Here is a 115343-nt window from a genome sequence, read left to right as displayed (position 1 = left end):
GCTCGATCACGACGTTGTCGAACTGCACGAAGCGCACGTCGAGGCGCTGCCCGCCATCCTTCAGGTCCGGCACGCCGATGGTTCGCGGATTGACCCCGCGCTCCCGAGCCAGGATCTCCTGATCGGTCAGCAGCGTGTTGTGGATCTTCTCGCCTCGGAAATCGCCGTCGCGCATCACCTCGGTGCCGCCGAGCACCTCGGTGTAGAACGCGAACGCGCGGTCCATGTTCTGGACCGTGAGGCCGAAGTGCTGCACGCCTTGGAGCCGCGCACCGAGCGGCGCGTCGTTGCGATCTCCCGTCGCGGCGCGTGGGTCTGCCCCGGCGGCCTTCTGGGCAAAGGCCGGGCTGTCGAGCGCCATGGCGGCAGCAGAAATTCCGGCGATCGCAGCACCGCTGGCGACGCGCAGGATCTCCCGGCGATCGGGGTCTGCCAGCTCATGGGTGTCGTTGGGCTCGTTGGACATATGGTCTCCCCTTTCTTTGCGGGCCTGTCGCTGGTCCAGGGACGTCCAATCCTTAAGCCGGCCGGGGCTTTGCCAAGCGTAAAGAATGGTCAAATTTCGATGAACCGACCTCCGCTGAGCCGAGGTCTCCCAACGAATTCGATAGGGCCGCCGGTTGCCGGCGGCCCTTCGCCCTTCATCGTTCCGCCCGCGCCGAAAGCCGGCAGCCTCTGCGTTGGGTCGTTCGAACGATGGCTCTCCGTTGCCGGGGATGCTGAACTGTCCGCTTAACTCGGCATGCCGGGAAATTGCGGGATGGCCAGCGCCTTCGTCCATCCGAGGCGACGCTTGATGAACATCTCGAGCTTCGGCTCAATGCCTTCGGGCCGGTCCAGGCTCCCGGTCATCACGAAGACCAGACCGGGAAAGCCTATCAAATTGCTGGTGAAGAGACGGGACCCGCAATTCGGACAAAAGTTCCGATCAAGCCCATTCCCGGATTCCGCTGTGTAATGGAACGATTCCGGGCTACCCCTGAGCAGGGTGAAATCAGCCTCGGGTACCCCAAAGAACGTCGCCATCGCATTAAGAAAGGTAAAGTTTCGGCGAAGTGACGGCGGTCTCTTCGATCGTGATCGCGTCATCGCCAGCCGAGGCGCGCCCGTCTCGGCTGACTAATCCCCGTCCGCTCAACAGCCCGGCGAATTCACAGCATCAAAGGGACGTTGTGCCCTGAGTTAAGGAGCAGCGCGCCTCAGGAGACTCACCGGGCCTGCCCCTCACTCGGCAATCGAGCATCAGTGCACGGGCGGCCTTGAGATCAACTGTTCCAAATCCCTCGCCGAACCGGCAGTACACCGCAGACAGGAGATCATCCGCCTCTCCGCTTCTGCCCTGCAGGCGCCAAAGCCGGGCGAGGCTGGTGGCGACGCGCAGCTCCCATGACAGTGCCTCCTGCCGGCGTGCCATTTCGAGAGCCTGCCGAAAGTCGTCCTCTGCCGCGGCGATTGCCATGGCAGATCCCTCCAGTCGACGGATTTCGCCTCTGATGCGAAGGAGCTCCGGCATGGACCAACGCTCCTCGTTCCGCCCGCACCACTCCAGCGCATCCTCGATCGTGCCGCGGGCCTCATCCGGCCGACCGCCGGCGCCGAGCCCGTGGGCGAGCACGCCGCAATAGGATGCGTAGCGAAGCCCAAATCTCGCGTCGCGAAGCTCGTCAAGAGCGAGCCGAAGCAGCGACAGGCCGGCCCCGTCTCCCGACTCGATGAGGAGTGCCCCCCGCAAACAGCGGCCCACGGCGTTCCAGACCCTCAACCCATGACTTGCCGAATGGTCGAGAAGCATGGTCACCAGCTGCTCCGCCGTGACCCGGTCTCCGACGTACATGGCGATCGGAAAGGCCGCGTGGCCGAGCGCGTTGCACACGGAAAGCGGATGATTGGTGGCCCGGGCTTCGTCAAGCGCGCTCCGGGCCGTGTCGACCGCCTGGTTCGGAAAGCCCTGGAGCCAGAGGATGACCGACAATGTGCCGAGGGCCACCGCCCGCTGGTCCCATTGCAAGCGCGCGATGTGCGAGCTCTGCGCAGGGGCCACGTATGCGCCGAGCATGCGATCCAGGCGGCGGCGTGCGCTTGTGTGACGCCCCAGGTAGTGCAGCGCGGTCGCGATCAGCCTGTCCCCGCTCAGCCGAGCGACGGTGTCGTCTTTCTTCTGCGCGACGGCGCGAAACCGTCGTGCGAACGCCAGGGCGGCTCGATAGCGTCCAACATAGACGCGATACAGGGACAAACCCCACAGCACACGCAACTGATAGTCGCTGTCGGAGAGCCGTTCGGCAATCTCGAGAGCTCTCCCCCAGGCGACATCGATCTGGAGCACCGGCCCTCTCACATACAGAAGTGCGGTGCCGAGGGCGGTATGGAGCTTCATGTCGTCCAGGTCACCGAGAACTCCGGCCTTGCCGCATGCGAGCGCCCTTTCGACACAGGCTCGGCATTCCTCCAACAGCGACAGATGCGTCCACAGAGGAATCGCCGCGACAGTCAGGGACATTCCGAGAGCTTCGTCGCCGGACGGCGAGAAAGCCCAGTTCAGCGCATGGCGGACATCATCGACCCTGCGGGCGTGGTCGGCCCACCACTCGGCCGCAGATCGCGATTCTGCCTCGACCCCGGCTCGCTCCAACAGATCCCGGTGGTGTTCGGCATGACGCCGCAGAACGGCATCGATCTCGCCGCTCTCGACAAGCTTTTGCCGAGCGTAGGCGCGGGTCGTGTCGAGCAGCCGGTATTGTACCTTAGCGCCGCCGATGTCTGCCGAAATGAGCGACTTGGCCACCAGACTCCCCACGCCGTCGACGACATCCGGAACGGGGATCCGATCGTTCGCCGCGATGGCGCTGGCCAATTGGAGAGTGAAGCTGCCGGCAAACACCGAGAGGCGGCGCAAAATGGTGCGCTCTCCTTCGGGCAGGAGCTCGTAGCTCCAGTCGAGCGCCGCCGCGAGGGATTGATGCCGCGGCATGGCCGTGCGTCGTCCATGCCTCAGCAGCCGGAATCGATCCTCGAGAAGGGTTGACAGCTCCCTTAGGCCAAAGGCGTCGACGCGAGTGGCCGCGAGCTCGATTGCAAGCGCGATCCCATCCAGTGTGCGGCAGATCTCGGCGACGACCAGGGCATCGGCATCTTTCAGCTCGAACCCTTCCAGACTCTCTGCCGCCCGCTCGACAAACAGCTGAATGGCCGGGAACGCGAGCGCCTCCGCGGCCGTCAAACTGGACGGGTCGGCCGGGGTCTCCAACGGCGAGAGCCGCTGCAGGCGCTCGCCCCGCGCCCGTAGCGGCTCGCGGCTCGTGGCCAGGACGTGGACGCCGGGAGCAGCGTTGATGATCTGCTCCGCCAGGAAGGCAGCCTCGTCGATCACGTGCTCGCAGCTGTCGAGCACGATCAGCATTTGCTTGTCCCGCAGAAAGGCGATGAGTGCGGCAGTGACGTCCAGCGAATGGGTCGTCAGGCCGAGCACCGAAGCAAGCGCTCTCGCGACCAGTTTCGGGTGGCCCGTCGGCGCCAAGTCGACGAACCAAGTCCCGTGCTCATAGACGGAGACACGCATGTGGGCCGCAGCGACGGCCACTGTCGTCTTGCCGATCCCACCTGGGCCAACGACGGTCATGAACCGGTGCTTCGCCAGCTGACGCAGGAGCGTGTCGATCACACCCGCACGGCCGATGATCCGGATCACGGAGGCAGGCAGATTGTGCGCGCTTTCCGCTTCGATGCCCTCCTGCGCCTGCAGTCCTTCGGGCCCGAAGGCCTCCACCGGCGCCACAAAGCGATATCCTCGGCCGGATACTGTCACGACGTAGCGACGACCGGGCTGCCCTTCGCCGAGCGCCCTTCGAAGGGCTGCGATATGGACCTTGAGATTCCCGTCCGTCACGAGGGTGTCAGGCCATACTCGGGTCATGAGGGTCTGCTTGGTGATCACCTCGCCGGCGCGCTCGACGAGCGCGGTCAAGATCTCCAGGGCGCGACTGCCGAGGCGAATGCGGGCATCACCCTCCAGAAGCAGTTGCTGGGCCGGATAGAGGCGGAAAGGGCCGAACGAAAATGCGCCCCCCCTCGACATTGATGAGCGGCCGATCATTCATCGAGATCGGAAAACGAATCGGGTCCCGCGTGCTCCCGCGACGGGACGCCATCGCTGATCGGGCCAGCCCCCCTGCAGCCCAGGCTGCTTCCGTTCACGATACGCCACACTGCACAGAATCCAGTTCCGACATGACGTCCTAAATTACTCGCTGCGGGTGCACTCTGCTCGGTCTTGCACTGCTGCCGATCGGCCGCGCTTCAGCATTCCCGTCCGCCGACGGCAATCACGGAGTCGATCCCGCATGATCGCCGATCTTCGCGAACGGATTTTACATGACCAGCCTCGGGCCATGTATAGGAATATGGTGATATATCGGGGTGATAATGCCGTGATGGCATCCGTGGAGACCAGCGGACCGGCAGAGGCTTGGCCCAAGATTTTCAATGAGATGGCCCAGCGCTTCTGCGAGCGCCCTCCGCCGATTGCGCTCCAGTGGCGGCGACCGCGCAGCAAGCTGTCCGGTGCGCGATAGCTGACTTCGTTATCGCGCGTTGAACCAGAATTCAGGCGAAGTCGGCAGGCAACAACATCCAGGAATCGAACAGTCGATTGGCCATCGGCAACGGGGGCAAGCTTTCGCTTGCGGCCCGATCGGCGAGAGCTGGTCACCCGTAGCTCATTCCGCGGCGGCCAAAGGCCGTGCACCTTTCTGACCAGCTGGCCCCGCCTGGGGAAGCTCTTCGATCCCACTACGATGAGTTGGTGCGCCGTCGGAGCGGCAGCAGATCGACGTCTCGGTGAGCTCGCCCGCAGTCTGACCTTCAGGCCGGGGGGCTGTCCACGCGGACGGACCTTGCGGTCTGCCGCAACCGCCGCGCCGTCTGGCCGAGGCGGCCGAGATAGAGGTACACGATCGGCGTGGTGAACAGCGTCAGCACCTGGCTGACCATGAGGCCGCCGACGATGGCGTAGCCGAGGGGCTGGCGGATCTCCGATCCGGTGCCCGTCCCGATCATCAGCGGAATGCCGCCCAGGATCGCGCACATCGTCGTCATCAGGATCGGGCGGAAGCGCGACAGGCAGGCCTCGCGCACCGCTTCGACCGGCGACTTGCCTGCGTGCTCCGCCGCCAGCGCGAAGTCGATCATCATGATGCCGTTCTTCTTGACGATGCCGATCAGCAGCACGATGCCGATGATGCCGATCACGTCGAGCGGCATCCCCGCCGCCATCAGCGCCAGCAGCGCGCCGAGACCGGCCGACGGCAGGGTCGACAGGATCGTCACCGGGTGGACGGCGCTCTCATACAGCATGCCGAGGATCAGGTAGACGGCGACGAGGGCGGCCGCAATCAGGGCCGGCTGACCGGCCAGGGCGGTCTCATAGGCATGCGCCGTGCCCTGGAACCCGCCCTGGATGCTGGCCGGCAGGTGCAGCGCCGCCACCGCGCGGTCGACATCGGCCACCGCCGTCCCGATCGAGCTGTGCGGTGCCAGGTTGAAGGACACCGTGACCGACGGGAACTGGCTCTGATGATTGACCACCAGCGGCGCCGTCGTCGGCACCTGGTGCGCGATCTCGCTCAGCGGCACGGGTTGCCCGGCGGAGGAGCGCAGATAGACCGACTGCAGGGCATCCGGTCCCCGGCGGAAGGCCGGGTCGACCTCCAGGATGACATAGTACTGGTTGAGCGAGGTGAAGACCTTGGTCACGACCCGCTGGCCGAAGGCGTCGTACAGCGCGTTGTCGACGTCCTGCGGCGCGATGCCCAGGCGAGACGCCGCGTCCCGGTCGATCTGGATCGAGAATTGCAGGCCCGTGCTCTCCTGGTCGCTGGTCGCGTCGACGACGCTGGGCAGCCGAGACACCGCGGCGACCACCTTGGGCGCCCAGGACGCCAGCTCCTGCGCGTTCACGTCGGTCAGCGTGTACTGGTACTGGGTCTTGGCCGTCCGGCCGCCGATCGTGATGTCCTGGGCGGCCTGCATGTAGAGGCGGATGCCGGTGACCGGCTGCAGCTCCTTGTCGAGCCGCGCGATCACCTGGTCGGCCGTGGAGTCCGGGCCACGCTGCCCCTGCGGCTTCAGCGAGATGTACATGCGGCCCTGGTTCGGCGACGGGTTGGTGCCGCCAGGCCCGATATAGCTGGCGACCGAGGCGACCGCCGGATCCCGCAGCAGCACGTCGACGACCTGCTGCTGCTTCTCGGCCAGGGCTCCGGTCGACACGTCCTGCGCCGCCTCGGTGACGCCGGCGATCAGGCCGGTGTCCTGCTGCGGGAAGAAGCCCTTCGGGATGGTGACGAACAGGTACCCGGTCAGCGCGATGGTCGCGATCATGACCAGGAGGGCCGGGCGCTGGTGCTGCAGCACCCGGTCGAGCGCCGCTTCGTAGCCCGCGGCCAGGCGCTCGAACCCGGCCTCCAGCAGCCGGTACACCCGGCCGTGCCGCGCCGGGCCTCCGGCCATCGGCTTGAGCAGGCGGGCGCAGAGCATCGGCGTCAGCGTCAGCGACACCAGGGCCGAGACGGCGATGGCGACGGCGACCGTGACCGCGAACTCCTGGAACAGCTTGCCGATGACGCCGCCCATCAGCAGCAGCGGGATGAACACCGCCACCAGCGACACCGAGATCGACAGGATGGTGAAGCCGATCTGGCCGGCCCCGTCCAGGGCCGCCTGCAGCGGTGTCTTGCCCTGCTCCAGATGGTGGACGATGTTCTCGACCATCACGATCGCGTCGTCGACCACGAAGCCGACCGCGACCGACAGCGCCATCAGCGACAGGTTGTCGAGCGAGTAGCCGAGCACGGCCATCACCGCGAAGGTGCCGACGATCGAGATCGGCACCGCGATCCCCGGGATGATGGTGGCCCAGACATTCCGCAGGAACAGGAGGATGGTCAGCACCACCAGGCCGATGGTCAGGACCAGCGTGAACTGCACGTCGGCGACCGAGGCGCGGATGGTGGTGGTGCGGTCGGACACCACGGCGATCTTGATCGCCGGCGGCAGCGACGCCTCCAGCTGCGGCAGCTCGCGCCGGATGCTGTCGACGGTCTGGATCACATTGGCGCCCGGCAGGCGCTGGACCGCCAGGATGATTCCGCGGTTACGGCCGTACCAGGCGGCCAGCTGGTCGTTGGCCGGGCCGATCTCGGCATGGCCGATGTCGCTGACCCGGATCGGCGCGCCGTTCTTGTAGCCGATGATGGCCTGATTGTAGCCGGCGAGCGTGGTCAGCTGGTCGTTGGTCTGCAGCGCATAGGCCTGCTGCTTGCCTTCGAGCGTGCCCTTTGGGTCGTCGACCGTGACCGAGGACAGCGCGGTGCGGATGTCCTCCAGCGTCAGGCCCTGGGCGGCGAGCTGCTGCGGGTTCACTTCGACCCGCATCGCCGGCTGCTGCTGGCCGCCGATGGTGACCAGTCCGACGCCCGGCACCTGCGACAGCTTCTGCGCCAGGATGCTTTCGGCATAGTCGTCGACCGTCGTCAGCGGCAGGGTGTCGGAGGTCAGGGCCAGGATCAGGATCGGCGTGTCGGCCGGGTTGGTCTTGCGGTAGGTCGGCGGCGTCGGCATGGTCTTCGGCAGATCGCCGCCGGCGGCGTTGATCGCCGCCTGCACGTCGCCCGCGGCGGAGTCCACGGTGCGGGAAGGGTCGAACTGCAGCGTCACCTGGGTGAAGCCCAGGGCGCTGGCGGAGGTCATCTGCGACAGGCCGGGGATCTCGCCGAACTGGCGCTCCAGCGGCGTCGCCACCGAGGAGGCCATGGTCTCCGGGTCGGCCCCGGGCAGTTGCGCCGTGACCTGGATCGTCGGCAGGTCGACCGACGGCAGCGCCGCGACCGGCAGGGAGCGATAGGCGACGACGCCGACCAGCACCAGGCCGATCATCAGCATCAGGGTGGCGATCGGCCGGCGAATGAACGGGCCGGACAGACCGCCATTGGGCGCGGTGCTCTTGCTCACGGCTGGATCCCCAGCTGGTCGGTCTGTGCGTTCATCAGTGGCGCATCCTTGGTGTCGGCCGGGCTGCGTGCGGCCACGGTGTCACCCGGCTGCAGGCCGTACTGCCCGTCGCTGACCACGGTCTGGCCCGCCGTCAGGCCGGCGGTGACCAGCGCCGTCCCGCGCACCATCTGCGCCACCTGGATCGGCTGCGGCGCCACCGTCGCGTCGGGCCGCACCACCCAGGCGAAGGCGCCGTCGGGCCCGCGCTGCACCACCGCGGCGGGTACGGTCAGTCCGTCCTGCTGCACCCGCAGGACCAGCCGCGCCTCGACGAACTCGCCCGGCCACAGCAGCTTCTGCGCGTTCGGAAAATCCGCCCGCAGCGTGATCGTGCCGCTGGCCGCGTCGACGGTGTTGTCCAGGGTCTCGAGCTTGCCGGTGTCGAGTCTGGTCGCGCCGTCCTGCGACCACGCCTCGACCCTCAGACCGGCGGTCCCGGCGCTGGCCATCTGGCGCTGGATGTCGGGCAGCGCCGACTGCGGCAGCGTGAACAGCACGGCGATCGGCTGGATCTGGGCGATGGTGACCAGGCCGTTGGCGTCGGTCGGGTGGACGACGTTGCCCTCGTCGACCAGGCGGAAGCCGGTGACGCCGCTGATCGGCGCCGTGATCTTCGTATAGCCGAGCTCGACCTGGTCCTGGTCGATCACCGCCTGGTCGCCTTTGATCGACGCCTGGAGCTGGTCGATCATCGCCTGCTGGGTGTCGACCTGCTGGTCGGTCGCGTAGCCCGAGTGCTCCAGCGGCTTGTAGCGGTTGAGATTGGCCTGTGCATTGGCCAGATGCGCCTGGTCGCGGGCCAGGGTGGCCTGGTCCTGCTCGAGCTTGGCCTGGTAAATCCGTGGATCGATCGTGACCAGCAGGTCGCCCTGCTGCACCGTCTGCCCCTGGTTGAAGACGATCCGCTGGATCTGCCCCTCGACCTGGGTGCGGACGGTGACGGTGTTGAAGGCCTGGACCCGGCCGAGCCCGTCCAGCTCGATTGGCACGTCCTGCTTGGTCACACTCGCCTCGGCGACGGGCACAGGGGGCACGACCGGAATCGGCGCCGCGGACGAAACGGGATCGAAACTGTCAGTGCCGAGGACGAAGTGAGCGCCGGAGATCCCGGCCACCATCCCCACGACGGCGAGAAGCAATTTGCGGCGCATGATCGACCTCCTCTGTTCAGGCAGGGCCGGTAATTTCCGAAGCCGTCACAGGTTAGGTTCGAGGCGGCAGGCCGCTCCATTGCACATCGGGACGTCGACGCCCTGCGTTCGTCGGGAGGGACCTATACCTTGGTCTTGAAGCCGCCTGGCGTCAGGCGCCGAGCCACCGGCGGATGCCGTCCAGCGACCGAAAGGCGGTGACGCTACGGGCGGCGATGTCGGGCATCGCCTCGCCGGCCATCCGCGCCAGGGCGTCTCCGGGCCCGAGTTCGAGCACGCGCTGCGGACGGGCGGCGCGGCAGGACTCCATGCAGGCCGCCCAGTCGACGGTCTGCCCGACCTGCAAGGCGAGCTTCCGCAGGCCGTCCTTCAGGAGCAGGACGGAAGCGCCGTCGACACCGCTGATCAATCGCACGCCCGGCGGCACGCGCGTCCCGGCGACCCGCTGCTGAAGCAGCTCACCGAACCGCTCGCTGGCGTCGCCAAGCAACGGCGTATGCGACGCGACCGACACGGGCAGCAGAACCGTGCGGCTCGCCCCCCGCTGGCCGGCCTCCGCCAAAGCCGGCTCCAGATCGGCGGCGGCGCCGCCGAGGAGGAGATGCTGGGGGCCGTTGACGATGGCGATGTGGAGATTATGCGCCCGGCAGATCGCTTCGATCTCCACACGCGGCAAGCCCAGCACCGCGCCAAGGCCCGATGCGGAGCGCGAAACATCGTCCATCAGCGCGGCCCGTCGGGCGGTCAGGTCCAGGACGGTCGCCGCATCGATAACGCCGGCGATGCCCCAAGCGGCCAGTTCGCCGGCGCTATAACCCGCAACTGTAATGGGACGAGGAGAGGCTGGCCCCAGCACCGCCCAAAAGGCCAGTGCCTGGGTGCAGCAGAGAATCTGGGCCAGCCTGTTGGGGTGCAGCTCGGCTTCACTCGCCCGGCGGACCAAGTCCCTTGGATCGCGGCCGTCGAGCACACGCCGGGCGGCCGCGAAGACGAGCGCCGCCTCGGGCGCCTCGCCGACCAGGTCGAACATGCCCGCAGCCTGAGCGCCCTGCCCGGAGCAGAGGATGGCGACGCCCGTCACAGCCCGCTCTTGACGGCATCGAGGAAGATCGTGGCGGCGAGCAGATCCGCGCATCCGCCGGGGCTGAGGCGCCGTCGGACGAAGGCCTGGTGGATCGCCACGGCACGCGCGTCCCAGCCCCCCTGCCCCACGCCTCCGGCGGCCAGGAACTGCCGGGCCGCGCGTTGGGCATCCTGCAGCCCGGCGGCACCGCCGCGATGGAGCAGGTTCGTGTCCTCGACCTCGGCCATCAGGGCGAAGAAGGCCTGGATTCGGGCGGCTCCTTCCTCCCGGGCGAGCGCGCGTCCCTGGTGCAGGGCCGGCAGCCCGATCTCCCGCACCAGCGGGAAGCCGGCCGCAGCCTCCACGCGGGCGCCCCCTGCCCCGAACCGGCGCAGCACGTCGGTGCCGTGGCTGCGGAGCGGAATCGGACCGCGCAGGATCGCATCGCCCCAACGTCGGGCGACGATGTCCGTCAGCTGAACGGCGGAGAGGCGCGTATCTGCTGAGGCCGCGCCGGCCGCAGCGCAGAGCAGCCCCGAGGCCGAAGATCGCGCCGCGATGGGTGTTCACGCCGCCGGTGGCGGCGAGCATGGCCGCCTCGGCCTCCCGTCCGATCTGCCGGAGCTGGTCCATCTCCACCCCCGCCCCGCCGGCCATGGCCAGGCGGCCAAAGAAGGGGCGGATCGCAGCGGCGCTGCGGCGGAAGGTGGTGTGGTCCATGTCGACGTGGCTGCCGCTGTCGACATGGCTCACCAGGCCGGGCTTCGGCCAGGTTTCCAGCTCGGCGACGAGCGCCGCGGCGGCCATGTCGGCCAGCCGCTCGGCGATCGCAACGGGCAGGCCGGATACCGGCTGCCGGCGCGTGACGCCGGCGTCCTGCGCCGGTCGGCTCACGCGAAGAGAGTGTGCACGCATCGGATGTCCGCTCCGTCCATGGATTTGACGAGCACGGCCCCGCCGGGCCGCCGGAACTCCTGCCGCAGCTCCCGCCAGTTCACCCCGCTGCCGGCTGACAGGGCGATCTCGCCGTCGAGCCGCACCGGGCCGGCGGTGTCCAGCCGGTCGAGCGTGTCGAGCAGGTCGGGCAGTGCCGTCGCCGCTGGTCTGGGCCAGATCAGGTCGATGTCCGATCCGGGCCGGAGGTAGGGCAAGCCGGTCATGCGTTGCCACAGCAGGGCGCCGAACAGGATCGGCCGCAGCGCCAGCCGCTCGCCCAGGGCGATCAGCCTTCCGACCTGCGGTCGCCAGCCCGCCGGGACCGAGCCCGCCGCCGCGTCCAGGGGGACGGCGGCGACGGTCTCCGCCACCAGATCGGCAGGGACGGACAAGGCGAGGCGCAGCTTGCCGTAGGCCGGTGGCAGGGGGAGGCCGACGGCGACGCCGCCCTCCCCGTCCCCGGCGGCCGGGCGGCGTGCGATCACCGGCCAGCCGCGTTCGGCCCAGCCGGCGACGAGCCGGCGGGGCCCGTACTCCAGGTCCCGGAAGCCGGGCGATGCGGCCAGGACCGCCGGCCACCCGTCCGGCGTCACGCGCAGCAGGTCATGACGCTGCAGCATGACGGCTCTCGACGACCTGTGCCGCCACGCGCCGCGCCAGCTCCGACGCCAGGCGCCGGCCGCCGCGCGCGGCACCGAGCGCATCCCTGGCGTCGTGGCCTGAACTGCCCGCCAGGGCCGCTTCGAGCTGGGCGTCGAGCGGCCGGCGCGGATCCCAAATCTCCGCCACCGCTCCGACTTCTGTCATGGAGGCGAGGCCGGGCGCGAAGACGGGAGTCGTCTGCGACAGCGCCCTGAGGGTGTCTTCCGGCAACTTCGTGACCCGCGCCATCGACGGCAGGTCCATGACGGCGGGCTCCGCGCCAGGCAAGGCGACGAGGATGTCCGTCGCCAATCCGGTGGCGAGGAACGCACCGGCGGCCGCCTTGCCGTGGTTCAGCCCGACCGTGCGATGCCCTTCCCGGCTGGCCAGCAGCAGGCATTTGGCAAGATGCGCGAGATATTCGTTGAGGCCGAGCATCTCGTCACGGCGGGCCATGCGCTGGCTGCAGGTGTCCACCATGACCAGGATCGGCGTGTCGCCGCCGGCGGCGATGACCCGAAGCACCCGTTCGGCGAGGGGCAGGACGCCATCGATCCCGAGCGGCTCTCCATCGGCGACGCCGATCACCTCGACGGTGCCGCCATTCCCACGCCGACCGGTCCCCAGGATCAGCTTGTCGGGGCGCACGACCACGTCGTGCCCGGCGGGGAACAGCCCCGCCAAGATCTCATCGACCGTCATGATCCAGTCCTTTCACGGTGGCGGCGAGCGCGGCGAACGCCTCGTCGTCCATGTCCCGGACGCCCTCCGGATCGGCGATGCCGAGGGTGGCCCACATTTCGGTGGCGCTGCTGCAGCCGCCGAGCCGGACCTGCCGCGCCGCGAGCCTCTCCTGCTCGGCCTGCAGCGTCCGCACGTCGAAGGCCGGCACCCGGTCGAGGAGGGCGAGAGCGGCCTCGCGAAAGCCGGCCATCGTATCCACGGCATAGGCGTCGGCGCCCCCGATCAGGCGGCGCGTCCGGCCGCCGGTGACGCTCCAGACCAGGGCCTTGTCCTTGGAGTCGAACTCCTCGACGCCCTGGTTGGTCTCGATCACCTCGGGGCCGGTGACGCCGAGCCGCCCCTGCTCGGAGATCGCGATCCGGGAGCAGGTGGCGGCGGTGAGGCCGGCGCCGCCGAAGGCCCCGGAGCGCCCGCCGACGAGGGCGATGACCGCGACACCGGCGCTGCGGGCTTCGGCGATCGCCCGCATCACCTCGGCGACGGCGAGCTCGCCGGCATTGGCCTCCTGCAGCCGCACGCCGCCGCTGTCGAGCAGCAGCAGGACGGGGAGATCGGCACGGTCGCGCGCCGCCCGCAGCAGGCCGACGAGCTTCGCCCCGCTCACCTCGGCGAAGGTGCCGCCCATGAACTGCCCTTCCTGGGCGGCGACCAGAACCTCCCGGCCGTCGAGGCGCCCGCGCCCGACGATCACACCGTCGTCGAACGCCGCGGGAAGGTCGAACAGAGCCAGGTGCGGGCTCTGCACGCGGTCCGACGGCGGCAGGATCTCGGTGAAGCTGTCCGGATCGAGCAGGCCGGCGAGACGCTCGCGGGCGGAGGCCAGGAACCAGCTCGCGGAGTCGTGGCTGGCAGACTGGCGGATCGCATTGTCATTCATCGTGCCGCCTCCATCATCCGGACGCCCTGCATCAGCCGCAGCGCGACCGTGTCCGGACGGGCCCCGCCGTCATTGATCGAGATGCGGAGCCCGCCCGGGGAGGCGCGTTCCACGAAGTCGGCGACGACCGCCTTCCAGACCTCGTCATAGCCGCGCACCGGCGTGGCGATCTCGACCGAGCACTCGGTGTCCGGCAGCGTGCGTTCGAGCAGTATTTCCAGGTTGCCGGACGCGACGACGCCGACGATGGCGCTTCGGGCTTGCCCCGCTGCCGGGCGGCCGGGGGCGTATCGAAGCTTGATGATCACCATGGCAGCCTCCTACCAGTTCCGGAATTTGCGGGGCGGGTCGTAGAGATTGCCCGACCAGTGCATCAGCTCCTTGACGGAGTGCGCGGCGAGCAGACTCTTGTGGGTGTCGAGCGGATCGATGCCGAGATCCTCCGGCCGCCGGATCACCTTGCGGGCCCGCAGTTCCTCGACGACGCGGCGGTCGCGGGCCCGGCCGACCGGCGTGTACCCGGCCACGCCGCGGATCGCCTGCTCGCGCTCATAGGCGGTGCGGCAGAGCAGGAGGTTCGCGATCCCCTCCTCCGTGACGATGTGGGTCACGTCGTCGCCATAGATCATCACCGGCGGGAGATCGAGGCGCAGCGCCTCGGCAAGCTGGAGGCTGTCGAGCTGCTCGACGAAGGTTGGGACCAGCTTGTCGCCGAAGGTCTCGACGATCTGGACCACCAGCTTGCGGCCGCGCGGCAGCTGCGTCTGCCCGTCCGCCGCCTCCCGCCCCGCCTTCAGCCAGGCTTCGCTGGCATGGCGCCGGCCATGCGGGTCGGAGCCCATGTTCGGCGCGCCGCCGAACCCCGCGATCCGGTCGCGCGTCACGGTCGAGCTGTTGCCCTGCAGGTCGATCTGCAGGGTCGACCCGATGAAGAGGTCGGTCGCGTACAGGCCGGCGGCCTGGCAGTACATGCGGTTCGAGGCCATCGAACCGTCTCGGCCGGTGAAGAAGATGTCCGGGCGGGCGCGCATATACGCATCCATGCCCACCTCCGACCCGAAGCTGTGGACCTGCTGCACCCAGCCGGTCTCGATCGCCGGAATCAGGGTGGGATGCGGGTTCAGGGCGAAATGGGTGGCGATGCGTCCCTTCAGCCCGAGCCGCTCGGCATAGGTCGGCAGCAGCAGCTCGATCGCGGCGGTGTTGAACCCGATCCCGTGGTTCAGCCGCCGGAGGCCATATTCCTCGTAGATCCCGCGGATCGCCAGCATGCCGGTCAGAATCTGGGTCTCGGTGATCTGCGCCGGGTCGCGGGTGAACAGCGGCTCGACATAGAAGGTCTCGGGCGCGACGACGACGAAGTCGACCCGGTCGCCGGGAACGTCGACGCGCGGCACCTTGTCGACGATCTCGTTCACCTGGGCGATGACGATGCCCTGCTTGAACGCAGTGGCCTCGATCACAACGGGAGAATCTTCCGTGTTCGGGCCCATATAGAGGTTGCCGTCTCGGTCGGCGGAACGCGCGACGGTCAATGCCACATGCGGCGTCAGGTCGACGAAGTAGCGCGAGAACAGCTCGAGATAGGTGTGGATCGCGCCGAGCTCGATCTTTCCGGCGTTGAGCGCCCGCGCCAGCGCGGCGCCCTGCGGGCCGGAATAGGAGAAATCGAGCCGGCGGGCGATCCCGGCCTCGAACAGGTCGAGATGCTCGGCAAGGACCAGCCCGGACTGCACGATGTGCAGGTCCCGGACGGTGTTCGGGTCCACCCCGGCGAGGCTGCGCGCGAGGAAATCTGCCTGTTTCTGGTTGTCACCCTCCAGGCAGACGCGGTCTCCCGGGCGGAGCACCGCCTCGAGCAGCCTGGTCGCATCATCGGGTGCGACCAGCTTGCCTCGGGCGTAGCGACCGGCCGCGGCCAGGCGCTGCTCGCGGGATTGTCTTCCGGTATCCCATGCGCGTTGCGCCGGGACCTTCGATTGGGCGGTCATCGCTCGCACCTCCGTCGACTGCTGGGGAGGGATCGGGATCGGGATTGGGCTCGCCCGGCCCGCCTGACGGCCGGGCGGCGGGAGCGGCTTACTTGGCTGCGACCGTCGTGGCCAAGCGGGCAGCCTGCTCGATCACGGCGGCGACCTCCTTCGGCCGGGACTCGTAGACCGAGTGGCTGGCGCCCTCGAGCACGGTGACGCGGCTGTGGGCCCGCTCGTAGTAGAAGCGCTCGAGATCCGGATTGATGATCTTGTCGGCGGCGGCGACGATGCCCCAGCTCGGCTTGGTCTTCCACGCGACCGCGGTCATCGGGGTGGAGAACACCGCCGCCGCAGTCGGGACCTGGGATTGCGCCTCGAACTTCGCCTGGTCGAGCGGCAGGTCGGCCGCGAAATGGGAGGGGAAGAGGTCCGGCCGCAGATAGGTATAGCCGTCCGCCGTCTTCACCACCGCGCCGGGCACCTGCGAGATGACGCTGGGCATCTTCTTGCCGAGCGCGGCCTCGTCCTCGCCGACATCCGGCGCATGGGCCGCGACATAGACCAGGGCCGCGACATGCGGGTCATCGCCGGCTTCGGTGATGATCGACCCGCCATAGCTGTGGGCCACCAGGACGGTCGGCCCGTCCTGCTGATCGAGGACCCGCTTGGTGGCGGCGACGTCGTCGGCGAGGCTGGTCAGCGGCTGCTGCACCATGGTCACGTGGAAGCCATCCTTGGTCAGGATGTCGTAGACCGGCTTCCAGCCGGACGCGTCGACCCAGGCGCCGTGCACCAGCACGATGTTCTTGATCGGCGCGGCGGGGGCGGCCGACGCGACCGCCGGAGCGACGGAGGCCAGCAGCGAGGCCAGCAGGAGGATGTGCTTGCTCTTGAGCGGAGACATGAGGCCACCTCGTTTTTTGAGTATCGGGAGAGGTCTCCGAGCGACCCGGAAGCATTGTCGTCGGGACCACGGGATGAAAGGTATGGCGGTCTCCGGCCCGGCCTCCATTGGACAGGAGGGCTGGCGAGGCCCTGATTTGCGGTCACCGGACAGAGACTTTGGTATAGGACCGAGGATTGGATCGTCGTCACCGCCCGGCAGGCAAAGACCATCGGTTCAGACTGTCGCCCAAGACCTAGGTATAGGCTCTGCTCTACGAACACGGAGCACCGACGATCGAATGTGCGATGGAGCGGCGCGCGGCTTCGCCCTTAGCCTTTGACCGATGACATGGGCGAATTGCGCGGCGAGGTGCCCGCGCATCGTCCCGGTCATCCGCAGGTGGAGGCCGTTCCCATGATGTCCGAAGCAATCCTGCTGGCGCTGGCGCCGGTTTTCTTCGTCATGGGCCTCGGCTATGCCGCCGGACGAACGCACATCGTCGAAAATCATCAGGTCGACAGCCTGAACAAGCTGGTGATGGACTTCGCCCTGCCGGCATCCGTGTTCGCGGCGACGGCATCGGCGCCACGAAACGAGATGCTGGCCCAGGCGCCGCTCTTCGCGATCTCCGGCGGAGTCATGCTGCTGCTGTACCTGGCGTGGTATTTCCGTCAGCACGCATCCTCCAAGATCGGCAAGGAGGACGCTGCGCTCCAGGCCCTCACGATCGCCTTTCCGAACCTCGCGGGCGTCGGGCTTCCCATCGTCTCCGCGGTGCTCGGCCCGGCCGGAACCGTCCCGGTCGCCGTCACATTGGCAGCCGGCTCCATCCTCGTCAGTCCGCTCACACTGGTCCTCCTCGAGATCTATGGGGGGAAGGACGGCGCGGCTGCCGAACCGGTGACCCTGCGGATCCTCCGAGCCCTGCGGCGCGCGCTGACCAAGCCCGTGGTCCTGGCGCCGGTGCTCGGCATCGCACTCTCGCTGTTGCAGTTGAAGCTCGGCCCCGTCGTCGACGCCTGCCTGCTGCTGATCGGGCATGCCGCCGCCGGCGTCGCGCTGTTCCTCACCGGCCTGGTCCTGTCGGGCCAGTCCTTCCGGCTGGATTGGAAGGTCGTCAGGGCGACCGGAGCGGCCGACATCATCCGGCCGCTGCTGACCGCTCTGGTCGTGTTCATCCTGCCGGTTCCGGCCGAAACCGCGAAGGTGGCCATTCTGCTGGCGGCGGTGCCGTCAGGGTTCTTCGGGATCCTGTTCGCCGTGAACTACCGCCTGGACTCGGCGACAGCCGGATCCATGGTCATCGCCAGCACCGTGTTCAGCATCGTGACGATGGCAATCGCCATCGCCGTGCTCTTCCCGCAGTAGCGCGGATCTCCGTCGAACCACAGCGTTGCAGCTGCAACGGTTTCCAGAGCACGACCGAGGAGGAACTCGATGCGCTCTACAATGTCCATTTCAAGGGTGTCTTCTTTCTCACCCAGACGCTGCTGCCGTTCATCAATGACGGCGGGCGCATCGACTGACCCGCATCACGATACCGGGCAGCGGTGCCTATGCTTCGATGAAGGGAGCGGTCGAGGTGCTGACCAGATACATGGCGAAAGAGCTGGGAACCCGCCGTATCGCCGTCAACACGGTCGCGCCTGGCGCCATTGCCACCGATTCAGCGGCGGGATGCTCCGGGACAATCCCGAGCTGAACAAGCGGGTGGCGGACATGACGGCTCTCGGGCGGGCCGGATTGCCGGAAGGTATCGGCCCCATGATTGCGTCCCTGCCGTCAGAGGATCACCGGTGGGTGAATGCCCAGCGCATCGAGGTTTCGGGCGGCATGGCCCTCTGACCGGCGCCTCCGATCGGCATCGGGTTCTCAGGGCCTGGGACCCGGCCGATGCGGTGCGCCGGGCGGCTTGACGGCCAGTGAGCACCGGCCTCAGGCTAATCACTGACGGGGAGATTGCCTACGCGCGAGTTCCGGCGGCTGAGCAGCATCCGGCATTGCCGCTCGGCACCCCGCGAAGCCGGCTGCGCCCGGGTGTCGCAGGACAGGGCGTCCGGAGGAAAAGCCGACTGGCCGGGACTTCGGCAACCATGATCAGGACACCGTCATGCGCTTGTGCCTGCGAGCGTGACGGACGATCCGCAGGCACCGCTCAGCCCCCGGCATCGGCCCAGCCCTGCGTCATATGCGCGAAGCCGGATCGGTAGACCTCTTCCTCATTGGGGAAGAAGTCGCGCCACACGCGGGTCGCGGCGGCGAGCGCCGGGACGCCGCGGCCGAAGGCCTCGATCGTCAGCCTCTCGTCATAGCCCGCTTCCCGCAGCGCCTTGTAGGTGGCCCCCCACGGCACATGACCCTTGCCCGGCGTGCCGCGGTCGCTCTCCGAGATATGGACATGGATCATGTGGCGCCTGATCGTGCCGATGGCGGCGACCGGGTCCTTCTCCTCGATATTGGCGTGGAAGGTGTCGTACATCCCCTTCACGGCGGGATGGTCGACCTCGTCCAGATACTCGGCCAACTGCTCCATCGTGTTGAGGAAGTAGCATTCGAAGCGGTTCAGCGCCTCGAGGGCGAAGCGCACGCCGTGCCGCTGCGCGTGGTCGCCGACGCGGCGGTTGAATTCGATGCCGCGCCGGCGCTCCTGGGCCGTGGGGCCGTGGCCGGTGAAATGGCCGAGCTGGGAATGCATCGGGCCGGCGACGATCGACCCGCCGAGCGCCTTGGTGCAGTCGATCACCCATTTCGTCCGGTCCAGCGCGGCGTCCCGCTCGGCCCGGTCGTCCGCGAGGCAATTGTGGCCCGCCCCCAGGACGCTCACCGTCGTGACGTCGAAGCCCAGCGCCGCAAGCCGCTCCCCGAGCCTGGCGTAGTCCTCGTGCGTGCCCTCGAAGACCGGGACCTCGATGCTGTCATATCCCGTCTCCCGGATCGTCTTCAGGAGGGGTGTGTGCTCATCCGTGACGTGCCCCGTCCACAGCAGCAGGTTGAACCCGTACTTCATGCCCCCTCCTCCCATCGGCTATCGGATTCACACACCTCTTCCGCACCCTCGTCGGGCCCGGTTCGTTGCCTCTCCCGCTTGCAAGACCTTTTCAGAACTCAGCCGTTCGTCTCGACCTACGCCTTTCATCCTCCCCCTCTCCTGCGGGAGGGGGAGGATGAAAAATCCATACCGGAGGAGTTGAGTCATTCTGAAAAGGTCTCGCTTGCGGGAGAGGCCATGGTCTCGCAAACCCGCCGCCGGCCCGGCCCCATCAGGCGAGATCAGCCACGACGCTCATTGCGCCGCCGACGCCTGTCCCGCAGTGGCCAGCAGCTGCTGCACCATGGCCTGGACCAGCCGCGGCAGGTCGTAGGGGAAGCGCGCGGTGATCAGGTTGCCGTCCACCACGCAGGGCTCGTCGAGCACGACTGCGCCGGCATTCTCGAGGTCGATCTGGATGTTCCACACCGCGGTGGCGCGCTTGCCCTTGAGGATCTTGGCGCTGACCATCACCCATTGGCCGTGGCAGATCGCGGTCGTCGGCTTGCCGGCCTCATACATGGCGCGCACGAAGGCCAGGGTGGGCTTGTCCATGCGCAGCGCGTCGGGGTTCCAGCAGCCGCCGGGCAGCAGGACCGAGTCGTAATCCGCGGCCTTCGCCTCGTCGGAGTAGCGGTCGATCTTCAGCCAGCCCGCATTCTCCATCAGGCGGATGGCGAGGACGTGGGTGGCGCATTGCGGCGGGAAGCGCAGGCCCAGCGTCGGATCGAATTCGCCGATGCGCGGCGAGACGATGTGGACCGTGGCGCCATGCTCGGTCAGCCAGCGATGGGCGCCCAGGATCTCCACCTCCTCCACGCCGTTGGTGCAGCAGATCGCGATCCGCTTGCCCTTGAGCAGGGCCGGATCGGAGGGCGGGTCGAACAGGAAGCTGTTGAGCTCCCGGTTCAGCTCGCCATCCGCCGTCGCCAGCAGCTCGGTGGAGATGGACGGGACCGGCGAGGTGGACATCAGCTGCTGCATCCGCTGGATGAGGGCGGCTTGATCAAGGCTCATTTTTTACTCTCCCGGAGATGTTGAAGGATGGTGCTCGCCGGATCCTTCCTCGCTTCCGCCCCTTCGGCGGCCCTGCAGGATCAGGGTGCAGGCCAGGACGCCGGCGATGGCCGCGACCGTCCAGGTGAAGCCGTGCATGTACCAGGGCTTGGCGGCCAGCTGGGCCTTGCCGGTGACGGTGCTGGGATCCGGCGGCTTGAGGAAGAACTGGCCGTAGAGATGCGCGGCGGCGATCGCGACCAGCAGGGTGAGACAGAAGATCATGGCGACGATCATCGCCGCCTTCACCACGGACCGCTTCGGGACGCCGGGCTGCGCCATCGGCAGCAGGTTGTTCGCCAGCGCCGCCACGATGACGATGATGCCCCCCGCCGTGAACAGTGCGATGCCGAAGGGCTGGAAGATCAGCACCAGCGCCACGATCCCGAGCCCGATGATCGCGTATTCCAGCCTGCGCGCGCCTGCGGGCGACAGTCCGCCATGGCCTTGGTCATGCCGGCTCATGCCCGCACCGCCTTGCCGTCCGCGGCGAAGATGTGGGTCTGCACGGGATCCGGAACCAGGTGGAGCGGTTCGCCGATCTTGACCTTCCTGTCGCGCGGGACGACCACCCGGATGTCGCCGCCGGCCTTGGTCCGCGCATGGATGAGCGTCTCGGCGCCCATCGGCTCGATCAGCTCGGTCACGGCGTCGATCGTGCCGGCGGTGTCCTGGGGCACGACGGTGAAGGCGCGCGGGCGCACGCCGACCGTGACCCGTCCCGGCCCCAGGGCAGCGACGGCGGGGTTCGCGGGGAGATCGACGTCCTGCTGGTCGAAGGTGACTGTCGCCTTGCCGCCGCCATAGCCCTTGAGCTCCGCCTCGATCAGATTCATCTGCGGCGTGCCGATGAAGCTGGCGACGAAGACGTTGGCCGGCTTGGCGAAGACCTCGTGCGGGCTGCCCACCTGCTCGATCATGCCGTCGCGCATGATCGCGATCCGATCCGCCATGGTCAGGGCTTCGAGCTGGTCGTGGGTGACGATGACCGTGGCCTTGGACAGGTTCGACAGCACCGCCTTGATCTGGCCGCGCATGGTGTGGCGCAGCTCCACGTCCAGCCGCGACAACGGCTCGTCGAACAGGAAGCAGTTGGGGTCGCGCACGATGGCGCGCGCGACGGCGACGCGCTGCTTCTCCCCTTCGGAGACCTGCCCCGGCATCCGGTCCAGGACATCGCGCAGATGCAGGATGTCGGCCACCTTGCCGACCCGGGCGGCGACCTCCGCCTTGCCGATGCCTTCGCGGTGCAGCGGCATGGCGATGTTCTCGCCGACCGTCAGCGCCGGATACAGCGCATAGAACTGGAAGACCATGGCGATGTTGCGCTTCTGCGGCGACAGCTCGTTCATGCGCTGTCCCGCGATCACGATGTCGCCCGCCGTGGCCCGCTCCAGCCCCGCGATCATGCGCAGGGTCGTCGTCTTGCCGCAGCCCGACGGGCCGAGCAGGCAGACGACCTCCCCCGCCGCGACCGACAGGTCGGCATCCCGGACCGCGACGAACGAGCCGAACGCCTTGGTGATCCCGCGGATCTCGATGGTCGACATCGCTATTTCCTGACCGTGCCGAAGGTGACGCCGCGCAGCAGGTGGTTCTGCAGGAAGAAGGTGACGAGGAAGACCGGGATCAGGAACAGCGTCTCGATCGCGGCCAGCAGCGTCCAGTCGGTGCCGCGGCCGCCGGAGGAGACGGCCTGGTTCATCGCCACCGGCACGGTGCGCGTGTCGGCGCCGGTCAGGAGCAGCGCGAACAGGAACTCGTTCCAGGTCAGGATCAGGCCGAACACGAAGGTCGCGGCCAGGCCGGCGACGACCTGCGGCAGGCAGATCTTCCAGAACACCTTGACCTCAGACGAGCCGTCGATGCGTGCGGCGTCCTCGACATCGGTCGAGAGCTCGTCGAAGAAGCTCTTCATCATCCAGATGGTGAAGGCCAGGTTGAAGGCAGTGTAGAGCAGGATGATGCCGGGATACGACCCGGACAGGCCGACGGCGCGGAACATCAGGATCACTGGAATGATGACGACGATGGCCGGCAGCATCCGCGTGGTCAGGATGATGAAGAGATAGGTGTCGTTGCCCTTGAGCGGGTAGCGCGAGAAGCCGTAGGCCGCCAGCGTGCCGAGGACGAGGGCCAGCAGGACCGAGACGGTCGCGATCACGATCGAGTTGAAGAAGAAGCGGTCGAAGCCGGTCGCCTCCGGCTGCCCGCCGGTCGTCATCACCCGCGAGAAGACCGAGCCGAAATTCTCCAGCGTCGGGGTGAAGACGAAGCGGTCGGGGATGAGGCCGAACAGCGAGGTCGGCGACAGCGTCGGCGGCACCGACAGCGCCAGCTCCTGCGGCTTGATCGCGGTGAAGATGATGAACAGCACCGGCAGGAAGTAGACCAGGCTGACGCCCGCCACGACCAGGGTGCGCCCCCAGCCGGCCTCCGCGACGCCGTGGCTCCGGCGAAAACCGATGCGTTCCCAGATGGACGGGCCGGAGGCCATGGTCAGCTCTCCCCGTTCCGGCGATTGGCGAGATAGAGGTAGAGGTTGGTCAGGACGATCACCATGAACAGCATGACGTAGGAAATCGCCGCCCCTTCGCTGGTCTTGTTCTGCTCGTTGGCGATGCGGATCAGGTGGTATGAGATCGTCATCGTGTCGTTGCCGCCCTTGGTCAGGAGGATGACGAGGTCGGCCAGCTTGAACGCCTCGATGGTGCGGAACAGCAGCGCCAGCATCAGAAGCCCGCGGATATAGGGGAAGGTGATGGTCCAGAAGCGCCGCCAGGCGGAGACCCGGTCGATGGCGGCCGCCTCGTAGAGGTATTTCGGCACCGACACGAGCCCGGCCAGCACCAGCAGCATGACGAAGGGCGACCACATCCAGGCATCGGCGAAGACGATGCCGCCCACCGCACCCGCCTTGCTGTCCATCAGGATGAACTGGCCGTCGGTGATGCCGTTCATCACATAGCTGAGGATGCCGAAGGTCGGGTCGTAGTAGTAGGTGAAGAACACGCCCGAAGCGACGACCGACAGCATCATCGGCGCCAAGACCAGGATCAGCAGATACTTGCGCAGCGGGAACTGCTTGGCGAAGAGCATGGCCAGCAGGAAGCCGACGACCATCTGGGCCGCGACCGTGAGCACGACGAACATCGCCGTGTTGGTCAGGGCGTGCCAGTTGTCGGCCGCGGCGATGTCGTTGGTGAGCACCTTGATGTAGTTGCTGAGCCCGACGAACCGGATCGACTGCTGGTTCGACTGGTAGGCAAAGAATGAAAGCCCCAGCGACCACAGCAGCGGGAAGATGTTCATCGTGAACAGCACGGCGATGGCCGGCGCCACCAGCAGCCCGCCATAGTAGCGGCGGCGGTAGGCGTTGACCACGAACGCGGCGGCGACCAGCGCCGCCGCGGCGCCGACGATCCAGAAGGCGATGGAAGCGGGCAGCGCCGCCGCGGCGGCCACGGTGACGACGATGCCCGCGGCTATCGCCAGCCGCCAATTGTCGGCGGAGATCTCCAGAAACGCCGGCGACGTCCGGGCCCTGGGAGCCGTCATGGTTGGTGTCACGGACATGAGTGCTCTCGATCGCAGTTCTGCTTGGCGGGTCCGGCACGCCGGCCCGGTTCGGGATCGCTGCCGCCGGCCCGACGGCGGGCGGCAGCGGCCTCGTCACATCACTGGATCAGGCCCGCTTCGGTCAGCAGGTTCTGCTGGAACTTGGCAATGTTGTCCAAGGTCGCCTTGGCGTCCTGCTTGCCGGTGATCGCCAGATCCAACTGATCCTGCTGCTGGGTCAGCAGTTCGAAGAACTGCGGCACGTGCCACACGTCCTTCTGCCAGTCCAGAGACGGAGCCCACGCCCGGTTCCACGGGCGATAGGTCACGTATTTCGGGTCCGAATACACCGATTTGATCGCCGACTGGCCGCCCGCCGCCGCGAACTGATGCTGGATCTCGGGCGACAGCCACCACTTCACGAAGTCCACGGCCTCCTTGATCTGGGCGTCGGTCGTCCAGGTGGTCAGCACGAAGGGCTGCCCGCCGATGTTGGACCAGCGCACCATCTTGCCGTCGGCGCCCATGGTTCCCGGCATCAGGCCGAACACCAGCTTGTCCGAGACCTTCGAGGTCTTCGGATCGAGCGAGGCTTCGCCCAGGCCGATCCAGTCGACATTCATGGCCACCTTGCCTTCGCGGAACAGCTCGTCCGACTTGAAGATGTCCATGGTGCCGGTCTTGGCGACCGGCGGCATGTAGTCGATCAGGTTCAGATAAGCCTCCAGGGCCTTCACCGCGGCCGGCGAATTCACCACGCCCTCCGCCTGGCCCTGGGGGACCTTGGTTTCGTCCCAGATGTCGCCGCCCATCTGCCAGATGAAGCCGTTCACCTGCATCGATGAGAAGTCGTAGGCCTTGCCGGCCTGGAAGGCGATGCCGTAGAAATCGTCATCGGCGGGCTTGCCCGCCAGCGTCTCGCCCTTCTTGCGCCGGAAGAACTCACCAATATTCTTGAAATCGTCCCAGGTCATGGCGTCGATCTCTTCGCCCGTGCAGGGCAGCTTCTTCTGGTACTTCGCCATGAAGTTTTTCTGTTCGGTCTCGTCGCAGATGATGTCCTTGCGCGCGAAGGTGACCAGAACGTCGGGAAACTGCGGGAAACCGTAATAGTTCTCGGACTTGTAAGGATAGGTCGCGTACGCGTTCAGCGGATTGGGATGGATCTCCATGAACGCCTTCTTGAACTCGGGGTCGGCATCCAGGAGATCGTTGATCTTGCGGAAATAGCCGCCCTCGACGAAGGCGCCCAGCCACTGCGAGTCGGACACGATGAAATTGTATTTCTGCTCACCGGAGGTGAGCGACGCATTCACGCGTGTGTAGAAATCAGGCCATGGAATGAAATCGACATCGAGCTTCACGGTGTTGCCGGATTTCGGCTTGTACTGCTCATCGAAGAATTTCTTCATGACGCGGGTCGGCGGCCAGTCGGGCACCGCCATCGACAGCGTCACCTCCTCGGCCTGGGCAAATTTGGCCGCGCCCGTCATCAGCAGAGCGGCCAACCCTGCTGCCACCACTACACCTTTGATCTTTGTCGTCGCCGTCATTATCAGGTCTCCTCCCCATGTGTTGTCGGTGTTGTTGTTCTTGTCCGACCCCGGCGTCAGGTGATTGCCTGTCCGTTCGAGGCCCGGAAGACGTGGAGTTTTCTTGGATCGAGAACGATCGAGGCCTGCTGACCGGGCTGCAGGCCCGCAGCCGCCGCTTCCGGCAGCACCAGCCGAAGCGTCTCGCCAGCGGTCTCGATCGAGATCACGGTGACGTCGCCCAACGGCTCCAGCATGGCGATGCTCGCCGCCATACCGCCTTCGCCGCCGGTCGCGAGGCGGATGTCGTTCGGCCGGATGCCCACCACGGCCGCCTCCCCCGCATCCGCGCTGCTCAGCTTGCGCATGCATGGCAGCGGGCCGATCGCGGAGTCGATGACGCTGCCGTCGCGGGCCAGGGTGCCCTTGATTAGATTCATGGTGGGCGAGCCGATCTTGCCGGCGACATACAGGTCGCGCGGGGCTTCGTAGAGCTCGTCCGGCGTCCCGGTCTGCACGACCCCGCCGTCGCGCAGCACGGCGATCTCCTCGCCCATCGACAGCGCCTCCAGCTCGTCGGGCGTCGCATAGACGATCGTCAGTCCGAACTGGCGATGCAGGCGCTTGAGCTCGGCCCGCATCTCGTGCCTCAGCTTGGCGTCGAGATTGGTCAGCGGTTCGTCCAGCAGCAGGATCCGGGGGCGCCGGATCAGGGAACGGCCGAGCGCGACCCGCTGCTGCTCGCCGCCCGACAGCGTGCCGGGCTTGCGGCCGATCTTCGTGTCGAGCCGGAGCATCGTCGCGGTCTCCCGGACACGGCGACCGATCTCCTCCCGCCCCACCCCGGCCTCGCGCAGCGGATAGGCCAGGTTCTCGAAGACGGTGAGGTGCGGGTAGAGCGCGAAGGACTGGAACACCATCGACACGCCGCGCCCCGCGATCGGCTCATGCGTCCAATCCCGGCCGAAGATCTCGACCCGGCCGCGATCCGGCGGGACGAGGCCGGCGATCATGCGCAGCGTCGTCGTCTTGCCGACCGAACTGGGCCCGAACAGCACGAAGAAGCGGCCTTCGGCGACGCTGAACGACAGGTTGTGCAAGGCCCGGACATGGCCGTAGGATTTGCTGACATTGGTCAGGCTCAGCGCACAGGCGTCGACCTGTCCCATCGTTATCCTCCCTTTTCCGCCAGCGTATCACGGATCGGCCCGCTGCCCATGGCTCCTGGCATCAGTCGAATGCCGGCAGCAGGCGGTCGCGCGACCGCTCGATATGGGTGCGCATTGCCCGCTCGGCCTCGTCCGGGTCGCGACGGGAGAAGGCGGCAAGGATCGCCGCGTGCTCGTCGAGCGCCTCCTCGGTCACCCGCGAGTGGAACATCAGGCGGAAAATATGAAAATGCGTGTGCTGATGCACCAGCGTCTCGCGGATGAGCTCGTTGCCCGCGACCTGGAGAATCTTGTCGTGGAACACCGCGTCCTCGCGCGCGAATTGGGAGTAGCGGGCCCGTTCGTCCGGTCCGTCCGGGCGCGACATCACCCCCGCCGCCGCAGTCAGCTCCTGCAGCGCCGCATCCGTCATCGCCGCCGCGGCCCTGCGCGCGGCGTCGGGCTCGAGCAGCAGGCGCAGCTGGTACAGCTCGGTGAAGCGCCGGCGCGAGACCTGGGGCGCCGCGCTGTAGCCGACGAGGTGCGTCTTGACTACCAGGCCTTCGCCTTCCAGGCGGCCGAGCGCCTCACGGATCGGCGTCTGCGACACGTTGAATTCGCGCACCAGGGCATCGACCGTGATGCGGGCACCCGGCGGGATCTTCAGCGCCATCAGCTGGGCGAAGATCGCCTCATAGACCTCCTCCGCCAGGCTGGCGGCACGATGGATCGCCGGGCCGCCCGGATCGGCCGCCGAAGGGGATGGAAGGATCGGCTTCTGGCTGCGCACTGCTTTGTCCCTTGACATGAAGGAGAGCTAGCACGATCCTCCGCCGCATTCAATACGATATCCTATAGGATTTGATATAGGATCTCGCATGGCCGATGTTCCGGCTCATCCCCATCGATGGAGTCGATCGTGACGCTCTTCTCGGCGATCCGGCTGCCCAAGGAGATCCTGTTCGGCAAAGGCCAGCGCGCGGCTTTGCCGGCTGTCGCCGGCCGCCTCGGGCGGCGGGCGCTGGTGTGCACCGACGAGCGGCTGGCCACATCAGCCGATTTCGAACGGATGCTGGACGGGCTGCGCGCGACCGGCCTAGCCGTCAGTGTCCATGGCCGCGTGCAGCCGGACGTGCCGCGCGACAGCGCTGCCGACTGCGCCGACGAGGCGCGCGGCTTCGCGCCCGACCTGGTCATCGGCATCGGCGGCGGCAGCTGTCTCGACATGGCGAAATGCGCCGCCCTGCTGCTGACCCATGGCGGCCGGCTGCCGGACTATTACGGCGAGTTCAAGGTGCCGGGACCGATGCTGCCGGTGATCGCCGTTCCCACCACAGCAGGGACCGGATCGGAAGCGACACCGGTCGCGGTGATCTCCGATCCGGACCGCCTGCTGAAGGTCGGCATCTCGAGCCCGTATCTCATCCCCGCCGCGGCCATCTGCGATCCCGACCTCACCCTCTCCTGCCCGCCCGCCCTGACCGCGGTCGCCGGCGCCGATGCGCTGACCCATGCGATCGAGGCGTTCACCGCGGGGCGGCGCCCGCCCTCGGCGGAGCTGGCGCAGCAGCACGTCTTCATCGGCAAGAGCGCGCTGACCGACCATTTCGCGCTGCTCGCCATCCGCCTGCTCGGGCGCAGCCTCGAACGTGCCTGGCGCGACGGGGCGGACGAGGATGCGAGGGCCGAGGTGATGATGGCGGCGCTGGCGGCCGGCTGCGCCTTCGGCACGGCCGGCACGGCGGCGGCGCACGCGATCCAGTATCCCGTCGGCGCCCTGACCCACACGCCCCACGGTCTGGGCGTCGCGACCGCCCTGCCCTATGTCATGCGCTTCAACCGCGCCGCGGCGCTGGACGAGATGGCTGAGATTGCCATCGCGCTTGGGGTGGACGGCGGGCACACCACGCGCGCGGCGCTGGCCGACGCCGCCATCGACGAAGTGACGCGGCTGCTGCGCGCCATCGGCATCACCCCGACGCTCGCCGGCCTCGGCCTGCCCGCCGACAAGCTGGACTGGACCGCCGAGCAGGCGGTCGGCATCGAGCGCCTGATCAAGAACAATCCGCGCCCGATCGGGCTCGCCGAGATGCGCCGGCTGGTCGATGCCGCCTATCGCGGCGACCTCGACGCGGCCGCGTCCGACCCTGCTTTCGAATAAGGGAACCCACCCATGACCGTTGCGATGCCGCTTTCAGCCGTGTCCCCTTCCGCATCGGGCATCGATCCGGCCAGCTGTGCCCGCGGCCTCTGCATCGGCGGAGAGTGGCTGTGGCCGGCGGGGCGCGCATCGATCCCCGTCATCGATCCGTCGACCGGACAGCGCCTGGCCGAGGTGCCGGACGCGTCGGTCGAGGATGCGACCACAGCGGTCGAGGCGGCCGCGCAGGCGGCCGGGGCCTGGCGCGCGACACCACCGCGCCGGCGGTCGGAGATCCTGCGCCGCTGCTTCGAGCTGATGACCGAACGCGCCGAGGATCTGGCGCGGCTGATCGCGCTGGAGAACGGCAAGGCGCTGCGCGACGCACGCGGCGAGGTCGCCTATGCCGCCGACTTCTTCCGCTGGAACGCGGAAGAGGCGGTGCGCATCTGCGGCGACTTCATGCTCTCCCCCACCGGGGCGAACCACATCATCGTCGACTACGAGCCGATCGGCATCTGCGTGCTGGTCACGCCCTGGAACTTCCCGGCGGCGATGGCGACCCGCAAGATCGCCCCGGCGCTCGCCGCCGGTTGCACCGTTGTGCTGAAGCCGGCGAGCGAGACGCCGCTGACCGCCTATGCGCTCGCCGCCCTGTGCGCCGAGGCCGGCGTGCCGCCGGGCGTCATCAACGTGCTGACCACCTCCACGCCCGGCCCGGTGACGGCGGCGATGCTGGTGGATCCCCGGGTGCGCAAGCTGTCCTTCACCGGCTCGACTCAGATCGGCCGGGTGCTGCTCGCCGAGGCGGCGAAGCATGTCGTGAGCTGTTCGATGGAACTCGGCGGCAACGCCCCGCTGATCGTCTTCGACGACGCCGACCTGGAGCTGGCGCTCGAAGGCGCCATGCTGGCCAAGATGCGCAATGGCGGCGAGGCCTGCACCGCCGCCAACCGCCTCTATGTGCAATCCGGCCTGTACGATCGGTTCGCGGCGGAGCTCGCGGCGCGCATGGTGGCGCTGCAGGTCGGCCCCGGCGCCGATCCCGCCACCGAATGCGGCCCGATGATCAACCCGGCCGCGGTCGACAAGATCGAGCGGCTGGTGGACGACGCCCTGTCGCGCGGCGCCCGGCTGCTCTGCGGCGGCCGCCGGCCGGACGGGCCGGGCTGTTTCTACCCGCCGACCGTGCTGGATGGGGTCACGGCCGATGCCGCCATGGCGCAGGAGGAGATCTTCGGGCCGGTCGCAGCACTCAGCCGGTTCGAGACGGAGGACGAGGCCGTCGCCCTGGCCAATGCGACCGAATACGGGCTGGCCGCCTATGTCTTCACCCGCGATCTGGCTCGGGGCTTGCGGGTCTGCCGCCGGATCGAGACCGGCATGGTCGGGCTCAACCGCGGGCTGGTCTCCGATCCGGCGGCGCCGTTCGGCGGCACCAAGCAGAGCGGGCTCGGACGGGAGGGCGGCGCGCAGGGCGTGCTGGAATTCCTCGAGGCCAAGTACATCGCGACACAGCTTTGATCGCATCGCCTCACGGGTGTAGTGAGGCGGAGTGATCGGCTCGATATCGGCACGGTCTGCCAAGCCGCCGGTGACGCCTTTCGCAAGCCGGATGCTGGAGGATCAGGTCATGACGAGTTTGAACGGCACGGTTTCGGTCGTGACCGGCGCAGGCCGCGGAATCGGGCGCGAGATCGCGCTGCACCAGGCCCGGGCCGGTGCCCGGGTTGCGGTCCTGGCGCGCACGGCACGCGAAATCGAGAGACCCGAGCGATGATCGCCGGCGAGGGCGGGACGGCGATCGCGCTGCCGCTCGACCTCGTCGACGGCCCGGCGGTCGAGCGCGCCTTCGACCGGATCGCCGGGGAACTCGGGCCGGTCGACACGCTGGTCAACAATCACGGCTCGTTCCGGGCCTTCGGCCCGATCTGGGAGTGCGATCCCGAGACCTGGTGGAGCGACGTCGAGATCAATCTGCGCGGCACCTTCCACACCTGCCGGGTCGCGGCGCCGCGGATGCTGGCACGCGGACGGGGCCGGATCGTCAACCTGGTGGGCGGCGGGACCGGGACGAGCTTTCCGCACGGCTCCGGCTATGCCGCCAGCAAAGCCGCGGTGATGCGCTTCACCGAATGCCTCAACGACACGACGAAGGCCGGCGGCGTCCTGGCCTTTGCCGTCGATCCCGGCCTCGTCCGGACGGCGATGACCGAATTGCAGCTGACCTCCGAAGCCGGCAAGGCCCATCTGCCCGGCATCAAGCAACTGTTTGACGACGGTGTTGATATCCCGCCGACGCGCGCGGCCATGCTGATCGCCGATATCGCCGCAGGCCGGTTCGACCCGCTCGCCGGGCGGATGCTGCGCGGCGCCGACGACCGCGATGCGCTCGAGCGCGAGATGCGGACCATCGCGGCGAAGGACGGCCGCGCCCTGCGCCTGACCGGGCTCGATTATACGAGTCTTTGAGCGAGTGGCGCCTGCGCGTCAGTCGATCTCCACCAGCGCCTTGACCAGCCCGCTCTTCCGGGTCGCCCAGTGCGGGAGATCGGCGACCGCGCCGGCCAGGCTGGTGCGGTGGGTGAGGAGGTGCCGCAGCGGGACGCGGCCGTCCTCGATCGCGGCGACAACCCGCTCGAAATCCGCCCGCAGGGCATTGCGGCTGCCGAGAACGGTCATCTCCCGCTTGTGGAATTCGGGATCGGAGAAGGCGATGCTCTCGGTCACCACGCTGACGAGCGCGAGCGTGCCGCCATGGGCGACATGGCCGAAGGCGCTCTCCATCGAGGCCCGGCTTCCGGTCGCATCGAAGACCACGTCGAAGCCGTCGCCGTCGGTCGCCTGGCGGACCGCCTCCGCCGCACCGCTGCCGGCGCCGATGCTTCGGACCGCGATGCCGCTGTCCAGCGCAAAGGCGAGCCGGTCGGCCTCGCGATCCATGATCGATACGTCGCCCCCGGCCAGGCCGGCGAAGACCGCCGTGCCGAGCCCGATCGGCCCGGCGCCGATCACCAGGGTTCGGGCGCCCGGCGCGAGGCCGGACCGGGCCACCGCATGGGCACCGATCGCCAGGAACTCGATGCTCGCCGCCTGGTCGAGCGTGAGGCTACCCGCCGGATAGAGATTGCGCTCCGGCACGGTGATCCTCTCGCACATGCCGCCGTCGCGATGCACGCCCAGCACGGCGATCCGGACGCAGCAATTGGGCTTGCCGGCGCGGCAGGCGATGCAGGCGCCGCAGGAGACATACGGGTTGACGATCACGGTGTCGCCCGGCTTCAGCGGGCTGCCTTCGGGCGCTTCCAGCACCTCGCCGGACAGCTCGTGCCCCATGATCCGGGGGTATCGCAGATACGGGTGGCTGCCCTCGTAGATGTGGAAATCCGTGCCGCAGATGCCCATCCGGCGCACCCGGACCAGCACCTCGCCGTCGCCCCGCTCGGGCTCCGGCCGATCTTCGAGCACCAGTTCCCCGGGGGCCCGGCACACCACTGCCCGCATGGCTCGTCCGTTCTCCGATTGCGCGCACCGACATCGCGCCGGCGTCCCGTCAGGAACCGGCCTGCCGTCGCTTCTGCAGGTTATCGAGATAGACCACGAGCGCGATCAGGAGGCCTTCCAGCACCATCTCCCAGAACGGGTCGATGCCGAGCAGGACGGCCGCGTTGCTCATCGTGGTGAAGAGGACGGCGCCGACCACCGTGCCGAGCACGGTGCCCCTGCCGCCGAACAGGCTGGCGCCGCCGACCACCGCCGCGGCGATCGCCTGCAGCTCGTAGGCATTGGCCATGGATGGCGACGCGATGCTGAGGCGCGAGACCAGGAGGATGCCGGCCAGGGCGGCGAGGCCCGAGCTCAGCACATAGGCGACCAGCGTGATGCGGGGCGTGTTGATGCCCTGCCGGCGCGCCGCCTCGGCATTCGAGCCCATCGCGTACATGTATCGCCCGGTCCGGGTGAAGCGGAGCAGGTAGTGCACGGCGACCCCGACCGCCACCATCGCCCAGAACAGGTTGGGCAGGCCGGTGGTGCCGCGGGCGAATTCCTTCACCTCGGCCGGCAGGCCGCCGATCGTCATGCCGCCCGACAGCAGCAATGCCAGGCCGCGATAGACCTGCAGGCCCGCCAGCGTCACGATGAAGGGCGGGATGCCCAGTCGGGCGACCGCGGCGGCATTGACCAGCCCGACCCCGGCCCCCGCCGCCAGGGTCAGCAGGGCGGCGGGCGCGAGGCCGAGGCCGTGCCCGCACATCTGGGCGAAGGCGACGCCGCAGAACGCGACCACCGACCCCACCGACAGGTCGATGCCGCCGATGACGATGGTGCACATCACGCCGATCGCGACGATCGCCGCGACCGGCGTCTGCCGCATCAGGTTGCTGATGTTGCCTTCGGTCAGGAAATTGGGCGTGGTCAGCGCCAGCGCGACCCAGAGCGCGACCGTGAAGGCGATGACATAGGTCTCGATCGGCAGGCGCCGGAGCAGAGCCTGAAGGGATTTGCCCGGCGCAGTGCCGCGAAGGCGCGGTCCGGGGCGGGTATGCAGCATGGGCTGATCCGTCATCGGACCTCCGTGATGAAGGCGGGCGAGGGCTGCCGCGGCAACCGCCGCCCGCGGCAGATCAGTCGGCCAGGAACGGGCCGAGCTTGCGCTTCGACACGTCGAGCAGGCCGGCCAGCGCTGGATCGTTCATGGTCGCCTTGGTTACCGTGCCGACGCCGGTGTCGATGGTCTTCGGCAGGCGCACGCCATGGGCGGCGGCGTAGCCGTACCAGACCCCGGCGAAGCCCATCATGAAGGGGTCCTGGACGATCAGGGCGTAGATCGAGCCGTCCTTCAGATGCTCCAGCTCCCCGGCATCGGAGTCGAAGGCGACCAGGCAGAATTTCGCGCCCAGCTTCTGCTCCGCGACCGAAGCGCCTGCGCCGGTTCCCATCTGCGCATTGTCGGCGAACAGGCCGACGAGGTCCGGATCCTTGGTCAGCATGTCGGCGGTCAGGGTCATCCCCTCCGCCTCCTCATTGTTGCCGACCCGGTTGCCGACCAGCGTGATGTCGGGATAGGCCTTCAGGCCTTCGACGAAGCCCCGGTCCCGCGAGTCGAGCGATTCATGGCCGGCCATGGCGGTCAGATAGCCGACCTTGCCTGCCGCCTTGCCGGTCCGCTCCTTGACGCACGCCGCCATCGCCTCGGCCGCGGCCTTGCCGCCGGCCTCGTTGTTGGTGGTGAGGAAGGAGGCGTATTGGTCCGTCTTCGCCCCGGAGTCGATGACGATGACGGGGATCCCGGCGGCGGTCACCGCGGCGATCGGATCCCCCAGCGCCTCGAAGATCGTCGGCGAGATCACGATCGCGGCGGGCTTCGACCCGGCTGCGTTCTCGAGGACGGCGATCTGGCCGGCGGCATCGTCCTTCGGCGTGCCCAGCTTGTCGACCTTGACGCCGAGCTGCCGGCCGGCCTCCTCGGCTCCCTTGAACACCCACTGCCAGTATTCCGACGTGGTCGCCTTCACGATCACCGCGACCGTGTCCTCGGCACTCGCCGGCGTGACGCCCGCGAGGGCAAAGATCGCCGCCGAAGCAGCCAGTAACGACTTGCGCATCATGGTTCCTCCCCGTGTCGTGCAGCGCTCAGGCTGCCTTCTTGGATTCGCTGTAGCCGGTCATGTATTTGATCAGGGTCTCCTGATCCGTCTCCGCCGCCGGCGTGACGTGGACCACCCGGCCGCGGAACATCACGGCGATGCGGTCCGCGACCTTCAGGATCTCGACCAGGTTGTGGCCGATATAGATGACGCCGACGCCATGGGCGGCGAGGTCGCGGGTGTGATGGATCACCCGCTCGCGCTCCATGACCGCGAGCGCCGCGGTCGGCTCGTCGAGCAGCACCACCTTGGCCTTCCAATAGATCGCCCGTGCGATCGCGACGGCCTGCCGCTGCCCGCCCGAGAGCCGCGCCACGGTGCGGGCCTCGGCCGGAATCTCGCTGCGGATCCGCTTCAGCAGCTCCGCGGTCTCGCGCCGGATCGTCCGCTCGTCGACGACAGGCAGGAACCCGAACAGCCGTCGCATCGGCTCGCGGCCGAGGAAGATGTTGGCACCGATCGAGAGGTCGTCGGCGAGCGCCAGGTCCTGATAGACGGTCTCGACGCCCCGTTGCCGCGCCTCGCGCGGCGAGGACAGGTCGAGCGGCGTGCCGGCCAGCAGCATCCGGCCGGCATCGGGCCGGTAGACCCCCGAGATATGCTTGATCAGCGTCGACTTGCCGGCGCCGTTGTCGCCGACCACGGCCAGGACTTCCCCGGCATCGAGATGCAGGTCGACGCCGCGCAGCACCTCGACGGGCCCGAAGCTCTTGCACAGCCCGGCGACTTCGAGGATCGGGCTCACGCGCTCACCGGCACCAGCCGGACTCTCAGGCCGACCATATTTATTCCTCCCTAGGATATGCTTAATTGTTCCTTATACAGAAAAACCAACCGAGCTTGTGGTCAAACTGTTTTTTATGGATTAAAAGACCGAAAGCGAGAGGGAGAGTACCGGCATGAAGTCCGACACGGTATTCAAGCGCGCCTTCAACGACGCCCTGGACCTGCTCGCGGAGATCGAGGATGGGGACCCGCTGCCGTCGGAAACCGTGCTCAGCGCGCAGCTCGGGGTCAGCCGCACCACGGTGCGGAAGGTGCTCTCGACGCTGGCCGGGCAAGGGACCGTGGCCGGTGCCGGGCGCCGGCGGTTCGTCCGCTCGGACGGGGGAGCGATGCAGCGGTTTCCGGCGGCGGAAACCATCCCGATGGCCGAGCAGATCGAGAAGCGCTTCATGGAATGGATGCTGCGCGGCGACGCCCGCGCCGGGACGGCGATCAACGAGCTCGACCTGGCCCGCCAGTTCGGTGTCGCCACCACCGGGATCCGCGAGTTCCTCAACCGCTTCCAGCGCTTCGGGCTGATCGAGAAGCGGCCGAACGCAGGCTGGGTGTTCCAGGGCTTCACGCCGAGCTTCGCGCTCGACCTGTTCGAGATCCGCGAGATGTTCGAGCTGCGGTCGGCGATGACGTTCGCGGCATTGCCGCAAAGCTCACCGCATTGGCGAAAGATCGATGCCTTGCGTGAGGAACACGTCGCCCTGCTGCAAGAGATCGAGCTCCGCTATCACGACTTCTCCGACCTCGACAGCCGTTTCCACCGGCTCGTCAACACGGCCACCCCCAACCGGTTTATCGACGGCTTCTATGACATCATCACCTTGATCTTCCACTACCACTATCAGTGGAACAAGCATGACGAACGGCAGCGCAACGAGGTCGCGATCCGCGAGCACCTCGCCTATATCGAGGCGCTGTTCAGCCGCGACACCTCCAGGATCGAGCTCGCCTGCCGCGCCCATCTGGCTTCGGCGAAGGAAACCCTGATCCGCTCGACCGCAGGATGACGGGTGCCGGTGAACCCGGCCCTTTCCGTATGACGAGAAGGGCGCCAAGATCCGCGAGCGGACCTCGTCCACCGCGCTGACGACCGCTGCGAGAATTGCGACGCTGACCGGGCAAACCGGCAGTCAACGAGAAGCCTGCGCGACTTCAGATCCGGGAGGATTCGATGACCAACAATTTTCCGAAGCTGCACAATGCCGCCTGGCCGGGAATCGTCGGCAAGGGCGGCGATTCCGAGCCGATCATTCCACTCGACACGCTCCTGCGCCTGACCGCCGACGCCGAGGTCGACGGTGTCAGGTTCGACGGCATCGACCTGTTCATCACCGATCCGCATGTCTCGATCGACAGCGACGCGGATGCGGTCAAGCGGATGGCCGACCATATCGCCGGCTATGGGCTGAAGGTGGGCTCCTTCGTCGCGCCGATCTGGGGTGGTGCCGGCGGCGGATCGGCCATGGGCTCGGCCGACGACCGCAAGCGCTTCGTCACCCAGGTCCGGAAGGCCTGCGCCATCGGACAGCAGATGCGCGCGCTCGGCATCCGCCCGACCGGCGGCATCCGGATCGACTCCTCCACCGGCGTCGAGGCCTGGGACCGGGATCCGGAGGGCAACACCCGGCTGATCGCGCAGACCTTCCGCGAGGCCGCCGACATCGCCGAGGACCATGGCGAGTTCCTCGTGGCCGAGGGCGAGATCTGCTGGGGGGGCATGCATTCCTGGCGCGAGATGGTCAAGCTGCTCGAGTTGGTCGATCGCCCCGGCGTGGTCGGCTACCAGGCCGACATGGCGCATTCGATGCTCTACACGCTCGGCTACAATGCCGAGCAGGACCGCATCCTGCCCAAGGATTTCGACTGGTCCGACCAGGCGACGCTCGATGCCGCCTATCGGAAAGTCGCCGATGCGCTCCGGCCCTGGACCATGGATTTCCACGTCGCGCAGAATGACGGCACCGTCTTCGGCTCCGGCGACCATGAGAAGACCGGCCGCCACTGCCAGGTCACGGACCCGAACGGCAGGCTCGATATCACCAGGCATGCCGGGTATTGGCTGCGCGACGGCGACGGAACCCTGACCAGGCGGATGCGCCATATCTGCTGGGACGGCTGCATGTTCCCGAACGCGGTGATGGAGGACCAGAAGACCTGGAATGCCGTGCTCGGCGCCATGATCAAGGTGCGCGACGCCCATGGCTGGCGCGAAGACTGAAAACGGGGGAAACAATAATGACCAAGACACTCAATGTCGGCATGGTCGGCTACGGCTTCATGGCGCGGGCCCATTCCAATGCCTGGGGCAAGGTCTCGCAGTTCTTCGACACCGGCTACCGGCCGGTCCTGAAGGCCGTCGCCGCCCGCAATGGCGAGAAGGCCACGGCCTTCGCGCAGATGTGGGGCTATGAGGGGGTCGAGAGCGATTGGCGCAGGCTGATCGAGCGCAAGGATATCGACGTGATCGATATTTGCACGCCGAACGACAGCCATGCCGAGATCGCGATCGCGGCGGCCAAGGCCGGCAAGATGGTGACCTGCGAGAAGCCGCTGGCCCGCAGCGCCGCCGAAGCCCTGCCGATGGTGCAGGCGGTCGAGAAAGCCGGGGTGCCGAACATGGTCTGGTACAATTATCGCCGCGTGCCGGCGGTGAGCCTGATAAAGCAGATGGTCGACCAGGGCCTGCTCGGCAGGATCTATCACTACCGCGCCAAATTCCTGCAGGACTGGACCATCTCACCCGACGTGCCGCAGGGCGGCGCCGGGACATGGCGGCTGGATGTCGACGCGGCCGGCTCGGGCGTGACCGGCGACCTGCTGGCGCACTGCATCGACACGGCGATCTGGATCAACGGTTCGATCAACAACCTGACCGCGATGACCGAAACCTTCGTCAAGCAGCGCAAGCATGCGCTGACCGGCAAGGTGCAGCAGGTCGGCATCGACGATGCCGCGGCGGTGCTGGCCCATTTTTCGAACGGCTCGCTCGGCACCTTCGAATCCACCCGCTACGCACGCGGCCACAAGGCCGCCTATACGCTGGAGATCAACGGCGAGAAGGGTTCCTTCGCCTGGGACCTGCACGACCTCAACCGTCTCGCCTGGTTCGATCACCGCTCGCCCGGCGCGCTCCGCGGCTGGACCTCCATCCTGGTCACGGACGGCGAGCACCCCTATCTCGGCAAATGGTGGGTGCCGGGGCTGACCATCGGCTACGAGCATTCCTTCGTGCACCAGGTCGCCGATTTCCTGCAGGGCCTCACCGACGGCGAGCCGGCCGCGCCGACCTTCCGCGACGCGCTGGAGACGACCGTCGTCTGCGACGCGATCATCGCCTCGGGCAGAACCGGGCAATGGGTCGACGTCGAGACGCCCGGGCCGGCCAAGGCGCGGAAAGCCAAGGCGACAAAGCCCGCCGCTGCTTCCAGGGCCGGCACTTCCAAGGCGGAGAAAAATAAGGCCAAGGCAGCAGCCAAGCCGAGCGCGAAGGGAAAGAAAACCGGATGAAGACCGCGGCTGGAGCGGCGCCTTGATCTTCATCCCGGACATTCCGGCCCAGCTTTCGGCTTGGGGTGCTCAGCGCTCCTGACAGTTCGCCCGGTACCAGTCGGCGATCTCGCTGCCGGTGGCGAGCCAGACCTCGTCATGCGCGGCGATATGGGCGAGCGCCTTGGCGAAATGCCGGGCCCGGTGCGGGTGGCCGATCAGGAACGGGTGCAGGGCGATGCCCATCACCCGGCCAGTCACGGCGCCATCCTCGTACAGCACGTCGAACTGGTCGCGGATCGTCTGCGCGAACTGCTCGCCGGTCTGGCCCTGGAAGAGGAAGGCGTTGAAGTCGTTGATCTCGATCGAATAGGGCAGCGACAGCATCGAACCGCTCTTCACCCGCATCGGATAGGGCTGCTCGTCATTGACCCAGTTGGCGACGTAGTCGATGCCGGCCTCGGCCAGCAGGTCGAGCGTGCGGTGCGATTCCGTCAGCGCCGGGCTGAGCCAGCCGCGCGGCCGCCGGCCGGTGGCCTGCTCGATGGTGTCGACCACGCGGCGGATGATGTGCCGCTCCTCCGCCTCCGGCTGGGCGTGGATCAGGGTGGAGTTGGTCTCGCCATGGCCCATCCACTCCCAGCCGAGTCCCTGCCCCGCCTCGATGATGCGCGGATAGTGCCGGACGACGTCGGAGTTGAGCGCTACCGTGCCTCTTACGCCGTGCTTCGCCATCACCTCCATCAGCCGCCAGATGCCGACCCGGACGCCGTAGTCGCGCCAGGAATAGTTCAGCACGTCGGGGACCAGGCCATTGGTGTGCGGGTTGATCGCGCTGGACGGCCGGTCGAACAGGAAATGCTCGATGTTCGGGGTGACCCAGACCGCGACCCGGGCGCCGTTCGGCCAGCGCAAGGGCGGCCGGTCGACGATGGCGGAATACGGGAACCGGTCGTGATGCTGAGGTGCGTCCATATCTGCCTCCTGCGGTCGATGACTGCCGACAAGGTGAGGCCGCGGCGCATTCCGGAGAATTGGGCTAGAGTTCCGGACACTTGGGATCTGAATGTCCGGAATGACCATGCGGCACACCGACAGCCTGGGCGCGCTCGACGCCTTCGTCCGCGCCGCCGAGGCGCGCAGCTTCACAGCGGCGGGGCGGCAGCTCGGGGTCTCCTCCTCCGCCATCGGCAAGGCGGTGGCGCGGCTGGAGCAGCGGCTGGGCGTGCGGCTGCTGCACCGCTCGACCCGCTCGGTGACGCTGACGCCGGAGGGGGCGCTGTTCCTGGAGCGCTGCCGGCGGATCTTCAGTGAGATCGAGACCGCCGAGACCGAGCTGGCGCAGACCCAAGGCACGCCGCGCGGCCGGCTGCGGGTCAGCCTGCCGCTGGCCGGCATGCTGATGATGCCGACCCTCGGCGCCTTCATGCAGGCCTATCCCGAAATCGAGCTGGACCTCGACTTCACCGACCGGCTGGTGGATGTGATCGAGGAGGGTTTCGATGCCGTGATCCGCGCCGGCGAGGTCAGCGATTCCCGGCTGATGAGCCGCTTCCTGGGCGTGTTCCGGCTGCAGCTGGTCGCGGCACCCGGCTATCTCGCGCGCCGCGGCGTGCCGCGGAGCCCGGAGGAGCTGACCGGCCATGCCTGCCTGCAGCACCGCTTCGCCACCAGCGGCAAGTTCGAGCCCTGGCCGCTGCGTGGCGAGGTAGCGCTGCCGAGCACGGCGGTGGCGAACACGATCGAGCCGCTGATCGCCCTAGCCGAACAGGGGCTGGGCATCGCCTGCCTGCCGGACTTCGCCATCCGCCGGCAAATCGAAGAGGGAAGGCTGGCGGTGGTGCTGGCCGACCACACCGCGCATGAGGGCGTGTTCCGCCTGCTGTGGCCGTCCAGCCGCTACCCTTCGCCCAAGCTGCGGGTGTTCGTCGACTTCCTGGCGCGGCACCTGTTTCCAGTGTAGAGCCCGCGGCGATCCGGAGCAGTCGGAGTCACGACCGAAAAGGACGGTTACCGGCCCTCAGGGTACATGAGGCTGGCTGCTTGCTGCATAGCCGCCTTGGTGTGTTCGCTCGGCGTCAAATTCAGCTCCGAGAGAGCCGCGGCCAACTCATCCCATGCCAGCCCGTATTCACGATGGTCGATGAAGTGCCGTATATCGCTCACGCTCCCCGCGGGAAGGCGGGATTGCTCTCGTTCAAGCGCCGTTTCCAGCAACGTCTCCAGCTGTTCCCAGAGTTGCTGGTAGTCCATCTGGCCTCCCATTCCGCCAGGAGAGAGTACCGCCGCCCAGCAATGACGGCAAAAGGATCGAATGCGGCCGGCGCCGTCCCCTCCCTTACCCCTTGCCGAACCAGCGCTGGCGCAACTCCTCGTAGCTGCCGTCCTGGCGCATCGACAGCAGGGCGGCGTCGACGTCGCGGCGCAGGTCGCTGTCGTTGCGGAAGACGAAGCCGTAATCCTCGGGCTGGAACACCGGCCCGGCCAGGCCGGCGCGCCCCAGCCCCTTATGCGCGGCGATGTATTGCAGCACCGGCGCGTCATAGACCACGGCGTCGACCTGGTCGTCGATCAGGGCCTGGTACGCGTCCTCGGCATTGGCGAAGGCCACGGACTGGATGCCGGCGGCGCCGAGATAGCGGGCCGAGGTGGTGCCGCCGACGGTGCCGACCGCCTTGCCCGGCAGGTCACCGGGGCCGTTGATCTCCTGCCGGATCTGCTGGACCGTCAGGCTGGCCGTCAGCGTCGCCGTGTAGAAGGCGACGAAGACCACGCCGGTGAACATCCACAGCACCGCGACGCCGCGGGAAATCCAGTGGCGCGGCATCGCATCCGCCTGGGTGGCCAGGGTGCCGAGGCCCCAGAAGAAGGCCTGGAAGATCCCCGGGAAATAGCGCCGGGTGCCAATGATGCCGTCCGGCTGGCCGCGTTCGACGAACCAGACGATATGCGCCGGGATGATCGTCAGCAGCCCGGCGATGCCGAGCCAGACCAGCACCGCGGGCGACAGCAGCAAGTGCAGCAGGCTGCCGAAGGCGTTGGCCTCGCGCCCCGGCCGCTGGCTGCGCGTCAGGATGCCGAGGCCGGCATTCAGGATCGGCTGCGAGAAGTCGTAATCGGTGATGCGCTCGGCGGTGATCGAGATCGCGCCGACCCCGACATCGGCCGCCCTGGCGGATACGGCGGCGAGCTGGGCCTGGACGCTGGGCACCACCGTGAAGGCGGTGGTCCAGTGGCGGCGGCTGGCGATCGCGTTCCACAGGTCGATGCTGAAGCCGCTGAGCTGGCCGTTGGTCTGTTCGACCATCGGCGGGATCACGCGCACCGCCACCGGCACCACCCGCTGCGGCTCCTGCGCCGCGGCCGGCAGGGCCAGAGCCACCGCCGCCATGATCGTCAACACCCACAGCCTTGCCGACACCGCATTCGCTCCCGGGGACGCAGAGGCTGCATCCTGGCGGCGGCGGCGGCGTCGGGCCCAATGCCTTCGCGTCATGGTGCCAGATCGCGGGCACATGGTGGGCCGACAGGGCCGGCCCGAACCGGTTCTTGACGACGCAATGCGCAACGATCGAATTTGAGGCGTATACTGCATATGGATTTATGGCAGCGGCCCCGTCGGCCTGCTGCCGCTGAGGGAGGGCTGGACCCGAGGCCATGAGCGACCATCGCAAGCTGGCGGCGATCCTGGCCGCCGACGTGGTCGGCTTCAGCCGGCTCGCCGGGGCGGACGAAGACCGCACCCTGGCGCGGCTGCGCGCCTTGCGCAGCGACCTGATCGACCCGACCATCGCCGTGCACCAGGGGCGCGTGGTGAAGCGGACGGGCGACGGGTCGCTGGTCGAGTTCCGCAGCGTCGTCGACGCCGTGCGCTGCGCGATCGAGGTGCAGCGCGCCATGGTCGAGCGCAATGCCGGCGTGCCGGAGGACCGGCGGATCGTGTTCCGGATCGGCATCCATCTCGGCGACGTCGTCGAGGAGAGCGACGGCGACCTGATGGGCGATGGGGTGAACATCGCCGCGCGGCTGCAGAGCGTGGCGGCGCCCGGCGCCATCTGCCTGTCCGAGGACGCCTATCGCCAGGTCAAGGCGCGGCTCGACCTTTCGGTCAGCGATCTCGGCAGCACCCAGCTCAAGAACATCGCCGATCCGATGCGGATCTATTCGCTGCAGGTCGGCGCCGCAGCGGGTGCCGATCCCGCGCCGCAGCCCAAACCGGCCGCGCCCGCCGCGGCGGCGCCGCTGTCGGGGAAGCCGTCGATCGCGGTGCTGCCCTTCACCAACATGTCGGGCGACCCGGAGCAGGAATACTTCGTCGACGGCATGGTCGAGGACATCATCACCGCGCTGTCGCGCTTCAACCAGCTGGCGGTGATCGCGCGCAATTCGACCTTCATCTACAAGGGTCGGGCGGTTGATGTGCGCCAGGTGGCCCGCGAGCTGGGCGTGCGCTACGTGCTCGAAGGCGGCGTCCGCAAATCCGGCAACCGGCTGCGCATCACCGGCCAGCTGATCGACGCGGCGACCGGCGCCCATCTGTGGGCGGAGCGGTTCGACGGCAACCTGCAGGATGTGTTCGACCTGCAGGACAAGATCACCGCCAGCGTCGTCGGCGCGATCGAACCGACGGTGCTGAAGGCGGAGATCGAGCGCGCGCGCCGCAAGCCCACCGAGAATCTCGACGCCTATGACCTCTATCTCCGGGCGCTGCCGCATGTGTACGCCATGCGCCCGGACGAGAACCTGCTGGGCTATGGCCTGCTGACCAAGGCGATCGAGCTCGAGCCGACCTACGCCCCGGCGCTGGCCCATGCCGCGTGGTGCCTGGAGCAACGGCTGTCGCGGGCGTGGCCGGCCGTCGGCGCCGACGATCTGGGGACCGCCGTCGCGCTGGCCCGCCGGGCCGCCGCCGCCGGCAGCGACGATCCCCTGGCGCTGGTCGTCGCCAGCTTCGTCCTCGTCATGGCCGGGCGGGACTATGGCGCCGGCCTCGACGGCGTGCGTCGCGCGGTCGAGCGCAACCCCGGTTCGGGGCAGGTCAACTTCCTGGCCGGCACCGCGCTGGTCTGCGGCGGCGATCCCGAAGCCGGGCTGGTGCTGGCGGAGCGGGCCATGGCGCTGGGTCCGCTGGATCCCGGCTATTTCATGTTCCTGACGGTCGCCGGACTGGCCCATCTGTTCAGCGGCCGCCCCGCCAAGGCCCTGGAGCTGGCCCAACGGTCGGCCGCGCTCAACCCCGGCTGGGACACGCCCTACTGGGCCCTGATCCCCGCCTGTGTCCAGCTCGACCGGCTGCCGGAGGCGCAGGCGGCGCTTGGCAAGTTTCTGCCCCTGGCGCCCGGAATGACCGTTTCGGCGCTGCGGGAGTGCCTGCCGCTCAGGGACGCCACGTCCCGGGACATGATTCTCGACGGGTTCCGGAAGGCCGGCCTGCCGGAGTGAGCCGCCGGCTGCCGGCGCGGATCGATGCGCGGACGGCATCGATCGATACCCGTTTCAGCTTGGACGGCGAGACCGGGGCCATAGACCCTGCCGAGGGGAATAGAGGCACCGAGGTGCCCGTCGCCTCTCAGGGAGGGATCATGCACAGTGCGTTGAAGCTGTTCGCAGGAGTCTTCGTCATGGCGTCATCGCTCACCGCATTCGGCGCGGCGCCGGCGGCTGCGAAGTCCTTCGTCTATGTCTCCAATGCGGATGACGGGGACATCGACAGCTATGCCCTGGACCGGGCGACCGGCGCGCTGACGCCGCTCGGCAAGACCCCGGCCGGGCCGAAGGTGATGCCGATGACGCTCAGCCCGGACAAGCGGCATCTCTACGCCGTGCTCCGGTCGGAGCCCTTCGCGGTCCTGACCTATGCCATCGATCCCGCCAGCGGTGCGCTGCGGCAGGAGGCGACCGCGCCGCTGCCCGACAGCATGGCCTATGTCTCGACCGACGCCACCGGCCGCTTCCTGTTCACCGCCTCCTATGGCGGCGACAAGGTCGCGGTGAGCCCGATCGATGCGGACGGGCTGGTGAAGGCGGAGGCGAGTCAGGTGATCCCGACCGGCAAGAACGCCCATGCGATCCGCGCCGACCGGACCAACCGCTTCGTCTACGCCACCAATCTCGGCAGCGACCAGATCGTCCAGTTCCGCTTCGATGCCGCCACCGGCAAGCTGACGCCGAACGATCCGCCGGTGGTCAAGACGACGGCCGGCGACGGCCCGCGCCACCCGGTCCTGTCGCCGGACGACAGGCAGCTCTATGTGCTGTGCGAGCTGTCCGGCAACGTCCTCCGCTTCGCGGTCGACCAGGAGAAGGGAACGCTGACCCTGCTCGACAGCACCGGCACGGTGCCGGCGGAGGCCGGCCTGGTGCCGGGCACGCCGCCGGGAGCGCCGGCCAGCGACAAGCCGAAGATCTGGGCCGCGGATCTGCAAGCCACGCCCGACGGCCGCTTCCTCTACGCCACCGAGCGGACGACCAGCCGGATCGCGCTGCTCTCGGTCGACCCCGCCACCGGGAAACCGACCTATGTCGGCAACACCCCCACGGAGACGCAGCCGCGCGGCATCCGGATCGATGCGAGCGGAACCTGGCTCGTCGCCTCGGGCGAGAAATCGGACCGGCTGTCGGTCTATCGGATCGACAAGGCGAGCGGCGCCCTGACGCCGGTGGGCCGGTATCCGGTGGGCCGCGACGCCAACTGGGTGGAGATCGTCGACCTGCCGTAGCGTCGGGCCGCCCCAGCGTCCGATTTCGCAAGCAACGAGCCGGCGCCTCGACGAACCGGCCGGATGGGGCGAGCCGGGCCCGCCCCATCCTTCTCCTCACGACCGCATGACGCGGACGCTCAGCAGGGATTCATATCAGCCACGAAGCCCTGCTGAGCTGCTCGTCATCAGTCCAGCAGCCATCTCGTCGCGATGATCGCCCGGAAATTCCGGTTCTGCCCTGGCGCCAGAGTGAGCGGCACGGCTGATCCGTTGAGCGAGGTCCCGGCGACCGGGTAGACCTTCAGATTGTTCGTCGAGTTGTTCCACACGCTGACCCGGCGGCCAGGGGCCGGGGTTGGCAGCACGACACCCTCCGCCGACCCGGCTGTCGTCGACGTGATGTTGTTGAGGCCGGCAGTCAACGGGGTTGCCGTAGCCAGCGTTGTGCCGGCAGCGGCAATGCCATCGGCGGTGGTGTCTTCGAAGAAGCCGCCGGTCAGCCTCACGTCACCGGGGAAGTCTCGGCGCGAAATGACAATGCCGTCTCCTCGGCGGCAAGCGTAAGTCCCGACAAGAACCTTTCCGGGGACTGACACGGGAAATGCAATCGGCTCGCCCGAAGGCACGCCATCGCCGCCCTCGAAGGTGCAGTGATCGAAGTCGAACACAGGCGGACGGGTCGATCCGCCCAGAGGCACCCATTTGCCGGGCACAGTCGTCGTGACCGTGTCAAAATATTCACGCTTCCCGAAGTGGCAAGCGGTGAACTTTGCCCCGGTCGACCAGGAGCCGGCAAAATAGTACGTGTGCGTCGCACCGCCGAGGAAGAAACAAGAGGTAAAATTGATCGCAAAGGGGCTGATCGTCGGCCCGATTTCCGGGTTGGCAGTCGGGTTCGAGTAGATCGTCCACCCATTCGTCGGGTCGGTCGAGAACTGACAGGAAGTGAATTCCAGAAGATCCAATGCCTGGCCGACGATCTGCACGCCGTTCAGCAAGACGCTGTCGGAGATTCTGGCATTCTGAGCTTCGATCTCGGTACGTCCCCGATGGATGTGAATATTGTTCGCCCAGATCCCGCCACCGGGCAGTCGCAGAGAGAAACCGATCTGCGGGGTGCCGCCACGATAGTTGAGGTTCTGCACCAGGCTGTCGGCCGCGCCGTCGACGACGATGCCTTTGACGATCGCGTTCTCGGCCAGCCAGCCGGTGAATTCGTTGATGCAGGACGGCGCCACGCCGCCGGAACCGCTGGCTGTGCCGATCCAGGAGATATCGATGGCTACATCGGCAATGTTGGCGGCGTCGACATGGAGGTTCTTGACTGCCCGGAAAGCCGCATTCCGGCCGAACAGCACCGCCTCGCCCGTGAAGCCGGGCAGCGCGAAGATGCGGGCGCTGAAATTGGCAAAGACATCGCCGAAGAAGGCTCGGACGAACGGCTGCTCGCCCGCCATGGGCTTGCCATTGTTCACCCACGCGTTGCCGTTCAGGTAAATCGGCGCCGTCACCCCATAGCTGCCCTTCGGGAGGCGGACGAACTTGCCGCTCGGAAGGCTGGCGTTGATCGTGGCCATGATGGCGGGGCCATCATCGGCCAAACCATCTCCCTTGGCGCCGAACCATTTGACACTGTAAGGCTCGTCGTCTTCGACGATCCGCAACCAGCGACCTTTGCTGTCCGGCAAAGCAAGAGCGTTCGGTCGAAAAGAGATACCGTCGTCGGCCACGGCAAAAGTGCGGCCTGTCGCGGTCTCAGTCGCCGACAGCGAAAGCGTGACGGTTGTACCGGAGATTGCCGTAATGCGCGTTTTAGCCGGAAACCCCGGTACGCCCTGACCGCTGACCTCCATCCACACGCGGAGCTGGGAAACATTGGTGGCGTTCTGAATGAGATTTGAGCCAGAGGTAATGTTGCCGGCAAAGCTGATGGCAGCATCACCCTTCCAAAAAAAGTGCCCTCCGCCTCCATCTCCCGCAGCGTAATATCCTTCTACGTACACAGAATCAAAATCAGTTGTTGAACCGATAGAATATTGACGCATATCATCAATATTGGTGAAAATTCCACGATCGGTTGGCATGCTGACCTCCTTCTGGATACAGAAGACATTATGATTGGAGTGAAAACATCGCGCAATGAACATTTTGTTTAGTTAATTGAATATTGGAATCGGCAGTTATCGCCCTCTCGCAGTTGGAAGAGCACACAAACGAGGCCGCCGGCGATGGGATGCCGAGCGGCGGCGCAGCCAGCGCCGCCCGCGACGTCAACCCCGGTGGCGCAGGGCGTCCACCAGCAGGGCGAAGGCGGCGGAGGGTTGGCGCCGGCTCGGGTAATACAGGTGATAGCCTGACCAGGGCGGGCACCAGTCTTCGAGCACGCGCTGCAGACGGCCCCTGGCGAGGTGGGGCCGCGCCAGGTCCTCCGGCACATGGGCCAGGCCGAAGCCGGCCAGCGCGGCGTCGAGGATCTGGAAGATGCCGTTGAAGACGAGCTGGCCTTCCACCCGCACCCTGACCTCGCGGCCGTCGCGCTCGAACTCCCAGGCGTAGAGGCCGCCATGGGTCGGCAGGCGCAGATTGATGCAGCTGTGCCCGACCAGGTCCTGCGGCGTCCGCGGCGGCGGCCGTTTGGCGAAGTAGGATTTCGCGCCGACGACGGCGAAGCCGAGATCGGGACCGATGCGCACCGCGATCATGTCCTGGGCCACCTGCTCGCCCCAGCGCACGCCGGCGTCGTAGCGCTCCGCGACGATATCGGTCAGCCCGTAGTCGCTGACCAGCTCGACCTTGATGTCGGGATACCGGGGCAGGAATGTCTCCAGCTTCGGCCACAGGATCGACCGGATCGCATGGTCACCGGCGGTGATCCGGATGGTGCCGGCCGGCTTGTCCCGCAGCTCGCTGACCGCGGCCAGCCCGGCCTCGATCTCCTCCAGCCGCGGCTCCACGGTGTGCAGCAGGCGCTCCCCCGCCTCGGTCAGCCCGACGCTGCGCGTGGTGCGGGTCAGGAGCCGGATGCCGAGCCGGGTCTCGAGCTGGCGGATGGTCTGGCTCAGCGCCGATTGCGAGACGCCCAGCTTCGCCGCCGCCTTGGTGAAGCTCCGCTCCCGCGCGACGGCGACGAGGGCCACGAGATCGTCCAGGCTGCCGCGCTGCATTCAGAGGCCCTGCTTATATATCCTTGCGGATTATAGCGCCTAGTCGCAGGCGGGCCACACCTTAGACTCCAGCTCAACTCACCGGAGGACGACATGCAGACGCGCACGCTTGGACAAGCCGGCCTCGAGGTCTCGGCGCTGGGGCTGGGCTGCATGGGCTATGGCCCGATCGCGGACAGGCAGGCCCTGATCGCCCTGATCCGGGCCGCCGTCGAGCGCGGCGTCACCTTCTTCGATACCGCCGAGACCTATGGTCCGTTCACCAATGAGGAGATCGTCGGCGAGGCCCTGGTCCCGGTCCGCGACCAGGTGGTGATCGCCACCAAGTTCGGCCACGACATCGACCTGGACACCGGCAGGCGCCTCGGCGGCCTGAACAGCCGACCCGACCACATCAAGGCTGCAGTCGAAGGCATGCTGAGGCGGCTCCGGACCGATCGCATCGACCTGCTGTACCAGCATCGGGTCGACCCCGACGTGCCGATGGAGGATGTCGCCGGGGCGGTCAAGGAGTTGATCCAGCAGGGCAAGGCCAGGCATTTCGGCCTGTCCGAAGCCGGCGTGCAATCGATCCGCCGGGCGCATGCCGTCCAGCCGGTCACCGCGCTGCAGAGCGAGTACTCGCTGTGGACGCGGGAGCCGGAGGCCGACGTGATCCCGGTGATCGAGGAGCTCGGGATCGGCCTGGTGCCCTACAGCCCGCTGGGCAAGGGCTTCCTGACCGGCAGGATCGACGACGCCACAACCTTCGACAGCGCGGACCTTCGCAGCCGCATCCCGCGGTTCGAGCCGGAGGCCCGCCGGGCGAACCAGGCCCTGGTCGACCTGCTCCGCGCGGTCGCCGATCGCAAGGGCGCGACGCCGGCGCAGGTCGCGCTCGCCTGGCTGCTGGCTCAGAAGCCCTGGATCGTGCCGATCCCGGGCACCCGGAAGCTCGAGCGCCTGGAGGAAAATCTCGGCTCGGTCGCGGTCGTGCTGTCGGCCGACGACCTGCGCGAGATCGAGCAGGCCGCCTCCAGGATCGAGGTCCAGGGGCCGCGGTATCCGGAGGATATCCTGAAGCTGTCCGGCCGCTGAGCAGACGCCTACTCCGCCGCCTCCGGCGCGCTGCCGGCCAGCCGCGGGAACGCCCGTGCCCACCGACCCCGCGCCCAGTGCCGGAAGCGGTCGAGCACCAGGTACAGGACCGGGGTGGTGTAGAGCGTCAGCACCTGGCTGACGATCAGCCCGCCGACGATGGCGATGCCCAGCGGCTGGCGCAGCTCGCTGCCGGCGCCGAAGCCGATGGCCAGCGGCACGGCGCCGAAGATCGCCGCCATCGTCGTCATCAGGATCGGCCGGAAGCGCAGCAGGCTGGCCTGCAGGATCGCCTCGCGCGGGGCCAGGCCGCGGCTGCGCTCCGCCTCCAGCGCGAAGTCGATCATCATGATCGCGTTCTTCTTGACGATGCCGATCAGCAGGATGACGCCGATCATCGCGATCAGGCTGAACTCGGTGTCGAACAGCATCAGCGCCAGCACCGCGCCCACGCCCGCCGAGGGCAGGGTCGACAGGATGGTGAGCGGGTGGATCGTGCTCTCGTAGAGGATGCCGAGCACGATGTAGACCGCCGCCAGCGCCGCCAGGATCAGGATCGGCTCGTCGCTCAACGAGCTCTGGAACACCTGGGCGGTGCCCTGGAAGCTGCCATGGATGGTGGCCGGGACGTGCAGCGCCACCATCGCCTGCTGCACCGCCGCCGCGGCGTCGCTGAGCGACTTGCCCGGCGCCAGATTGAACGAGATCGTCGTCGCCGCGAACAGGCCCTGGTGGTTGACCGAGAGCGGCGTGTTGCCCGGGCCGACATGGCTGATCGCCGACAGCGGCACCATCGTCTCCGCCGCAATGCTGACCGCGGCGCCGCTCGACGTGCCCTTGCGGCCGGCATTGGCCAGCGCATTGGTGTTGGCGTTGGCGGCGGACTGCGCCGCCAGGCTGGCGGCGCCGGTGCCGGTGGCGCTGGCCGGCGCGTTGGTGCTGGCGGTGCCGCCGGCACTGCCGCCCGAGGTGCTGATGTAGAGGTCCTTCAGCGTCTCCGGGCTCTGCCAATACTGCGGCGCCACCTCCATCACCACGTGGTACTGGTTGATGGCGCTGTAGATGGTCGAGACCTGGCGCTGGCCGAAGGCGTCGTAGAGGGTGTTGTCGATCTGCTGCGGCGTGATGCCCAGGCGGGCGGCGGTGTCGCGGTCGATGACGATGTCGGTCTCCAGCCCCTTCTGTTGCTGGTCGGAGTTGACGTCGGCCAGCACCGGGCTGGCCTGCAGCGCCTGCAGCAGCTTCGGCCCCCAATCCTGCAGCTCGGCTGAGGAATCCGACTGCAGCGTGTACTGGTAGGCGGCGTTGCTCTGCCGGCCGCCGGCGCGGATGTCCTGGGCCGAGACCAGGAACAGCCGGCCGCCGGGCACCACGGCCAGCTTGTCGCGCAGGCGAGCGATGACGTCGTCGTCGCCGATGCCGCGCTGAGACAGCGGCTTCAGCGTGACGAAGACCTGGCCGGTGTTGGTCTGCGACCGGCCGCCGCCCCCGCCGCCGGTGAAGCCGACGACGCTGTCGACCGCCGGGTCGGCGCGGACGATGTCCATCAGCTGCCCCAGCTTCTGCTGCATCAGCTGGAACGAGATGCTCTGGTCGGCGACGATGCCGCCGACCAGCCGGCCGGTGCTCTGCTCCGGGAAGAAGCCCTTCGGGATCACGGCGAACAGCGCGACGTTCAGGCAGACCACGCCGAACAGCACCAGGACCACGAAGCCGCTATGGCGCAGCGCCCAGCCCAGGGTCCGCTCATAGGCCCGCATCACCCGGGCCAGCGGTCCGGGCCCGCTGTCGGGCCGGCGGGGCCGGCGGCACAGCAGCAGGGCGCACAGCATCGGCGTGGTGGTCAGCGAGATCGCCATCGACACGCCGATGGCGATCGAGAGGGTCAGCGCGAATTCGCGGAAGATCCGGCCGACCAGCCCGCCCATCAGCAGGATCGGAATGAACACCGCGACCAGCGAGATGCTGATCGACAGCACGGTGAAGCCGACCTCGCGCGCGCCGCGCAAGGCCGCCTGGCGCCGCGGCATGCCGGCCTCGACATGGCGGGAGATGTTCTCCAGCACCACGATGGCGTCGTCGACCACGAAGCCGGCGGCGATGGTCAGCGCCATCAGCGACAGGTTGTCGAGGCTGTAGCCGACCAGGTACATGGCGCCGAAGGTGCCGATGATCGAGACCGGTACCGCCACCGCCGGGATGATCGCGGCGCGCGGGTCGCGCAGGAAGGCGAACACCACCAGCATCACCAGCGCCACCGAGATCAGCAGCGTCAGCTGGGTGTCGTTCAGCGAGGCGCGGATGGTGCCGGTGCGGTCGGCCGCCGGGGTGATCTCGATGTCCCGGGGCATCGCCGCGCGCAGATGCGGCAGCTCGGCCTTCACCCGGTCGACCGTGTCGATGATGTTGGCCCCGGGCTCGCGGAACAGCAGCACCAGCACGGCGGGCTTGCCGTCGGCCAGGCCGGCATTGCGCAGGTCCTCGACCGAATCCTCGACATCGGCGATGTCGGACAGCCGCACCGTGGCGCCGTTGCGGGCGGCGATCACAAGCGGCTTGTAGTCCTCGGCCTGGCTGGCCTGGTCGTTGCTGTAGATCTGGAAATGCCGGCCGGCCTCCTCGATCGACCCCTTCGGGCTGTTGGCGTTGGCCGCCGCCAGCGCGGCGCGGACATCCTCGAGCCCGATGCCGTATTGCGCCAGCGCCTGCGGGTTCAGCTCGACCCGCACCGCCGGCAGGGCGGCGCCGCCCAGCGTCACCTGGCCGATGCCCTCGATCTGCGACAGCCGCTGCTCCAGCACATTGCTGGCGGCGTCGTAGATCTGGCCGCGGGTCAGGGTCGGCGAGGTCAGCGCCAGGATCAGCACAGGCGCATCGGACGGATTGACCTTGCGGTAGGTCGGGTTGCTGCGCAGCGCCGCCGGCAGGTCGGCCCGGGCCGCGTTGATCGCCGCCTGCACGTCGCGCGCGGCGCCGTCGATGTCGCGGTTCAGGCCGAATTGCAGGGTGATGCTGGCCTGGCCGACCGAGCTGCGCGAGGTCATCTGGGTGACGTCGGCGATGGCGCCGAGATGCCGCTCCAACGGGCTTGCCACCGTGGCCGCCACCGTCTCCGGGCTCGCCCCGGGCAGCGAGGCGGAGACCGAGATGGTCGGGAAGTCGACCTGCGGCAGCGGCGACACCGGCAGCTTCAGATAGGCGAAGAAGCCGGCCAGGACGATGCCGAGGGTCAGCAGCGTGGTCGCCACCGGCCGGGCGATGAAGGGGGCGGAGAGGTTCACGCCCCCTCCTCCCCCTCGGTGAAGCGCGAGCGTGGGCGGCGGCCGGTGATGCGCTCGGCCAGCCGGTCGAAGGCCAGGTAGATCACCGGGGTGGTGAACAGGGTCAAGAGCTGGCTGACCACCAGCCCGCCGACGATCGCGACGCCGAGCGGCCGGCGCAACTCGGAGCCCATGCCGCTGCCCAGCATCAGCGGCAGGGCGCCCAGCAGCGCCGCCATGGTGGTCATCAGGATCGGCCGGAAGCGCAGCAGGCAGGCCTGGTAGATCGCCTCGCGCGGCGGCTTGCCCTCCTCGCGCTCGGCCTGCAGCGCGAAGTCGATCATCATGATCGCGTTCTTCTTGACGATGCCGATCAGCAGGATGATGCCGATGATCCCGATCACATCCAGCCCGTCCCCCGCCGCCATCAGTGCCAGCAAGGCGCCGACCCCGGCCGAGGGCAGGGTGGACAGGATCGTGATGGGATGGATGAAGCTCTCGTAGAGCACGCCCAGCACGATGTACATGGTCGCGATCGCGGCCAGGATCAGCAGCGCCTCGTTCACCAGCGAGGACTGGAAGGCGGCGGCCGAGCCCTGGAAGGCGGTGACGAAGCTGTCGGGCAGGCCGACCTCGGTCTCGGCCTTCTGGATCGCGTCGACCGCGGCGCCGAGCGACGATCCCGGCGCCAGGTTGAACGAGATCAGCGTCGCCGGGAACTGGCCGAGATGGGTGATCTGCAGCGGCCCGGCCCGCTGCTCGACCTTGACGATGGCGGAAAGCGGCACCTGCCCGTCGGAGGACAGCGAGGACGGCAGGTACAGCGCCTTCAGCCCGTCCAGCGACTGCTGCAGCGACGGGTCGGCTTCCAGGATCACGCGGTACTGGTTGGCCTGGGTGTAGATGGTCGAGACGATGCGCTGGCCGAAGGCGTCGTACAGCGCGTTGTCGACCGTGGCCGGGGTGATGCCGAAGCGGGCGGCGGTGGCGCGGTCGATCACCACGTCGACGGCCAGCCCCTGCTGCAGGTAGTCGCTGGCGACGTCGGCGATCTCCGGCACCTGCTGCAGCCGCTGCATCAGCTTCGGCACCCAGTCCTTGAACTGGTCGAGATCGGCGTTCTGCAGCACGAACTGGTACTGGGTGCGGCTGACGGTGGAATCGATCGTCAGGTCCTGCACCGGCTGCAGGTAGAGGGTGATGCCGGGCACGCCGGCGACCTCACCGCGCAGCCGGTCGATCACCGCGCCGGCGGTGGCGCTGCGCTGGCCGAGCGGCTTGAGGCTGATCAGGAAGCGACCGCTGTTCAGCGTGGTGTTGGTGCCGTCGACGCCGATGAAGGAGTTGAGGCCGGCGACGTCCGGATCCTTCAGGATGGCCTCGGCCAGCGCCGATTGATGCTTCGCCATCTCGGCATAGGAGATGGTCTGCGCCGCCTCGGAGATGCCCTGGATCATCCCGGTGTCCTGCTCCGGGAAGAAGCCTTTCGGGATCACCACATAAAGCGCGACCGTCAGGCCCAGCGTCGCCGACGCGACCAGCAGCGTCAGGGCCTGGTGGTCGAGCACCCAGCCGAGCGCGCGGCCGTACCGGCCGACGATCCAGTCGAAGGTGCGCTCGGCGCCGCGATCGAAGCGGCTGCGCTCGGCCGCCGGCCGGTGGCGCAGCAGCCTGGCGCACAGCATCGGCACCAGGGTCAGCGACACCACGGCCGAAATCACGATGGTGACCGCCAGGGTGACCGCGAACTCGTGGAACAGCCGGCCCACGACCTCGCCCATGAACAAGAGCGGGATCAGGACGGCGATCAGCGACACGGTCAGCGAGATGATGGTGAAGCCGATCTGCTCGGCCCCCTTCAGCGCCGCCTGCAGCGGCGTCTCACCCTCCTCGACGAAGCGGGCGATGTTCTCGATCATCACGATGGCGTCGTCGACCACGAAGCCGGTGGCGATGGTCAGCGCCATCAGCGACAGGTTGTCGAGGCCGAAGCCCAGCAGGTACATCGCCGCCAGGGTGCCGACCAGCGACAGCGGTACCGACAGGCTGGGGATGATGGTGGCGGCCGCGGTGCGCAGGAACAGGAAGATCACCAGCACCACCAGCGCCACCGACAGCATCAGCTCGAAGCCGACATCGGCGACCGAGGCGCGGATGGTGACGGTGCGGTCGCTGAGCACCGCGACCTCGGCGGCCGCCGGCAGGGCGGTCTCGAGCTGCGGCAGGATCGCCTTGATGCCGTCCACCACCGCGATCACGTTGGCGCCGGGCTGGCGCTCGATGTTGACGATGATCGCCGGTGTCGTGTCGGCCCAGGCGGCGAGCTTGCCGTTCTCCGGCCCGCTGACCACGGTGGCCACGTCGGACAGGCGGATCGGCGCGCCGTTGCGGTAGGCCACGACCACGTCGTTGTAGTCCTCGGCCTTGGTGATCTGGTCGTTGGCGTTGATCGTCGACGACCGGGCCGGCCCGTCGAAATTGCCCTTCGGCGTGTTGACGTTGACGTTGCCGAGGGTGGTGCGGACATCGTCGATGGCGAGGCCGTAGGCGGCCAGCGCCTGCGGGTTCACCTGGATGCGCACCGCCGGCCGCGCGCCGCCGCTGAGGCTGACCAGGCCGACGCCGGGCTGCTGCGAGATCTTCTGCGCCAGGCGGGTGTCGACCAGGTTCTGCAGCTCGGTCAGCGGGATGGTCTTCGAGGTGACGGCCAGCGACAGGATCGGCGCATCGGCCGGGTTGACCTTGGCGTAGATCGGCGGTGCCGGCAGGTCGCCCGGCAGCAGGTTGCCGGCGGCGTTGATGGCGGCCTGCACCTCCTGCTCGGCCACGTCGAGGCTGAGGTCGAGGTTGAACTGCAGGGTGACGACCGAGGCGCCGGCCGAGCTGGCCGAGGTCATCTGGTTCAGCCCCGGCATCTGGCCGAACTGCTTCTCCAGCGGCGCAGTGACGGAGGAGGTCATCACCTCCGGGCTGGCCCCCGGGTAGAAGGTCTGCACCTGGATGGTCGGGTAGTCGACCTCCGGCAAGGCCGACAGCGGCAGGAAGCGGTAGGCCACGGCGCCGACCAGCAGGATCGCCGCCATCAGCAGCGAGGTGCCGACCGGCCGCAGGATGAACAGGCGGGACGGATTCATGGCCGGGCTCCGGCCGGGTGGGAGGACGGCGCCACGGCTTTCGCGTTGCCTCTCCCGCGTGCGGGAGAGGTCGGAGACGCGCAGCGGCTCCGGGTGAGGGTCCTTCGTCGAGGCCGAGGCCAGCCCTCACCCGGACATCCTGGCGGATGTCCGACCTCTCCCGCCAGGCGGGAGAGGCAACGCGATGAGCCGACGTCCATCTCGTTCATCCGATGCCCCCGCAGCTGGAGGGCGCTCATGGGTTTGTCGCGGGCTGCTGGGTCTGGTTGTCTCGGCGGCGGTGCTGGCCCTGGCTGCCGTCGCCGGTGCCCTGGCGATGGCGCGGCTGGTTTGCCCGGCCGTCTGCGGGAGCCGGAGCCGCCTGCGCCCCGTCGCCGCCGGCGACCGTGACATGGGCGCCGTCGCGCAGGCGGTCGGTGCCGTCGACCACCACCCGGTCGCCGGGCTGAAGGCCGTTCTCGACCGCGACCATGCCGCCGTCGGAGGCGCCGGTCTTGATCGGCCGCACCGCCACCGTGTCGCCGGCGCCGACCAGGTAGACGAAGGCGCCCGGCGCGCCGTGCTGGACTGCGGCGACGGGGACGGTGACCACGTCTTGCCGCGTCTCCACCAGCAGCCGGGCGTTGACGAACTGGTTCGGGAACAGCGTCTCGTCGGCATTGTCGAAGCCGGCGCGCAGCTTGACCGTGCCGGTGGTGGTGTCGATCTGGTTGTCGAGGGTCGACAGCGTGCCGGTCGCGATCCGGGTGGTGCCGGAGCGGTCGAAGGCGATCACCGGCAGGCTGGCGCCGGCATGAAGCCGGGCCTGGATCTGCGGCAGGTCGTCCTCGGGCAGCGAGAACACCACCGAGATCGGGTGCAGCTGGGTGACGATGACCAGCGCGTCCCCGACCTGCACGTAGTTGCCGGGATCGACCTGGCGCAGCCCGACCCGGCCGTCAACCGGCGAGATGATGTGCGCGTAGTCGAGGTTCAGCTTCTGCGCGTCGATCTGCGCCTGGTCGGAATGGATCATGCCCTGGTCCTGCTGCACCAGGAAAGCCTGGTCGTCGACCTGCTGCCGCGAGATGGCGTTCTGCTTCACCATCTGCTGGTCGCGGGCCAGGTCGCTCTGGGCCTGGGCGAGGACCGCCTGGTCCTTGGCCAGCTGCCCCTGGTCCTGCTCCAGCGCCACCTGGTAGGGGCGCGGATCGATCTGGGCCAGGAAGTCGCCCTTCTTCACCACCTGCCCTTCCTGGAAGCCGACCTCGGTCAGCTGGCCGGCGATCTGCGGCTTGACCGTGACGGTGGCGAGCGGCGTGACGGTGCCGAGCGCGTCGAGGGTGATGCGGATGTCGCCCTTGCCCACGGTGGCGACGCCGACCGGCTGCGGCGCGGCGTCGGCGAAGCGGCCGCCGCGGGCCGGCGGCGCGCCGGGGGCGGTGACCACGTGCCAAGTCGCGACCGCGATCAGCGCCGCGGTGGCGAGGCCGAGGGTTCCCCACACCAGCCGCCCGCGGCGTCGCGCCGGGGCAGGCCTTTCAGTCTCCTCGACCGGCCGCTGTCGGTCCTCGACGCGAGCATCCATGGATCGGTCACCTTGAATCCGGCGGCCCCCCTCCGCCGTGCTACACGGCCGGACGGTGCGGGTCCGTCGGGCGGGCGGATCGTGGCCGGATAGGGCACAAAGACGCAGGTCGCGCGTTAGTGTGGCCGTTGGCGTGTGGGGGGAACGGATGCATCGGGAGTTGCTGGCGCCACTGGCGCTGACCGCAAAGCTGTGGTGGCGCTTCTGGCCGCAGCTGACGCTGCTCATGCTGGTCGGACTCCTGCTGAACGACCAGCTGCTGCTGCTGTCGGTCCATATCGGCTTCGCCGACAGCTCCCTCGGCCTGGCCGCGCTGGCGCTGGTGGTGCTGACCAAGCTGGTCGTCACCGTCCTCGGCTTTCTGCTGATGCGGCCGGCGCTGCCGGCCGTCGCCGCCGCCCAGGCCCTGTCGGCCGGGACGGCGGTGCCGATCACCGGGCCCGATCCCGACACCGTCAGCATGCCTGCCCCGACCACACCGACGCGCCGGCAGCGGCTGACCGGCTTCGCCACCACCCTGACCATCGCCCTGGTGCCGTTCTTCGCCTACTACGCAGCCTGGGGATTCCTCAACGACACCATCCGCGAATATTCGATGCTGTCGCTGAACCTCGCCCCCTTCGGTGAGAGCGCCAACCTGCTCGACGCGATCGGCGCCCGCTGGCTCGTCGTCTCGGTGGTGGCCACCTGGATCCTGCGCCGGCTGTTCAAGGCGCTGCGCGACCGCACCGACGCCCCGATCTGGAAGCTGCTGATCGTGCTGTGCGAGACCAACTGGGTCTTCATCGGCCTGTTCGTGCTGTCGCAGTGGAAGGACGAGGCCATCGCCTGGGTGGCCAGCGGCGCCGCCTGGGAGTGGCTCGACCGGATCCTGCAGACGATGCTGACCCCGATCTCCACCGCCTTCGCCGCCGCACCGATCGAGCAGCCGCCGCCCGATCCGTCGGCCGTCGCCACCGGCCTGTTCTTCTATGCCCTGCTGCCGCTGATCTGGCTGGTCATGGCGGCACTGATCTACGGCCACGACCTGCGGGCCGATCCGGGCTGGCTGCGGCACCGGCGGCTGGAGCGCATCGGCAGCCGCTACGCCGCCCTGCCGAAATTCCTGCGCGACTTCATCGGCCATTTCATCGGCGGCTACCGCAGCCGCTATCTGCCGATCGCCAACAGCATCCGGCTGGTGCTGCACGCCGACCTGTTCCTGCTCCTCGTCTTCGTCGTCGGCTGGCGCGGCATCGGCTGGGCGGCGGATTGGGCTTGGATCGGGGCGACGCATCTGATCGGGCCGCACCCGCTCGATCTCTGGCAGGTGCTGGGCGACGGCCTGGCGCTGCTGTTCGGCAGCCCGTCCGGCACCACGCCCGGCATCCTGGTCGAACCGCTGCGCATCTGCCTGATCGCCGCGGTGCTGGAGACCGCCTTCGCCCGGTCGCAGGCACCGGCCGAGTCCGAAGCGAAGGCTGAGGCGGCGGCCGGCTAGAGGCCCGGCCGGCGCCCCGGCCCCCCCGGGCGCTCACCGGGAGTCGAGGTGGAAGCGCAGGTAGCGGGGCCGCTCCCCGTCCATGCTCACCGTCGGCTCCACCGTCCCGGCGACATCGTGCGGAACGGTGAAGTCCTGCTCGATCCGCAGCACCGTCCCTGGCGCCCGCGGCTCCAGCGTCGCGGCACCGCAGGTCATGGTGCCTTCGGTCGCGCGCGGGCCGCCGAAGCTGCCGGCCGACCAGCGCCGGCCCTGATCGTCCCGCAGCGCCACCTGGCAGCGCCGCCACAGCGTATCGATATTCGGCTCGCGCACGGTCACGGCGAAGCGGACCCGGACGGGCGTGCCCTGCCCTTGCCGGCGCGGCCAGCCGGAGTCCTTGAGCGGCAGGACCTCCACCGTCTCCAGCTTCCAGTCGGCGCCGGCGAAGCGGGCCTCGAGACCAGCGGATACGCCGAGCTCGAACAGCTCCTGGCCCTGCCACCACTCCTCCAGATCCCCTCGGGCGGTGATCAGGAAGGTGGCGGGCAACGCCACCAGCAGCCCCCACAGGCAGAGGCGGCGCCACCGCCTTTCGCCGCGGTCGGTCGGAACCAGGGCGGCGGCATCCTCGCCCGGCTGTTCGGCCGTCGTCATTCGATCGCCCCCGGAGTGCGGTCGAGGTCCAGGCTGTCGAGGATCGGCAGGGCGCCGCCGCCGGCGCCGAGCTTGACGCGGACGATGGAATCGAGCGGGACGAGGCCGGCATTCGGGGCCACGAAGGTGGCGCCGCGGGCCTGGTCCTCGCGGATCTCGAAGATGAACCAGCCGCGCCGCGGCAGGCCGGGCTGGAGCATGGCGCCGGCCAGCAGCGACCTGACGCCGGACAGCCGGTCGCTGTGCGAGTAGAGCAGCCCGGCCGGCCCCTCCCAATAGGCGTCGTTCACCAGGGTGGTCTCGGACCGCGCGGCCAGGGTTGCGGTGACGACCGCCCAGAGGCCGGAGGTGTCGCGGCTCTCCTCCTTGCCATAGGCCTTGAAGCGCAGCTGCCGGGCGAACTGGATCGTCTCGATCCGGATCGTGAACTTCCGCGCGGCCACGGTGTCGCCGATCTGCCCGCCGGACGGGATCGCCGCGATCATCTCGTCATAGACGGGCGTGGTCCACTGCATCGCCAGAAGCAGGAGGGCGGCGACCAGGAGCGCCGCCAGACGGGCGAGCCACCGCATCATGCCGGATCCGGCGCCTGGACGGGCATGTCGACGGTGCCGAGCACATGCGGGTTGTACCAGCCGGACATGCCCCAGAGATTGTCGCGCCGCTTGTAGACCCTGCCGTGGACCGTGAGCTTCAGCACCGGAGGCACCGCGGCATCCTGCGGCAGGGTCCAGACCAGCGCCAGCCGCTCCGCCATGTCCGGGTGCAGCTCCGCCGCGCGGGCGCGGTCGCGCAGCAGGAAGACGTCCGGCTGGTCCTCACCGACCGGCGGGTCCAGGGTCAGCAGGCGATAGAAGCTGTTGCTGGATTCGGCGGTGCGGTTGGTCAGCTCGACCTCGACCACCACCGCCTTCTCGCCGTCCCGGACCTTGCGCCCGTCCGGCGTGGCACTTTCGACCCGCGCGGACAGCGGCACGACGCGCCATTCGCCGGCCTCGATCGGCGCACCGGCCGGGAAGCGCGGCACCGGCTGATCGGTGCGGTAGGAGGCGATGGTCATGCCCAGGGCCAGCCCGGCAGCCAGCAAGCCGCCGATGCTCGTGGTCAGCCAGACCACGGTCCTGCTCTTCAATCCGCCAAGCCGCTGTCCGAACGACATCCCGATGCGCCGAGGCGCTCCCCCACCCCACAGGACCGATCGAACGCATGAGGCAGGGTTTGGTTCCCTGTCGTGGCTCTCGTGAAGATCCCATCGACCTCAAACAGTACCGTCATCGCGAGGAGCGAAACCCCTTTTGAGCTTAGGAAGGGCGATCCAGCGGCTCGATTTCTGAATGGCCACGCCCCTTCGGGGCTCGCCATGACGGTATAGAGGATTCGGTGCGTACGCCTCACAGCTCCAGCACCACCCGGCCGCTGGCGGGGACGGCGCAGCAGACCAGGGCCTCGCCCGGGCGGGGCGCGCCGGCGGGCGGCTCGGCGTAGGTCACGGCGCCGTCCAATACCCGCGCGGTGCAGGTGCCGCAGAGCCCAGTGCGGCAGCTCCACGGCGCCCCGATCCCGGCCGCCTCGGCGAGGTCGAGCAGCGTGCCTTTCGATGGATCCCACGCGGCGCGGCGGCCGGAGGCACGGAACTCGATCTCGGCGGTCGCGACCGCGGCAGGAAGTGCCGCCGCGTCCATCGGCGCGGCCGATCCGGCGGCAAAGGCTTCGCTGCGGATCCGCTCCGGCCGCACGCCGAGGCTCGACAAGATCTCGCGCATCGCCTGCATGAAGCCGGCCGGGCCGCAGAGATAGACGTCGTAATCGTCGAGCGGCAGCAGCCGGCGCAGCAGCGCGGCGTCGATGTGGCCGGCGTCGTCGTAGTCGCGCCCCGGCACGTCCTGCGGCCGCGGCCGGCTGTAGCGGATATGGGTGGTCAGGGTCGGCGCCCGCGCCGCCAGGGCACGGAGATGGTCGGCGAAGGCGTGCTCGGACCCGTCGCGCGCGGCGTGGACGAACCAGATCCCGCGGCCGGGATGGCGCAGCCGGTCCGGATTGCGGCCGATGAGGCCGTTCAGCATCGCGATCATCGGCGTCACCCCGACCCCGGCCGACAGCAGCAGCACCGGCCGGCGGCTGTCGGTGTCGAGCACGAAGTCGCCGCGCGGCGCCAAGGCGCGGATGGTGTCGCCGACCCGCACTTGGTCGTGCAGCCAATGGCTGGCCAAGCCCGCCTGATCGCCGAGCCCGGTCTCGCGCTTGACGCTGATCCGGTAGGTCCGCCCGTCCGCCGCATCGGACAAGGTGTAGGTGCGACGGACCGGCTGGTCGCGGCCGGGGATGTCGAGCGCGATCGGCAGGAACTGGCCGGGCTGGTGCGGCACCACGCTGCCGCCGTCGGCCGGCTCCAGAATGAAGGAGCGGATGGTCGCGCTCTCCTGCACGATCCCGGCCACGGTGAAGGGCCGCAGCGTGTTGCGCGACGCCTCGGCCTTCGCCACCCGGCCGGCCTCGTCCCAGGTGCCGGTGGCGGCCAGTTGCACCGCCTGCTGCGGCGCCGACCAGCGCAGCGGCACCGCATCCTCGATCCAGCGCCCCTCCTCCACCCGGAAGCGCAGCAACCGCTCGGCCCCGGCGAAGGCCGCGACCTCCGGCCCATCCCACACCACCTCGGCGGTGCCGGTCAGCAGCAGCACGCCGCCGGTGTCGAAATCGACGAAGACCAGGCCGGCGCGCGGGTCGACCTCGATGTTGCCGAAGGTGTTGAAGAAGAAGTTGCCGACGAAGTCCGGCGCGGTCAGCACTGTGCGCCCGCCCTCCTCCGTCCCCCGGACGAAGCCCGGCCGGCCGCCGCGATGCGAGACGTCGACGCCTTCCGAGGGCGCCTCGCCTTCGACCGCGTCGGCGGAGCGCGTGGCGATGAAGAAGGTGTCGGCCGCCGCGACCAGCGCCGCCGCTCGGGACGACAGCACTTGGCCCTCGGCATGTACCGGCTGGACCTCGCCCAGGCTGTCCGGCTCGGCAACGAAGCTGGGCCGGCGCGCCTGGATGTATTGCGGGCAGTTGCCGAAGCTCTGCCCCACCGTCACGGCGAAGCGGCCATCGGCCCATTCGCTGACGGTGCCGTTCATCCGGTTGCGCCGCCGCGTCTCCAGCTGGATGCCGAGCAGCCCGACCGGCGCGCCGGCCGCGAGGTTGTCGCCCAGCGGGTCGCCATAGGCCGGCCGCGCCGCCACGGTCAGGGTGCGCGGGTCGGGCGACTGCAGGAAGCCCGGCCGGCCGGACAGGATCGAGGCCCAGGGCCGGCCCTGCCGGTCCAGGCTGCCGACCACGATGAAGGGCAGCATGGCGAAGAAATCGCGATGCTGGTCCGGCATGATGCCGCGGATCGCCCGGCGCCCGCCCGCCGCCATCCGCTCGCGCACCCCGGCCCGGGTCTGGGCGGCCACCTCGCCGGGATGGAAGGGTGGCGCCTCGTGCGGCCAGCCAGGCAGCGGCGCGGGAGCGGCAATGGTGTTGGGCATGACGACCTCGATGAGGCGGATGGCGTTCAGGCGGCCACGACAGTGCGCGGCATCGGCACGAAGCCGGGCAGTGCCTCGACCCGGGCGAGCCAGGCGCGGATATTCGGGTAGGCCTGCAGCGAGACCCCACCTTCCGGCGCCACCGCGGTGTAGGTGTAGTTCGCGACGTCGGCGATGGTCGGCTGCGGCCCGGCCAGGAAGCCGCCCTTGGCCAGATGCGCCTCCATCACCCCGTACAGCCGGGCGGCGATCGCCTTGGCGCGTTCATGGTCCAGCTGGGCCTTGAACACGGTGACGAGGCGCGCCGCCGCCGGGCCATAGGCCAGGAAGCCGGCGGCGACGGACAACCAGCGCTGCACCTCCGCCGCGGCCAGCGGGTCGCGCGGCAGCCAGCGCCCGGCCTCGTCGTAGCGGCCGGCGAGATAGACCAGGATGGCGTTGCTGTCGGCCAGGGCGACCTCGCCGTCCTCGATCGCCGGCACCTGGCCGAAGGGGCTGCGCGCCAGGAAGCCCGGGGTCTTGTGCTCGCCGCCCGGCAGGTCGACGTCGACCGCCTCGAAGGGCAGGTCCAGCAGCGACAGGAACAGCTCGACCCGGTGGGAATGGCCGGACAGGCCGAAGCGGTACAGGCGGATGGGCTGGGCGGGAACGGGCATGGCGGCGGCCTTTCGCAAAGAGTTGACGCCACCAAGATGCCCGTTTCCCGATTCGTGGAGAATGCGCATGCTTGACAGATCACTGTTTCAACCAGCGGAATAATCCGATGGACCGGCTCGACAGCATGCGCATCTTCGTCGCCGTGGCCGAGGCCGGCGGCTTCGCCCCGGCGGCGCGGCGCCTGGCCTTGTCGCCGCCGGCCGTGACCCGCGCCGTGGCGGCGGTGGAGGAGCGGATCGGCGCCCGCCTGCTGCACCGGACCACCCGGATCGTGCGGCTGACCGAGGCCGGCACGCGCTTCCTGGAGGATTGCCGCCGCATCCTGGCCGAGATCGAGGAGGCCGAGGCTGCGGCGGCCGGGCTGCACGCCGAGCCGCGCGGGCCGGTCGCGATCACGGCGCCGGTGCTGTTCGGCCGGCTACATGTGGCGCCGGTGCTGTTCGACGTCGCCGGGCGCCATCCGCAGCTGGTGGTGCGCAGCTTCTTCATCGACCGCATCGTACATCTGGCCGAGGAGGGTTACGATGTCGCCGTTCGCATCGCCCAGCTGCCGGATTCCGGTCTCAGCGCCATCCGCGTCGGCTCGGTGCGGCGGGTCGTCTGCGCCGCGCCGGCCTATCTGGCGGCGCATGGCACGCCGCGCAGCCCGGCCGAGCTGGCGGAGCACGAGGCGGTCCCGTTCTTCCAGGGCTCGACGATGCGTGACTGGACCTTCCATCGCGGGGATCGGACCGAGACGATCACGCCGCGGTCCCGGCTGATCGTGAACCAGGCCGATGTCGCGGTGGCGGCGGCGGTGGCGGGGCGCGGCCTGACCCGGGTGATGTCCTACCAGGCGGCCGCGGCCATCCGGGCCGGGGAGCTGGTGGTCCTGATGGAGGAGTTCGAGCCCCCGCCGATCCCGATCCACGTCGTGCACCAGGAGGGCCGCCGCGCCTCCGCCCGGGTGCGGGCCCTGGTGGATTTTCTCGCCGAGGGGCTGCGCGCCGACCCCGCCCTGCGGGGCTAGCACCTTCCCGCTTGCCGACAGTCGGCGGGCAGGCGAAGGTCGGCCGGTCACGGATCGAGGACAATCGGTGGACCGTCTTCTCCGCCATCTTCCCCTCGCGCGGGCTCGACGAAGCCCAGTTCTCCGCCGGGTGGTGCCGGACGAGCAATGGCGGCTGGCGATCGAGTTCGCCGGCGAAAGCCTCCGCCTGTTCCGGGTCGAGCGGGTCTACCGCCAGGGACCCTTCTCCGCCCTCGGCCGCCCGGCCGTGCTCAAGGCGCTGACCTATGACGCGAGGGCGGTGCGCTGGGCCGGGATCGGAGAGCTGGACGCCGCCTTCCTGCACCGGGAGTCGCACCCGATGACGGAGGCCGAGCAAAATGGTCACGCGCTTCTGGTCGGCGATCGCAACCGCGCGCCGACGCCGCAGCATCCGACCCATAACGTCTACGCCGTCCACCTGTATCCCTTCACCGCGCAGCCCTTCGCGCTGGGCGAGTCGATCGGCGGCGGCTTTGGCGAGATGGGCGGATCGCGGTTCTTCGACCTGGCGGCGCTGCCGGCCCGGCCGGAGTGGGAGGCCCACTTCGAGCTGGCGGGCTGCGGCTGGGCGATCCCGTTCGTCCGGGACGAGAACGACACGGCGGCCGTGGTCGACCGGCTGGTGCGCGCCGTCTGCGCCCGCGGCGGGATGTGACCGCGGCCTCAGCCGGCCCGCGCCACCATCTCGATCGGGGCGATCACGCCGCGCTCCACCGTCGACATCACGTTGCCGATGCGTTGCGGCGCCGTCGGGCCCATCAGGAGATGCGGGCCGAGCGGCGACGGCCCGCGGGCGACTGCCCGTTCGCGCGCCTCGCGGATCAGGCGCAGCGCCAGGGCGCCGCGGTCGTGCTCCGCCTCAACGGCGAACCCGGCTTCCCGCAGCCGCCGCCGGTAGGTCTCGGGCGGCTCGACGAAGCTGGTCTCGGGCGTCGCCGCCCAGGGCATCGGATAGGGCAGATCACCCTCGCCCACCCGCATCACGTCGTAGACGCCGAAGCGCGCGCCCGGCCTCAGCACCCGCCGCACTTCGGCGAACAGGGCCGCCTTGTCGGCGATGTTCATGCCGACATGGAGCAGGGTGGCGGCGTCGAAGCTGCCGTCCGCGAAGGGCATGGCCAGCGCGCTGCCCTGCCGGAACGACACCAGCCCGGCCAGGCCGCAGCGCCGGGTCAGGGCCTTCGCCGCTTCGACGAACTCCGCCGTCAGGTCGATGCCGGTCACCCGGCAGCCATGGGCCGCGGCGAGGTGCCGGGCCGGACCGCCGACCCCGCAGCCGACATCGAGCAGGTGCGTGTCCGGGCCGAGGCCAAGATCCGTCGCCAGCTCGGCCGTCGCGGCGAGCCCGCCGAGATGGAATTCGTCGGCGCCGGACAGGTCGCCGGGCGCGAGATGCTCGACATCCTTGCCGGCGGCCCGCAGCGCGTCGAGAAACGCCTGCTCGATGCCGCTGCGGCCGTAATGCCGCGCGACCTGATGCTCGGTCTCCATGACGATCTCCCGTGGTTCCGGATCATCCTATCCCGCGCGTCTCAGAACGTCTTCGCCACCGCCTCTGCGTGGCGTTTCGCCTCGGCCCGGGCCTGGGTGTCGACCTCCGGCCCGAACAGGGTCTTCTCGACCGTGATCGCGGTGATGTCGGTGATGCCGATGAAGCGCAGCCACATCTCCATATAGGGCCGCTGGAAGTCGAAGCCGGCGGCGGGGGTGAAGGCCGAGGGGCCGTAGTCGAGCCCGCGGGCGTAGATCACCGCCGCCTTGCGGCCCGGCAGCAGGCCGGAGAAGCCCTGCTCGGTGAAGGAGAACAGCACGTCCTTCTGCGACACGACGTCGATCAGGTGCTTCAGCTTGTAGGGGATGCCGAAATTCCACAGCGGCACGGCGAAGAGCAGCCGGTCGGCCGTGTGAAAGGGCTGCGCCAGCTCGCGGATCCGGCGCCATGCCGTCTCCTGCGCTTCGGTCAGCGCCGTGCCGGAGAGCCCGGCGTATTTCGCCTCCAGCGACGCGCCGTCGAACTCCGGCAGGTCGACGGTCCAGAGGTCCAGCGTCTCGATCTCGTCGACGGGATGCGCCTCCCGGTATGCGGCGAGGAAGGCCTGTGCGACCTCGATCGAGGCCGATCGCTGCTTGCGGGGCGATGCTTCGACATAGAGCAGCCGTGCCATGGAAAATCTCCTGTTGGGGTTGGACTCAGGCTAGCAGCTCGCCGCTCAGCGGATAAACGAATAGATCCCATATGATTGAGCGCGAACTGCGATATATTGCCGTCATGTTCGAGACCGAGCTGCTGCGCAGCTTCGTGGCGGTGGCGGAGCTGCAGGGCTTCACCCGCGCCGCGGAGCATCTCCACCTCACCCAGTCGACGGTGAGCGCCCAGATCCGCCGCCTGGAGGACCAGGCCGGGCGGCCGCTGCTGCGGCGCAGCACCCGCTCGGTGGCGCTGACCGAGGCCGGCGAGACGCTGCTGGGCTATGCCCGCAGCATCCTCCGGCTGAACCAGGACGCGCGGGCCAGCCTGTCGGCCTCGTCGCTGGCCGGCGGGATCCGGATCGGCGCGTCGGAGGATGTCGCCGGCTCCGGCCTGCCGGAGATCCTGCGGCGCTTCGGGGCGCAGCATCCGGCGGTGCGGATCGAGGTCGAGGTCGGCATCGCCACCACGCTGTTCCAGGCGCTGGAGGGCGGCCGGCTGGACCTGATCCTGTGCAGCCGCTGCCACGGCGACGGCCGCGGCTGGACGTTGTGGCGCGAACCCCTGGCCTGGGCCGCTGTCGCGGATCTGGGTGCCCTGCCCGACCCGATCCCCCTCGCCTTCTTCCCCGAGCCGTGCCCGTACCGGGAGGCGGCGCTGGCGGGGCTGGCCGGGATCCGGCGGCCCTGGCGGATCGCCTATGTCAGCCCCAGCATCGCCGGCGTCCGTGCTGCCGCCCTGGCCGGGCTGGCGGTGACGCCGCTGCCGCTGAGCGCGATCGGGCCCGGGCTGCGGGTGCTGGGGCCGGAGGACGGGCTGCCGCCGCTGCCGGAGGTGGAGTTCGTGGTGTGCACCGCGGGACCGTCCGAGCCGGCCCGGGCGCTGGCCGAGACGCTGCGCCAGTCGGTGGGTCAATTGGGGCATCCTTAGCCCGGCAGCAGCTTGAGCGCGACCACGCCGCCGAGGATGGCCAGGATCGCGGCAAGGCGTGCGGGACCGAGCGTCTCGCCGAACAGCAGCAGCCCGGCGGTGACCGACCCGACCGCGCCGATCCCGGTCCAGACCGCATAGGCGGTGCCGAGCGGCAGCACCTTCAGCGCCTGGGTCAGCAGGCCGAGGAAAACCACCAGGGCCGCCACCGAGGCCGCGGTCCAACCGAGCCGGCTGTAGCCGTCGGAGTATTTGGTGGTCACGGCCCAGACCACGTCGGCGATGCCGGACAGGACCAGCATCGCCCAGGCGAGGGAGTTCGACATCGCCACCCCCTCAGCCGAGCTTGATCGCGGCGACGCCGGCCAGCAGCGCCGCCACCCCGGCCAGGCGCAGGGCCGAGACCGGACGCTGCGGCAGGCGGAACCAGCCATGGCGGTCGACGAAGACCGATGCGACCTGCTGACCGGCGACGGTCAGCCCGACCGCGGCGGCGGCGCCGATCACCGGGATCGCGGTGAACACGGTGGTGACGTAGGTGGCGCCGGCAATCCCGCCGAGCCAGCCCCACCAGGGCATGGTGCCGACACCCTCCAGCTTCGGCCGCGGCTGGCGCGGCAGGGCCAGCACCAGCAGCACCACCGCCGCCATGGCCATTGTCGCCACCAGGAAGCTGACGACGCCGACGGCGAAGGGCGCGCCGAGGTCCCGACGCAGGAGGGCGTTGACCGCGCCCTGCACCGGCAGCACCGCGCCGGCCAGGAGCGCCAGCAGGATCCAGCCGGCCCGCGACAGGGTCGCAATGGTGCTGCCGCCGGACTGGCCGAGCACGATCGCCGCTGCCCCGGCCAGCACCAGCGCCGTACCGGCGACCGGCGCCGGGGCGAAGCCCGCCGCCAGCACGCCGAGCAGGCCGAAGCCGTCGAGCGCCAGCGAGGCCAGCATCTGGCCGGCGATGAACAGGCCGACGCTGACCACGGCGCCGAGCCGCGGGAACAGCAGGATGGTCGAGACCACATAGACGGCGCTGGCGATGCCGCCGACCGCATGCCACCAGACCACGCCCGGCAAGGCGGCCAGGGCGGAGACCGTGCCGGTCAGGAGCGCCGCTGCCAGCAGGATCGCGGTCCCGACCGAGAGCTGCAGCGTGGTGGCGGCGAAGGGGCTGCCGGTCGCCTTGGCGAGCTGGGCGTTGGCACCGGCCTGGACCGCCAGCAGACCGCCGGCCAGGAGCGAGATCGGGACGAACAGGGTTTCCATGGGAATTCTCCGACCGATCGTTCGGTCAATCCCGGCTGCCGAGGACGGGCACGCGCAGGCCGCGCTGCACCGCCGGTCGGGCGGCGATGGCGTCGTACCAGCGGCGCAGGTTGGGGCTGGCCTCGAGGTCGAGGCCGATATGCACCAGCCCGGCATGGATCCAGGGCCAGCTCATGATGTCAGCGATGCCGTAGGCCTCGCCCGCCAGGTGGCTGCGCCGGCCGAGCGTGCCGTCGAGCACCCGGAACACCCGCGCCGCCTCGGCCTCGAAGCGGCCGATGACATACGGGATCTTCTCCGACGCGAAGACCTTGTAGTTCCAGAGCTGGCCGAGAGTCGGGCCGAGATGGGCGGCCTGGAACAGGGTCCATTGCAGCGCCGTCAGCCGCTCCCCGGCATCGGCCGGCAGCAGCTTGCCCGAGCGCTCGGCGAGATAGGTCAGGATCGCGCCGCTCTCGAACACGGTGCGGCCGCGGTCCGGGTCGGTGATCACCGGGATCTTGTTGTTCGGGTTCAGCGCCAGGAAGGCCGGCTCACGCTGCTCGCCCGTCTCGATGTCGACGGCATGCACCTCATAGGGCAGGCCGGTCTCCTCGAGCATGATCGAGGCCTTGTGCCCGTTCGGGGTCTGCCAGGTGTAGAGCTGGATCGGGGTCATCTCTGTGTCTCCTTCGGCGGGCCGGTCCCGCCGCTGGGGAGAAGATGAATTGTGCGCTCACGCAGCTCGATCTGTGATATTGCAGCAATCATCTGCGTCTGCGCACAGGCCGTATCATGGACAGCCGACTCGATTGGGAGGACCTGCACACCGTGCTGGCCGTGGCCGATTGCGGTTCGCTGGCCGGGGCGGCACGGCGGCTGGGCGTCAACCACACCACCGTGCTGCGCCGGATCGGCGGCTTCGAGCAACGGCTGGGGCTGCGGCTGTTCGACCGGCTGCCGGGCGGCTACGCCCTGACCGCCGGCGGCGAGGAGCTGGCGGCGGCGGCCCGCGGCATGGCGGCGACAGTCGAGGCGCTGGAGCGCCGCCTCGCCGGCCAGGATCTGCGGCTGGAGGGCACGCTGCGGGTGGCCACGGCCGACACGCTGACGGCCTCGCTGCTGCCGCCGCTGCTGGCCCAGTTCCGCGAGCTGCATCCCGGCATCGTGCTGGAGGTGACCACCGCCAACCTGATGGCGAACCTGACCCGGCGCGACGCCGACGTCGCCATCCGGCCGGTGCTGGACCCGCCGGAGACTCTGGTCGGCCGCCGCGTCGCCGGCATCGCCTTCGCCGCCTATGCCGCGGCCAGCCATCCGGCGGCGCGGTCCGGCACGGTCGCCGCTCATCCCTGGGTGGCGCCGGATGACAGCCTGGCCGGCACCTCGATCGCCCGCTGGATGCGCCGGGCGCTGCCGGACGCGGCGATCGCATTGCGGGCGGATTCGCTGGTCGAGCTGTGCAGCGCCGCCCGCGCCGGGATCGGCCTGGCCGCCCTGCCCTGCTATCTCGGCGATGTCGCCGAGGGGCTGGTGCGGATCGCCATGCCGACGGTGCCCGAGGAGGCGGCGCTATGGGTGCTGACGCACGAGGATCTGCGCCGCACCGCCCGGGTCAGCGCCTTCACCGAATTCATGGCCGCCGCCCTGGCCCGCCAGCGCGACCTGCTGGAAGGCCGCCGGCCGGCGGGGGCGTGATGCCGCGGCGGAACAGGCGCCGACAGTGGAGCGCATAGCCTCTCCCGCTTGCGGGAGAGGTCGGAGACGTTGTCCAGTCCGGATAGAGAGGTAACAGAATAGACCGGATGGATGGGTGACAGCTCTACTTCGGCAGGGAGGGCCTGCGGATGCCTTGAAGAGAGCTGTGCCATGGATCAGAGAGTGTCGTTGATCGGGGACTGGCTGGGCGGGGAGTGGACGGTGGTGGAACTGTCGGAGCGCTACGGGATCAGTCGGAAGACGGCGTACAAGTGGATTGATCGGTATCGGGCGGAGGGTTCGGCGGGGCTGTCGGAGCGGAGCCATGCGCCGCGAGTGCACGGCCGAGCGACGCCGGTGGAGTTGGCGGCGGCGATCATCGAGCAGAAGCTGGCGCGGCCGAGTTGGGGTCCGCGCAAGATCATCGCGAAGCTGGAGGAGCGCTATCCGGAGGCGGCCTGGCCGGTGCCGTCGACGGCGGGGGAGATCCTGAAGCGGGAGGGTCTGGTGCAGCCGCGGCGTCGGCGTCATCGGGTGCCGCCGACGCTGGGCGGTCTGACGGTGGCGGAGCGGCCGAACCAGGTCTGGGCGACAGACCACAAGGGCTGGTTTCGGCTGGGCAATGGCGAGCGGTGCGAGCCGCTGACGATCGGCGACGGCTATGCGCGGTATCTGCTGGGGCTGACGGCGGGCGACAGCACCCGGGGTGAGGAGGCGCGAGCGGAGTTCGAGCGGAGCTTCGAGGAGAATGGCCTGCCCGAGATCATGCGGTCGGACAACGGTTCGCCGTTCGCCTCGCCCGGAGTTACCGGGCTGACGCGGCTGAGCGCCTGGTGGGCGAAGCTGGGCATCCGGCACGAGCGGACGGCACCGGGCAAGCCGCAGCAGAATGGACGTCAGGAGCGGTTCCATCTGACCCTGCGGGAGGCGATTGAGCCGGCGGCGGCCGACCGGGCGGCCCAGGCTGCACGCTTCGCCGAATTCCGGGCGTATTACAACCACGAACGGCCGCATGAAGCCTTGGGGCAGACGCCGCCGGCGCGGCACTATCAGCCGTCGCCGCGGCCGTTGCCGAAGCGTCTGCCGGAGCCGGAGTATCCCCGGGAAGCCGATATCCGCCGGGTGCGTTCGAACGGCGAGATCAAGTGGGCGGGCGACTTCCTGTTCGTGTCCGAGGTTCTGGTCGGCGAATGGGTCGCCATCGAGGAACGCGAAACCGGCGAGCTGCGCATGCGCTTCTACAACACGCCGATCGGGGTGATCGACCCCCAGCAGAAGCGACTGCGTCGGGTTGGGGCGCCTGCGCGCAGGCGCCCCAACCCGACGCAGCTGTCACCCATCCATCCGGTCTAAAATGTCACCCATCTATCCGCTGGACAGTATGGTATCGGCCCGAGTCGAGTTCGTGTGCGACAATCACAGGAGGAACCCCATGGCCGTGAAGCGGATCGTCACCAACATCGCCACCGGCGACGTCGCCAAGGCGCAGGCCTTCTACGGCGACCTGCTGGGGCTGCAGCTGGCCATGGACATGGGCTGGATCCTGACCTTCACCGCCGACACGACGATGACGCCGCAGCTCAGCGTGATGAGCGAAGGCGGCTCCGGCACGCCGGTACCGGACATCTCGATCGAGGTCGACGACGTCGACGCCACGCACCGCAAGGCTGTAGCGATGGGCCTGCCGATCGAATACGGCCCGGCCGACGAGCCCTGGGGCGTGCGCCGTTTCTATGTCCGCGACCCGTTCGGCCGGCTGGTCAACATCCTGACGCACTGAGCCCGCGGGCTCAGTTGATCCAGACCGCGAAGCTGAGGAACTCGCCCTCGAAGGCGCCGGTCGCCTGCTCCCAGAAGGAGCGGTCGCTGACCGGGCCGTCCTCGAGATAGGGCACCAGATCGGTGCCGGTCAGCAGCAGCACCAGGTCGAAGGGCTGCGGCGATTCCATCAGGCGGCGCAGATTGAAGCCCTGGTCGAAGCGCCAATGCGGCAGCAGCTTGTCGCCATTCAGGATCGCCTCGGATTCCGCCATCAGCGCCAGCCAGGTGTCGATGCGATCGTCGGTCATGGTCATGCCCGGGATCAGGCTGGCCTGCTTCGCGTTCGGCAGCCATTCACGGTCGTCGTCGGTCTCGGCCCGGATCGACGCCCACATCTCCTGGCTGAGCTTCGCCGCCGCCAGGAAGTGCTCACGGGTCCGCGGCAGCCGGTCGGCCTCCGCCACCGGCCAGTTCAACAGATGGATCCAGGCGATGCCGTCGGCGATCCGCCCATCCTCCTCCCCCAGGAACATGCCCTGGGTGGGCAGGGTCAGGGCCGCGGCCAGCGGTGAATCGGGCCGCGGGAACAGGAGATGCGCGGCGGCGTCGAAGCTGCGGTGCCAGTCGCGCGCCAGCAGGAATTCGGCGCCCGCGCGCAGCACATGGGTGTAGGCGCGCAGCCACAGCACGTCGCCGGTGTCGAAGGCGATCACCAGCTTGCCGGCATTGGCGGGATCGCCCTGCCCGCCCAGCAGCACGGCGCTGTAGACGTCGTAGAGCGTGGCCTGGCCCCGGCCGTTGCCGGCGAGGTCGAGCTTCACCCGCCCCATCGCCATGGGCAGCTTCACCGGCCGGTCGCCCAACGGCTGCAGCGTGCGGTCGACCGCGTCGAGGTCGTCGACCAGCGCCTGCAGGATGGCGCGGGCGTCCTCGTAGCGGATCACCTCCGGGTTCGGGTTCGGCGGCACCGGCATGGTCAGCAGCGGCACCGATATCGTCGGGTCGTCCGGCGGCCGGTAGCCGTAGCGGTACAGGGTCTGGCTGAAATGCTCCGTCGCCTTGGCCAAGCGGATCAGGCCGAGCCCGGCGATCGCCTCGGCATCGTCCGGCTTCTTCGCCAGGATCGCGGCCAGGACCTTCTCGCCCTCGGCGATCGAGCCGGTATAGAGGTGCTTCTGCGTCAGCTCCACCGGAGTCGCGGCCACGGCCGGCGCGGCCGCGAGGTGCAAAGTGAGAACCGCGGCGGCCAGAAAGGTCAGGCGCTTCGGCCGAATTGAGACAGTCGTCCTGCTGAAAAGTGAATCGGATTCACTTCGACGGAGGGTAATCAAGCCAGTCGCCTTTCAATATTCAGAACAACTGGACCGGACGATCTCCCAACTTCATGTCACAATTCAGGCACTGTGGAGGATACGGACTCACACCGGAGCCCGTGAAGAACGGCCCTCACCCAACCTAAAGCCGTCATGGCGAGCCCCGCAGGGGCGTGGCCATCCAGGGGCACGGAACTCTGGATGACCACGTCGCTGCGTTCCTCGCCATGACGGTGAGGAGGATGAGTTCCGATCGGGCGCAAAGTGGGATCAGGCCCCGTCCGCAGCACCCGGCGCCACCAGCGCGGTGCTGGCATAGCCGAGATCGCGCAGCTGGCGCGGAATGCCGTCGCGGACATGGCCGCTGCCGGCCAGCACCACGACCAGCGGCGTCCCGGCCGCCCGCGCCTCGGCGATGCGCGCGGCCATCGCCCGGTCCCACAGCAGCTGGATGTCGACGAAGCGCCGGAAGCCGCGGTTGAGGGCGTCGCCCTCCGCGCCCCGGCCATGGCCGGCGAAGGCGGCGGCGAGGTACCGGTTGTAGTCCGGCGACGGCGCCACCGGCCGGCCGAGATCGAGGTCCGGCCGGGCCTGCAGCGCCGCCCAGCCGTCCCGCCCGACCGCGCGCACGACGTCGCGGTCGACATTCAGCGCGATCAGCGGGATGCGGTGCATCCGGGCAAAGGCGAAGATCGGCCGGTACAGGCCGAAATCGAAGCCCCAGGACCGGTCCCAGTCGACCTCGCGCAGGAAGTCGGCCTCGTCGAGCCGGCCCGCGGTCCAGGCGTCGAGCGCGGCCTGGCGGCTGCGCGGCACCATCTCCAGACCGATGGCGAGGTCCGGCTCCGCCTCGCGCAGCGCCGCGATCCGCTGCAGTTGCCAATGATGATCGGCCACGCGGTCATGGGTCTCGCCGAGCAGGACGACGCCGCCGTCAGGCTGGGCTGGGGCCGGCCGCGCCGGGGCGGGTGCGGCGCAGCCGGCCACGGACCAGCCGAGCAGCGCCAGGGCCAGGATCCTTCCCCGTATCGTCATTCCGCGCTCCATCCGAGAACCGCTCCCATGTGGCAGCCTTTGCGCCGGACGACAACCGACAGGGTTGCGCAAAAGCGCGGAAGCCACGAGCTATGACACCGGTTCGAGGTAACGGAGTCGGGATGACGGCGGGACGGACAAGGGCATGACCGATATCGCGCAGTCGGTCATCGAGTTCATCGGCCAGCACCCGCATTGGGCCGGCCTCCTGATCTTCCTGATCGCCCTGACCGAATCGGTGGCGGTGATCGGGCTGTTCATCCCCGGCTCGCCGATCCTGATCGGAATCGGCGCCGTGGTCGGGCTGGGCCACCTGCCGCTGTGGCCGATGCTGGTCTGGGCCACCGCCGGAGCGATCATCGGCGACGGCGTGTCCTACGAGATGGGACGGCGCTACCGCGGCACCATCCTCGGCGCCTGGCCGATGAGCCGGTATCCGGGGCTGGTCGCCCGCGGCGAGGCCTTCTTCCGGCGGCACGGCGGCAAGAGCATCGCGCTGGGCCGCTTCCTGCCGATGCTAAGGCCGATGATCCCGATGGTCGCCGGCGCGCTGGGTCTGCGGCCGCGGCTGTTCTACATCGTCAACATCGCCTCGGCGATCGTCTGGGCGCCGGCCCATATCCTGGGCGGCGCGCTGCTGGGCGCGTCGCTGGGCGCGCTCGGCGCGGTCAGCGGCCGGCTGGTGGCGATGCTGGCGGTGCTGGCGCTGACGCTGTGGCTGCTGGTCGTCGTCACCCGCTGGGTCTGGCGCCGCCTGCTGCCGCTGCTCGGCCGGGCGCAGCACGCCGTCCATCGCTGGGCTGTGGCCCGCGGCAGCCGCCCGGCCCGCCTGCTGGCCCGGCTGGCCGATCCGGAGGAGCCGGACCTGCGGGTCATGGCGGCTCTGGGCATCACGGTGCTGGTGCTGGTCGCCGGCTTCGTCAACCTGCTGCGCCTGGTCGCCGCGCATGGCGGGATGGCCCGGGCCGACGCCGCGATCAGCGCCTTCGTCCAGGCCTTGCGCACGCCCTGGGGCGATGCGGCCCTGACCGTCGTCACCATGCTCGGCGACAGCATCACCATCACCGCGCTGGTGATCGCGGCCGTCGCCTGGCTGCTGCTGCACCGCGCCTGGCACCGGGCCGGCGGCGTGGCCATCGCCATCGCGGTCACCGCCGCCTTCGTGCCGCTGGTGAAGGGGCGGTTGCAGATCGCCCGCCCGACCGACCTGTACAGCGGCGCCGACGCCTTCAGCTTCCCCAGCGGCCACGCCGCCTTCTCCGCCGTGCTGTACGGCATCCTGGGCTGGCTGGTGGCGCGGGGCCTGCCCGGCCGCTGGCAGCTGCTGCCGCTGAGCGTCGCCGCGGCGCTGATCGGGCTGGTCTGCACCTCGCGCGTCTACCTGGCGGCGCATTGGCCATCCGACGTGACGGCCGGGCTGATCTTCGGCCTGGGCATGACCATCGCCTTCGCCATGGCCTTCCGCCGGGCCGACCCGCAGCGGATCCGGCCGCGCCGCTTCGCCCTGGCGCTGCTGCTGGCCCTGGCCGTCGCCGGCGGCGCCCATGTCGCCACCGGCTATCACGGTGCCGCGGCGATGTATGTCCCGCGCGAGACCATCGTCGCGATCCCGGCCGCCGAGTGGCGGTCGGAGGGCTGGCGCCGCCTGCCGCAGCGCCGGATCGATCTTGAGGGCGAGGCCGAGCAGCCCTTCCGGCTGCAATGGGCCGGCCCCCCGGAGGCGCTGGCCGGCGCCCTCGCCCCCTCCGGCTGGACCGCCCCGCCGGGCTGGACACTCGCCGACGCCCTCCGCTTCCTCGACGGCACGGCCGACGCCCGGACCCTGCCGGTGCCGCCGGTGCTGCAGGACGGTCGGATGCCGGTGCTGACCCTGATCCGGCCGGATGCGGACAGCACCGGCCGCCAGGTGCTGCGGCTGTGGCGCTCCGGCTTCGCGCTGGAGGGCGGCCCGCCGATCCTGCTGGCGGCGCCCGGGATCGAGACGATCCACCACCCGCTCGGCCTGGTCAGCGCCATCGACGCCGAGGACGAGGCGCCGCTGCCGGAACTGCCGGAACTGCCCGAGCTGTCGCGCCTGCCGAACGCGCAGGAGCCGGCACCGGGCCTGGTGCTGGCCCAACCTTGAGAGCCGCTGCGGCATGGGGTAGCGGCTGCCGCACCTTCCCGCCCCTGGACGGATGCGACGCCGCGCCGCATGATTGCGATCGCGATCCGTTCTCAGGATCGATCCCTCCACCCCGGGTACAGTCATGTCCAACACGGCCCAGACGGAAGAGCCGAAGACCCTGATCCTGACCGGCGCCAGCCGCGGCATCGGCCATGCCACGGTGAAGCGCTTCAGCGCCGCCGGCTGGCGGGTGATCACCGTGTCGCGCCAGGCCTTCTCCAAGGAATGCCCGTGGCATGCCGGCGAGGAGGATCACGTCCAGCTCGACCTGTCCGATGTCGGCGACCTGGAGCGCGGCATGGACGAGCTGCGCGCCCGGCTGCCGTTGGGCAAGCTGGACGCGCTGGTCAACAATGCCGGCATCTCGCCCAAGCTGCCCGGCGGCAAGCGCATGGGGGTGATGGCCACCGACTATGCGACCTGGCTGCACGTGTTCAACGTCAACCTGTTCGCCACCGCGCTGCTGGCCCGCGGGCTGTTCGAGCCGCTGAAGGCGGCCAAGGGGTCGATCATCAACGTCACCTCGATCGCCGGCGGCCGGGTGCACCCCTTCGCCGGCGCGGCCTATTCCACCTCGAAGGCGGCGCTGGCGGCGCTGACCCGCGAGATGGCGCACGAGTTCGGCGCCCATGGCGTGCGGGTGAACGCGATCGCGCCCGGCGAGATCGACACCTCGATCCTGTCGCCGGGCACCGAGGCGATGGTCGACAGCGAGATCCCGATGAAGCGGCTGGGCAAGCCGGAAGAGGTCGCCGCAACGATCATGTTCCTTTGCACCTCCGGCTCGTCCTACATTACCGGGGCCGAGGTGCACATCAACGGCGGCCAGCATGTCTAGGCGCTAAGCCGCCCGCCTCGGCGGAACAAGAAAACAGGGAGTTCCCGTCATGATCCGTTTCACCCGCCTCCTGCCCGCGGCAGTGGTGCTTGCGGCCGGCTTGGCTGCCCCTGCCATGGCCCGCGACCTGACCGTGGTGTCATGGGGCGGCGCCTATCAGGACGCGCAGCGCGAGCTGTATTTCGAGCCGTTCAAGGCCACCGGCACCCCGATGCATGACGAAAGCTGGGACGGCGGCATCGGCGTGCTGCGCGCCAAGGTCGAGGGCGGCGATTCGAGCTGGGACGTGGTCCAGGTCGAATCCGAGGAGCTGGCCCTGGGCTGCGAGGAAGGCCTGTTCCAGCCGCTGAACTGGGACGCGATCGGCGGCCGCGACGCCTATCTGCCGGCGGCGGTGAACGACTGCGGCGTCGGCGCCATCGTCTACAATTTCATCCTGGCCTATGACGGCGCCAAGATCGCCGACGGGCCGAAGAGCTGGGCCGATTTCTGGGACGTGAAGAAGTTCCCCGGCAAGCGGGCGATGCGCCAGGGGCCGAAGACCAATCTGGAGATCGCGCTGATGGCCGACGGCGTCGCCCCGGCCGATGTCTACAAGGTGCTGGCGACGCCCGAAGGCGTCGACCGCGCCTTCCGCAAGCTGGACGAGCTGAAGCCGAACCTGATCTGGTGGACCGCCGGCGCCCAGCCGCCGCAGATGCTGGCGGCCGGCGACGTGGCGATGACCACCGCCTATAACGGCCGCATCGCCGCCGCCAACACCGCCGACAAGAAGGACTTCAAGATCGTCTGGACCGGCAGCCTGTTCACCATCGACAGCTGGGTGATCCTGAAGGGGTCGCCCAATGTCGACGCCGCCACCAAGTTCCTGGCCTATATGGGCAAGCCGGAGAACCAGGCCAAGCTGCCGACCAAGATCACCTATGGCGTCACCAACAAGGCGGCGACGCCGCTGATCGCGGCCGAGTACCTGCCCGGCCTGCCGACCAACCCGGCCAACATGTCCCAGGCGGTCGAGCTGAACGCCGAGTTCTGGCTGGAGAACATCGACAGCCTGACCGAACGCTTCAACACCTGGGCGGCGAAGTAGGCGGATGGCCCCGAAGCTTCGGGGCGGCCGCTCCTTCTATCCTCCCCCTCCCCTTGCGGGAGGGGGTAGGAGGAGGGGTCTTGCGCCGCAAGTGTACTCGATCCGGTCGGGCTGGCTCTCTTCGATCGACAGCCCCCTCCCCCCGCCCCCCTCCCGCAAGGGGAGGGGGAGAACCGAACGATGGTGAGCGCGACCCTCGCCGAGGACGGCGGCACCATCCGCCGGTCGTTGCGGCGGGCCGGGAGGCGACGGCGGATCGAGGCTTGGCTGCTGCTGGCGCCGCTGGTCGCCTTCCTGCTGCTGGTGTTCGTGGCGCCGATCGGCGGCATGCTGTGGCGCGCCGTCGACGACCGCGACGTGGGCCCGATCATGCCGCGCACCGTCGCCGCCCTGGCCGGCTGGCAGGGCGACGGGCTGCCGGGCGAGCCGGCCTTCGCCGCGCTGGCCGCCGACCTGGCCCAGGCCCGTGCCGACAAGTCCCTGCCGGCCGCCGCCCGGCGGCTGAACTACGACCGCAACGGCTACCGCACGGTCATCACCAACACCGCGCGCAAGCTGCCCGACCAACCGCAGGGCAACTGGCGGGAGACGCTGACGGCGCTCGATCCGGTCTGGGGCCAGACCGAGATCTGGGGCGCGATCGCCCGCGCCGCCGGGCCGACCACCGATTTCTACCTGCTGGCCGCGCTGGACCTGCGCCGCGACGCCGCCGGGGCGGTCCTGCAGTCCCCGCCCGACGAGGCGATCTATCGCGACGTGTTCCTGCGCACCTTCCTGGTCGCGCTGTCGGTCACCGCGCTGTGCCTGGTGATCGGCTTCCCCGTCGCCTATCTGCTGGCGACCCGGCCGCCGCGCATCGCCAACATCCTGATGATCCTGGTGCTGCTGCCGTTCTGGACCTCGCTGCTGGTCCGCACCACCGCCTGGGTGGTGCTGCTGCAGACCAACGGCGTGGTCAACGAGATCCTGACCGGGCTCGGGCTGGTCGGGGAACCGCTGCAGCTGGTCTACAACCGGGTCGGCGTGCTGATCGCCATGACCCATGTGCTGCTGCCCTATATGATCCTGCCGCTGTACAGCGTCATGCGCTCGATCCCGCCGGCGCATCTGCGCGCCGCCTATTCGCTCGGCGCCCGGCCGGTCGGCGCCTTCCTGCGGGTCTACCTGCCGCAGACCCTGCCGGGGATCGGCGCCGGTGCCCTGCTGGTCTTCATCCTGGCGCTGGGCTACTACATCACCCCGGCGCTGGTCGGTGGGCCGGCGGACCAGATGATCAGCTGGTTCATCGCCTTCTACACCACCAGCACGGTCAACTGGGGCATGGCCTCGGCCCTCGGCCTGCTGCTGCTGGTCGCCACCCTCGCCCTCTACGCGGTCTATGCCCGGCTGGTGGGCGCCGACCGCATGCGGCTGGGCTGACCGCCATGAGGATCTTCGAAAGCCTGGCCTTCTGGCGCGTGCTGCTGTGGCTGACCGGCGGCGCGACCCTGCTGTTCCTGATCGCACCGATTCTGGCGATCATGCCGCTGTCCTTCAATGGCGGGTCATTCCTGGTCTATCCGCTGGACGGCGTGTCGCTGCGCTGGTTCGAGGAGTTCTTCAGCTCCGAGCGCTGGATGGGGGCGCTGGCCAACAGCCTGATCGTCGGCGGCGCCACCACGGTGCTGGCGACGGCGCTGGGCATCCCGGCGGCGCTGGGGCTGAACCACGCGCCGCTGCGCTTCCGCGGGCTGCTGACCGGCCTGCTGCTGTCGCCGATGATCGTGCCGGTGGTGATCGTGGCCGTCGGCCTGTACTTCGCCTTCGCCGCGGTCGGGCTGACCAACAGCTATGCCGGGCTGATCCTGGCGCACACGGCGCTGGCTGCGCCCTTCGTGGTGATCACCGTCGGCGCCACGCTGCAGGGGCTGGACCGCAACCTGCCGCGCGCCGCCTCCAGCCTCGGCGCCCGGCCGACCACCGTGTTCTTCCAGGTGACGCTGCCGCTGATCCTGCCCGGCGTGGTGTCGGGGGCGCTGTTCGCCTTCGTCACCTCCTTCGACGAGGTGGTGGTGGCGCTGCTGCTGGCGGGGCCGGGCCAGCGCACCCTGCCGCGCGAGATGTTCAACGGCATCCGCGAGAGCATCAGCCCGACCATCACCGCCGCCGCCAGCGTGCTGATCGTGGTCTCGACCCTGATGCTGGTCGCGATCGAGGCGCTGCGCCGCCGCGGCGAAAGGATGCGGGCCCGGCGCTGACCTTGCCGGTACCGGCCGATCGGTCGTACTGAAGCACATGCTTCAGCATCCGCAGCCGCTCGACCTGATGTTCCAGGCCCTGGCCGACCCCAGCCGGCGGGTGATGGTGGAGCGGCTGAGCCGCGGCCCGGCCTCGGTCAGCGAGCTGGCCAAGCCCTTCGCGATGTCGCTGTCGGCCGTGGTCCAGCACCTGGCGGTGCTGGAGGCCAGCGGCCTGGTGCGGTCGGAGAAGGTCGGCCGCGTGCGCACCTGCCGGATCGAGCCGGCGGCGCTGCACACGGCCGAGCAATGGCTCAGCGACCGGCGGCTGAGCTGGGACCGCAAGCTCGACCGGCTCGGCGACTATCTCGCCACGGCGACGGACGACCCCTCCTCCTAGTTCACCGGCCCACGTCCGCCGATATCCTTCATCGCCGGGTCCGCGGCGGTCTGACCGGTGGCGCGGTTGATCAGCACGGTCACGACCCACAGCCCGACGCCGATCGCCAGCAGGACACCGGCGATAGCATATTGCTCCGGGTTGCGCCCGGTCCAGGGGCTGGCGAGGAAGGCGCAGGTGACGGCGCCCACCACCGGCAGGAAGGTCGGGGTGCGGAAATGGCTGTGCTCGACCGGGTCGCGGCGCAGCACCAGCACGGCGACATTGACCACGGTGAAGACGCAGAGCAGCAGCAGCGCCGTGGTGCCGCCCAGCGCCGGGACGCCGCCGACGAAGCCGATCAGGCCGAAGGCCAGGAGGGTGGTGAAGCCGATGGCCAGATAGGGCGTGCGCCGCGTGGCGTGGACCTTACCCAGAACGCTGGGCAGCACCCGCTCGCGGCTCATGCCGTAGACCAGCCGGCTGGCCATCAGCATGTTGATCAGGGCGCTGTTGGCGACCGCGAACATGGTGATGAAGCCGAAGATCTCGAGCGGGAAGCCGGGCGCGCCGGCCTGCACCACCTGGAGCAGCGGCGTCTCGCCCTCGCCCAACTGCTCCGGCGCCACCAGGGTGATGGCCGAGATCGAGACCAGCACATAGATCGCACCGGTGATGAACAGCCCGGCCAGCAGCACCTTCGGGAAGATGCTGCTCGGCTCGCGGCACTCCTCGGCCATGTTGACCGAATCCTCGAAGCCGACCATGGCGAAGAAGGCCAGCGTGGTGGCCGCGATCACCGACCAGAACACGCCGCGATCGGCAGTGCCGAACTGGGTGACGCGCGAGACGTCGCCCTGGCCCATCCCGATCGCCCATAGCCCGATGCAGATGATGATCAGGAGGCCGGTCAGCTCGACCACGGTCAGCACGACATTGGCCTTCACGCTTTCGCCGACGCCGCGGAAGTTGATTGCCGCCACCACTGCCATGAAGGCCAGGCCGATCAGGGTGACGCCACCGGGCGACAGGCCGAGGCTGAAGGCGTTCGACAGGTTGGCGGCGAAGGCGCGCGAGGCGGTCGAGGCCGAGGTGATGCCCGAGCACATCACCGCGAAGGCGACGATGAAGGTGATGAAATGAATCCCGAACGCCTTGTGCGTGTACAGCGCGGCACCGGCGGCGCGCGGGTACTTGGTCACCAGCTCGAGATAGCTGAAAGCGGTGACCAGGGCGACGGCGAACGCAACCAGGAAGGGCAGCCAGACCACGCCGCCGACCTGCTTCGCCACCTGCCCGGTCAGGGCGTAGATGCCGGTGCCGAGAATGTCGCCGACGATGAACAGCAAGAGCAGCCAGGGCCCCATCACGCGGTGCAGGCTCGGCTCCACGGCCGGCGTGCTGCCGGCTTCTTTGGCGATATCGACCATCAACTGCCCCTTCCGACGATCGTATGCGGATCTGCATGAAACAGCATTTCGCCAGGAATGTCGCCCCAGGCCCGCCCACGACCGCCGCTCGGCGGCAACGGGCCACGAACCGCATGGAAGGCGGGGACGGCGCGGACCGGCTGGTCGCCACCGGCCGCGCCCAGGTCGCGGACTTCGCGATCGATGTGGGCACCGCCACTGCGCTGACCGCCGCCGATTTCGTGCTGTAACGGCGAGGCCGTCTGAAGCTCGGCACCTCGTTCTCCGGCAAGACGGGCGCCACAGCGCCCGTCAGGGCGGCGTGGCGTTCATGTCCGTCAGGCAATCGCCCTTCTGGGGCAGGCTGAAGAACCGCTCCTTCGCGCTGGCGGAGCACGCCTCCAGCATAGCCAGGGCCAGGAGCTCGCGAACCGCGAACTCGGTCCTGCCATACAGGGCCGTCGGCTTTATCTCATCCAACCCCGGCGAGGCCGGCGTCATCCCGGCCTTGGCCACGGCGTCGTCGAGAAGCTTCCGAGTGCATTCCAGCATCATCGCCTTGATGCTGCCCGTCCCGCATTGCCGGCCCTCATCGGTCAGGCAGCTTTGCTTGATGCTGCGGGCCTTCAGGTCGGACAGCCACATCAGGAATTTCGACTGCTCGGCCGAATACCCGTCCTGCTTGAGCTTCCGGACCAGCAGATCCCGCTGGTCGCTGTACGAATAGGCCCGGCAAACCAAGGTCTCCGGCGGTGCCGCCACGGCGAGGCGTGCCGGCCCGACCAGCGCTGCCAGCACCAAAAATCCACAGGTCCACACACGCCGCATCACGCCCCTCCCCGCTCTGCCGGCATGCCGATGGTCGGTAGATCCGTGGGCGGCCGTAACAGAAATGGCCCGGACCAGGGTCCGGGCCTTTCGTCTCCGACCGATGCCGGAAGCTTACGCCGCGGTGGCGCGCAGCATCCAGGCGGTCTTGTCGTGATAGGTGATCCGGTCGGTCAGCAGGTCGACGGTCGAATCGTCGCCCGCCTTCTCGCCGACCGCCAGGGCGGCCTTGGCCTGCTCGGACAGCAGCTCATGGCTCTTGAGCAGGTCCTTGACCATGGCCGATCCCTCGATCCCGTCCTTTGGCGGCGACACCTTGGTCAGCTCGGAGAAGGCCTTGAAGCTGCCCGGCGCAGGCTCGCCCAGTGCGCGGATCCGCTCCGCCACGTCGTCCACCGCCGCGAACAGCTCCTTGTACTGCTCCTCGAACATCAGGTGCAGCGAGCGAAACTGCGGGCCTTCCACGTTCCAGTGATAGTTCTGGGTCTTGATCTGGAGGGCGTAGGTATCGGCCAGCACCTGCTTCAGCGCGTCCACGACCGGTGTATTGGAGGCCTTGCTCATCACCCTTCTCCTCGTTTTGGGGAGCGATCCGGCCCTGACTCGGGTCCGGCGCTACGGTTCATAGAATGGAATCCCCCGCCGCGAGTTCCAACCTATCCGTTGGTTTGGGGCACGGGACCCTGATGATCGGAAATCGCGGGACCGTCAGGCCCAGTCGCGCCAGCGGGCGGCGATGCGGTTGCCGACCGACAGGCGCAAATCCTGGATGCCGGTGTCGACCTCGCGGCTGGGATGCACCCGGTTGGTCAAGAGCGTCCAGGCGATGCCGCGGTCGAGGTCGATCCACAGCCCGGTGCCGGTGAAGCCGAGATGGCCGATGGTGCGCGGCGAGCACAGGCTGCCGCCCTTCCAGCCGGGATGGCGCCGCTCCCACCCCAGCGCCCGGCCGGGGGTCGATTGCGGCGCACACAGCTCGACCATCGCCGCCGGGCTGAGCAGCCGGCCGCGCAGCAGCTCCAGCGCGAAGTCGAGCACGCCGCGGACGGTGCCGAACAGCCCGGCATGCCCGGCGGCGCCGCCCAGCGACCAGGCGTTCTCGTCATGGACCTCGCCGCGCAGCAGCCGGTTGCGGACCGAGCAGACCTCGGTCGCCGCCGACTGCGCCGGCACCGGCGCGAAGGACAGGCCGGTGCCGACCGGCAGCTGGTTGAAGGCGACGCCGCGCCAGCGCTCGACCACGAAGCCGAGCAGCATGTAGTTGATGTCTGAGTAGACCGGTTCGGCCTTCACCGGCCAGTGCTTGCGGATCACCGCGGTGCGGCGCTGGTCGGCCGGACCGGGCCAGAGATAGATCCGCTCCTGCGCCGGCAGGCCGCTGGAATGGTCGATCAGCCGGCGCAGCGTGATCGCGCCGTGCAGCGGCGCCGCATCCGGCAGATGCTTGGCCAGAGGGTCGTCGAGGTCCAGCACCCCCTCCTCCACCAGCCGCAGGATCTCGGTCACCGTGACGATGACCTTGGTCAGGCTGGCGAGGTCGAACCAGGTGTCGCGCGCCAGCGGCTCCGGCTTCGGCAAAGTGGTGGCGACGCCGCCCCAGCGCAGCGCGCGCTGGCCGTCCGCGGTGGCGATGCCCAGCGCCGCACCCGGAATCCGGCCGTCCTCCAGGGCCAGGGCCACGGGAGCGAAAGCATGGTCGGCGAGGGTCTCGAGGCTCATGGACACGGCTCGTCGCGGGGGACGGCGTCGTTAGAGCACGGGGGCGGCAAGGCGGCAAGACCAGGGCGGGTTGGACGGGCGCAAGCCGCATGCTAGACCGGCAGCGCAACGCCCATAAGAAACGGTCGCCATCATGTCCCGCACCGCAGCCCGCGCCCTGGTCGACACCCTGCGCCTGAACGGCGTCGACACCATCTTCTGCGTGCCGGGCGAGAGCTACCTGGCCGTGCTCGACGCGCTGCACGACGTGCCGGAGATCAAGCTGGTGGTCTGCCGCCAGGAAGGCGGTGCCGCCTACATGGCCGACGCCTACGCCAAGGCCACCGGCAAGCCGGGCATCTGCTTCGTCACCCGCGGCCCCGGCATCACCAACGCCTCGGTCGGCATCCATGTGGCGCAGCAGGATTCGTCGCCGGTGATCGTGTTCATGGGCCAGGTCGGCCGCGACATGTTCGAGCGCGAGGCGTTCCAGGAGGTCGATGTCCGCAAGGTGTTCGGGTCGATGACCAAATGGGCGGCGCAGATCGACGACGCCGACCGGGTGCCGGAACTGGTCTCCCGCGCCTTCTACACCGCCACCTCCGGCCGCCCGGGCCCGGTGGTGCTGGCGCTGCCGGAGGACATGCTGGTCGAGCAGACCGACGCGCCGGACGCCCGCCCCGCCGTCCCGGTCGAGACCGGCATCGGCGCCGAGGCCCTGGCCCGGCTGCGCGACCTGCTGGCCGGGGCGAAGCGGCCGCTGCTGCTGATCGGCGGCGGCGGCTGGAGCGCCCAGGCCCGCGCCGACATCCAGGCCTTCGCCGAGGCCTGGGAGGTGCCGCTGACCGTTTCCTTCCGCTGCCAGGACTATGTCGACAACGACCACAGCCATTATGCCGGCGATGTCGGCATCGGCCCGAACCCGAAGCTGGCCGAACGGGTGAAGACCACCGACCTGCTGGTGGTGCTGGGCGCCCGGCTGGGCGAGATGACCACCGGCGGCTACACCCTCCTGAACCTGCCGGTGCCGGCGCAGCGGCTGGTGCATATCCATGCCGGGGCGGAGGAGCTGGGCCGGGTTTATCAGCCCGAGCTGGCGATCAATGCAAACTCCGCCGCCGTCGCCGCGGCACTGGCCGGCGTGGCCCCGGCCGGCGATCTCCAGGCCCGGCAGGACTGGGTGCGCGGCGCCCGTGCCGATTACGAGGCCTGGCAGCAGCCGGTGGTGTCGCCCGGTTCGGTGCAGATGTCGGAGATCGTGCGCTGGCTGGTCGGCCGGCTGCCGGCCGATGCCGTGATCTGCAACGGCGCCGGCAACTACGCCACCTGGTTCCACCGCTTCTATCGCTATCGCGGCTGGCGCACCCAGCTGGCGCCGACCAACGGGTCGATGGGATATGGCGTGCCGGCCGGAGTCGCCGCCAAGCTGCAGCATCCGGAGCGGGTGGTGATCGCCGCCGCCGGCGACGGCTGCTTCCTGATGAACGGGCAGGAGCTGGCGACCGCGGCGCAATACAACGCCGCCGTGGTGTTCCTGGTGATCGACAACGGCATGTACGGCACCATCCGCATGCACCAGGAGCGAGAGTACCCGGCCCGGATCAGCGGCACCGGCCTGCAGAACCCGGATTTCGCGCAGCTGGCGCTGGCCTATGGCGCCCATCCCGAGACGGTGCACCGGACCGAGGAGTTCGCGCCGGCCTTCGAGCGCGCGGTCGCCGCCGGCCGGCCGGCCCTGATCTGGATCAAGCTGGACCCGGAGGCGATCACCCCGCGCGCCAGCCTGAGCCAGATCCGCGCCGCGGCGCAGCAGGCGAAGAGCTAAAACCCCGCCGGCATGTCGATCCCGGCCTAGCCGAGATCCAGCATGTCGAGGAAGGCCTCCACCGCCTTGCTGCGATAATGGTCCGGGTGGCGCAGCACCCGGAAGCGACGGGCCGGGAATGGCGGGTCGAGCTGGTGCAGCGTGCCGAAGCGCAGCCCCGATTCGACCGACAGGCTGGACAGCACCCCCGCCCCCGCCCCGGCCTCGATCGCCGCCCGCACCGCCTCGTTGCTGGCGAGCTCGAGCGCCACCGGCAGCGTGGCGGGGTCGACGCCGAGCCGCCCGAGCGCCGATTCGAACACCTGGCGGGTGCCGGAACCGCGCTCGCGCAGCACCCAGGGGCTGTCGGCGAAGCGGGCCGGCGCGATCATCCTCTCCCCTGCCCAGGGATGGTCGGCCCCGACCACCAGCACCAGCCGGTCGCCCGGCACGCTGGCATGCTCGAAGCCGGCAAGGTCGACATCGCCCTCGACGAAGCCGATATCGGCCCGGCCCTCGCGCACCGCTTCGGCCACCTGGGTGGTGTTGCCGATGGTGAGGTCGAGCTGCAGCCCGGGATGCGCCGTTCGGAACCGGTGCATCAGCGCCGGCAGCCAGTAGTTGCCGATGGTCTGGCTGGCGTGCAGCGCCAGCAGGCCGCGGCGCAGCCCCGACAGGTCGTCGAGCGCGCGCTCGGCGAGAGCGGCGCGGGCCAGCACCGCCCGCGCCTCCGGCAGGAAGGCGGTGCCGGCATCGGTCAGGGCGATGCCGCGGCCGACCCGGTGGAACAGCTTGGTGGCATGGCGCGCCTCCAGCGCCTGGATCGCGGCACTGGCGGCGGATTGGGTCAGGTTCAGCGTCTGCGCCGCACGGGTGACGTGCAGATGCTCGGCGACGGCGACGAAGATCCGAAGCTGTTCCAGGGTCATGCCCGGCCCCCAGCGCAGCCGGAGGGGCGGCCAGCACGCGACTCGGGATCCGAATCCACGCCGGCCATGGGCGTCACGATGACCGCCGGGCAGCCCTCGGCCACCCCGGCATTGATCGTCCTGGCGATGGATACCGGCTGAATCGATCGGATTTTTCGATCATGCGGCGACATATATCATGCTTAGGGCGAGTCGGTTGAAAAGCCGCATCGCCTTTCTCGCGAACTGGGCATACCCTGGTACCATTGATGCGATGTGGGGCCTGGATGGCAGGCCGCACCAAGACCTCGATCAACGAGGCACCGGGCCCAGATAAAAATTAAGGCAGTAGTATTATCGGTCACTTTCGATCCTATATTGATAACCAGAGCGAGCGGTGGAGAAGGGGTAGTGTCAGATATTGCGCCTCATCCGGTTCCCGACTGCGCAGCCCTCCGCGGGCCTGCGGGCGGGAAGGATGGTGCGGGACCCCGTCGGCCACCCGAATCTCGCCGCAAATCCCGGACCATCATGGGCCGGCAACAAACGCCCAGGAGCTGCGTAGAAACGACGGACTAGGTTGAGTCTCGATCCTCCAACCTTTGGCGGGTGGCAATGGCACCGACCGACGATCTCTTCACCAGCTATGCGAAATCCTACGAGGCCCGCCGTGCGGCGGAGATGTCCCTCGAAGAATTCCTGAAGGGATGTCGCAGCGACCCGATGATGTATGCGAGCGCGCCGGAACGGCTGCTCAACGCCATCGGCCAGCCGGAAATCGTGGACACCGCGCGCGACGCCCGGCTGGGACGGATCTTCATGAACCGCACCATCCGGGTCTATCCGGCCTTCTCCGAGTTCTACGGCATGGAGGAGACGATCGAGCGGATCGTCAGCTTCCTGCTGCACGCGGCCCAGGGGCTGGAGGAGCGCAAGCAGATCCTGTACCTGCTCGGCCCGGTCGGCGGCGGCAAGTCGTCGCTGGCCGAACGGCTGAAGGCGCTGATGGAAGTGCATCCGATCTATGCGCTGAAGGCCGGGGACGACATCAGCCCGATCTTCGAAAGCCCGCTCGGCCTGTTCAACCCCGATACGATGGGCGTCGAGCTCGAGGACCGCTACGGCATCCCGCGCCGGCGCCTGACCGGGCTGGTCAGCCCCTGGTGCCTGAAGCGGCTGGACGAGTTCGGCGGCGACATCTCGCGCTTCAAGGTGGTGCGGCTGCAGCCGTCGCGGCTGCGCCAGATCGCCATCGCCAAGACCGAGCCGGGCGACGAGAACAACCAGGACATCTCCTCGTTGGTCGGCAAGGTCGACATCCGCAGCCTGGAGACGCTGCCGCAGCACGACCCGGACGCCTACAGCTATTCCGGCGGCCTGAACCGCGCCAACCAGGGCCTGCTCGAATTCGTCGAGATGTTCAAGGCGCCGATCAAGATGCTGCACCCGCTGCTGACGGCGACGCAGGAGGCCAACTACGTCGGCACCGAGAACATCGGCGCCCTGCCCTTCACCGGCATCATCATGGCGCATTCCAACGAGTCCGAGTGGCAGGGCTTCAAGAACAACAAGAACAACGAAGCCTTCATAGACCGGATCTACGTGATCAAGGTGCCGTACTGCCTGCGGGTGACCGAGGAGCAGAAGATCTATGACAAGCTGATCCGCAGCTCGAAGCTGGCGGACGCGCCCTGCGCCCCGGGCACGCTGGAGATGCTGGCCCGCTTCTCGGTGCTGTCGCGGCTGCACGAGCACGAGAACTCCAACGTCTATTCCAAGATGCGGGTCTATGACGGCGAGAGCCTGCGCGAGGTCGACCCCCGCGCCCGCAGCCTGCAGGAGTACAAGGACGCCGCCGGCGTCGACGAGGGCATGGACGGGGTCTCGACCCGCTTCGCCTTCAAGGCGCTGGCCGCGACCTACAACCACGACACCAACGAGGTCGCCGCCGACCCGGTGCACCTGATCTATGTGGTCGAGCAGATGGTGCGGCGCGAGCAGCTGCCGGCCGAGACCGAGAAGCGCTACCTGGAGTTCCTGAAGGCCGAGTTGGCGCCGCGCTACGCCGAGTTCATCGGGCACGAGATCCAGAAGGCCTATCTGGAATCGTATCACGACTACGGCCAGAACCTGTTCGACCGCTATGTCGACTACGCCGACGCCTGGATCGAGGACCAGGACTTCAAGGACCCGGACACCGGCCAGCTGCTGAACCGCGACCTGCTGAACCAGGAGTTGACCAAGATCGAGAAGCCGGCCGGGATCGCCAACCCGAAGGACTTCCGCAACGAGGTGGTCAAGTTCGCCCTGCGCTCCCGCGCCGGGAACGAGGGCCGCAACCCGAGCTGGACCAGCTACGAGAAGATCCGCGACGTGATCGAGCGGCGGATGTTCAGCCAGGTCGAGGAGCTGCTGCCGGTGATCAGCTTCGGTTCGAAGAAGGACGGCGACACCGAGAAGAAGCACGAGGAGTTCGTCCTGCGCATGGTCAGCCGCGGCTACACCGAGCGGCAGGTCCGGCGCCTGGTCGAATGGTACATGCGGGTGAAGCAGGCAGGCTGAAGACGGAGGTCGGAAGCGATACACGATGTCCATGCACATCATCGACCGGCGGCTCAATCCAGGGGGAAAGAGCCTCGTCAACCGCCAGCGCTTCCTGCGCCGGGCCAAGGCCCTGGTGCAGCGGGCAGTCCGGGACAGTTCGCGCGAGCGCAGCATCAAGGACCTGGAACAGGGCGGCGAGGTCTCGATCCCGGTCACCGGCGTGAACGAGCCGCGGCTGCACCGCTCCAATTCCGGCGGCCTGCGCGATCATGTGCTGCCGGGCAACAAGGAGTTCGTCGAGGGCGACACCCTGCAGCGGCCGAAGCGCGGCGGCGGGGGTGGCGGCAGCGAGGGTGCGCCCGACGGCGACGGCCAGGACGAGTTCCGCTTCGTGCTGTCGCAGGAGGAGTATCTCGAGCTCTTTCTCGACGACCTTGAGCTGCCTGACCTGGCCAAGCGCAAGCTGGTCGCCTCCGAGAGCGTCGGCTGGCGGCGGGCCGGCTATTCCACCACCGGTGCCCCGGCCAGCCTGGCGGTGACCCGGACCATGCAGCGGGCGATGTCCCGGCGAATCGCGCTGCGCCGCCCGAAACCGGGCGAGATCAAGGACGTCGAGGCCGAGATCGCGGCGCTGGAGGGCGGGGAAGACACCGACCAGGACAAGATCGACCAGTTGCAGGAGCAGCTGGACCATCTGCTGCGGCGCACCCGGCGCATCCCCTACATCGACCCGGTCGACTTGCGCTACCGCCGGCTGGAGGCAACGCCAAAGCCGGTGGCCCAGGCGGTAATGTTCTGCCTGATGGACGTGTCCGGCTCGATGACCGAGCACATGAAGGACCTGGCAAAGCGCTTCTTCGCCCTGCTCCACCTGTTCCTCAAGCGCCGCTACAAGCATGTCGAGATCGTCTTCATCCGCCACACCCACCAGGCCGAGGAGGTGGATGAGGAGACGTTCTTCTACTCGACCGAGAGCGGCGGCACGGTGGTCTCCACCGCTCTCGAGATGATGGCCTCGATCGTCGCCCAGCGCTACCGGCCGGAGGACTGGAACATCTATGCCGCCCAGGCCTCGGACGGCGACAACCTGTCGAGCGACAGCGCCAAATCCGCCGCCTTGCTGGGCGACGAGATCCTGCCGCTGTGCCAGTACTTCGCCTATCTCGAGGTCGGCCGCGACGAGGACCCGATGTCCTCCGGCGTGGTGCCGCGGCAGACCGACCTGTGGCAGACCTACGACAGGGTGCGGAAGGCCGATGCGCCCTTCGCCATGCGCAAGGTCTGGCATCGCCGCGACATCTATCCGGTGTTCCGCGAGCTGTTCCAGCGCCGAGACGTGCAGACCGCGGGGGCCGAATGACGGATGATGCGCTGCTCTTCCCGGGCACCGACTGGGACTTCGGCACGATCCAGCGGATCTACGACCGGGTCGGACAGGTGGCCAAGGAGCTGAAGCTCGACACCTATCCCAACCAGATCGAGGTGATCACCGCCGAGCAGATGCTCGACGCCTATTCCTCGATCGGCATGCCGCTGTTCTACAAGCACTGGTCCTTCGGCAAGCAGTTCGCCCAGAACGAGGTGCTGTACCGCAAGGGGCTGCGCGGCCTGGCCTATGAGCTGGTGATCAATTCCAGCCCTTGCATCAGCTACATCATGGAGGAGAACACCGCGACCCTGCAGACGCTGGTGATCGCCCATGCCGCCTTCGGCCACAACACCTTCTTCAAGACCAACTACCTGTTCAAGCAGTGGACCGACGCCGAGGGCATCCTCGACTATCTCGAATTCGCCAAGAGCTATATCGCGCAATGCGAGGAGCGCTACGGCCAGATGGCGGTCGAGCAGCTGCTGGACGCCGCCCATGCGCTGATGAGCCACGGCGTGCACCGCTATCCGCGGCCGCGCCGGCCGGACCTGAAGACCGAGGAGCGGCGGGCCAAGGAGCGGCTGCAATACCAGGAGCAGGTGTTCAACGACCTGTGGCGCACCCTGCCGACCGCGCCGGCCAAATCCGGCCCGGTGCTGACCGAGGAGCGCCGCCGCGCCCTGTTGGAGCTGCCGCAGGAGAACATCCTCTATTTCCTGGAGAAATCGGCGCCGCGGCTGCAGCCCTGGCAGCGCGAGCTGCTGCGCATCGTCCGGCTGGTGGCGCAGTACTTCTACCCGCAGTCGCAGACCAAGGTGATGAACGAGGGCTGCGCCTGCTGGGTGCACTACAAGATCATGACCACGCTGCACGAGCAGGGCGCCCTGAACGACGGCGCCTTCCTGGAGTTCCTGCAGTCGCACACCAACGTCGTGTACCAGCCGGAGTTCAACGACCAGCACTTTAACGGCATCAACCCCTACGCCCTCGGCCTGGGGATGATGCAGGACATCGAGCGGATCGTCGTCGACCCGACCGACGAGGACCGCGAGTGGTTCCCGGACATCGCCGGCAAGGGCGACGCCACCGGCGTGCTGCAGGATATCTGGGCGAACTATCGCGACGAGAGCTTCGTCTCGCAATTCCTCAGCCCGCGGCTGATCCGGCAGTGGCGGATGTTCCACCTGCTAGACGATTCCGGCCAGCCGGAGCTGCGGGTGGAGGCGATTCACGACGAGCACGGCTACCGCCGGATCCGCCGGGCGCTGGCCCGCCACTACGACGTCGCCTGGATCGACCCGGACATCCAGGTGGTCGATGTCGACCTCGCCGGCGACCGCCGCCTGATCGTGCACCACAGCGTGGTGAACGGCATCCTGCTGGCCGAGAACGACACCAGGCAGGTGCTGCAGCACCTGGCCGACCTGTGGGGCTACGACGTGCTGCTGAAGGAGATCGACCCGGCCAGCAACGCTGTGCTGAAGGAACATTCCGCCAGCGCCCGGTCGACGTTCTTCTGAGGGTGCGCGCGACGTTGCATCCTCAGGATCTGCGAACAGCCGGACGCGAGCATCGGGCATGGCGCGGCTGAGCGAATCCGCCGCTTCGCTGCGGTTCTTCGGCGATGACCTCGATCCGGACGAACTGACCCGCCTGCTCGGCTCAGCGCCGAGCGTCGGAGTCAGAAAGGGGGAGATCTTCCGCTACCACCGGGCCGCCCGCCGGGATGTGAAAGCCGGCACCGGATCGTGGCGCCTGCACGTAGAGAGACGAAATCCTGGAGACCTGGATGGCCAGATCGTCGAGTTGCTCTCGCCCCTGTGTCAGGACCTGGCCGTGTGGCGAGACCTGTCGGCCCGCTTCGAAGCCGACATCTTCTGCGGCCTGTTCCTGGAGAAGTCGAACGAAGGGATCGACCTTCGCCCCGAGACTCTGACGATGGTCGGGTCGCGGGGCCTGGTTCTCGACTTCGATATCTACGGAAACCCCGAATCCGACGAGTGAGCTGCGGCTGACGCCGTCCCCTACCCCACCTCCCCCGCCGGCTTGGCACGGTCCAGCGCGTGCTGGGCCACGGCCGAGGCTGCGGCACCGCCGTCACCTCCCGCCACGGTGACGGTCGGGACGGCGAAGGCGATGCCGTTGGCTTCGAAGGCCTTCTTGAGCATCGCCATGGCCCGGCGCCGGATCACGAACTGCTCGCCCGGCCTAGTCATCATCTTCAGCCGGATCTGGATGGCGTAGTCGCCGAACTGCTCCACCCCCTGCATCTTCAGCGTCTCCAGGATGTGCGGCGCCATCTCCGGGTCGGCCAGGAGGGCCTTGCCGATCTCCTTGACGAGCGGTTTGATCTTGTCGAGGTCGGTGCCGTAGGTGACCGAGATCGTCATCTTGTCGATCACCCAGTCGCGCGAATAGTTGGTGATCTTGTCCAGCGCGCCGAACGGGATGGTGTGCAGCGCGCCGCGATGGTGGCGCAGCTTGAGCGAGCGCAGCGAGAACCCCTCGACCGTGCCGCGGATGCTGCCGCTCTCGATGTACTCGCCGATGCGGAAGGCGTCGTCGAACAGGAAGAACATGCCGGAGATGACGTCCTTCACCAGGGTCTGGGCGCCGAAGCCGACGGCGAGGCCGACCACTCCGGCACCGGCGACCAGCGGCCCGATCTCCACCCCCAGCGCCGCCAGGGCGATCAGCCCGGCCATCACCGCCAGCACCACGAACAGCACGTTCTTCAGGATCGGCAGCAGGGTGCGCAGCCGGGCGCGGCGCCGGACGTCGTCGCCGGTGCCGTGCCCGGCCGAATTGGCGGCGACGATGCGCTGGTCCAGCCAGGCGCGCAGCAGGTGCCAGGCGAAATCCGCCACCAGGAACACGATCGCGGCATTGATGGCGCCGCGCAGCAACCTTGTCGTCAGTGTGTCGCGCATGGTCAGGGCGCTGAGGTCGAGCCCGAGCACGCCGGCGATGGCCAGCGCCCCGCCGATCACCAGCAGGGCGCGCAGCCCACGCTCCAGCGACACCGCCAGCACCGAGGGCACCTCCTCCGCCGCCGCGGCGCCCGGCGGGCGCAACACATGCTTGACCGCGAGATGGGAGCCGCGGATCGCGATCGGCAGCAGCAGCAGGATGACGCCGACATAGAAGGGCGCGACCGAGCCCGTGAACAGCGCCAGCCAGACCCCGACGATGTAGAGGGTCAGCAGCCAGGTGCCGATCCGGTGGTCGTGGCCGATCCGGTCGCGCCCGTCGAAGGTCGGGGCGCGCCACAGCGCGGTCAGCGTCAGGCCCAGCAGCACCACGCCGCAGGCCAGGCCGACCAGGTACCAGGCTTCCAGCCGCAACCCCAGCGTCGCCAGGACGTCGAGCGTGAACTGCACGAAGAAGAACCAGCCGACCAGGATCGCCGACCAGATGAACCAGAAGCGCGCGGTCGGCGTCGCCATCGGCACCAGCCGGAACCTCTCCGCCCCCGGCGCCAGGATGATGCGGCCCAGCACCAGCGTCACCCGCACGATCAGCACCAGCAGCAGGTAGGACAGCACCACCTCCTGCAGCAGCGGCGGCCAGTCGAACAGCAGGAAGGCACCGATGCTGCCCAGGGCGAAGGCGAAGATCAGGCCGAGGCCGTAGACCGAGCGCAGCCACACCGCCTGCAGCCGGCCGTGCAGGGTATCGAGCTGGGTGCCGATCAACCGGCGGCGGAAGCTGCCGGACAGCCACCAGTAGAGCTTCTCGGCGCCGAAGCCGAGGCCGACGAAGACCGCCAGGGACAGGACGGTCCAGAGCAGCCCCTGTTCCATCAGCTGTCCGGTCAGGACGCGCCAGGCGGCGGCGAGCTCCGCCGGCAAAGTCGGGGCGGCGGCGATCAGCGACCGCAGGAAGCCGCGCGTCGCCTCGATGCCGCCGGCCATGCTCTGCTGCATCCCCGCGCCCATGGCCGGGGCGGCGGCCGGCCCGGCCTCCGCCGGGGCCGCGGCGGGAACGGCGACCTGGGCCTGCAGCCAGCCGCGGATCTCCGGGTCCTGCAGCAGCTCGGCCAGGCTGCGCAGCTTGTCCGGGCCGGGTTGGGCCGGCGCCTGGGCCAGGGCAGGAGCACCCGGCCCGAGCAGCAGGGCGAGCAGGACGAGGAGGCGATGCATGGCGAGCCCTTCAGCCGATCTTCGGCGATGATAGGACCCGCACGCAACGAAGCGACAGCCGCTTCAACGCCTCGACGGTAATCAGCACCATTGCCGCCACCGCAGCGGAGAGCAGCAAGGGCGACAGGACCTCCCCGCAGGGGGCGTGGCCATCCAGCGGGACCGGCCCCGGACGTTGTGATGACGATTCAGCCAAGTGAGATTCTGCTGGCTTAAGTGTTCTGCTTTTGTTCTAATTAAGACATGGTCAATGCAATCCCAGCCGGGACTCCCTCCGCCGCTTCGCCGTCCCCTGACGAGCGGGAGGCCGAGGTGCTGTCCGGGCTGACCAGGCTCGCCTTGGAGATGGCCCGGACCTTTCAGGCTCGAGGGCTCGCCGCCCTCGCGGCCGGCGATCTCGACCGCGCCGGGGCGCCGTGCCTGCTCCTGCCGCAGCCTGTTCCTCGGCATCCGCCGCGCCATCGCACTGAAGATCAGGCTGCGGCAGGAGCAGGCACGGCGCGAGGCCGAGCTCCGGCGCAAGGCCCGGCAGGACGAGAAGGACGGCCGGCGCCAGGCCGCCGCCCAGGGCGTCGCCGCCGCCATCGCCGCGGTTCCCGACCCCGAGGCCAAGGAACAGCTGACCGCCGAGCTCCGGGAAAAGCTGACCGAGGACGAGCGCATCGACGTCGACCTCGCCGACACCGCCTTGCCGGGCCGCCCTGATCGGCCGGCACCGCCAGGACGACGAGCGCAACGTCCCGTAGACCACCTGCAGATGCCCGCCCACATCCACCTGCGCGGCCGACCGGAAGACCGGTCGCCGTGGTCGGAGGCATGCGCGTGGTATTCCCCGCATGCCAGGACGTTCAGAATTCCCCAACCCGTCATCCCCGCGAAAGCGGAGATCTCATAACGCTTTGACCGGAGAGCTTCTCGCTTTCGCGGGATTGACGATGAAGGGAAGGGTTGCTGTTCTGAAAAGGTCTCGCAAGCGGGAGAGGCATTTCTCCGTCCGTAACGATGAGTTTATCGAGCCTATAGTACAGGTGCGCATCAGCGGGTGCGTTCCAGCTCCATGATGTCGAACTGGGATTCGCGGCGCGGCGACGGGAATTCGAGCCGCAGCCGGTCGCGCCCGACCCGGACCAGATAGCCGACCTGGTCGCGCTCGGCGTCGCTGCCATAGGCCTGCGGCTTGCCCTCATGGCCGTAATACGACGCCCCGACATAGGTCAGCCGCTCGGCATCGGCATCGTCGTAGAAGGTGCCGGCAGTGCGCTGCGAACCGGAGATCTTGTCGAGCCGCAGCCCGGCCGCGTCATCGGTGATCCGGCAGCGGAACCAGTCGTAGATCACCAGCGGCAGGGTGTCGCTGCCGCCCAGCTTCGCCACCCGGCAGCGCCAGTCGCCGGCGAGGTCGGTGACGCCGCGGATTGGCTCCGGCTTGCCGGACAGGATCGCGTCGAGCACGGCCAGCGCTGCCTTGTCGTCGCTCTCGCGGGCGGCGCCGATCGCCTCGCCGCGCACGGAGTCGAAGCTCTCGAGCCGCTGTCGGTCGTCGACCGACAGCTTGCCCGCCAGCGTGCCGTCGGCCCAGGCGGGACAGGCGCCGGCCAGGACCAGGACCAGCGGAAGCCATGCGCGACGTGCCATTCCCCCTCCCCCTTCAGCGCGGCCGGATCAGCCGGCGTCGATGCGGTCGATGAACCAGCGGCAGAGCCGCCGCCACAAGTCGTCCTTGGCGACCAGATCCTCGCAGCCATGGTCGAGATTGGGGTTGTCGTTGATCTCGATCACGAACACGCCCTTCTCGGTCTGTTTCAGGTCGACGCCGTAGAGCCCGTCGCCGATCAGCTTGGCCGCGCGCACCGCAACGTCCAGCACCTCCGGCGGCACCTCGTCGAGCCCGAAGGTCTTGAAGTTGCCCCAGCCGACCTTGCCGTCGGCGGAGTGGCGGACGATCTGCCAGTGCTTCTTCGCCATCATGTACTGGCAGACGAACAGCGGCTCGCCATCCAGCACGCCGACCCGCCAGTCATGGTCGGTCGGCATGAACTCCTGCGCCAGGATGACGTCGGAATCGTCCAGCAGTTGCTCGGCCATCTGCTCCAGCTCGCGCCGGTCATTGGCCTTGAACACGCCGCGGCTGAAGGACCCGTCCGGGATCTTCAGCACGATCGGATAAGCGAACTCCTCCTCCACCCGCTCGATGTTCTTCAGGCTGTCGACCACCACGGTCTTCGGCGTCGGGATCTTGTTCGCGGACAGGAGCTCGTAGAGATAGACCTTGTTGGTGCAGCGCAGGATCGAGGTGGAATCATCGATCACCGGCATGCCCTCCTGCTCCGCCCGGCGGGCGAAGCGGAAGGTGTGGTTGTCGATCGCCGTGGTCTCGCGGATGAACAAGGCGTCGTATTCGGCCAGGCGCAGCAGGTCCTTCTTCTCGATCAGCTCGACTTCCATGTCCATGGTCTCGGCCACGCGGGCGAGCTTCAGGAGCGAGCGCTGGGTCGATGGCGCGAACTCCTCCTTCGGGTTGAACAGCACGGCGAGGGTGTATTTCGCCGGCTTGTTCTCCTTCGGGTTGCGCCAGCTCTGGCGCGTGTACAGGTCGAGCGTCTCGTAGAAGAAGGCCTCGGTCTCGCCCTCGATGTCCGAGATCGACAATTCTGCGATCGAGGCGATGCGGAAGCGGTCGGTGAAGCGGACCTTGACCTCGAGGATCGGCGCGCGGAACCAGTCGAACACCCGGCGGCCGAAATCCTGGAACCGGTCGTCATCGGCCCGGCCGAAGCTGATGATCAGCTTGAATGGGCCGCCCGGCGGCGGCGACACCCGCTTGATCCGGCGGTTGAGGTCGTCCTCCAGGTCCGGCAGGGCGATCTTGTAGAGCGTCTTCTGGCCGAGATCGAGGATGGTCTCGACCATCGGAATGACCCGGTGGGCGCGGGCCTCGGCCAGCAGCGAGACGTAGTAGCCCCGCGTCATATAGGCGGTGGAGCGCGACAGGTTGATGACCTTCGCGTCCCCTCCCTTGATCGCCTGCGGCCGGCCGATGTAGTCCCGGGTGGTGATGAGCTGGCGGCCGTCCGGGTCGCCCTTGAAGTCGCCGATGCGGTCGACGACGATGATCCAACCGCTCATTGGGCCTTCCTGCTGAGCACGACCGCGGCCCTCAGTTGGGTGCGGCCGTAGCGGGCCATACGCTCGAATTCCCGGCGCGGGATCGGGAGGTTCGCCTTGGTCGACGCGCTCTCCATCTCCGTCACGGCGACCCAGGGGTCGTGCACATAGATGAAACGCTCGTCGAAGCCGTTTGCGACCACCCAGTGCGGATTTTTTTCGCCATAGCCCCGGAACAAGCTGATCAGCACGATCGGGATCGCGCCTTCGCCGATCAGGGCGCACATTTCGGGCAATCCGAGGGCACGGTGCTCGACCTCGATGCGGCGGCGGGCGCAGCGGGTGCGGAAATCCTCCTGCACCACCGTCATCACCGCCTTCTTGTCGGGGCTGCGCACGCCGTCGAGGAACAGGATCGAATCGTCGCTGACGAAGATCCGGGCCCGCAGGCCGCGGTCATGCGCCGCCAGCGCCATGCCGTAGGGGTCGCAGCCGCCATGGCCCGAGGTCATGTAGATCGTCGTCGCCTCGCGCCACAGCCGCAGCTCGCGCGCCCGGCTCAGCTCCGTCTCCGGGTCCAGCGCCTTCAGCGCCATCAACAGCGTCGCCGCGCCGCAGGTGAAGTTGGTGGTCTGGGCGTAATAGGGCACATGCAGGTCGATCTGCGGCTGGTCGCCCTGCGATGGGCTGGAGGTGCCCAGCCGCTTCTCGAAGCGCAGCGCGTCGGCATGGTCCTCGTAGAAGTCGAGATAGCGCCCGAAATGGCGGTAGCCGCGCGACTCATAGAGCGCGATCGCCTTCGCGTTGTCCGGCCGCACCTCGAGCCGCAGGAACAGCGCGCCCTCGTCATGCGCCGCCCGTTCCGCCGCCTCCAGCAGCCGGGCGCCGAGGCCGCGGCCGCGTACCGCCGGGTCGACCGCCAGCGAGTATAGCCGCGCCAGGGCCGTGGTCCGGCGCAGCAGCACCAGGGCGTAGCCGAGCAGTTGGCTCCCCGCCTCCGCCACCAGGCAGACGGCGTGGCCGCGGGTCAGGAAATGCAGGAAGCTGCGCCGGCTCAGGCGGTCATGGTCGAAGGCACGGGACTCGATCTCCAGCAGCCGCGGCACGTCATCTGACGTGGCGAGCCGGATGGTCTCTGCGGTCGGGGCGGCGGGTCTGTCGTCGGGCATCGCACGGTCAAATCTCGATCCGGTTATCGCGCCGATACCGATCCGGCACCAGGGTGTATTCGGAGATTGCGGAGAATTCATCCGATTGCCAGAGGAAGCTGTGCCATCGTCGCCGCCATGACCGCCAGCGACACCGCCCTGCCCCGTCCCCGCAGCCGATTCACGCCCCTGCTCGAGGGGCTGCGCATGGCCGCGGCACTGCTTTGGCTGGTGCTGCTGCTGGGCGTGCCGTCGGCCCCGGATGGCTGGCAGGTCTACGGCCTCGCCTCGATCCCGATCGAGCTGGCGATCGTGGTCGCCGCCCTGGTGCTGGTGCCGCCGCTGCGGCGGTCGCGCGCCTTTGCCACCGTGCTCGGCGGGCTCGGCCTGCTGGTCGCCGCGATCAAGCTGGCCGACCTCGTCATCCAGGTCTCCTTCGGCCGGCCGGTCAGCCTCTATGTCGACCGGCTGCTGCTGGTCAACGGCATGCATCTCGCGAACGGGGTTCTCGGCGCCGTCGGCCTGATCGGCATCACCCTGGGGGTGATCGTCGCCGGCTGGTGCATCTGGCGGGCCACGGCCCGGTCCGTGCGCCTGCTGCAGCAGGCCCTGTCCGCCTCTGCCGCCCGGCGCGGCGTCGCCGGCCTCCTGGCGGCGCTGGCCATTCTGGTCTTCGCCATCGGCCAGGCCGTGCCGGGCGCCTATGGCGACGCCCGCCCGGTGAACGATACCGCCAGCTTCATGGTCGCCGACCAGGTCAACCGCCTGATCCCGGCCCTGTTCATGGCGGGCCGATTCCGGGCCGAGGAGGCGGTGGACCCGCTGGTCGGCGGGGTGTCCAGGGCACCGCTGGGCGGGCTGGGCGGCGCCGACGTCACCGTCGTCTTCCTCGAATCCTACGGCCGCAGCGCGCTGGAGGACCCCCGCTTCGACGCCCTGCCCAAGGCGGCGCTGGCCGAGATGGCGCCGAAGCTGGCCGCCGCCGGGGTCTATACCGCCTCCGGCTGGCTGGCCTCGCCGACCCGCGGCGGCCAGTCCTGGCTGGCCCATGCGACGCTGGCCAGCGGCATGCAGATCGACGACCAGATGCGCTACGACCTGCTGGTCACCGGCAAGCGCATGACCCTGCCCCGCCTGTTCGCCAAGGCCGGCTACCACACCGGGCTGATCGCCCCGGCGATCACCGGCAAGGAACCCGAGGCGAAACGCTTCTTCGGCTTCGACCAGACGCTGTTCGCCGACGATCTCGGCTATGCCGGCCCGCCCTTCGGCTGGGTGACGATGCCGGACCAGTACACGCTGGCCGCCTATGACCGCTGGCGGCAGCAGCAGCCGAAGCCGCTGTTCAGCGAGGTCGTGCTGGTGTCCAGCCACGCGCCCTGGACCCCGGTGCCGACCCTGGTCGACGACTGGGGCACGATCGGCGACGGCAGCCTGTACCGGACCCTGCCGGCCACCGGCGGCACGCCGGAGGAGGTGTGGAGCGACCCGGACCGGATCCGCGACCAGTACGGCCGGTCCATGGCCTATTCGCTTCGCTCGGTGCTGGACTACGCCGCCCGGATCATGGGCGACCATACGCTGATGGTCGTACTGGGCGACCACCAGCCGGCGCCGATCGTGACCGGCCCGGGCACGCCGCGCGACGTGCCGGTGCATGTCTTCAGCCGCGACCCGGACCTGGTGGCGCGGTTCCGCGACTGGGGCTTCGTCGACGGGCTCTATCCCCCCCAAACCGGACCGGTGGCGCTGATGGCGACGTTCCGGGATGCGTTCGCCAGATCCTTCTCCCCGTGAAGGCGGGCCAATTGCACGTGTCAATCTGTGAAAATGCAGAGCTGTGTCTGTCGCTGCGCCTGGGTTGGCCGGCTTTTGCGCTGCAACCGAAGCGGCTAGGGTAACATCGGAACAAAATCACGAAGATAGCGTTGATCGGACGATCCCTGCAGACGGCGCCGGCAGAAGCGCTGTGGCCGGGAATTGGGTTGTGGGGGTTTGGGCCGCGCACGGCGCAGCGGCTGTCACGTGTGATGATGTTGTCCAGGAACCGCCACAATCGCGATCGATTGTGCCATCATGTTGCAGTGCAAAATCCGGTGGTGATGTGGGGCTGAGCAGACGCCAGATCTTGATGGGCACGACCGCGCTGGCGGCGTCGTCGCTATTCGCGTCCGTCCGGTCTGCCCTCGCCGCCCCCAGCCTGGGCGAGACCACGCCGTTCAGCATGACCTGGCTGATCGACCGGGCCAAGACCGTGTCGCAGGCTCCGTTCGTGCCGCCGGACGAAAACCTGCCGGCCGAGATCACCCAGTTGAGCTACGACCAGCATCGGGCGATCCGCTTCCTGCCCGAGCAGGCGCTGTGGCGGCCGGAGAACCTGCCGTTCCAGATGCAGTTCTTCCATCTCGGCGCGCTGTTGGACAAGCCGGTCCACATCTTCCAGGTCGACGGCTACCAGGCGCGCGAGATCCTGTACCGCCAGGACCTGTTCGACCTGGGCGGCAACAAGTTCCCCGACACCCCGTCCGACCATCTCGGCTTCGCCGGCTTCCGGCTGCACTATGCGATCAACCGGCCGGAGTTCCTGGACGAGATCGCCGTGTTCCTGGCCGCCAGCTATTTCCGCTGCCTGGGCCGCAAGAACATCTACGGCCTGTCCGCCCGCGGCCTGGCGATCGACACCGGATCGACCCGCGGCGAGGAGTTCCCGGTCTTCCGCCAGTTCTGGGTCGAGACCCCGGCGCCGGACGCCAAGCAGATCCGGCTCTATGCCCTGCTCGACAGTCCCGGCGTGACCGGCGCCTACAGCTTCCTGATCAAGCCGGGCGAGATCACCACGGTCGACGTCGAGGCGACGCTGTATCCGCGCCACGCCATCGAGAAGTTCGGCATCGCGCCACTGACCAGCATGTTCCTGTACGGCCCGCAGGAGCACCGGACGTTCGACGACTTCCGGCCGGAGGTGCATGACAGCGACGGCCTGTCGATGTGGAGCGGAGCCGGCGAATGGATGTGGCGGCCGCTGCGCAACCCGTCGCGGCTGCTGATCAGCTCGTTCATGGACGAAAATCCGCGCGGCTTCGGGCTGATGCAGCGCCAGCGCTCCTACAGCAGCTATCAGGATCTGGAGGCGATGTATGAGCGCCGCCCCAGCCTGTGGGTCGAGCCGCTGAGCGGCTGGGGCCCGGGCGTGGTGCAGTTGGTCGAGATCCCGACCGACGCCGAGATCCACGACAACATCGTCGCCTTTTGGGTGCCGAAGCAGCCGGTCGACACCGGCCAGGAATGGAAGCTGTCCTACCGGCTGCACTGGGGCATGAACCCCCCCGTCGCCAGTGACCGCGGCACCGTGGTATCGACCCGCACCGGCGCCGGTGGCGTGTCCGGCGGCGACAGCAAGTCCAGCGATACCCGCAAGTTCGTGATCGACTTCCGGGGCGGCGCGCTTGACTCTCTGCCGCCAGACGCGACATTGGAGGCCGTAGTCACGGCTTCTGCCGGGGAGATCCAGTTCCCCGTGGCGCAGCGGAATCCGGAACTCGGCGGCTGGCGGGCGTTCTTCGATCTGAAACCTGCCGGCGACGATCCCGCCGAGCTTCGGTGCTTCTTACGGCAGGGCAGCGATGCCTTGACCGAAACATGGAGTTTCCAATGGACGCCTTGACGACACATCGGAATCGTCCCATGTCCCAGGTCGGGTTGCACACCCCGGTCAACATCAACATGCCAGACGACGTCATCGCCTTCTTCCAGGGCCTGGGCTTCACTGATCCGGCCGCGCTGTCCGGCGCCATCGAGACGGCGTTCTGCGACGTCGATCCGTCGGCGATGCCGGCCCCCGCTTTGCTGGACCACGCCCGCCGGCGCACCGCCGACTGGTTCGCCGTGGTGCTGAACCGCAGCGAGCGCGAGGATGACGCGATCCTGACCATCGGCCGCGCCGCCTATCTGCTGACCGACGCCGCCCGTCGCTGGCCGGAGCACTTCCTGTCCGAGGACCCGCTGCCGCAGGTGATGGAGCAGGCCTTGCGTCGCGTCTCGCCGGTGCCGGTGCCGCGCGCCAAGCCGACGCCGATGCTGGACCAGCCGCTCGACCCGGTCTGGGCCGGCGAGCCGCTGAAGCGGATCTTCGGCTGGTGGTCGCCCGAGGCCGCCGAACGGCGCCCGGCCTGACGGAAAGGCGATCTCCTAGCCGATGACCGGACTCGAAGCGGCGTCCTACGCCTCCGCGGCTCGCTGGCGCCGCCTCGCTGTTTTCGGCGCCACCGCGCTGTCGACCCTGGCTGCCGCTTTCGCCCTCTATCGTTTCCTGTCGGTCGGCGGCGTCACCGGGCTTGAGCTGGCCCTGGTGGTGATGTTCGCCATCAACTTCTCCTGGATCGCGCTGTCCTTCTGGACCGCCCTGCCCGGCTTCCTGACGCTCTTGCTGCGCTGGGGTCAGCCCGGCCTGGCCTGGCCGCAGGGGGCCGAAGCGGTGGCGCCGCTGCGCACCCGCACCGCCGTGCTGATGCCGGTCTACAACGAGGACACGACCGGCATCTACGCCAACCTGCAGGCGATCCATGACAGCCTGGCGCGGACCGGCCATCTCGACGCCTTCGACATCTTCATCCTGAGCGACACCACCAACCCGGACGTCTGGGTGGCGGAGGAGATCGGCTGGAGCGCGCTGTGCCGCCGCACCGAGGGCAGCGGCCGCATCTTCTACCGCAAGCGCCGGCACAACGTCGCCAAGAAGGCCGGCAACATCGCCGATTTCTGCACCCGCTGGGGCGCCCGCTACGACTTCATGGTGGTGCTGGACGCCGACAGCCTGATGGCCGGCGACACGCTGGTCACCATGGCCCGGCTGATGCAGGCCAATCCGCGCGCCGGCATCATCCAGGCGCCGCCGCTGGTGGTGAACCGCAACACGCTGTGGGCCCGGATGCAGCAATTCGCCGGCAGCCTGTACGGGCCGATCGTCGGTGCCGGACTGGCGTTCTGGCAGCTCGGCGACGGCAATTACTGGGGCCACAACGCGATCATCCGCACCCGCGCCTTCATTGAGAGCTGCGGCCTGCCGATCCTGTCCGGGCGGCCGCCCTTCGGCGGCCACATCCTGTCGCATGATTTCGTCGAGGCGGCGCTGATCCGGCGCAACGGCTGGACCGCTTGGCTGGTGCCGGAGCTCGGCGGCAGCTACGAGGAATGCCCGCCGACGATGATCGACCACGCCAAGCGCGACCGGCGCTGGTGCCAGGGCAACATGCAGCACCTGCGCGTCCTGGTGGCGCGCGGCCTGCACCCCCTCTCCCGCCAGCACATGGCGATGGGGGTGATGAGCTACGTCTCCTCGCCGCTGTGGCTGATCTTCATCTGCATCGGCATGCTGACGGCGCTTGAGCACAAGCTGGAGATCCCGGTCTATTTCCCGCAGGGCGAGGCGCTGTTCCCGGTCTGGCCGGTGCAGGACCAGACGTTGGCGGTGCGCCTGCTGGTGATCTCGTTCCTGATGCTGATGGCGCCCAAGATCTTCGGCTGGACGCTGCTGCTGTTCGACCGCCGCCTGGCGGCCGGCTATGGCGGCGCCTTCCGGGCGCTGCTGAGCCTGCTGTTCGAGACCTTCTTCTCGATCTTCCAGGCGCCGGTGATGATGCTGTTCCACTCCAGCTTCGTGCTGCAGGCCTTCCTCGGCCGCGATTCCGGCTGGGGCACGCAGTCGCGCGACGACCGCGGCACCACCTGGGCCGACGCAGTGCAGATGCATCGCGGCCACACCATCTTCGGTGCCGTGCTGGGCGTGGTGGCGCTGTGGATCTCGCCCTCGATGCTGGCGTGGCTGTCGCCGCTGGTGATCGGCCTCTTGCTGTCGATCCCGCTGTCGGTGATCACCTCGCGCCATTCCACCGGCGTCTGGGCCCGCAAGCTCGGCCTGCTGGTAACGCCGGAAGAGCGGCAGAAGCCGCAGATCGTGGTCGAGGCCACGGCCCTGTTCGAGCAGCTCTCCGCCACCACCCGGCCGGTCGAGGACGGGCTGGCGATGGTGATCCGCGACCCGCTGGCCAACGCCATCCACATGACGCTGCTGACCGGGTCGCCCGAGGCCGGCCGCGAGGACCCGAAGCTGGTCGAGGCGGCGCGGCGCAAGCTGACCGCCGACGGCCCCGGCACGCTCGCCACCGGCGGCCTCAGCCGCGAGGAGAAGACCGCGCTGCTGTTCGACCCGCGGTCCTTGAGCGAGCTGCACCTGACCGCCCTGGCCGGCGGCCGCCTGCAGGCCGCGCCGAGGGTCTGAGACGAAAGGCCGTAGGTTGGTTCGCGAGCAGCGAACCAACCTGCGCGTCCGCGCTCACTCCCACTCGGCGACCGGCTTGCTGCGAAGCTCCAGGCGAGGGACGGTCGCCCAGTCGAGGATGGCGGCGTTCCAACCCGCGGCCTCGGCGATCGCGCTCAGGTCGTCGGCCGAGGGCAGCGATGCCGCCAGCGTGGCCGGGTCGAGGCCGTAGGTCGGCCGCACCAGGGTGACCAGCAGCGTCTCGCCCGCGCCGATCCGGCCGACCAGGGCCGGTACCGAAGCCTGCGGGAACACCAGATGGGTGTTCGGCGCCACATCGGCCTCGACCGCGCGGCGCAACCCGCCGAGATCGGCCAGGCTGGAGGCATGGCCGTCGGCGACCGCGATGGTCAGGCCCTGCGGCCCCGGCTCGCGGCTGTCGAAGGCCTGCTTCAGCTTGCCGCGCGTGCGGCTGTGCGCCGGCACGGCGTGGCCGCTCTCGATCACCGCCAGCGGCGCGTCGGCGGCAATGCGGTGCAGCCGCAGCTCCCAGTCGCCGGCGAAGGCCTGCAGCGTCGTCACCTTGACCCCCGCCATGGGCTGCCAGACGGTCTCGACCCAGCCCTCGCCGACCCGAGAGGCGGTGAGCGCGCCGCGGCTGCGGAACTCCTGCCCGTCGCGGCTGACCGCCAGGAGGTTGTCGCCGCAGAAGCCATGTCCCAGCCAGCGGTCGCCCTCCACCGCCAAGCCCCAGCGCGAGGAATAGGCCAGCTTGCCGTATTTATCGACCGAGCCGCGCATCTCCATGCGCACCGGTCCGGCCGGCAGCGCCACCACGTCCCCGCCGCTGCGCCGCACCACCATCGAGGCGCCACGCAGCGTGGCCGTGCCGTCCGGCGCGTCGAGATCCTCCTCCTTCGCCGTCCAGAACGGATGGCTGTCCGGCAGGGCCAGCGGCAGGAAGGCCTTGAACGCCCAGTAGGGCGAGCCGGGGGAGTTGTACTCCTCGCTCATCAGGTAGTTCGGCCAGCGGTAGCCGACCGGCAGGCGGCCGGCGGCGTCGAGGATCGGCTGCTGCATCCACCAGCGGATCTGCCGGGCCCAGAGGCCGCGGATCTGGCCCCAGGGCAGCGCCTCGACCCCGGCATAGGCCAAGGCGCCCCAGAACCCGGCCATGGCGAAGCGGTAGGTCAGCGACCGGCCGATCGCCAGCGCCGCGCCGTCGGCGCCGAACCAGTGGCGGAAGCCCTGGGCAAAGGCCGTCGCACGCTCCTTGTAGGCTTGCGCCCGCGCCGGGTCCTGCTCCGCCCGATGGGCGGCGTAGATCAGGCCGTAGAAATGCAGCGCGAAGCCGTTGTAGTGGTCGATCCAGCCGCCCTCGCCGTCGCCGTACCAGCCCTCGGCACCGATGAACGCGTCGATCCGGTCCAGATGCCGCTCGCGCGAGGCGGTGTCGATGCCGACGCCCACCCGCTCCAGCCCCAGCCCGGCCATGACCGGGAAGAAGTGCCAGTTGTTGTCGGCCATCTGCACCGACTGGATGCCGCCCAGCCACTCGGCGGTCCGGCGCTTCGCCGCCTCCGGCAGCGGGTCCCACAGCTTGTCCGGAGCCAGGGCCAGGGCGAAGCCGAGCGCCGCCATCTCGACCGCGCGCTGGTCGGTGTCGGTCACCGCCTCCCAATATTCCGGATGGTCCGGGTCGCTGCCGCTGGCCAGCCCTTCGCGGAACTTGTCCCAGAGGTCGAAGCCGCCGCCGCCGGCATGCAGCGGCGCCAGGCCCCAGAGCGGCCTGGCATAGCCCTCGAACCACTGCGCCTTGCGGTTGAAATGGGCGGAATCGAGCCCGAGGCGGATCTGCGCCCGGCCCGGGCTGAAGCCGCTTTCGAGCGGCGCGGTCAGGTCGCGCAGCAGGCGCTGCACATCGGCGCGGGAGGCCAGCGGATTGGCACGGATGCGGTCGGCGGTATCGGTCATCGGGACGCCCAGAGCAGGCCGCGGCGCAGGATCTCGCGCATCTGCGGGTGTTCGAATTCGCGCACCACATGGCCCAGCGCGCTGTAGAACACCCGCCCGGCGCCGTAGTGCTTCTTGTACACGACCGGCATGGTGACGCCGTCGATCCAGGGGGCGTGCTCGCCCGAGAAGGTGGTGGTGGCCAGCACCTCCACGATCGGGTCGACATGCAGGTAGTACTGCTCCGACCGGTAGTCGAAGTCGCCGATCCCGTCCATGATCGGGTCGTCCGGCCGGGTGACCTCGACCCGGAAGGGGATGATGCCGCCGGGATGCGCCACCCATTGGCAGCCGGCCATGAAGTGGAAGGCCACCGCCTCGCGGAACGAGCCAGCGAGCCCGCCGTGATAGCCGGCGATCCCCACCCCGCCCTGGATCGCGGCCAGCAGGTTGTCCAGCGCCTCCTTGGCGATGGCGGCGCGGGTGATGCACGGCACGATCAGGTCCATCTCGCGCACGGCCGGGTCGGCGAAGGCGTCGATGTCGCCCTCGACCCGGACCTCGAAGCCTTCGCCCCGCAGCATCGCGGCGACATAGGCGGCGCCCGGTTCGGGCTCATGCCCCTCCCAGCCGCCCCAGACGATCATGGCGCGTTTCATCGCAATCCTCTCCGCTTCCGGCCACGCGGCAGGACCGTCAGATGGGTCATGCCGCCCTCATGCGCTCACTTCGGGCGCAGCGTCGCCGTCCCCTGCTCCACCAGCTGCTGCGCCGCTTCGTCGATCGTCAGCTGGCCGAAGGCCAGCTGGTCCGCCGTCTTGCGCGCCACGTCGCGGTCGAATTCCTGCGACCCGACCGGCGCCGGCGGCGGATAGGCGCTGACCTTGTCCGCCAGCAGGTTGACGTAGTCGACCGTGGCCCGCTCGGTCTCGTTCAGCAGCGGCAGGATCGCCTCGCGTACCTTCGGCGACATCGGCACGCCGCGCTCGACGCCCAGGACCTTGCCGGCCTCGATGTCGTTGACGAAGAAGTCGATGAAGGCGGCCGCAGCCTCGCCGTTCTTCGAGGTCGAACCGATGCTCCAGATCAGTGCCGGCCGGTAGTAGTGGCCGGACGGGGATCCCTTGCCGAGCCCCGGCACCATGGTGATGCCGAGCTTGTTCGGGATCACCGCCTGGTAGCCGACCAACTGGTTGGAATAGGTGAAGCCCATCACCGAGTTGCCGCGCGTCAGCGGATTGGTATCGATGATGTTCTGGTCCGCAGTCTGCAGGTCGGCCGAGACGCAGATGTTCTTCGCCCGCAGATCCTCCCAATAGGCGTACCACTCCTTGGCGTCCTCGACGCCGAAGCCGATCGACCCTTCCGGCGAGTACAGGGACTTGCCGCGCTGGCGCAGCCAGATGTCGAACACATAGTGATAGCGGGCGCCGTAGGGCGCGCCCCAGAGCTGGTCCTTGCCGGCCGCCTTGGTCAGCTCGGCCGCCAGCTCGGCGAACTGGGTCCAGGTCGTCTCCGGCGTCGGCACCGGGATGCCGGCCTTGGCGAAGACCGTGGTGTCGTAGAACATCGAGAAGGAGTTCAGGCCCAGCCCGACGCCATAGATCTTGCCGTCGACCCGGCACAGGTCGAGCATCTTGGTGCCGAACGCCTCGACGTCGAGCGGCTTGGGAATGAACTGGTCGAGCGGCATGCAGGCGCCGCGCCGCGAATAGTCAGAGATGGTGCTGGGCTCGAGCTGGAAGATGTCCGAGACGTTGCGCCCGGCCATCTGCGTCGACAGCTTGGTCCAGTAGGCGTCGCCGCTCAGCGGTTCGCCGACGATCGCGATGTCGGGCGCCTTCTGCTTGTACAGGTCGGCCACGCCCAAGGTGCGCTTGGCGCGGTCCTGCGACCCCCACCAGGTCATGCGCATCCGCGTCTCCGCGGCCATGGCGCGGCCGGCGCCGAACGACAGCGCGGCCCCAGCGGCGATCGAGCCCTGCAGGAACGAACGGCGGTTGAAAGCCTTCATCGGTTTGCCTCCCCTGGCACGGCGGCGTTCGGCCGCCATGTTATAACCGTTTGGTTACTTATTATTGATCGTCGCCGAAGGATGTCAAATGAGGAATGTCCAGGCCAAGCGCTGCCTCATGGCGCGGCCGGTTGTAACCAATTGGATATAACCTGACGCGCGTCTCCAGATCCGACTCAGCGGGCCGACACGCCTTTGCCGAAACGCTTCTCGATCCGCGCCTGGACCAGCTCGAACACCCCCGACATCGCCCAGTAGATCAGCGCGGCGACGATCAGCATCTCCATGTATTTGAACTCGGCCCGGCCATGGGTGCGGGCCAGGAACATGATCTCCCAGACCCCCATCACCGAGACCAGGGAGGAATCCTTCAGCATGGCGATGAACTGGTTGCCGGTCGGCGGGATGATCAGCCGCATCGCCTGCGGCAGCACCACCAGCCAGGTGACCTCGGCCGGCTTCAGCCCGAGCGACAGCGCGGCCTCGGACTGGCCGCGCGGGACCGCCAGGATGCCGGCGCGGAAGATCTCGGCCATGTAGGCGCCGTAGCACAGCGACAGGGCGATGATGCCGGCCGGGATGGCGTCGATGACCAGGCCGAGCTGGGGCAGGCCGAGATAGATCAGCATGGTCTGCAGCAGCAGCGGCGTGCCGCGGAAGAACGAGGTGTAGAAGGTGGCGACGCCGAAGGCCGGGCCGCTGGCCGACAGCCGCGCCAGGGCCGCCGCCAGCGCGATCACGGTCGAGATCGCGATCGAGACGACGCAGATGAACAGGGTCAGTGCGGCGCCTTGGATGAAGCCGTCGCGCAGCTCGAGCCCGAGCAGGATCGGCGCCCGGGCGAGCATGAAGGGATAGCTGAGCCCGAAGCTCCAGCAGAAGGCCGCGAACAGGGCCAGCAGCTCGACCCAGATGATCGTCGCCTGGGCCCGGAACGGCAGGTGCGACAGCAGCCAGAAGTTCACCACCACCAAGGCGGCCAGGACGGCGATGACCAGCCAGGGCCCGGCCGCCTGGCCGGCCGGCTGGGCCAGCGCCGGCACGATCTCCGCCAGCCGCGCGACCAGCCCGCCATAATCGAAGCCGGCCAGCACGGCGACGGCGAGCAGAAACAGAAGCCCGCGCAGCAGCCGCGGCTGCGCCAGGGCCTCGAACAGGCGGACCACCCTGTTAGCCGGGGGCTAGGCCGCGGGCTTGGTCAGGTCGGCCCCGTACCATTTCATCGACAGCTTGGTCAGCGTGCCGTCGTCATGCATCGACTTGACGATCTCGGCGAGCTTGGCGGTCAGCTCCGGATCGCCCTTCTCGATCGCCACCGACAGTGGCTCATAGAACAGCGGCGAGCCCACCACCTTGATCGGATAGCCATTCTTGATCGCGCCCTGGATCGTCGGCAGCGCCGTCGCCACCGCGTCGAGCCGGGTGCCGTCGCCGAGCTTCAGGTCGTCCAGCGCCGGCACGTCCGTGTCGTAGGACTGGATCTTGGCGTCCTTGACCACGAACTGGAACGGCGGCGCACCGCCGGCGTCGATCACCAGGTCGCCGCGCAGATAATTCTCATAGGTCGTGGCGGCGCCGACGCCGATCTTTTTGCCCGAGGCGTCGGCCGGGGTCTTGATCGTGGTGTTGGCCGAATGCACCGCCAGGGCGGCCGGCGTGTAATAGTAGATCGCCGGGAAATCGAGCACCTCAGCCCGCGCCTTGGTCGGGGTCATCGACCCAACCGAGACGTCCCAGCGCCCGGCCCATTTGCCGGAGACGATGGTCTCCCACCCCGGGGTGACGAATTCGATCGAGACGCCGAGGCGCTTGGCGATCTCGGTGCCGACATCGATGTCGAACCCCTCGAACTGATTGCTGGCATTGAGCGAGGATTGCGGCGGATATTCCGGATCCGTCGACATCACCATCTTCTTGTTCTGCAAGATCCGGTCCAGCACGGCGCCGGCAAAGGCGGGACCGGAGAACAGGACGCCCGTGGCGGCAGCGGCCAGGACGAGGCTGCGCAAACGCATGATCGATCTCCCAGGTGGCGCGGGGACGGCGCCTCTTCCGGACGTCCGCCCGAGGCAAGCCTAGTCCTGCGCCGCAACACCGTACAGGTGATAAGAGACCGTTTGGAAATGCTACTGGCGAGGCCGTCTGACGGCGGTTTCTCCGCTTCCGGTGCTCACGGACTCAAACGTCCGCTGCGCGCCGGTTCTCGACACCACCGCCATCCGACTCACGCCAGCGCATTTCCAAACGGTCTCTAAGCGGGATCAGCGGGCGTCGAGCGGCACCGTTGCCGTGGCGGGCGCAACGCGCCCGCGCGCCGCGGCCGAGATCGCCCGCCGGCGGGTGCTGAGCCGCGCCTCGAGCCACGCAAAGACGCGGACGATGATCCAGGTCAGCACCAGATACATCAGGGCGGCGGTGATCAGCGGCTCATAGGTGCGGAAGGTCTGCGCCCGGATGATGTTGGCCTCGCCCATCAGGTCGCGCACGGTGATGGTGAAGACGATGGCGCTGGCCTTCAGCAACAGCACCGTCTCGTTGGCGAAGACCGGCAGGCTCTGGCGCAGGGCGATCGGGAGCACGATCCGGCGCATCATCAGGCCGCGGCGCATCCCGACCGAGCGCGCGGCCTCGATCTCGCCGTTCGGCACCGCCTGGATGGCGCCGCGAAGCACCTCGCCGGAATAGGCGGCAGTGCTGATGCTGAGTGAGATCACGGCGCACCACATCGGCTCGCGCAGGATCGGCCACAGCACGCTGTGCCGCACCGCCGGGAACTGGGCCAGGCCGTAATAGATCATGAACATCTGCACGATCAGCGGCGTGCCGCGGATGCACAGGATGAACAGGAAGGCCGGTACCTTCAGCCACCAGTGCTGTGACACCCGGGCCAGCGCCACCGGCACCGCCATGGCGTTGCCGCAGACCATCGACGCCGCCACCAGGATGATGGTGACGACGACGCCGTTCAGCAGGTTGCCGAGGATGCGCTGGACGAAATCGAGATCCATGGCTCAGGACCGTCGGTAGCCGCGGCCATAGGCGCGCTCGGCTAATTGGAACAGCCCGACCGAGGCGATGGTCAGCAGCAGGAAGATCAGCGCCACCACAACATAGAAGGTGAACGGCATGCGCGTGGTCGCGGCGGCGGTGGCAGCGCTGCCCAGCAGGTCGCGGATCCCGACCACGCTGATCAGCGCGCTGTCCTTCAGCACCACGACCCAGAGATTGCCGAGCGCCGGCAGGGCGAAGCGCATCGCCTGGGGCAGCACCACCCGAAAGAACATCACCCGCGGCGGCAGGGCCAGCGACTTTGCCGCCTCGATCTGCCCGGGCGGCACCGCCAGGATGGCGCCGCGGAACACCTCGGTCGCATAGGCGCCGGAGACGAAGCCGAGCGAGGCGACGGCGGCAGCGAAGGCGTCGATCTCGACCGTCACCCCCGGCACCACCAGGCCGATCAGCGACCGCAGGGCGCTGGTGCCGCCGTAATAGACCAGCAGGATGATCAGGATGTCCGGCACGCCGCGGATGATGGTGGTGTAGGCGTTGCCGAGAGCCCGGAGCGGCCGGGGCCCGGCCAGCTTGGCCCAGGCCCCGAGCAGCCCGAGGAGGAGCCCGACCAGGTAGGACGCGACGGCGATCTCGACCGTCACCACCGCCCCGGCCAGGAGCTGTCCGCCCCACCCCTTCTCCCCGAAGCCCAAGAGGGCGGCGAGATCCTCCATCCCCCTGGGCTCAGCCGCCGTAAATGTCGAAGGTGAAGTACTTGTCGTTGATGGTCTTGTAGACGCCGTTGGCGCGGATCGCCTTGATTGCGGCGGAGAACTTGTCGCGCAGGGCAGTGTCATCCTTACGCACCGCGATGCCGGAACCGTCCCCCAGCAACGGGTCACGGATCGGCTGGCCCTTGACCTCGAAATCCGCGCCTTCCGGCGACTTCAGGAAGCCATCGGTCAGCGCCACCGAATCCGCCAGCAGCAGGTCGACGCGCCCTGCGATCAGGTCGAGATTGGCGTTCTCCTGCGTGTCATAGGTCTTGATCGTGACGATGCCCTTGTACTTCGCCTCGATGTAATTGGCGTGGATGGTCGAGACCTGGACGCCGACGGTCTTGCCCTGCATACCCGCCGGCGAGATTTCGATCGTCTCGCTCTTCGGGCCGATGAAGATCGCCGGCGAGTCGTAGTATTTCTCGCTGAAGTCGACGACCTGCTTGCGCTCATCGGTGATCCCCATCGAGGCGATGATGGCGTCGAACTTCTTCTCCTGCAGTGCCGGGATGATGCCGTCCCAGCTTTGCAGCACCCATTCGCACTTGACCTGCATCTGGGCGCAGAGCGCGTCGCCGATCTCGATCTCGAAGCCGTTCAGCTTGCCTTGGGCATCGACCCAGGTGAAGGGC

The 115343-nt window shown here is 68.8% G+C and carries 95 protein-coding genes and 3 pseudogenes (2 of these 98 only partly in view); 34 read left to right on the top strand and 64 right to left on the bottom strand.

The window, feature by feature from the left end:
- From QFZ27_RS18080 to QFZ27_RS18015, 14 genes and pseudogenes are all read right to left on the bottom strand, one after another.
- On the bottom strand, positions 1-466 hold the 5' portion of the coding sequence (locus QFZ27_RS18080; protein WP_429227770.1) for a VOC family protein. The gene continues 419 nt to the left of window position 1, outside the view; 466 of the gene's 885 nt are visible here — the first part of the coding sequence; it begins with the start codon at positions 464-466; its stop codon lies off the left edge, out of view.
- Positions 467-732: 266 nt separating this feature from the next.
- The gene (locus QFZ27_RS18075; protein ID WP_429227769.1) at positions 733-1026 is read right to left on the bottom strand and encodes a GFA family protein; all 294 of its coding nucleotides are present in this window, start codon (positions 1024-1026) and stop codon (positions 733-735) included.
- 133 nt (positions 1027-1159) lie between these two features.
- Positions 1160-4093 carry an ATP-binding protein gene (locus QFZ27_RS18070; protein WP_429227768.1) on the bottom strand — a complete coding sequence of 978 codons (2934 nt, stop codon included), beginning with the start codon at positions 4091-4093 and terminating at the stop codon, positions 1160-1162.
- Positions 4094-4860: 767 nt separating this feature from the next.
- Positions 4861-8007: an efflux RND transporter permease subunit gene (locus tag QFZ27_RS18065; protein WP_429227767.1), complete on the bottom strand. Its 3147-nt coding sequence runs from the start codon at positions 8005-8007 to the stop codon at positions 4861-4863.
- Positions 8004-9200, bottom strand: coding sequence for an efflux RND transporter periplasmic adaptor subunit (locus tag QFZ27_RS18060; protein ID WP_429227766.1), 1197 nt, complete (start codon positions 9198-9200; stop codon positions 8004-8006). Before QFZ27_RS18060 ends, QFZ27_RS18065 begins: the two co-directional genes overlap by 4 nt.
- Positions 9201-9351: 151 nt before the next feature.
- A pseudogene (locus QFZ27_RS18055) lies at positions 9352-10251 on the bottom strand (acyltransferase domain-containing protein); the annotation flags it as partial.
- A 26-nt stretch (positions 10252-10277) separates the two neighbouring features.
- Positions 10278-10739 carry a triphosphoribosyl-dephospho-CoA synthase gene (locus QFZ27_RS18050; RefSeq protein WP_429232469.1) on the bottom strand — a complete coding sequence of 154 codons (462 nt, stop codon included), beginning with the start codon at positions 10737-10739 and terminating at the stop codon, positions 10278-10280.
- A gap of 121 nt (positions 10740-10860) precedes the next feature.
- Positions 10861-11070, bottom strand: a pseudogene (locus QFZ27_RS18045) (triphosphoribosyl-dephospho-CoA synthase); the annotation flags it as partial.
- A gap of 83 nt (positions 11071-11153) precedes the next feature.
- Positions 11154-11819 (bottom strand): malonate decarboxylase holo-[acyl-carrier-protein] synthase, encoded by a 666-nt coding sequence (mdcG, locus tag QFZ27_RS18040; RefSeq protein WP_429227765.1) that lies wholly within the window; start codon positions 11817-11819, stop codon positions 11154-11156.
- Positions 11803-12543, bottom strand: coding sequence for a biotin-independent malonate decarboxylase subunit gamma (locus QFZ27_RS18035; RefSeq protein WP_429227764.1), 741 nt, complete (start codon positions 12541-12543; stop codon positions 11803-11805). Before QFZ27_RS18035 ends, mdcG begins: the two co-directional genes overlap by 17 nt.
- Positions 12530-13462 carry a biotin-independent malonate decarboxylase subunit beta gene (locus QFZ27_RS18030; RefSeq protein WP_429227763.1) on the bottom strand — a complete coding sequence of 311 codons (933 nt, stop codon included), beginning with the start codon at positions 13460-13462 and terminating at the stop codon, positions 12530-12532. Before QFZ27_RS18030 ends, QFZ27_RS18035 begins: the two co-directional genes overlap by 14 nt.
- Complete coding sequence (gene mdcC, locus QFZ27_RS18025; protein WP_429227762.1) at positions 13459-13773, bottom strand: malonate decarboxylase acyl carrier protein; 315 nt, start codon at positions 13771-13773, stop codon at positions 13459-13461. Before mdcC ends, QFZ27_RS18030 begins: the two co-directional genes overlap by 4 nt.
- Before the next feature lie 9 nt (positions 13774-13782).
- The gene (gene mdcA / locus QFZ27_RS18020; RefSeq protein WP_429227761.1) at positions 13783-15453 is read right to left on the bottom strand and encodes a malonate decarboxylase subunit alpha; all 1671 of its coding nucleotides are present in this window, start codon (positions 15451-15453) and stop codon (positions 13783-13785) included.
- 88 nt (positions 15454-15541) lie between these two features.
- A complete protein-coding gene (locus QFZ27_RS18015; RefSeq protein WP_429227760.1) occupies positions 15542-16339 on the bottom strand; it encodes an alpha/beta hydrolase in 798 nt (265 codons plus the stop codon).
- 330 nt (positions 16340-16669) lie between these two features.
- Between QFZ27_RS18015 and QFZ27_RS18010 the strand changes: the two genes are divergently transcribed.
- Positions 16670-17689: an AEC family transporter gene (locus QFZ27_RS18010; protein WP_429227759.1), complete on the top strand. Its 1020-nt coding sequence runs from the start codon at positions 16670-16672 to the stop codon at positions 17687-17689.
- A gap of 196 nt (positions 17690-17885) precedes the next feature.
- Entirely contained in the window at positions 17886-18023 is a 138-nt protein-coding gene (locus QFZ27_RS18005; RefSeq protein WP_429227758.1) for an SDR family oxidoreductase, read from the top strand.
- 453 nt (positions 18024-18476) lie between these two features.
- Here QFZ27_RS18005 and QFZ27_RS18000 read toward each other — a convergent pair whose 3' ends face one another.
- From QFZ27_RS18000 to QFZ27_RS17960, 9 genes are all read right to left on the bottom strand, one after another.
- A complete protein-coding gene (locus QFZ27_RS18000) occupies positions 18477-19328 on the bottom strand; it encodes a sugar phosphate isomerase/epimerase family protein (RefSeq protein WP_429227757.1) in 852 nt (283 codons plus the stop codon).
- Between the two features lie 276 nt (positions 19329-19604).
- Positions 19605-20366, bottom strand: coding sequence for a DJ-1/PfpI family protein (locus tag QFZ27_RS17995; RefSeq protein WP_429227756.1), 762 nt, complete (start codon positions 20364-20366; stop codon positions 19605-19607).
- 3 nt (positions 20367-20369) lie between these two features.
- Positions 20370-20870 carry a hypothetical protein gene (locus tag QFZ27_RS17990; RefSeq protein ID WP_429227755.1) on the bottom strand — a complete coding sequence of 167 codons (501 nt, stop codon included), beginning with the start codon at positions 20868-20870 and terminating at the stop codon, positions 20370-20372.
- A complete protein-coding gene (locus tag QFZ27_RS17985; RefSeq protein WP_429227754.1) occupies positions 20867-21955 on the bottom strand; it encodes an ABC transporter ATP-binding protein in 1089 nt (362 codons plus the stop codon). Before QFZ27_RS17985 ends, QFZ27_RS17990 begins: the two co-directional genes overlap by 4 nt.
- A 2-nt stretch (positions 21956-21957) precedes the next feature.
- Complete coding sequence (locus QFZ27_RS17980; RefSeq protein ID WP_429227753.1) at positions 21958-22902, bottom strand: carbohydrate ABC transporter permease; 945 nt, start codon at positions 22900-22902, stop codon at positions 21958-21960.
- A 2-nt stretch (positions 22903-22904) separates the two neighbouring features.
- Complete coding sequence (locus QFZ27_RS17975) at positions 22905-23963, bottom strand: carbohydrate ABC transporter permease (RefSeq protein WP_429227752.1); 1059 nt, start codon at positions 23961-23963, stop codon at positions 22905-22907.
- Positions 23964-24082: 119 nt separating this feature from the next.
- Entirely contained in the window at positions 24083-25516 is a 1434-nt protein-coding gene (locus QFZ27_RS17970; RefSeq protein ID WP_429227751.1) for an ABC transporter substrate-binding protein, read from the bottom strand.
- A gap of 56 nt (positions 25517-25572) precedes the next feature.
- Positions 25573-26664 carry an ABC transporter ATP-binding protein gene (locus QFZ27_RS17965; RefSeq protein WP_429227750.1) on the bottom strand — a complete coding sequence of 364 codons (1092 nt, stop codon included), beginning with the start codon at positions 26662-26664 and terminating at the stop codon, positions 25573-25575.
- A gap of 61 nt (positions 26665-26725) precedes the next feature.
- Positions 26726-27433, bottom strand: coding sequence for a GntR family transcriptional regulator (locus QFZ27_RS17960; RefSeq protein WP_429227749.1), 708 nt, complete (start codon positions 27431-27433; stop codon positions 26726-26728).
- Between the two features lie 129 nt (positions 27434-27562).
- Between QFZ27_RS17960 and QFZ27_RS17955 the strand changes: the two genes are divergently transcribed.
- The 3 genes and pseudogenes from QFZ27_RS17955 (at position 27563) to QFZ27_RS17945 (ending at position 31255) form a co-directional block, all read left to right on the top strand.
- The gene (locus tag QFZ27_RS17955) at positions 27563-28804 is read left to right on the top strand and encodes an iron-containing alcohol dehydrogenase (RefSeq protein WP_429227748.1); all 1242 of its coding nucleotides are present in this window, start codon (positions 27563-27565) and stop codon (positions 28802-28804) included.
- 12 nt (positions 28805-28816) lie between these two features.
- Entirely contained in the window at positions 28817-30307 is a 1491-nt protein-coding gene (locus QFZ27_RS17950; protein ID WP_429227747.1) for an NAD-dependent succinate-semialdehyde dehydrogenase, read from the top strand.
- A gap of 91 nt (positions 30308-30398) precedes the next feature.
- Positions 30399-31255, top strand: a pseudogene (locus QFZ27_RS17945) (SDR family NAD(P)-dependent oxidoreductase).
- 18 nt (positions 31256-31273) lie between these two features.
- Here the strand turns inward: QFZ27_RS17945 and QFZ27_RS17940 are convergent.
- The 4 genes from QFZ27_RS17940 to QFZ27_RS17925 form a co-directional block, all read right to left on the bottom strand.
- Entirely contained in the window at positions 31274-32287 is a 1014-nt protein-coding gene (locus tag QFZ27_RS17940; protein WP_429227746.1) for a zinc-binding alcohol dehydrogenase family protein, read from the bottom strand.
- 49 nt (positions 32288-32336) lie between these two features.
- A complete protein-coding gene (locus QFZ27_RS17935; protein WP_429227745.1) occupies positions 32337-33335 on the bottom strand; it encodes an ABC transporter permease in 999 nt (332 codons plus the stop codon).
- Positions 33336-33408: 73 nt separating this feature from the next.
- Positions 33409-34389 carry a substrate-binding domain-containing protein gene (locus QFZ27_RS17930; protein ID WP_429227744.1) on the bottom strand — a complete coding sequence of 327 codons (981 nt, stop codon included), beginning with the start codon at positions 34387-34389 and terminating at the stop codon, positions 33409-33411.
- Between the two features lie 28 nt (positions 34390-34417).
- Positions 34418-35176, bottom strand: coding sequence for an ATP-binding cassette domain-containing protein (locus QFZ27_RS17925; protein ID WP_429227743.1), 759 nt, complete (start codon positions 35174-35176; stop codon positions 34418-34420).
- 154 nt (positions 35177-35330) lie between these two features.
- On the opposite strand from QFZ27_RS17925, the gene QFZ27_RS17920 reads away from it, so the two are divergent.
- From QFZ27_RS17920 to QFZ27_RS17910, 3 genes are all read left to right on the top strand, one after another.
- Positions 35331-36218 (top strand): GntR family transcriptional regulator, encoded by an 888-nt coding sequence (locus QFZ27_RS17920; protein WP_429227742.1) that lies wholly within the window; start codon positions 35331-35333, stop codon positions 36216-36218.
- A gap of 164 nt (positions 36219-36382) precedes the next feature.
- Positions 36383-37429: a sugar phosphate isomerase/epimerase family protein gene (locus QFZ27_RS17915; RefSeq protein WP_429227741.1), complete on the top strand. Its 1047-nt coding sequence runs from the start codon at positions 36383-36385 to the stop codon at positions 37427-37429.
- Between the two features lie 17 nt (positions 37430-37446).
- Entirely contained in the window at positions 37447-38718 is a 1272-nt protein-coding gene (locus QFZ27_RS17910) for a Gfo/Idh/MocA family protein (protein WP_429227740.1), read from the top strand.
- Positions 38719-38787: 69 nt separating this feature from the next.
- Here the strand turns inward: QFZ27_RS17910 and QFZ27_RS17905 are convergent, their stop codons facing one another.
- The gene (locus QFZ27_RS17905) at positions 38788-39672 is read right to left on the bottom strand and encodes a polysaccharide deacetylase family protein (protein ID WP_429227739.1); all 885 of its coding nucleotides are present in this window, start codon (positions 39670-39672) and stop codon (positions 38788-38790) included.
- A 100-nt stretch (positions 39673-39772) separates the two neighbouring features.
- Here QFZ27_RS17905 and QFZ27_RS17900 point away from each other — a divergent pair, with 100 nt between their 5' ends.
- Positions 39773-40660, top strand: a complete 888-nt coding sequence (locus QFZ27_RS17900; protein ID WP_429227738.1) for a LysR family transcriptional regulator — start codon at positions 39773-39775, stop codon at positions 40658-40660.
- A 47-nt stretch (positions 40661-40707) separates the two neighbouring features.
- Here the strand turns inward: QFZ27_RS17900 and QFZ27_RS17895 are convergent, their stop codons facing one another.
- Both QFZ27_RS17895 and QFZ27_RS17890 read right to left on the bottom strand, forming a co-directional pair.
- Positions 40708-40950, bottom strand: a complete 243-nt coding sequence (locus QFZ27_RS17895) for a MafI family immunity protein (protein WP_429227737.1) — start codon at positions 40948-40950, stop codon at positions 40708-40710.
- Between the two features lie 85 nt (positions 40951-41035).
- Positions 41036-42118 carry a transporter substrate-binding domain-containing protein gene (locus QFZ27_RS17890; RefSeq protein WP_429227736.1) on the bottom strand — a complete coding sequence of 361 codons (1083 nt, stop codon included), beginning with the start codon at positions 42116-42118 and terminating at the stop codon, positions 41036-41038.
- Between the two features lie 236 nt (positions 42119-42354).
- Here QFZ27_RS17890 and QFZ27_RS17885 point away from each other — a divergent pair, with 236 nt between their 5' ends.
- The gene (locus QFZ27_RS17885) at positions 42355-44139 is read left to right on the top strand and encodes an adenylate/guanylate cyclase domain-containing protein (protein WP_429227735.1); all 1785 of its coding nucleotides are present in this window, start codon (positions 42355-42357) and stop codon (positions 44137-44139) included.
- 179 nt (positions 44140-44318) lie between these two features.
- The gene (locus QFZ27_RS17880) at positions 44319-45416 is read left to right on the top strand and encodes a lactonase family protein (protein ID WP_429227734.1); all 1098 of its coding nucleotides are present in this window, start codon (positions 44319-44321) and stop codon (positions 45414-45416) included.
- Positions 45417-45583: 167 nt separating this feature from the next.
- On the opposite strand, the gene QFZ27_RS17875 is transcribed toward QFZ27_RS17880, so the two are convergent.
- Together QFZ27_RS17875 and QFZ27_RS17870 are read right to left on the bottom strand one after the other, a co-directional pair.
- Positions 45584-47482 (bottom strand): glycosyl hydrolase family 28-related protein, encoded by a 1899-nt coding sequence (locus tag QFZ27_RS17875; RefSeq protein WP_429227733.1) that lies wholly within the window; start codon positions 47480-47482, stop codon positions 45584-45586.
- 186 nt (positions 47483-47668) lie between these two features.
- Complete coding sequence (locus tag QFZ27_RS17870; RefSeq protein ID WP_429227732.1) at positions 47669-48562, bottom strand: LysR family transcriptional regulator; 894 nt, start codon at positions 48560-48562, stop codon at positions 47669-47671.
- Positions 48563-48655: 93 nt separating this feature from the next.
- On the opposite strand from QFZ27_RS17870, the gene QFZ27_RS17865 reads away from it, so the two are divergent.
- Entirely contained in the window at positions 48656-49639 is a 984-nt protein-coding gene (locus QFZ27_RS17865) for an aldo/keto reductase (protein WP_429227731.1), read from the top strand.
- An 8-nt stretch (positions 49640-49647) separates the two neighbouring features.
- Here the strand turns inward: QFZ27_RS17865 and QFZ27_RS17860 are convergent, their stop codons facing one another.
- The 3 genes from QFZ27_RS17860 to QFZ27_RS17850 all read right to left on the bottom strand — a co-directional run bounded on the left by QFZ27_RS17860 (position 49648) and on the right by QFZ27_RS17850 (position 57600).
- A complete protein-coding gene (locus tag QFZ27_RS17860; RefSeq protein ID WP_429227730.1) occupies positions 49648-52920 on the bottom strand; it encodes an efflux RND transporter permease subunit in 3273 nt (1090 codons plus the stop codon).
- Positions 52917-56033 (bottom strand): MdtB/MuxB family multidrug efflux RND transporter permease subunit, encoded by a 3117-nt coding sequence (locus QFZ27_RS17855; protein ID WP_429227729.1) that lies wholly within the window; start codon positions 56031-56033, stop codon positions 52917-52919. Before QFZ27_RS17855 ends, QFZ27_RS17860 begins: the two co-directional genes overlap by 4 nt.
- Positions 56034-56268: 235 nt before the next feature.
- Complete coding sequence (locus QFZ27_RS17850) at positions 56269-57600, bottom strand: MdtA/MuxA family multidrug efflux RND transporter periplasmic adaptor subunit (RefSeq protein ID WP_429227728.1); 1332 nt, start codon at positions 57598-57600, stop codon at positions 56269-56271.
- A gap of 148 nt (positions 57601-57748) precedes the next feature.
- Here QFZ27_RS17850 and QFZ27_RS17845 point away from each other — a divergent pair, with 148 nt between their 5' ends.
- Positions 57749-59080 carry a hypothetical protein gene (locus QFZ27_RS17845; RefSeq protein WP_429227727.1) on the top strand — a complete coding sequence of 444 codons (1332 nt, stop codon included), beginning with the start codon at positions 57749-57751 and terminating at the stop codon, positions 59078-59080.
- A gap of 33 nt (positions 59081-59113) precedes the next feature.
- Here the strand turns inward: QFZ27_RS17845 and QFZ27_RS17840 are convergent, their stop codons facing one another.
- The 5 genes from QFZ27_RS17840 to QFZ27_RS17820 all read right to left on the bottom strand — a co-directional run bounded on the left by QFZ27_RS17840 (position 59114) and on the right by QFZ27_RS17820 (position 63878).
- On the bottom strand, positions 59114-59716 hold the full coding sequence (locus tag QFZ27_RS17840) for a hypothetical protein (RefSeq protein WP_429227726.1): 603 nt from the start codon (positions 59714-59716) through the stop codon (positions 59114-59116).
- On the bottom strand, positions 59713-60291 hold the full coding sequence (locus QFZ27_RS17835; RefSeq protein WP_429227725.1) for a hypothetical protein: 579 nt from the start codon (positions 60289-60291) through the stop codon (positions 59713-59715). The genes QFZ27_RS17840 and QFZ27_RS17835 overlap by 4 nt, the downstream gene beginning before the upstream one ends.
- Positions 60288-60833 carry a hypothetical protein gene (locus QFZ27_RS17830; protein WP_429227724.1) on the bottom strand — a complete coding sequence of 182 codons (546 nt, stop codon included), beginning with the start codon at positions 60831-60833 and terminating at the stop codon, positions 60288-60290. Before QFZ27_RS17830 ends, QFZ27_RS17835 begins: the two co-directional genes overlap by 4 nt.
- A 274-nt stretch (positions 60834-61107) precedes the next feature.
- The gene (locus tag QFZ27_RS17825) at positions 61108-63222 is read right to left on the bottom strand and encodes a pyridoxamine 5'-phosphate oxidase family protein (protein WP_429227723.1); all 2115 of its coding nucleotides are present in this window, start codon (positions 63220-63222) and stop codon (positions 61108-61110) included.
- Positions 63223-63248: 26 nt separating this feature from the next.
- Positions 63249-63878: a glutathione S-transferase family protein gene (locus QFZ27_RS17820; protein WP_429227722.1), complete on the bottom strand. Its 630-nt coding sequence runs from the start codon at positions 63876-63878 to the stop codon at positions 63249-63251.
- 107 nt (positions 63879-63985) lie between these two features.
- Between QFZ27_RS17820 and QFZ27_RS17815 the strand changes: the two genes are divergently transcribed.
- Together QFZ27_RS17815 and QFZ27_RS17810 are read left to right on the top strand one after the other, a co-directional pair.
- Positions 63986-64888: a LysR family transcriptional regulator gene (locus QFZ27_RS17815; RefSeq protein ID WP_429227721.1), complete on the top strand. Its 903-nt coding sequence runs from the start codon at positions 63986-63988 to the stop codon at positions 64886-64888.
- 67 nt (positions 64889-64955) lie between these two features.
- Positions 64956-65564: a hypothetical protein gene (locus tag QFZ27_RS17810; protein ID WP_429227720.1), complete on the top strand. Its 609-nt coding sequence runs from the start codon at positions 64956-64958 to the stop codon at positions 65562-65564.
- A gap of 8 nt (positions 65565-65572) precedes the next feature.
- On the opposite strand, the gene QFZ27_RS17805 is transcribed toward QFZ27_RS17810, so the two are convergent.
- Positions 65573-66400: a class I SAM-dependent methyltransferase gene (locus tag QFZ27_RS17805; RefSeq protein ID WP_429227719.1), complete on the bottom strand. Its 828-nt coding sequence runs from the start codon at positions 66398-66400 to the stop codon at positions 65573-65575.
- 41 nt (positions 66401-66441) lie between these two features.
- Positions 66442-67074: an FMN-dependent NADH-azoreductase gene (locus QFZ27_RS17800; protein ID WP_429227718.1), complete on the bottom strand. Its 633-nt coding sequence runs from the start codon at positions 67072-67074 to the stop codon at positions 66442-66444.
- Between the two features lie 104 nt (positions 67075-67178).
- On the opposite strand from QFZ27_RS17800, the gene QFZ27_RS17795 reads away from it, so the two are divergent.
- A complete protein-coding gene (locus tag QFZ27_RS17795) occupies positions 67179-68027 on the top strand; it encodes a LysR substrate-binding domain-containing protein (RefSeq protein WP_429227717.1) in 849 nt (282 codons plus the stop codon).
- On the opposite strand, the gene QFZ27_RS17790 is transcribed toward QFZ27_RS17795, so the two are convergent.
- The 3 genes from QFZ27_RS17790 to QFZ27_RS17780 are packed head-to-tail and all read right to left on the bottom strand — an operon-like array spanning position 68024 to position 69945.
- Positions 68024-68353, bottom strand: coding sequence for a DMT family transporter (locus tag QFZ27_RS17790; RefSeq protein ID WP_429227716.1), 330 nt, complete (start codon positions 68351-68353; stop codon positions 68024-68026). The genes QFZ27_RS17795 and QFZ27_RS17790 overlap by 4 nt on opposite strands.
- A gap of 10 nt (positions 68354-68363) precedes the next feature.
- On the bottom strand, positions 68364-69287 hold the full coding sequence (locus QFZ27_RS17785) for a DMT family transporter (protein WP_429227715.1): 924 nt from the start codon (positions 69285-69287) through the stop codon (positions 68364-68366).
- Between the two features lie 25 nt (positions 69288-69312).
- The gene (locus QFZ27_RS17780; protein ID WP_429227714.1) at positions 69313-69945 is read right to left on the bottom strand and encodes a glutathione S-transferase family protein; all 633 of its coding nucleotides are present in this window, start codon (positions 69943-69945) and stop codon (positions 69313-69315) included.
- Positions 69946-70061: 116 nt separating this feature from the next.
- Between QFZ27_RS17780 and QFZ27_RS17775 the strand changes: the two genes are divergently transcribed.
- The 3 genes from QFZ27_RS17775 to QFZ27_RS17765 all read left to right on the top strand — a co-directional run bounded on the left by QFZ27_RS17775 (position 70062) and on the right by QFZ27_RS17765 (position 72744).
- A complete protein-coding gene (locus QFZ27_RS17775; protein WP_429227713.1) occupies positions 70062-70964 on the top strand; it encodes a LysR family transcriptional regulator in 903 nt (300 codons plus the stop codon).
- 171 nt (positions 70965-71135) lie between these two features.
- Entirely contained in the window at positions 71136-72317 is a 1182-nt protein-coding gene (locus QFZ27_RS17770) for an integrase core domain-containing protein (RefSeq protein WP_429227712.1), read from the top strand.
- A 79-nt stretch (positions 72318-72396) separates the two neighbouring features.
- Positions 72397-72744, top strand: coding sequence for a VOC family protein (locus tag QFZ27_RS17765; RefSeq protein WP_429227711.1), 348 nt, complete (start codon positions 72397-72399; stop codon positions 72742-72744).
- A gap of 10 nt (positions 72745-72754) precedes the next feature.
- Here the strand turns inward: QFZ27_RS17765 and QFZ27_RS17760 are convergent, their stop codons facing one another.
- Positions 72755-73930 (bottom strand): hypothetical protein, encoded by a 1176-nt coding sequence (locus QFZ27_RS17760; RefSeq protein ID WP_429227710.1) that lies wholly within the window; start codon positions 73928-73930, stop codon positions 72755-72757.
- A 378-nt stretch (positions 73931-74308) separates the two neighbouring features.
- On the bottom strand, positions 74309-75073 hold the full coding sequence (locus tag QFZ27_RS17755) for a ChaN family lipoprotein (protein ID WP_429227709.1): 765 nt from the start codon (positions 75071-75073) through the stop codon (positions 74309-74311).
- 145 nt (positions 75074-75218) lie between these two features.
- Here QFZ27_RS17755 and QFZ27_RS17750 point away from each other — a divergent pair, with 145 nt between their 5' ends.
- The 6 genes from QFZ27_RS17750 (at position 75219) to QFZ27_RS17725 (ending at position 81784) form a co-directional block, all read left to right on the top strand.
- Complete coding sequence (locus tag QFZ27_RS17750; protein ID WP_429227708.1) at positions 75219-77198, top strand: bifunctional DedA family/phosphatase PAP2 family protein; 1980 nt, start codon at positions 75219-75221, stop codon at positions 77196-77198.
- Between the two features lie 124 nt (positions 77199-77322).
- Positions 77323-78078, top strand: a complete 756-nt coding sequence (locus QFZ27_RS17745; RefSeq protein WP_429227707.1) for an SDR family NAD(P)-dependent oxidoreductase — start codon at positions 77323-77325, stop codon at positions 78076-78078.
- A 49-nt stretch (positions 78079-78127) separates the two neighbouring features.
- On the top strand, positions 78128-79168 hold the full coding sequence (locus QFZ27_RS17740) for an ABC transporter substrate-binding protein (RefSeq protein ID WP_429227706.1): 1041 nt from the start codon (positions 78128-78130) through the stop codon (positions 79166-79168).
- A 180-nt stretch (positions 79169-79348) separates the two neighbouring features.
- Complete coding sequence (locus QFZ27_RS17735; protein ID WP_429227705.1) at positions 79349-80587, top strand: ABC transporter permease; 1239 nt, start codon at positions 79349-79351, stop codon at positions 80585-80587.
- 5 nt (positions 80588-80592) lie between these two features.
- A complete protein-coding gene (locus QFZ27_RS17730; protein WP_429227704.1) occupies positions 80593-81405 on the top strand; it encodes an ABC transporter permease in 813 nt (270 codons plus the stop codon).
- A gap of 37 nt (positions 81406-81442) precedes the next feature.
- Positions 81443-81784: an ArsR/SmtB family transcription factor gene (locus tag QFZ27_RS17725; RefSeq protein WP_429227703.1), complete on the top strand. Its 342-nt coding sequence runs from the start codon at positions 81443-81445 to the stop codon at positions 81782-81784.
- Here the strand turns inward: QFZ27_RS17725 and QFZ27_RS17720 are convergent.
- The 4 genes from QFZ27_RS17720 to QFZ27_RS17705 all read right to left on the bottom strand — a co-directional run bounded on the left by QFZ27_RS17720 (position 81781) and on the right by QFZ27_RS17705 (position 85719).
- Complete coding sequence (locus tag QFZ27_RS17720) at positions 81781-83193, bottom strand: APC family permease (RefSeq protein ID WP_429227702.1); 1413 nt, start codon at positions 83191-83193, stop codon at positions 81781-81783. The genes QFZ27_RS17725 and QFZ27_RS17720 overlap by 4 nt on opposite strands.
- 291 nt (positions 83194-83484) lie before the next feature.
- Positions 83485-84000: a hypothetical protein gene (locus QFZ27_RS17715; RefSeq protein WP_429227701.1), complete on the bottom strand. Its 516-nt coding sequence runs from the start codon at positions 83998-84000 to the stop codon at positions 83485-83487.
- Between the two features lie 114 nt (positions 84001-84114).
- A complete protein-coding gene (locus QFZ27_RS17710) occupies positions 84115-84564 on the bottom strand; it encodes a Dps family protein (RefSeq protein WP_429227700.1) in 450 nt (149 codons plus the stop codon).
- A gap of 144 nt (positions 84565-84708) precedes the next feature.
- A complete protein-coding gene (locus QFZ27_RS17705; RefSeq protein ID WP_429227699.1) occupies positions 84709-85719 on the bottom strand; it encodes a serine hydrolase domain-containing protein in 1011 nt (336 codons plus the stop codon).
- Positions 85720-85852: 133 nt separating this feature from the next.
- Between QFZ27_RS17705 and QFZ27_RS17700 the strand changes: the two genes are divergently transcribed.
- Positions 85853-87523 carry a thiamine pyrophosphate-binding protein gene (locus QFZ27_RS17700; protein WP_429227698.1) on the top strand — a complete coding sequence of 557 codons (1671 nt, stop codon included), beginning with the start codon at positions 85853-85855 and terminating at the stop codon, positions 87521-87523.
- A gap of 26 nt (positions 87524-87549) precedes the next feature.
- On the opposite strand, the gene QFZ27_RS17695 is transcribed toward QFZ27_RS17700, so the two are convergent.
- Positions 87550-88431, bottom strand: coding sequence for a LysR family transcriptional regulator (locus tag QFZ27_RS17695; protein WP_429227697.1), 882 nt, complete (start codon positions 88429-88431; stop codon positions 87550-87552).
- A 594-nt stretch (positions 88432-89025) separates the two neighbouring features.
- Between QFZ27_RS17695 and QFZ27_RS17690 the strand changes: the two genes are divergently transcribed.
- From QFZ27_RS17690 to QFZ27_RS17675, 4 genes are read left to right on the top strand one after another with little or no spacing between them, the layout of a single operon-like run.
- Positions 89026-90972, top strand: coding sequence for a PrkA family serine protein kinase (locus QFZ27_RS17690; RefSeq protein WP_429227696.1), 1947 nt, complete (start codon positions 89026-89028; stop codon positions 90970-90972).
- Positions 90973-91003: 31 nt separating this feature from the next.
- On the top strand, positions 91004-92314 hold the full coding sequence (locus QFZ27_RS17685) for a YeaH/YhbH family protein (RefSeq protein WP_429232468.1): 1311 nt from the start codon (positions 91004-91006) through the stop codon (positions 92312-92314).
- Complete coding sequence (locus QFZ27_RS17680; protein ID WP_429227695.1) at positions 92311-93843, top strand: SpoVR family protein; 1533 nt, start codon at positions 92311-92313, stop codon at positions 93841-93843. Before QFZ27_RS17685 ends, QFZ27_RS17680 begins: the two co-directional genes overlap by 4 nt.
- 58 nt (positions 93844-93901) lie before the next feature.
- Positions 93902-94327, top strand: coding sequence for a DUF4279 domain-containing protein (locus QFZ27_RS17675; protein ID WP_429227694.1), 426 nt, complete (start codon positions 93902-93904; stop codon positions 94325-94327).
- Between the two features lie 20 nt (positions 94328-94347).
- On the opposite strand, the gene QFZ27_RS17670 is transcribed toward QFZ27_RS17675, so the two are convergent.
- The 4 genes from QFZ27_RS17670 to QFZ27_RS17655 form a co-directional block, all read right to left on the bottom strand.
- A complete protein-coding gene (locus tag QFZ27_RS17670; protein ID WP_429227693.1) occupies positions 94348-96465 on the bottom strand; it encodes a mechanosensitive ion channel domain-containing protein in 2118 nt (705 codons plus the stop codon).
- Positions 96466-97500: 1035 nt separating this feature from the next.
- Entirely contained in the window at positions 97501-98100 is a 600-nt protein-coding gene (locus tag QFZ27_RS17665; protein WP_429227692.1) for a DUF4893 domain-containing protein, read from the bottom strand.
- Positions 98101-98127: 27 nt separating this feature from the next.
- Entirely contained in the window at positions 98128-99591 is a 1464-nt protein-coding gene (locus QFZ27_RS17660; protein WP_429227691.1) for a RimK family ATP-grasp domain-containing protein, read from the bottom strand.
- On the bottom strand, positions 99588-100739 hold the full coding sequence (locus tag QFZ27_RS17655) for a peptidase C39 family protein (protein ID WP_429227690.1): 1152 nt from the start codon (positions 100737-100739) through the stop codon (positions 99588-99590). Before QFZ27_RS17655 ends, QFZ27_RS17660 begins: the two co-directional genes overlap by 4 nt.
- 117 nt (positions 100740-100856) lie before the next feature.
- Here QFZ27_RS17655 and QFZ27_RS17650 point away from each other — a divergent pair, with 117 nt between their 5' ends.
- From QFZ27_RS17650 to mdoH, 4 genes are all read left to right on the top strand, one after another.
- Entirely contained in the window at positions 100857-102515 is a 1659-nt protein-coding gene (locus QFZ27_RS17650) for a sulfatase-like hydrolase/transferase (RefSeq protein WP_429227689.1), read from the top strand.
- Between the two features lie 334 nt (positions 102516-102849).
- The gene (locus tag QFZ27_RS17645) at positions 102850-104382 is read left to right on the top strand and encodes an OpgD/OpgG family glucan biosynthesis protein (RefSeq protein WP_429227688.1); all 1533 of its coding nucleotides are present in this window, start codon (positions 102850-102852) and stop codon (positions 104380-104382) included.
- 20 nt (positions 104383-104402) lie between these two features.
- Positions 104403-104891 (top strand): hypothetical protein, encoded by a 489-nt coding sequence (locus QFZ27_RS17640; RefSeq protein ID WP_429227687.1) that lies wholly within the window; start codon positions 104403-104405, stop codon positions 104889-104891.
- Positions 104892-104913: 22 nt separating this feature from the next.
- On the top strand, positions 104914-106995 hold the full coding sequence (gene mdoH, locus QFZ27_RS17635; protein ID WP_429227686.1) for a glucans biosynthesis glucosyltransferase MdoH: 2082 nt from the start codon (positions 104914-104916) through the stop codon (positions 106993-106995).
- Positions 106996-107049: 54 nt separating this feature from the next.
- Here the strand turns inward: mdoH and QFZ27_RS17630 are convergent, their stop codons facing one another.
- The 8 genes from QFZ27_RS17630 to QFZ27_RS17595 all read right to left on the bottom strand — a co-directional run.
- The gene (locus QFZ27_RS17630; RefSeq protein ID WP_429227685.1) at positions 107050-108948 is read right to left on the bottom strand and encodes a DUF2264 domain-containing protein; all 1899 of its coding nucleotides are present in this window, start codon (positions 108946-108948) and stop codon (positions 107050-107052) included.
- On the bottom strand, positions 108945-109586 hold the full coding sequence (locus QFZ27_RS17625) for a ThuA domain-containing protein (RefSeq protein WP_429227684.1): 642 nt from the start codon (positions 109584-109586) through the stop codon (positions 108945-108947). The genes QFZ27_RS17630 and QFZ27_RS17625 overlap by 4 nt, the downstream gene beginning before the upstream one ends.
- 65 nt (positions 109587-109651) lie before the next feature.
- Positions 109652-110941, bottom strand: a complete 1290-nt coding sequence (locus tag QFZ27_RS17620; protein WP_429227683.1) for an ABC transporter substrate-binding protein — start codon at positions 110939-110941, stop codon at positions 109652-109654.
- A gap of 176 nt (positions 110942-111117) precedes the next feature.
- Positions 111118-112107 carry an amino acid ABC transporter permease gene (locus QFZ27_RS17615; RefSeq protein WP_429227682.1) on the bottom strand — a complete coding sequence of 330 codons (990 nt, stop codon included), beginning with the start codon at positions 112105-112107 and terminating at the stop codon, positions 111118-111120.
- A 15-nt stretch (positions 112108-112122) separates the two neighbouring features.
- Positions 112123-112956, bottom strand: a complete 834-nt coding sequence (locus QFZ27_RS17610) for a transporter substrate-binding domain-containing protein (protein WP_429227681.1) — start codon at positions 112954-112956, stop codon at positions 112123-112125.
- Between the two features lie 246 nt (positions 112957-113202).
- Positions 113203-113949: an ABC transporter permease gene (locus QFZ27_RS17605; protein ID WP_429227680.1), complete on the bottom strand. Its 747-nt coding sequence runs from the start codon at positions 113947-113949 to the stop codon at positions 113203-113205.
- 3 nt (positions 113950-113952) lie between these two features.
- A complete protein-coding gene (locus QFZ27_RS17600) occupies positions 113953-114666 on the bottom strand; it encodes an ABC transporter permease (RefSeq protein ID WP_429227679.1) in 714 nt (237 codons plus the stop codon).
- 10 nt (positions 114667-114676) lie between these two features.
- Positions 114677-115343, bottom strand: partial view of an ABC transporter substrate-binding protein gene (locus QFZ27_RS17595; protein ID WP_429227678.1) — the 3' portion only. 113 nt of this gene lie beyond the right edge of the window; 667 of the gene's 780 nt are visible here — the last part of the coding sequence; its start codon lies off the right edge, out of view — the gene reads right to left on this strand; the stop codon is at positions 114677-114679.

Origin of the sequence: Inquilinus ginsengisoli (assembly GCF_050434925.1) — a bacterium.
GTDB lineage: Bacteria > Pseudomonadota > Alphaproteobacteria > DSM-16000 > Inquilinaceae > Inquilinus > Inquilinus ginsengisoli_B.
Note: the sequence above shows the minus strand (reverse complement) of the source record. Positions and strands in the feature narration are given on the sequence as shown.

Bases quoted from the DNA above. Each gene is read 5' to 3' on its own strand.
- QFZ27_RS18075 (WP_429227769.1), bottom strand. From the start codon at position 1,026: ATGGCGACGTTCTTTGGGGTACCCGAGGCTGATTTCACCCTGCTCAGG.
- QFZ27_RS18070 (WP_429227768.1), bottom strand. From the start codon at position 4,093: ATGATCGGCCGCTCATCAATGTCGAGGGGGGGCGCATTTTCGTTCGGC.
- QFZ27_RS18060 (WP_429227766.1), bottom strand. From the start codon at position 9,200: ATGCGCCGCAAATTGCTTCTCGCCGTCGTGGGGATGGTGGCCGGGATC.
- mdcG (WP_429227765.1), bottom strand. From the start codon at position 11,819: ATGCTGCAGCGTCATGACCTGCTGCGCGTGACGCCGGACGGGTGGCCG.
- QFZ27_RS18035 (WP_429227764.1), bottom strand. From the start codon at position 12,543: ATGACGGTCGATGAGATCTTGGCGGGGCTGTTCCCCGCCGGGCACGAC.
- QFZ27_RS18030 (WP_429227763.1), bottom strand. From the start codon at position 13,462: ATGAATGACAATGCGATCCGCCAGTCTGCCAGCCACGACTCCGCGAGC.
- mdcC (WP_429227762.1), bottom strand. From the start codon at position 13,773: ATGGTGATCATCAAGCTTCGATACGCCCCCGGCCGCCCGGCAGCGGGG.
- mdcA (WP_429227761.1), bottom strand. From the start codon at position 15,453: ATGACCGCCCAATCGAAGGTCCCGGCGCAACGCGCATGGGATACCGGA.
- QFZ27_RS18015 (WP_429227760.1), bottom strand. From the start codon at position 16,339: ATGTCTCCGCTCAAGAGCAAGCACATCCTCCTGCTGGCCTCGCTGCTG.
- QFZ27_RS18010 (WP_429227759.1), top strand. From the start codon at position 16,670: ATGGGCGAATTGCGCGGCGAGGTGCCCGCGCATCGTCCCGGTCATCCG.
- QFZ27_RS18005 (WP_429227758.1), top strand. From the start codon at position 17,886: ATGAAGGGAGCGGTCGAGGTGCTGACCAGATACATGGCGAAAGAGCTG.
- QFZ27_RS18000 (WP_429227757.1), bottom strand. From the start codon at position 19,328: ATGAAGTACGGGTTCAACCTGCTGCTGTGGACGGGGCACGTCACGGAT.
- QFZ27_RS17995 (WP_429227756.1), bottom strand. From the start codon at position 20,366: ATGAGCCTTGATCAAGCCGCCCTCATCCAGCGGATGCAGCAGCTGATG.
- QFZ27_RS17990 (WP_429227755.1), bottom strand. From the start codon at position 20,870: ATGAGCCGGCATGACCAAGGCCATGGCGGACTGTCGCCCGCAGGCGCG.
- QFZ27_RS17985 (WP_429227754.1), bottom strand. From the start codon at position 21,955: ATGTCGACCATCGAGATCCGCGGGATCACCAAGGCGTTCGGCTCGTTC.
- QFZ27_RS17980 (WP_429227753.1), bottom strand. From the start codon at position 22,902: ATGGCCTCCGGCCCGTCCATCTGGGAACGCATCGGTTTTCGCCGGAGC.
- QFZ27_RS17975 (WP_429227752.1), bottom strand. From the start codon at position 23,963: ATGACGGCTCCCAGGGCCCGGACGTCGCCGGCGTTTCTGGAGATCTCC.
- QFZ27_RS17970 (WP_429227751.1), bottom strand. From the start codon at position 25,516: ATGACGGCGACGACAAAGATCAAAGGTGTAGTGGTGGCAGCAGGGTTG.
- QFZ27_RS17965 (WP_429227750.1), bottom strand. From the start codon at position 26,664: ATGGGACAGGTCGACGCCTGTGCGCTGAGCCTGACCAATGTCAGCAAA.
- QFZ27_RS17950 (WP_429227747.1), top strand. From the start codon at position 28,817: ATGACCGTTGCGATGCCGCTTTCAGCCGTGTCCCCTTCCGCATCGGGC.
- QFZ27_RS17940 (WP_429227746.1), bottom strand. From the start codon at position 32,287: ATGCGGGCAGTGGTGTGCCGGGCCCCCGGGGAACTGGTGCTCGAAGAT.
- QFZ27_RS17935 (WP_429227745.1), bottom strand. From the start codon at position 33,335: ATGCTGCATACCCGCCCCGGACCGCGCCTTCGCGGCACTGCGCCGGGC.
- QFZ27_RS17930 (WP_429227744.1), bottom strand. From the start codon at position 34,389: ATGCGCAAGTCGTTACTGGCTGCTTCGGCGGCGATCTTTGCCCTCGCG.
- QFZ27_RS17920 (WP_429227742.1), top strand. From the start codon at position 35,331: ATGAAGTCCGACACGGTATTCAAGCGCGCCTTCAACGACGCCCTGGAC.
- QFZ27_RS17915 (WP_429227741.1), top strand. From the start codon at position 36,383: ATGACCAACAATTTTCCGAAGCTGCACAATGCCGCCTGGCCGGGAATC.
- QFZ27_RS17910 (WP_429227740.1), top strand. From the start codon at position 37,447: ATGACCAAGACACTCAATGTCGGCATGGTCGGCTACGGCTTCATGGCG.
- QFZ27_RS17905 (WP_429227739.1), bottom strand. From the start codon at position 39,672: ATGGACGCACCTCAGCATCACGACCGGTTCCCGTATTCCGCCATCGTC.
- QFZ27_RS17900 (WP_429227738.1), top strand. From the start codon at position 39,773: ATGACCATGCGGCACACCGACAGCCTGGGCGCGCTCGACGCCTTCGTC.
- QFZ27_RS17895 (WP_429227737.1), bottom strand. From the start codon at position 40,950: ATGGACTACCAGCAACTCTGGGAACAGCTGGAGACGTTGCTGGAAACG.
- QFZ27_RS17885 (WP_429227735.1), top strand. From the start codon at position 42,355: ATGAGCGACCATCGCAAGCTGGCGGCGATCCTGGCCGCCGACGTGGTC.
- QFZ27_RS17880 (WP_429227734.1), top strand. From the start codon at position 44,319: ATGGCGTCATCGCTCACCGCATTCGGCGCGGCGCCGGCGGCTGCGAAG.
- QFZ27_RS17875 (WP_429227733.1), bottom strand. From the start codon at position 47,482: ATGCCAACCGATCGTGGAATTTTCACCAATATTGATGATATGCGTCAA.
- QFZ27_RS17870 (WP_429227732.1), bottom strand. From the start codon at position 48,562: ATGCAGCGCGGCAGCCTGGACGATCTCGTGGCCCTCGTCGCCGTCGCG.
- QFZ27_RS17865 (WP_429227731.1), top strand. From the start codon at position 48,656: ATGCAGACGCGCACGCTTGGACAAGCCGGCCTCGAGGTCTCGGCGCTG.
- QFZ27_RS17855 (WP_429227729.1), bottom strand. From the start codon at position 56,033: ATGAATCCGTCCCGCCTGTTCATCCTGCGGCCGGTCGGCACCTCGCTG.
- QFZ27_RS17850 (WP_429227728.1), bottom strand. From the start codon at position 57,600: ATGGATGCTCGCGTCGAGGACCGACAGCGGCCGGTCGAGGAGACTGAA.
- QFZ27_RS17845 (WP_429227727.1), top strand. From the start codon at position 57,749: ATGCATCGGGAGTTGCTGGCGCCACTGGCGCTGACCGCAAAGCTGTGG.
- QFZ27_RS17840 (WP_429227726.1), bottom strand. From the start codon at position 59,716: ATGACGACGGCCGAACAGCCGGGCGAGGATGCCGCCGCCCTGGTTCCG.
- QFZ27_RS17835 (WP_429227725.1), bottom strand. From the start codon at position 60,291: ATGATGCGGTGGCTCGCCCGTCTGGCGGCGCTCCTGGTCGCCGCCCTC.
- QFZ27_RS17825 (WP_429227723.1), bottom strand. From the start codon at position 63,222: ATGCCCAACACCATTGCCGCTCCCGCGCCGCTGCCTGGCTGGCCGCAC.
- QFZ27_RS17820 (WP_429227722.1), bottom strand. From the start codon at position 63,878: ATGCCCGTTCCCGCCCAGCCCATCCGCCTGTACCGCTTCGGCCTGTCC.
- QFZ27_RS17815 (WP_429227721.1), top strand. From the start codon at position 63,986: ATGGACCGGCTCGACAGCATGCGCATCTTCGTCGCCGTGGCCGAGGCC.
- QFZ27_RS17805 (WP_429227719.1), bottom strand. From the start codon at position 66,400: ATGGAGACCGAGCATCAGGTCGCGCGGCATTACGGCCGCAGCGGCATC.
- QFZ27_RS17800 (WP_429227718.1), bottom strand. From the start codon at position 67,074: ATGGCACGGCTGCTCTATGTCGAAGCATCGCCCCGCAAGCAGCGATCG.
- QFZ27_RS17795 (WP_429227717.1), top strand. From the start codon at position 67,179: ATGTTCGAGACCGAGCTGCTGCGCAGCTTCGTGGCGGTGGCGGAGCTG.
- QFZ27_RS17790 (WP_429227716.1), bottom strand. From the start codon at position 68,353: ATGTCGAACTCCCTCGCCTGGGCGATGCTGGTCCTGTCCGGCATCGCC.
- QFZ27_RS17785 (WP_429227715.1), bottom strand. From the start codon at position 69,287: ATGGAAACCCTGTTCGTCCCGATCTCGCTCCTGGCCGGCGGTCTGCTG.
- QFZ27_RS17780 (WP_429227714.1), bottom strand. From the start codon at position 69,945: ATGACCCCGATCCAGCTCTACACCTGGCAGACCCCGAACGGGCACAAG.
- QFZ27_RS17775 (WP_429227713.1), top strand. From the start codon at position 70,062: ATGGACAGCCGACTCGATTGGGAGGACCTGCACACCGTGCTGGCCGTG.
- QFZ27_RS17770 (WP_429227712.1), top strand. From the start codon at position 71,136: ATGGATCAGAGAGTGTCGTTGATCGGGGACTGGCTGGGCGGGGAGTGG.
- QFZ27_RS17765 (WP_429227711.1), top strand. From the start codon at position 72,397: ATGGCCGTGAAGCGGATCGTCACCAACATCGCCACCGGCGACGTCGCC.
- QFZ27_RS17755 (WP_429227709.1), bottom strand. From the start codon at position 75,073: ATGACGATACGGGGAAGGATCCTGGCCCTGGCGCTGCTCGGCTGGTCC.
- QFZ27_RS17750 (WP_429227708.1), top strand. From the start codon at position 75,219: ATGACCGATATCGCGCAGTCGGTCATCGAGTTCATCGGCCAGCACCCG.
- QFZ27_RS17745 (WP_429227707.1), top strand. From the start codon at position 77,323: ATGTCCAACACGGCCCAGACGGAAGAGCCGAAGACCCTGATCCTGACC.
- QFZ27_RS17740 (WP_429227706.1), top strand. From the start codon at position 78,128: ATGATCCGTTTCACCCGCCTCCTGCCCGCGGCAGTGGTGCTTGCGGCC.
- QFZ27_RS17735 (WP_429227705.1), top strand. From the start codon at position 79,349: ATGGTGAGCGCGACCCTCGCCGAGGACGGCGGCACCATCCGCCGGTCG.
- QFZ27_RS17730 (WP_429227704.1), top strand. From the start codon at position 80,593: ATGAGGATCTTCGAAAGCCTGGCCTTCTGGCGCGTGCTGCTGTGGCTG.
- QFZ27_RS17725 (WP_429227703.1), top strand. From the start codon at position 81,443: ATGCTTCAGCATCCGCAGCCGCTCGACCTGATGTTCCAGGCCCTGGCC.
- QFZ27_RS17720 (WP_429227702.1), bottom strand. From the start codon at position 83,193: ATGGTCGATATCGCCAAAGAAGCCGGCAGCACGCCGGCCGTGGAGCCG.
- QFZ27_RS17715 (WP_429227701.1), bottom strand. From the start codon at position 84,000: ATGCGGCGTGTGTGGACCTGTGGATTTTTGGTGCTGGCAGCGCTGGTC.
- QFZ27_RS17710 (WP_429227700.1), bottom strand. From the start codon at position 84,564: ATGAGCAAGGCCTCCAATACACCGGTCGTGGACGCGCTGAAGCAGGTG.
- QFZ27_RS17705 (WP_429227699.1), bottom strand. From the start codon at position 85,719: ATGAGCCTCGAGACCCTCGCCGACCATGCTTTCGCTCCCGTGGCCCTG.
- QFZ27_RS17700 (WP_429227698.1), top strand. From the start codon at position 85,853: ATGTCCCGCACCGCAGCCCGCGCCCTGGTCGACACCCTGCGCCTGAAC.
- QFZ27_RS17695 (WP_429227697.1), bottom strand. From the start codon at position 88,431: ATGACCCTGGAACAGCTTCGGATCTTCGTCGCCGTCGCCGAGCATCTG.
- QFZ27_RS17690 (WP_429227696.1), top strand. From the start codon at position 89,026: ATGGCACCGACCGACGATCTCTTCACCAGCTATGCGAAATCCTACGAG.
- QFZ27_RS17685 (WP_429232468.1), top strand. From the start codon at position 91,004: ATGCACATCATCGACCGGCGGCTCAATCCAGGGGGAAAGAGCCTCGTC.
- QFZ27_RS17680 (WP_429227695.1), top strand. From the start codon at position 92,311: ATGACGGATGATGCGCTGCTCTTCCCGGGCACCGACTGGGACTTCGGC.
- QFZ27_RS17675 (WP_429227694.1), top strand. From the start codon at position 93,902: ATGGCGCGGCTGAGCGAATCCGCCGCTTCGCTGCGGTTCTTCGGCGAT.
- QFZ27_RS17670 (WP_429227693.1), bottom strand. From the start codon at position 96,465: ATGCATCGCCTCCTCGTCCTGCTCGCCCTGCTGCTCGGGCCGGGTGCT.
- QFZ27_RS17665 (WP_429227692.1), bottom strand. From the start codon at position 98,100: ATGGCACGTCGCGCATGGCTTCCGCTGGTCCTGGTCCTGGCCGGCGCC.
- QFZ27_RS17660 (WP_429227691.1), bottom strand. From the start codon at position 99,591: ATGAGCGGTTGGATCATCGTCGTCGACCGCATCGGCGACTTCAAGGGC.
- QFZ27_RS17655 (WP_429227690.1), bottom strand. From the start codon at position 100,739: ATGCCCGACGACAGACCCGCCGCCCCGACCGCAGAGACCATCCGGCTC.
- QFZ27_RS17650 (WP_429227689.1), top strand. From the start codon at position 100,857: ATGACCGCCAGCGACACCGCCCTGCCCCGTCCCCGCAGCCGATTCACG.
- QFZ27_RS17645 (WP_429227688.1), top strand. From the start codon at position 102,850: ATGGGCACGACCGCGCTGGCGGCGTCGTCGCTATTCGCGTCCGTCCGG.
- QFZ27_RS17640 (WP_429227687.1), top strand. From the start codon at position 104,403: ATGTCCCAGGTCGGGTTGCACACCCCGGTCAACATCAACATGCCAGAC.
- mdoH (WP_429227686.1), top strand. From the start codon at position 104,914: ATGACCGGACTCGAAGCGGCGTCCTACGCCTCCGCGGCTCGCTGGCGC.
- QFZ27_RS17630 (WP_429227685.1), bottom strand. From the start codon at position 108,948: ATGACCGATACCGCCGACCGCATCCGTGCCAATCCGCTGGCCTCCCGC.
- QFZ27_RS17625 (WP_429227684.1), bottom strand. From the start codon at position 109,586: ATGAAACGCGCCATGATCGTCTGGGGCGGCTGGGAGGGGCATGAGCCC.
- QFZ27_RS17620 (WP_429227683.1), bottom strand. From the start codon at position 110,941: ATGAAGGCTTTCAACCGCCGTTCGTTCCTGCAGGGCTCGATCGCCGCT.
- QFZ27_RS17610 (WP_429227681.1), bottom strand. From the start codon at position 112,956: ATGCGTTTGCGCAGCCTCGTCCTGGCCGCTGCCGCCACGGGCGTCCTG.
- QFZ27_RS17605 (WP_429227680.1), bottom strand. From the start codon at position 113,949: ATGGATCTCGATTTCGTCCAGCGCATCCTCGGCAACCTGCTGAACGGC.
- QFZ27_RS17600 (WP_429227679.1), bottom strand. From the start codon at position 114,666: ATGGAGGATCTCGCCGCCCTCTTGGGCTTCGGGGAGAAGGGGTGGGGC.